The sequence below is a fragment of the Rhodococcoides fascians A44A genome, assembly GCF_000760735.1.
GTDB lineage: Bacteria > Actinomycetota > Actinomycetes > Mycobacteriales > Mycobacteriaceae > Rhodococcoides > Rhodococcoides fascians_E.
The window spans coordinates 1,257,165-1,371,801 of the sequence record NZ_JMEX01000005.1 but is presented as its reverse complement, the minus strand read 5'-3'; the positions used below and the strand labels follow the sequence as shown (position 1 = coordinate 1,371,801).

The 114,637-nt window shown below is 63.8% G+C and carries 115 protein-coding genes and 2 pseudogenes (2 of these 117 only partly in view); 70 read left to right on the top strand and 47 right to left on the bottom strand.

The features are described from left to right. The 6 genes from BH95_RS09990 to BH95_RS09965 form a co-directional block, all read left to right on the top strand. On the top strand, positions 1-762 hold the 3' portion of the coding sequence (locus tag BH95_RS09990; RefSeq protein WP_037181765.1) for a competence/damage-inducible protein A. It extends 525 nt beyond the left edge of the window; only the last 762 of its 1,287 coding nucleotides appear in the window; the start codon falls outside the window, past its left edge; the stop codon is at positions 760-762. A 68-nt stretch (positions 763-830) separates the two neighbouring features. Beyond that, entirely contained in the window at positions 831-1,220 is a 390-nt protein-coding gene (locus BH95_RS09985; protein WP_037181762.1) for an ArsR/SmtB family transcription factor, read from the top strand. Further along, the gene (locus tag BH95_RS09980) at positions 1,217-1,867 is read left to right on the top strand and encodes an SRPBCC domain-containing protein (RefSeq protein WP_052059991.1); all 651 of its coding nucleotides are present in this window, start codon (positions 1,217-1,219) and stop codon (positions 1,865-1,867) included. Before BH95_RS09985 ends, BH95_RS09980 begins: the two co-directional genes overlap by 4 nt. A gap of 83 nt (positions 1,868-1,950) precedes the next feature. Then, entirely contained in the window at positions 1,951-3,105 is a 1,155-nt protein-coding gene (locus tag BH95_RS09975) for a TIGR03364 family FAD-dependent oxidoreductase (RefSeq protein WP_037181760.1), read from the top strand. Next, positions 3,102-3,800 (top strand): phosphonatase-like hydrolase, encoded by a 699-nt coding sequence (locus BH95_RS09970; RefSeq protein WP_019663398.1) that lies wholly within the window; start codon positions 3,102-3,104, stop codon positions 3,798-3,800. Before BH95_RS09975 ends, BH95_RS09970 begins: the two co-directional genes overlap by 4 nt. A 256-nt stretch (positions 3,801-4,056) precedes the next feature. Beyond that, positions 4,057-5,370, top strand: a complete 1,314-nt coding sequence (locus BH95_RS09965) for an MFS transporter (RefSeq protein ID WP_037181757.1) — start codon at positions 4,057-4,059, stop codon at positions 5,368-5,370. Positions 5,371-5,379: 9 nt separating this feature from the next. Here the strand turns inward: BH95_RS09965 and BH95_RS09960 are convergent, their stop codons facing one another. Continuing rightward, the gene (locus BH95_RS09960) at positions 5,380-6,129 is read right to left on the bottom strand and encodes a GntR family transcriptional regulator (protein WP_019663396.1); all 750 of its coding nucleotides are present in this window, start codon (positions 6,127-6,129) and stop codon (positions 5,380-5,382) included. 181 nt (positions 6,130-6,310) lie between these two features. On the opposite strand from BH95_RS09960, the gene BH95_RS09955 reads away from it, so the two are divergent. Together BH95_RS09955 and BH95_RS09950 are read left to right on the top strand one after the other, a co-directional pair. Next, the gene (locus tag BH95_RS09955; RefSeq protein ID WP_037157901.1) at positions 6,311-7,561 is read left to right on the top strand and encodes a GGDEF domain-containing protein; all 1,251 of its coding nucleotides are present in this window, start codon (positions 6,311-6,313) and stop codon (positions 7,559-7,561) included. After that, positions 7,562-7,960 (top strand): hypothetical protein, encoded by a 399-nt coding sequence (locus BH95_RS09950; protein ID WP_020111262.1) that lies wholly within the window; start codon positions 7,562-7,564, stop codon positions 7,958-7,960. A 41-nt stretch (positions 7,961-8,001) separates the two neighbouring features. On the opposite strand, the gene BH95_RS09945 is transcribed toward BH95_RS09950, so the two are convergent. After that, complete coding sequence (locus BH95_RS09945) at positions 8,002-9,294, bottom strand: NtaA/DmoA family FMN-dependent monooxygenase (RefSeq protein WP_019663393.1); 1,293 nt, start codon at positions 9,292-9,294, stop codon at positions 8,002-8,004. Between the two features lie 385 nt (positions 9,295-9,679). Here BH95_RS09945 and BH95_RS09940 point away from each other — a divergent pair, with 385 nt between their 5' ends. The 12 genes from BH95_RS09940 (at position 9,680) to BH95_RS09885 (ending at position 25,168) form a co-directional block, all read left to right on the top strand. Beyond that, positions 9,680-10,507: an ABC transporter ATP-binding protein gene (locus BH95_RS09940; protein WP_020111263.1), complete on the top strand. Its 828-nt coding sequence runs from the start codon at positions 9,680-9,682 to the stop codon at positions 10,505-10,507. Next, complete coding sequence (locus BH95_RS09935; protein WP_033189818.1) at positions 10,504-11,556, top strand: ABC transporter permease; 1,053 nt, start codon at positions 10,504-10,506, stop codon at positions 11,554-11,556. The genes BH95_RS09940 and BH95_RS09935 overlap by 4 nt, the downstream gene beginning before the upstream one ends. Further along, positions 11,557-12,420 carry an ABC transporter permease gene (locus BH95_RS09930; protein ID WP_020111265.1) on the top strand — a complete coding sequence of 288 codons (864 nt, stop codon included), beginning with the start codon at positions 11,557-11,559 and terminating at the stop codon, positions 12,418-12,420. A 182-nt stretch (positions 12,421-12,602) separates the two neighbouring features. Beyond that, positions 12,603-14,261 (top strand): ABC transporter substrate-binding protein, encoded by a 1,659-nt coding sequence (locus tag BH95_RS09925; RefSeq protein WP_052059990.1) that lies wholly within the window; start codon positions 12,603-12,605, stop codon positions 14,259-14,261. 159 nt (positions 14,262-14,420) lie between these two features. Further along, on the top strand, positions 14,421-15,728 hold the full coding sequence (locus tag BH95_RS09920) for an NtaA/DmoA family FMN-dependent monooxygenase (RefSeq protein ID WP_020111267.1): 1,308 nt from the start codon (positions 14,421-14,423) through the stop codon (positions 15,726-15,728). Positions 15,729-15,758: 30 nt separating this feature from the next. Beyond that, positions 15,759-17,072 (top strand): NtaA/DmoA family FMN-dependent monooxygenase, encoded by a 1,314-nt coding sequence (locus BH95_RS09915; protein WP_037181753.1) that lies wholly within the window; start codon positions 15,759-15,761, stop codon positions 17,070-17,072. A 34-nt stretch (positions 17,073-17,106) separates the two neighbouring features. Continuing rightward, positions 17,107-18,396: an NtaA/DmoA family FMN-dependent monooxygenase gene (locus BH95_RS09910; protein WP_020111269.1), complete on the top strand. Its 1,290-nt coding sequence runs from the start codon at positions 17,107-17,109 to the stop codon at positions 18,394-18,396. Between the two features lie 95 nt (positions 18,397-18,491). Then, complete coding sequence (locus BH95_RS09905) at positions 18,492-19,934, top strand: MFS transporter (protein ID WP_157773049.1); 1,443 nt, start codon at positions 18,492-18,494, stop codon at positions 19,932-19,934. After that, the gene (locus tag BH95_RS09900) at positions 19,931-21,220 is read left to right on the top strand and encodes an NtaA/DmoA family FMN-dependent monooxygenase (protein ID WP_037181751.1); all 1,290 of its coding nucleotides are present in this window, start codon (positions 19,931-19,933) and stop codon (positions 21,218-21,220) included. Before BH95_RS09905 ends, BH95_RS09900 begins: the two co-directional genes overlap by 4 nt. Positions 21,221-21,246: 26 nt before the next feature. Beyond that, positions 21,247-22,683: an MFS transporter gene (locus BH95_RS29490; protein ID WP_244164878.1), complete on the top strand. Its 1,437-nt coding sequence runs from the start codon at positions 21,247-21,249 to the stop codon at positions 22,681-22,683. Further along, positions 22,647-23,843, top strand: coding sequence for an NtaA/DmoA family FMN-dependent monooxygenase (locus BH95_RS09890; protein ID WP_052059987.1), 1,197 nt, complete (start codon positions 22,647-22,649; stop codon positions 23,841-23,843). The genes BH95_RS29490 and BH95_RS09890 overlap by 37 nt, the downstream gene beginning before the upstream one ends. Continuing rightward, entirely contained in the window at positions 23,840-25,168 is a 1,329-nt protein-coding gene (locus BH95_RS09885) for an NtaA/DmoA family FMN-dependent monooxygenase (RefSeq protein WP_037181746.1), read from the top strand. Before BH95_RS09890 ends, BH95_RS09885 begins: the two co-directional genes overlap by 4 nt. 73 nt (positions 25,169-25,241) lie before the next feature. Here the strand turns inward: BH95_RS09885 and BH95_RS09880 are convergent, their stop codons facing one another. Next, on the bottom strand, positions 25,242-26,093 hold the full coding sequence (locus tag BH95_RS09880) for a GntR family transcriptional regulator (protein WP_052059986.1): 852 nt from the start codon (positions 26,091-26,093) through the stop codon (positions 25,242-25,244). 415 nt (positions 26,094-26,508) lie between these two features. On the opposite strand from BH95_RS09880, the gene BH95_RS09875 reads away from it, so the two are divergent. Further along, entirely contained in the window at positions 26,509-27,315 is an 807-nt protein-coding gene (locus BH95_RS09875; RefSeq protein WP_230593870.1) for an ABC transporter ATP-binding protein, read from the top strand. Between the two features lie 45 nt (positions 27,316-27,360). Here the strand turns inward: BH95_RS09875 and BH95_RS09870 are convergent, their stop codons facing one another. The 9 genes from BH95_RS09870 to BH95_RS09830 form a co-directional block, all read right to left on the bottom strand. Beyond that, a complete protein-coding gene (locus BH95_RS09870) occupies positions 27,361-28,014 on the bottom strand; it encodes a DNA alkylation repair protein (RefSeq protein WP_037181744.1) in 654 nt (217 codons plus the stop codon). Positions 28,015-28,118: 104 nt separating this feature from the next. After that, complete coding sequence (locus BH95_RS09865; protein ID WP_037181742.1) at positions 28,119-28,892, bottom strand: TauD/TfdA dioxygenase family protein; 774 nt, start codon at positions 28,890-28,892, stop codon at positions 28,119-28,121. Next, positions 28,889-29,914: a D-alanine--D-alanine ligase family protein gene (locus BH95_RS09860; protein ID WP_037157877.1), complete on the bottom strand. Its 1,026-nt coding sequence runs from the start codon at positions 29,912-29,914 to the stop codon at positions 28,889-28,891. Before BH95_RS09860 ends, BH95_RS09865 begins: the two co-directional genes overlap by 4 nt. Then, positions 29,914-31,206, bottom strand: a complete 1,293-nt coding sequence (locus BH95_RS09855) for an ATP-grasp enzyme (RefSeq protein WP_037157874.1) — start codon at positions 31,204-31,206, stop codon at positions 29,914-29,916. The genes BH95_RS09860 and BH95_RS09855 overlap by 1 nt, the downstream gene beginning before the upstream one ends. Positions 31,207-31,212: 6 nt before the next feature. Further along, positions 31,213-32,043 (bottom strand): O-methyltransferase, encoded by an 831-nt coding sequence (locus BH95_RS09850; RefSeq protein WP_026347484.1) that lies wholly within the window; start codon positions 32,041-32,043, stop codon positions 31,213-31,215. Then, entirely contained in the window at positions 32,036-33,250 is a 1,215-nt protein-coding gene (locus BH95_RS09845; RefSeq protein ID WP_037144339.1) for a sedoheptulose 7-phosphate cyclase, read from the bottom strand. The genes BH95_RS09850 and BH95_RS09845 overlap by 8 nt, the downstream gene beginning before the upstream one ends. A gap of 31 nt (positions 33,251-33,281) precedes the next feature. Continuing rightward, positions 33,282-33,950 (bottom strand): HAD family hydrolase, encoded by a 669-nt coding sequence (locus BH95_RS09840; protein ID WP_033189807.1) that lies wholly within the window; start codon positions 33,948-33,950, stop codon positions 33,282-33,284. Positions 33,951-34,263: 313 nt separating this feature from the next. Next, positions 34,264-34,629, bottom strand: a complete 366-nt coding sequence (locus BH95_RS09835; protein WP_019663382.1) for an STAS domain-containing protein — start codon at positions 34,627-34,629, stop codon at positions 34,264-34,266. 95 nt (positions 34,630-34,724) lie between these two features. Continuing rightward, the gene (locus BH95_RS09830; RefSeq protein ID WP_019663381.1) at positions 34,725-35,096 is read right to left on the bottom strand and encodes an STAS domain-containing protein; all 372 of its coding nucleotides are present in this window, start codon (positions 35,094-35,096) and stop codon (positions 34,725-34,727) included. Positions 35,097-35,226: 130 nt separating this feature from the next. Here BH95_RS09830 and BH95_RS09825 point away from each other — a divergent pair, with 130 nt between their 5' ends. Continuing rightward, the gene (locus BH95_RS09825) at positions 35,227-35,640 is read left to right on the top strand and encodes an ATP-binding protein (RefSeq protein ID WP_019663380.1); all 414 of its coding nucleotides are present in this window, start codon (positions 35,227-35,229) and stop codon (positions 35,638-35,640) included. A 128-nt stretch (positions 35,641-35,768) separates the two neighbouring features. After that, a complete protein-coding gene (locus BH95_RS09820; RefSeq protein WP_157773047.1) occupies positions 35,769-37,007 on the top strand; it encodes a PP2C family protein-serine/threonine phosphatase in 1,239 nt (412 codons plus the stop codon). A 15-nt stretch (positions 37,008-37,022) separates the two neighbouring features. Here BH95_RS09820 and BH95_RS09815 read toward each other — a convergent pair whose 3' ends face one another. After that, positions 37,023-37,451 carry a Rid family hydrolase gene (locus tag BH95_RS09815; RefSeq protein WP_020111284.1) on the bottom strand — a complete coding sequence of 143 codons (429 nt, stop codon included), beginning with the start codon at positions 37,449-37,451 and terminating at the stop codon, positions 37,023-37,025. 15 nt (positions 37,452-37,466) lie between these two features. Here BH95_RS09815 and BH95_RS09810 point away from each other — a divergent pair, with 15 nt between their 5' ends. Continuing rightward, positions 37,467-38,057 carry a MarR family winged helix-turn-helix transcriptional regulator gene (locus BH95_RS09810; protein WP_244164877.1) on the top strand — a complete coding sequence of 197 codons (591 nt, stop codon included), beginning with the start codon at positions 37,467-37,469 and terminating at the stop codon, positions 38,055-38,057. Here the strand turns inward: BH95_RS09810 and BH95_RS09805 are convergent. Next, positions 38,035-39,135: an aldo/keto reductase gene (locus tag BH95_RS09805; protein WP_052059984.1), complete on the bottom strand. Its 1,101-nt coding sequence runs from the start codon at positions 39,133-39,135 to the stop codon at positions 38,035-38,037. The genes BH95_RS09810 and BH95_RS09805 overlap by 23 nt on opposite strands. 108 nt (positions 39,136-39,243) lie before the next feature. On the opposite strand from BH95_RS09805, the gene BH95_RS09800 reads away from it, so the two are divergent. Together BH95_RS09800 and BH95_RS09795 are read left to right on the top strand one after the other, a co-directional pair. Next, positions 39,244-39,891, top strand: coding sequence for a TetR-like C-terminal domain-containing protein (locus tag BH95_RS09800; RefSeq protein WP_037181737.1), 648 nt, complete (start codon positions 39,244-39,246; stop codon positions 39,889-39,891). Beyond that, on the top strand, positions 39,878-40,723 hold the full coding sequence (locus BH95_RS09795; protein ID WP_037181735.1) for an alpha/beta fold hydrolase: 846 nt from the start codon (positions 39,878-39,880) through the stop codon (positions 40,721-40,723). The genes BH95_RS09800 and BH95_RS09795 overlap by 14 nt, the downstream gene beginning before the upstream one ends. A 25-nt stretch (positions 40,724-40,748) precedes the next feature. Here BH95_RS09795 and BH95_RS09790 read toward each other — a convergent pair whose 3' ends face one another. The 3 genes from BH95_RS09790 to BH95_RS29045 form a co-directional block, all read right to left on the bottom strand. Next, the gene (locus BH95_RS09790) at positions 40,749-41,324 is read right to left on the bottom strand and encodes a hypothetical protein (protein ID WP_026347480.1); all 576 of its coding nucleotides are present in this window, start codon (positions 41,322-41,324) and stop codon (positions 40,749-40,751) included. Positions 41,325-41,429: 105 nt separating this feature from the next. Then, on the bottom strand, positions 41,430-42,728 hold the full coding sequence (locus BH95_RS09785; RefSeq protein WP_037181733.1) for a GGDEF domain-containing protein: 1,299 nt from the start codon (positions 42,726-42,728) through the stop codon (positions 41,430-41,432). A gap of 127 nt (positions 42,729-42,855) precedes the next feature. Beyond that, positions 42,856-43,464 carry a hypothetical protein gene (locus BH95_RS29045; protein WP_037181732.1) on the bottom strand — a complete coding sequence of 203 codons (609 nt, stop codon included), beginning with the start codon at positions 43,462-43,464 and terminating at the stop codon, positions 42,856-42,858. Between the two features lie 157 nt (positions 43,465-43,621). Between BH95_RS29045 and BH95_RS29040 the strand changes: the two genes are divergently transcribed. From BH95_RS29040 to BH95_RS09760, 4 genes are all read left to right on the top strand, one after another. Continuing rightward, positions 43,622-44,287, top strand: a complete 666-nt coding sequence (locus BH95_RS29040) for a BON domain-containing protein (RefSeq protein ID WP_167336900.1) — start codon at positions 43,622-43,624, stop codon at positions 44,285-44,287. A 71-nt stretch (positions 44,288-44,358) separates the two neighbouring features. Then, complete coding sequence (locus BH95_RS09770) at positions 44,359-44,877, top strand: flavodoxin domain-containing protein (protein ID WP_037181728.1); 519 nt, start codon at positions 44,359-44,361, stop codon at positions 44,875-44,877. A 154-nt stretch (positions 44,878-45,031) separates the two neighbouring features. Then, positions 45,032-45,406: a DUF1003 domain-containing protein gene (locus BH95_RS09765; RefSeq protein ID WP_244164875.1), complete on the top strand. Its 375-nt coding sequence runs from the start codon at positions 45,032-45,034 to the stop codon at positions 45,404-45,406. An 8-nt stretch (positions 45,407-45,414) separates the two neighbouring features. Continuing rightward, a complete protein-coding gene (locus tag BH95_RS09760; RefSeq protein ID WP_208601154.1) occupies positions 45,415-45,993 on the top strand; it encodes a hypothetical protein in 579 nt (192 codons plus the stop codon). Between the two features lie 30 nt (positions 45,994-46,023). On the opposite strand, the gene BH95_RS09755 is transcribed toward BH95_RS09760, so the two are convergent. Then, positions 46,024-47,064, bottom strand: a complete 1,041-nt coding sequence (locus BH95_RS09755) for an NAD(P)-dependent alcohol dehydrogenase (protein ID WP_037157848.1) — start codon at positions 47,062-47,064, stop codon at positions 46,024-46,026. Positions 47,065-47,228: 164 nt separating this feature from the next. Here BH95_RS09755 and BH95_RS09750 point away from each other — a divergent pair, with 164 nt between their 5' ends. Beyond that, entirely contained in the window at positions 47,229-48,134 is a 906-nt protein-coding gene (locus BH95_RS09750; RefSeq protein WP_037157845.1) for a universal stress protein, read from the top strand. Positions 48,135-48,202: 68 nt separating this feature from the next. Here the strand turns inward: BH95_RS09750 and BH95_RS09745 are convergent, their stop codons facing one another. Further along, positions 48,203-49,093, bottom strand: coding sequence for a universal stress protein (locus BH95_RS09745; RefSeq protein WP_037181956.1), 891 nt, complete (start codon positions 49,091-49,093; stop codon positions 48,203-48,205). Between the two features lie 169 nt (positions 49,094-49,262). Continuing rightward, positions 49,263-50,282 carry an Acg family FMN-binding oxidoreductase gene (locus tag BH95_RS09740; RefSeq protein ID WP_052059982.1) on the bottom strand — a complete coding sequence of 340 codons (1,020 nt, stop codon included), beginning with the start codon at positions 50,280-50,282 and terminating at the stop codon, positions 49,263-49,265. Positions 50,283-50,465: 183 nt separating this feature from the next. Between BH95_RS09740 and BH95_RS09735 the strand changes: the two genes are divergently transcribed. Next, on the top strand, positions 50,466-51,101 hold the full coding sequence (locus BH95_RS09735; RefSeq protein ID WP_037113915.1) for a response regulator: 636 nt from the start codon (positions 50,466-50,468) through the stop codon (positions 51,099-51,101). 45 nt (positions 51,102-51,146) lie between these two features. Beyond that, positions 51,147-52,886: a GAF domain-containing sensor histidine kinase gene (locus BH95_RS09730; RefSeq protein WP_052059981.1), complete on the top strand. Its 1,740-nt coding sequence runs from the start codon at positions 51,147-51,149 to the stop codon at positions 52,884-52,886. A 76-nt stretch (positions 52,887-52,962) separates the two neighbouring features. Here BH95_RS09730 and BH95_RS29485 read toward each other — a convergent pair whose 3' ends face one another. Beyond that, the gene (locus tag BH95_RS29485) at positions 52,963-53,169 is read right to left on the bottom strand and encodes a hypothetical protein (protein WP_244164907.1); all 207 of its coding nucleotides are present in this window, start codon (positions 53,167-53,169) and stop codon (positions 52,963-52,965) included. Between BH95_RS29485 and BH95_RS29480 the strand changes: the two are divergent. The 4 genes and pseudogenes from BH95_RS29480 to BH95_RS29975 all read left to right on the top strand — a co-directional run. Further along, positions 53,089-53,553, top strand: a pseudogene (locus BH95_RS29480) (ATP-binding cassette domain-containing protein); the annotation flags it as partial. The gene BH95_RS29485 and the pseudogene BH95_RS29480 overlap by 81 nt on opposite strands. Before the next feature lie 385 nt (positions 53,554-53,938). Beyond that, positions 53,939-54,772 (top strand): ABC transporter permease, encoded by an 834-nt coding sequence (locus tag BH95_RS29475; protein ID WP_037161743.1) that lies wholly within the window; start codon positions 53,939-53,941, stop codon positions 54,770-54,772. A gap of 58 nt (positions 54,773-54,830) precedes the next feature. Further along, on the top strand, positions 54,831-55,637 hold the full coding sequence (locus BH95_RS09715) for a hypothetical protein (protein WP_244164874.1): 807 nt from the start codon (positions 54,831-54,833) through the stop codon (positions 55,635-55,637). Then, a pseudogene (locus tag BH95_RS29975) lies at positions 55,570-56,573 on the top strand (zinc-binding alcohol dehydrogenase family protein). Before BH95_RS09715 ends, BH95_RS29975 begins: the two are co-directional and overlap by 68 nt. Before the next feature lie 469 nt (positions 56,574-57,042). Here the strand turns inward: BH95_RS29975 and BH95_RS29970 are convergent. The 3 genes from BH95_RS29970 to BH95_RS09700 all read right to left on the bottom strand — a co-directional run bounded on the left by BH95_RS29970 (position 57,043) and on the right by BH95_RS09700 (position 59,115). Next, on the bottom strand, positions 57,043-57,189 hold the full coding sequence (locus tag BH95_RS29970; protein ID WP_371828313.1) for a universal stress protein: 147 nt from the start codon (positions 57,187-57,189) through the stop codon (positions 57,043-57,045). Positions 57,190-57,211: 22 nt separating this feature from the next. After that, positions 57,212-57,652, bottom strand: a complete 441-nt coding sequence (locus BH95_RS09705) for a universal stress protein (RefSeq protein WP_037181723.1) — start codon at positions 57,650-57,652, stop codon at positions 57,212-57,214. Positions 57,653-57,987: 335 nt separating this feature from the next. After that, positions 57,988-59,115, bottom strand: coding sequence for a DUF389 domain-containing protein (locus tag BH95_RS09700; RefSeq protein WP_347876815.1), 1,128 nt, complete (start codon positions 59,113-59,115; stop codon positions 57,988-57,990). 35 nt (positions 59,116-59,150) lie between these two features. On the opposite strand from BH95_RS09700, the gene BH95_RS09695 reads away from it, so the two are divergent. The 5 genes from BH95_RS09695 (at position 59,151) to BH95_RS09675 (ending at position 63,228) form a co-directional block, all read left to right on the top strand. Further along, positions 59,151-59,555: a VOC family protein gene (locus BH95_RS09695; RefSeq protein ID WP_037181721.1), complete on the top strand. Its 405-nt coding sequence runs from the start codon at positions 59,151-59,153 to the stop codon at positions 59,553-59,555. Then, a complete protein-coding gene (locus BH95_RS09690) occupies positions 59,552-59,842 on the top strand; it encodes a winged helix-turn-helix transcriptional regulator (RefSeq protein ID WP_020111294.1) in 291 nt (96 codons plus the stop codon). Before BH95_RS09695 ends, BH95_RS09690 begins: the two co-directional genes overlap by 4 nt. Positions 59,843-60,019: 177 nt before the next feature. Continuing rightward, positions 60,020-60,973, top strand: coding sequence for a LysR family transcriptional regulator (locus tag BH95_RS09685; protein WP_019663369.1), 954 nt, complete (start codon positions 60,020-60,022; stop codon positions 60,971-60,973). A gap of 231 nt (positions 60,974-61,204) precedes the next feature. Then, the gene (locus BH95_RS09680; protein ID WP_037161714.1) at positions 61,205-62,176 is read left to right on the top strand and encodes a putative oxygenase MesX; all 972 of its coding nucleotides are present in this window, start codon (positions 61,205-61,207) and stop codon (positions 62,174-62,176) included. Between the two features lie 26 nt (positions 62,177-62,202). Then, a complete protein-coding gene (locus BH95_RS09675; RefSeq protein WP_179276709.1) occupies positions 62,203-63,228 on the top strand; it encodes a methionine synthase in 1,026 nt (341 codons plus the stop codon). Between the two features lie 105 nt (positions 63,229-63,333). Here the strand turns inward: BH95_RS09675 and BH95_RS09670 are convergent, their stop codons facing one another. The 4 genes from BH95_RS09670 to BH95_RS09655 form a co-directional block, all read right to left on the bottom strand. Further along, positions 63,334-64,407, bottom strand: a complete 1,074-nt coding sequence (locus BH95_RS09670) for an alkene reductase (RefSeq protein WP_019663366.1) — start codon at positions 64,405-64,407, stop codon at positions 63,334-63,336. Between the two features lie 133 nt (positions 64,408-64,540). After that, entirely contained in the window at positions 64,541-65,761 is a 1,221-nt protein-coding gene (locus BH95_RS09665) for a low temperature requirement protein A (protein WP_037181716.1), read from the bottom strand. A 110-nt stretch (positions 65,762-65,871) separates the two neighbouring features. Beyond that, positions 65,872-66,873, bottom strand: a complete 1,002-nt coding sequence (locus BH95_RS09660) for an NAD(P)/FAD-dependent oxidoreductase (RefSeq protein WP_037181949.1) — start codon at positions 66,871-66,873, stop codon at positions 65,872-65,874. Between the two features lie 35 nt (positions 66,874-66,908). Next, the gene (locus tag BH95_RS09655) at positions 66,909-68,543 is read right to left on the bottom strand and encodes an MFS transporter (RefSeq protein WP_037181714.1); all 1,635 of its coding nucleotides are present in this window, start codon (positions 68,541-68,543) and stop codon (positions 66,909-66,911) included. A gap of 233 nt (positions 68,544-68,776) precedes the next feature. Here BH95_RS09655 and BH95_RS09650 point away from each other — a divergent pair, with 233 nt between their 5' ends. Beyond that, positions 68,777-69,400 (top strand): TetR/AcrR family transcriptional regulator, encoded by a 624-nt coding sequence (locus BH95_RS09650; RefSeq protein WP_037181712.1) that lies wholly within the window; start codon positions 68,777-68,779, stop codon positions 69,398-69,400. A gap of 51 nt (positions 69,401-69,451) precedes the next feature. Here BH95_RS09650 and BH95_RS09645 read toward each other — a convergent pair whose 3' ends face one another. Beyond that, positions 69,452-70,078: a TetR/AcrR family transcriptional regulator gene (locus tag BH95_RS09645; RefSeq protein WP_037181710.1), complete on the bottom strand. Its 627-nt coding sequence runs from the start codon at positions 70,076-70,078 to the stop codon at positions 69,452-69,454. Between the two features lie 73 nt (positions 70,079-70,151). On the opposite strand from BH95_RS09645, the gene BH95_RS09640 reads away from it, so the two are divergent. Together BH95_RS09640 and BH95_RS09635 are read left to right on the top strand one after the other, a co-directional pair. Continuing rightward, on the top strand, positions 70,152-71,090 hold the full coding sequence (locus BH95_RS09640) for an alpha/beta hydrolase (RefSeq protein ID WP_037181708.1): 939 nt from the start codon (positions 70,152-70,154) through the stop codon (positions 71,088-71,090). Beyond that, positions 71,087-71,929, top strand: a complete 843-nt coding sequence (locus BH95_RS09635; RefSeq protein WP_037161703.1) for an SDR family NAD(P)-dependent oxidoreductase — start codon at positions 71,087-71,089, stop codon at positions 71,927-71,929. The genes BH95_RS09640 and BH95_RS09635 overlap by 4 nt, the downstream gene beginning before the upstream one ends. Before the next feature lie 79 nt (positions 71,930-72,008). Here BH95_RS09635 and BH95_RS09630 read toward each other — a convergent pair whose 3' ends face one another. Next, on the bottom strand, positions 72,009-72,662 hold the full coding sequence (locus BH95_RS09630) for a winged helix-turn-helix transcriptional regulator (protein WP_037161701.1): 654 nt from the start codon (positions 72,660-72,662) through the stop codon (positions 72,009-72,011). Positions 72,663-72,714: 52 nt separating this feature from the next. Between BH95_RS09630 and BH95_RS09625 the strand changes: the two genes are divergently transcribed. Further along, positions 72,715-74,244, top strand: coding sequence for an MFS transporter (locus BH95_RS09625; protein WP_037181706.1), 1,530 nt, complete (start codon positions 72,715-72,717; stop codon positions 74,242-74,244). A 273-nt stretch (positions 74,245-74,517) separates the two neighbouring features. Here the strand turns inward: BH95_RS09625 and BH95_RS09620 are convergent, their stop codons facing one another. Both BH95_RS09620 and BH95_RS09615 read right to left on the bottom strand, forming a co-directional pair. Continuing rightward, entirely contained in the window at positions 74,518-75,510 is a 993-nt protein-coding gene (locus BH95_RS09620) for a sugar phosphate isomerase/epimerase family protein (RefSeq protein WP_037181703.1), read from the bottom strand. 29 nt (positions 75,511-75,539) lie between these two features. Then, the gene (locus BH95_RS09615; RefSeq protein ID WP_037181701.1) at positions 75,540-76,715 is read right to left on the bottom strand and encodes a Gfo/Idh/MocA family protein; all 1,176 of its coding nucleotides are present in this window, start codon (positions 76,713-76,715) and stop codon (positions 75,540-75,542) included. 160 nt (positions 76,716-76,875) lie between these two features. Between BH95_RS09615 and BH95_RS09610 the strand changes: the two genes are divergently transcribed. The 5 genes from BH95_RS09610 (at position 76,876) to BH95_RS09590 (ending at position 83,278) form a co-directional block, all read left to right on the top strand. Continuing rightward, positions 76,876-77,877 carry a LacI family DNA-binding transcriptional regulator gene (locus BH95_RS09610; RefSeq protein WP_037181698.1) on the top strand — a complete coding sequence of 334 codons (1,002 nt, stop codon included), beginning with the start codon at positions 76,876-76,878 and terminating at the stop codon, positions 77,875-77,877. 4 nt (positions 77,878-77,881) lie between these two features. Beyond that, positions 77,882-78,796, top strand: coding sequence for a LysR family transcriptional regulator (locus tag BH95_RS09605; RefSeq protein ID WP_020111214.1), 915 nt, complete (start codon positions 77,882-77,884; stop codon positions 78,794-78,796). A 29-nt stretch (positions 78,797-78,825) separates the two neighbouring features. Further along, on the top strand, positions 78,826-81,150 hold the full coding sequence (locus BH95_RS09600; RefSeq protein WP_037181695.1) for an FdhF/YdeP family oxidoreductase: 2,325 nt from the start codon (positions 78,826-78,828) through the stop codon (positions 81,148-81,150). Positions 81,151-81,159: 9 nt separating this feature from the next. Then, a complete protein-coding gene (locus BH95_RS09595) occupies positions 81,160-81,792 on the top strand; it encodes a TetR/AcrR family transcriptional regulator (RefSeq protein ID WP_020111212.1) in 633 nt (210 codons plus the stop codon). A 124-nt stretch (positions 81,793-81,916) separates the two neighbouring features. Then, positions 81,917-83,278 carry a lipase family protein gene (locus tag BH95_RS09590; RefSeq protein WP_208601153.1) on the top strand — a complete coding sequence of 454 codons (1,362 nt, stop codon included), beginning with the start codon at positions 81,917-81,919 and terminating at the stop codon, positions 83,276-83,278. Positions 83,279-83,300: 22 nt separating this feature from the next. Here the strand turns inward: BH95_RS09590 and BH95_RS09585 are convergent, their stop codons facing one another. After that, positions 83,301-84,266 (bottom strand): DICT sensory domain-containing protein, encoded by a 966-nt coding sequence (locus BH95_RS09585; protein ID WP_244164871.1) that lies wholly within the window; start codon positions 84,264-84,266, stop codon positions 83,301-83,303. Positions 84,267-84,300: 34 nt separating this feature from the next. Further along, positions 84,301-84,630 carry an STAS domain-containing protein gene (locus BH95_RS09580; RefSeq protein WP_019663466.1) on the bottom strand — a complete coding sequence of 110 codons (330 nt, stop codon included), beginning with the start codon at positions 84,628-84,630 and terminating at the stop codon, positions 84,301-84,303. Positions 84,631-84,887: 257 nt separating this feature from the next. Between BH95_RS09580 and BH95_RS09575 the strand changes: the two genes are divergently transcribed. Beyond that, entirely contained in the window at positions 84,888-85,472 is a 585-nt protein-coding gene (locus tag BH95_RS09575; RefSeq protein WP_037181687.1) for a DinB family protein, read from the top strand. A 21-nt stretch (positions 85,473-85,493) separates the two neighbouring features. Further along, positions 85,494-86,246 carry an SIR2 family NAD-dependent protein deacylase gene (locus BH95_RS09570; RefSeq protein ID WP_020111209.1) on the top strand — a complete coding sequence of 251 codons (753 nt, stop codon included), beginning with the start codon at positions 85,494-85,496 and terminating at the stop codon, positions 86,244-86,246. A gap of 10 nt (positions 86,247-86,256) precedes the next feature. Here the strand turns inward: BH95_RS09570 and BH95_RS09565 are convergent, their stop codons facing one another. After that, entirely contained in the window at positions 86,257-86,841 is a 585-nt protein-coding gene (locus tag BH95_RS09565) for a hypothetical protein (RefSeq protein WP_019663469.1), read from the bottom strand. Between the two features lie 217 nt (positions 86,842-87,058). Between BH95_RS09565 and BH95_RS09560 the strand changes: the two genes are divergently transcribed. From BH95_RS09560 to BH95_RS09545, 4 genes are all read left to right on the top strand, one after another. Next, positions 87,059-87,778, top strand: coding sequence for an SDR family oxidoreductase (locus tag BH95_RS09560; RefSeq protein ID WP_170949205.1), 720 nt, complete (start codon positions 87,059-87,061; stop codon positions 87,776-87,778). 39 nt (positions 87,779-87,817) lie between these two features. Further along, positions 87,818-88,840 (top strand): Gfo/Idh/MocA family protein, encoded by a 1,023-nt coding sequence (locus BH95_RS09555; RefSeq protein WP_037181685.1) that lies wholly within the window; start codon positions 87,818-87,820, stop codon positions 88,838-88,840. A 10-nt stretch (positions 88,841-88,850) separates the two neighbouring features. Next, positions 88,851-89,873, top strand: a complete 1,023-nt coding sequence (locus BH95_RS09550) for an LLM class flavin-dependent oxidoreductase (RefSeq protein WP_037181682.1) — start codon at positions 88,851-88,853, stop codon at positions 89,871-89,873. A gap of 77 nt (positions 89,874-89,950) precedes the next feature. Continuing rightward, complete coding sequence (locus BH95_RS09545) at positions 89,951-90,385, top strand: SRPBCC family protein (protein WP_026347496.1); 435 nt, start codon at positions 89,951-89,953, stop codon at positions 90,383-90,385. A 64-nt stretch (positions 90,386-90,449) separates the two neighbouring features. Here BH95_RS09545 and BH95_RS29215 read toward each other — a convergent pair whose 3' ends face one another. From BH95_RS29215 to speB, 6 genes are all read right to left on the bottom strand, one after another. Then, entirely contained in the window at positions 90,450-90,605 is a 156-nt protein-coding gene (locus tag BH95_RS29215) for a DUF6131 family protein (RefSeq protein ID WP_094653298.1), read from the bottom strand. 279 nt (positions 90,606-90,884) lie between these two features. After that, positions 90,885-91,433: a Dps family protein gene (locus BH95_RS09535; protein ID WP_019663475.1), complete on the bottom strand. Its 549-nt coding sequence runs from the start codon at positions 91,431-91,433 to the stop codon at positions 90,885-90,887. A 60-nt stretch (positions 91,434-91,493) separates the two neighbouring features. Beyond that, positions 91,494-92,564, bottom strand: a complete 1,071-nt coding sequence (locus BH95_RS09530; protein ID WP_020111203.1) for a TerC family protein — start codon at positions 92,562-92,564, stop codon at positions 91,494-91,496. Then, the gene (locus tag BH95_RS29035) at positions 92,561-92,716 is read right to left on the bottom strand and encodes a hypothetical protein (RefSeq protein WP_019663477.1); all 156 of its coding nucleotides are present in this window, start codon (positions 92,714-92,716) and stop codon (positions 92,561-92,563) included. Before BH95_RS29035 ends, BH95_RS09530 begins: the two co-directional genes overlap by 4 nt. A gap of 176 nt (positions 92,717-92,892) precedes the next feature. Beyond that, positions 92,893-94,077, bottom strand: coding sequence for a PucR family transcriptional regulator (locus BH95_RS09525; RefSeq protein ID WP_052059980.1), 1,185 nt, complete (start codon positions 94,075-94,077; stop codon positions 92,893-92,895). Positions 94,078-94,137: 60 nt separating this feature from the next. Then, complete coding sequence (gene speB / locus BH95_RS09520; RefSeq protein ID WP_019663479.1) at positions 94,138-95,097, bottom strand: agmatinase; 960 nt, start codon at positions 95,095-95,097, stop codon at positions 94,138-94,140. 107 nt (positions 95,098-95,204) lie between these two features. Between speB and BH95_RS09515 the strand changes: the two genes are divergently transcribed. Both BH95_RS09515 and BH95_RS09510 read left to right on the top strand, forming a co-directional pair. Further along, positions 95,205-96,020 (top strand): carbon-nitrogen hydrolase family protein, encoded by an 816-nt coding sequence (locus BH95_RS09515; RefSeq protein WP_037181680.1) that lies wholly within the window; start codon positions 95,205-95,207, stop codon positions 96,018-96,020. Further along, positions 96,017-97,702 carry a flavin monoamine oxidase family protein gene (locus BH95_RS09510; RefSeq protein WP_020111200.1) on the top strand — a complete coding sequence of 562 codons (1,686 nt, stop codon included), beginning with the start codon at positions 96,017-96,019 and terminating at the stop codon, positions 97,700-97,702. The genes BH95_RS09515 and BH95_RS09510 overlap by 4 nt, the downstream gene beginning before the upstream one ends. Positions 97,703-97,742: 40 nt before the next feature. On the opposite strand, the gene BH95_RS09505 is transcribed toward BH95_RS09510, so the two are convergent. Beyond that, the gene (locus BH95_RS09505; RefSeq protein WP_019663482.1) at positions 97,743-98,306 is read right to left on the bottom strand and encodes an Lrp/AsnC family transcriptional regulator; all 564 of its coding nucleotides are present in this window, start codon (positions 98,304-98,306) and stop codon (positions 97,743-97,745) included. Between the two features lie 88 nt (positions 98,307-98,394). On the opposite strand from BH95_RS09505, the gene BH95_RS09500 reads away from it, so the two are divergent. The 3 genes from BH95_RS09500 to BH95_RS09490 all read left to right on the top strand — a co-directional run bounded on the left by BH95_RS09500 (position 98,395) and on the right by BH95_RS09490 (position 101,113). Next, positions 98,395-99,201 (top strand): tyrosine-protein phosphatase, encoded by an 807-nt coding sequence (locus tag BH95_RS09500; RefSeq protein WP_020111199.1) that lies wholly within the window; start codon positions 98,395-98,397, stop codon positions 99,199-99,201. A gap of 23 nt (positions 99,202-99,224) precedes the next feature. After that, the gene (locus BH95_RS09495; protein WP_026347498.1) at positions 99,225-99,749 is read left to right on the top strand and encodes a peroxiredoxin; all 525 of its coding nucleotides are present in this window, start codon (positions 99,225-99,227) and stop codon (positions 99,747-99,749) included. A gap of 242 nt (positions 99,750-99,991) precedes the next feature. Next, positions 99,992-101,113, top strand: coding sequence for a class I SAM-dependent methyltransferase (locus tag BH95_RS09490; RefSeq protein WP_037181678.1), 1,122 nt, complete (start codon positions 99,992-99,994; stop codon positions 101,111-101,113). A gap of 9 nt (positions 101,114-101,122) precedes the next feature. Here BH95_RS09490 and BH95_RS09485 read toward each other — a convergent pair whose 3' ends face one another. After that, positions 101,123-101,545 (bottom strand): hypothetical protein, encoded by a 423-nt coding sequence (locus BH95_RS09485; protein ID WP_037181945.1) that lies wholly within the window; start codon positions 101,543-101,545, stop codon positions 101,123-101,125. Positions 101,546-101,778: 233 nt separating this feature from the next. On the opposite strand from BH95_RS09485, the gene BH95_RS09480 reads away from it, so the two are divergent. After that, positions 101,779-102,624 carry a Bax inhibitor-1/YccA family protein gene (locus BH95_RS09480; RefSeq protein ID WP_026347500.1) on the top strand — a complete coding sequence of 282 codons (846 nt, stop codon included), beginning with the start codon at positions 101,779-101,781 and terminating at the stop codon, positions 102,622-102,624. Positions 102,625-102,700: 76 nt separating this feature from the next. Here BH95_RS09480 and BH95_RS09475 read toward each other — a convergent pair whose 3' ends face one another. Both BH95_RS09475 and BH95_RS09470 read right to left on the bottom strand, forming a co-directional pair. Continuing rightward, positions 102,701-103,921 (bottom strand): acetyl-CoA C-acetyltransferase, encoded by a 1,221-nt coding sequence (locus BH95_RS09475; protein WP_033189876.1) that lies wholly within the window; start codon positions 103,919-103,921, stop codon positions 102,701-102,703. A gap of 30 nt (positions 103,922-103,951) precedes the next feature. Next, entirely contained in the window at positions 103,952-104,932 is a 981-nt protein-coding gene (locus BH95_RS09470) for an SGNH/GDSL hydrolase family protein (RefSeq protein WP_019663490.1), read from the bottom strand. A gap of 139 nt (positions 104,933-105,071) precedes the next feature. Here BH95_RS09470 and BH95_RS09465 point away from each other — a divergent pair, with 139 nt between their 5' ends. Further along, positions 105,072-106,457 carry a cystathionine beta-synthase gene (locus tag BH95_RS09465; RefSeq protein WP_027498704.1) on the top strand — a complete coding sequence of 462 codons (1,386 nt, stop codon included), beginning with the start codon at positions 105,072-105,074 and terminating at the stop codon, positions 106,455-106,457. Positions 106,458-106,513: 56 nt separating this feature from the next. Here the strand turns inward: BH95_RS09465 and BH95_RS09460 are convergent, their stop codons facing one another. After that, positions 106,514-107,686 (bottom strand): acyl-CoA dehydrogenase family protein, encoded by a 1,173-nt coding sequence (locus BH95_RS09460; RefSeq protein WP_037181675.1) that lies wholly within the window; start codon positions 107,684-107,686, stop codon positions 106,514-106,516. A gap of 142 nt (positions 107,687-107,828) precedes the next feature. Between BH95_RS09460 and BH95_RS09455 the strand changes: the two genes are divergently transcribed. Together BH95_RS09455 and BH95_RS09450 are read left to right on the top strand one after the other, a co-directional pair. Continuing rightward, positions 107,829-109,001: a cystathionine gamma-synthase gene (locus BH95_RS09455; RefSeq protein ID WP_033189877.1), complete on the top strand. Its 1,173-nt coding sequence runs from the start codon at positions 107,829-107,831 to the stop codon at positions 108,999-109,001. 5 nt (positions 109,002-109,006) lie between these two features. Then, positions 109,007-109,777 (top strand): glutamate racemase, encoded by a 771-nt coding sequence (locus BH95_RS09450; RefSeq protein ID WP_020111194.1) that lies wholly within the window; start codon positions 109,007-109,009, stop codon positions 109,775-109,777. Here BH95_RS09450 and BH95_RS09445 read toward each other — a convergent pair. Further along, a complete protein-coding gene (locus tag BH95_RS09445) occupies positions 109,709-110,308 on the bottom strand; it encodes a TetR-like C-terminal domain-containing protein (protein WP_019663495.1) in 600 nt (199 codons plus the stop codon). The genes BH95_RS09450 and BH95_RS09445 overlap by 69 nt on opposite strands. 99 nt (positions 110,309-110,407) lie before the next feature. On the opposite strand from BH95_RS09445, the gene BH95_RS09440 reads away from it, so the two are divergent. From BH95_RS09440 to BH95_RS09425, 4 genes are all read left to right on the top strand, one after another. After that, the gene (locus BH95_RS09440) at positions 110,408-111,658 is read left to right on the top strand and encodes an MFS transporter (RefSeq protein ID WP_037181674.1); all 1,251 of its coding nucleotides are present in this window, start codon (positions 110,408-110,410) and stop codon (positions 111,656-111,658) included. Positions 111,659-111,836: 178 nt separating this feature from the next. Further along, on the top strand, positions 111,837-113,054 hold the full coding sequence (locus BH95_RS09435; protein WP_019663497.1) for an iron-containing alcohol dehydrogenase: 1,218 nt from the start codon (positions 111,837-111,839) through the stop codon (positions 113,052-113,054). Beyond that, positions 113,051-114,388, top strand: coding sequence for a MadS family sensor histidine kinase (locus tag BH95_RS09430; RefSeq protein WP_019663498.1), 1,338 nt, complete (start codon positions 113,051-113,053; stop codon positions 114,386-114,388). The genes BH95_RS09435 and BH95_RS09430 overlap by 4 nt, the downstream gene beginning before the upstream one ends. Before the next feature lie 6 nt (positions 114,389-114,394). Next, positions 114,395-114,637 carry the start of a MadR family response regulator transcription factor gene (locus BH95_RS09425; RefSeq protein WP_026347503.1) on the top strand. The gene runs 408 nt beyond the window's last position, so the window shows 243 of its 651 coding nt (coding positions 1-243); its start codon is at positions 114,395-114,397; its stop codon lies off the right edge, out of view.

Here is a 114,637-nt window from a genome sequence, read left to right as displayed (position 1 = left end):
CCCGCTGCGCTCGAGACCGGGCCGGTCGCCGAGGTTCTGGCCCGACGCACGCAGATCCGTCAGAGCACCATCCGTGCGTACACCTTGTCCGAGGCCGACCTCGCCGCCACTCTGCGGACCGCTGAACGTCGGATCGCGGGATTCGACGATCTCGAGATCACCACCTGCTTACGACTCGGAGAACTCGAAATCGTGACCCGCTACGCGGAGAGTGCAGTGTCGTCGTACGCGGAGCTCGTGGCGCTGATCGACGAACATCATGGTGCTCGAGTCTTTTCCGACGACGGGTCCACGATCGACGACATCGTGGCCGACCGGCTGGCCGGCCGCCGAATCGGCACCGCAGAATCGTGCACAGGTGGAATGATCGCCGCCCGCCTCACCGATCGAGCGGGCTCGTCGGCCTATGTCGTCGGCGCCGTCGTGTCCTACGCGAACGAGACCAAGATCGGTCTTCTCGACGTCCCCGCCGACATGATCGACGAGCACGGCGCCGTCAGCGAACCGGTGGCGGCCGCGATGGCGGAGGGGGCGTTGAGGCGAGTCGGCGTCGATATCGCGGTCTCCACCAGCGGGATCGCGGGTCCCGGGGGTGGCACCGACCTCAAGCCGGTCGGCACCGTCTGCTTCGCCATCGCCGAAACCGGTCGACCGACCCGCACCCGCACCCTTCGGCTCCCCGGCGACCGGGCGAGCGTACGAGCACTGTCCACGACCGCAGCCATGCACATGATCGCCGACGCCCTGGCACCCGCCCGGTGAAAGTAGCGCGAGAGCACGTCTAAATTTAACCCTTTACTTATATAAGTATCAGTTGATACTCTGCACCGGTGCACGCTTTCGACATTCTCGGCGACCCGGTGCGCCGACGGGTTCTGGAGTTGCTCGCGGACGGCGAGCAGACTTCCGGCGCGCTAGCGGAGGTGATTCGCGCCGAATTCGCGATCTCCCAGCCTGCTGTCTCGCAACACCTACGCGTGTTGCGCGAGAGCGGATTCACCTCCGTGCGGGCCGAGGGCGTGCGTCGGTACTACGCGGTGGAACCAGGTCCGCTGAGCGAGGTCGACCTGTGGCTGAACCGTTTTCGCCGATTCTGGGATCAACGCCTCGACGCATTGGAGACCGAGTTGGCACGAGGCAGACGAGCAGCCGACTCGGCAGGTCGACCGAAGCTCGACACCGACGACGATCACGCCGATCGAACAACGAAGGAGACATGAACGTGAGGGATGTACTGAACGAATTGGCCGCCGCGCGCAGGACAGTGGGAGCGGGCAGCCTCCCCGCAGGCGATGCGTACACCATCGAGATCCGCCGTCGGTACGACGCGGGGATCGACGACGTGTGGAGTGCCCTCACCGACCCCGACCGCGTCGCTCGTTGGCTCGCAGCAGTGTCGGGCGACCTGCGCCTCGGAGGGAAGTTCGCCCTGGACAGTGGGGAGTACGGCGAGATCCTGGCATGCGATGCACCGGATCTGTTGAAGGTCACCTGGATGTTCGGGCCGGAAGCCGATGCATGGCCAGGCACCAGCGAGGTGCAGGTCCGCCTGTCCCCGGGGCAGAACGGCGGTACCGAATTCGAACTGGTCCACGCAGCGGTACTGGCAGAGCCTCTTTTTCCGACCTACGGTCCCGGCGCAGGCGGCGTCGGCTGGGACCTGCATGTTCTCGCCCTGTCCGCCTTCCTCGACGGCGGCGACACCGTCGATCACGATGCGCTGCAGGCTTCCCCGGAAGGCCGCGAGTTCGTTCGTCGGAGCGCCGCGGGATGGGGTGAAGCGCATCTGGCTTCGGGCGGCGACGCCGATCACGTCGCATCCGCGGTCGAGGCCACTACCAAGTTCTATGCGCCCGATCCGAACTGACCTCGAACAACCGTTATATATACAAGAAGTAAATTTTCGTAACCTGTATTGACAAGTGGCCTGTCAGGGTCGACAGTCGATGCATGCACTCACAACGAAACTACGACGTCGTGATCGTCGGCTCGGGCATCGTCGGGCTCGCTCACGCCTATCACGCCCATCGGCGGGGACTGACGGTCGCCGTCGTCGATCACGCGGACACCATTGCCGGCGCGTCGGTCCAGAACTTCGGACATGCCTGCATCACGGCGCAATCGGGCGAGGCATCGGACTACGCCCGAGCCGGACGCAGGCATTGGCTGGATCTGGCCGCATCCGCCGGCTTCTGGGCTCGCGAATCGGGAACACACTGCGTCGCCAAGCACGACGACGAGCTCGAGGTTCTTCGACAGTTCGCTGCCGTTCGCGGCCCCGAAGAGGCTCGACTTCTCGATCGAGGCCAGATCCTGGAGCGACTGCCCATTGCCGCCGACGGCGTGACCGGCGGCCTGTACATGCCTCTCGACCTCCAGGTGGATCCCCGTCAGGCAGCACCGGCGATCGCCGCCTGGCTCGAGTCTTCCGGCGTGGACTTCCACTGGCGAACGGCTGCAACGTCGTTCGATACCGGCACCGTCCACACGTCGCGGGGAGATCTTCGTGCCGACACCATCTTCGTGACGGTGAACTACGACATCGATCGACTGTTCCCCGAGTACGCAGAGCGCGGCGGCCTTCTGAGGTGCCGCCTGCACATGATGCGGGCGCGGATCGAATTACCGACGCCACTGCCCACTCCCGTGTTCACCGGTTGGTCGTTGCTTCGCTACTCGGGTTTCGACGGTTTGCCCGCGACCACCGACGTCGCAGCCCGGCTCGCAGAGCAGTACCCCGCCTACACGGCCCTCGATCTACATCAGATGTACACACCGCAACCCGATGGATCGATCCTCCTCGGAGACACCCACGTTCGAGACATCTCCACCTCACCGTTCCAGAGCGAAGCCGGGTTCGACGCCCTGATCACCGAGGCGAAAGCCATGTTCGGCGTCGCCGCGATCGATGTCTCCGAGCGTTGGCAAGGCGTCTACAGTTCTGCGCCCGACTCGGAGTTCCTACGCGTCGAACCGATCCCGGGTGTGCACGTCGTCACCGTCACCACCGGTATAGGCATGACCACGAGCATGGGGCTGGCCCAGTCCAGCCTCGATCACGCACTCGCACAACCCATCGTTACCTCGATAGGAGTAGACGCATGAACACCTCGCACACCCACCCGATCGATCTTGTCGTGTTCGACATGGCAGGAACCACCGTCGAAGACAGTGGTCTGGTCCAACGATCGTTCGCTGCTGCCGACGAACATGCGGGCCTCTCCCACGATTCGGATGAGAAGGCACGCATGCTGCAGTACGTCACCGACACCATGGGCCAATCCAAGATCGAGGTGTTCAGACACCTGAGTGGGGGCAACGAAGAACAAGCGCAGTCCGCCAACAAGGCTTTCGAACGGTGCTACGGCCAACTGGTCGCCGACGGCGCCTGCAGTGCTGTTCCAGGGGCCGAGCATCTCTTGGCGGAGTTGCGGTCGACCGGGGTCGCCACCGCTCTGACAACAGGATTCGCCCACGAGACTCAGCAGGCCATCCTGGCCGCTCTCGGCTGGCAGGACGTCGCGGACATCGTGCTGTGCCCAGGTGACGGTGTACGTGGACGGCCGTTCCCTGACATGCCGCTGACTGCGCTTCTCCGTTCGGGCGCGTCATCGGTTCAGTCGATGCTCGTGGTCGGTGACACCACGTCCGACATCACCAGCGGAATTCGATCGGGCGCTCGGGCTGTCGTCGGAGTTCTGACTGGTGCGCACAACGCAGACCAGCTCCGTGCAGCGGGAGCAAGCCACGTCGTCGACAGCGTCGCCGACCTCCCGTCTGTACTCGACACGCTGCGCTGATCGGCTCCGTTCGACATTCTCTCTCAGGTACGACTTTTCTCAGGTTTCCGCGGAGCAGGGCCCGGCCGGCCCTGTCCGCCGAATCCATCGGCCGGGCTCCGGTAGGACGAACCCAAGGCCACTCCGTCCGTGTCGTGAAGGTCTCTCACGATTCTCGCCCGTTCGTCGCTTCTCGCGACCAGGGCGCAACTTTCTTCTACGCTCATTTCGCACGACGCTGCGAGAGCTCTCGCACGTCCGAACCAAGGTGCACACGATGACGAAAGCCCTGAGCTCGACCCACGAGAAGATCGCCCGTTACGAACGTTGGCGGTTCCAGATCTTTGCGATCACCTGGATTGCCTACGCCGGTTTCTACTTCACCAGACAGGCGTTCTCCGTTGCCAAACTGGGGATTCTCGAAGACCCCGTGCTGTCCGTGACTCTCACCAAGTCCACCCTGGCCAATCTCGACGCTGTCTACCTGGCTGCGTACGCGGCCGGCCAATTCTTGTGGGGATCGGTCTCCGACCGGTACGGGCCGAGGATTGTCGTCCTCGGAGGTCTGGCCATCTCCGCTGTCGCGACTTTGTTCATGGGACTGCTTCCCGCGCTTGTGTTTCTGCTGCCGCTCATGATCGTTCAAGGCCTGTCGCAATCCACGGGATGGTCAGGAACCTTGAAGAACATGTCGCAGTTCTTCTCCATCTCCGAACGCGGCCGCGTCCTGGGCTTGTGGAGTACCAACTACGCATTCGGTGGCCTCGTCGCCGCGCCCGTGCTTGGGTGGTTCGCATACAGTCTCTTCGACGGCTGGCGGGCGGCGTTCACGACAGGTGCGCTCATCGTGGCCGCGGTCTTCGTTCTCGTGTTGGTGTTCCAACGAAACAGTCCGACAGATGTGGGGCTGCCACCGATCGAGGACTATCACCCCAGTGCGGACATTGCCCCACTCGAGGCCGAATCCGCTGTTGCCGAACCGACCCGGTCCGTTCGTGAAACCTTCGCCGTGGTGATCAAGGACCGTATGGTGATGACGCTCGGCGCGGCCTACTTCCTGCTCAAACCCGCTCGCTACGCAATCCTGTTGTGGGGTCCGGTCATCGTCGCCGAACGGCTGCAGGGTGCGGACAACTTCGTCGCCATCACCGTACCCATCGCATTCGGCATCGCAGGCGTGCTCGCGCCCATTCTGATCGGCAGGATCTCCGACAAGGTGTTCAAAGCACGACGTATACCTGCGTGCGTACTGAGTCTCGTTGCCCTGACAATGGTCCTGGCACTGTTCACACCACTGACCGCAGCGGGGAACGTCTGGATCATGGTGGCCGTTCTCGCAGTCATCGGATTGACCATCTACGGTGCCGACGCCATGATCTCGTGTGTGTCCGCGGTGGATTTCGGAACTTCGAAACATGCTGGAGCAGCCGCAGGCATCGTCAACGGTTGTGGATCCATCGGTGCGATCTTCGGTGGGCTCCTGCCCGGCTACCTCGACACGACAACACTGTTCTACGGCTTCGCCGGCGCAGCGTTCCTGGCGATGCTGCTCCTGCTGCCGCACTGGAATCGCATGCCTGCCGCCGACTGAGCGGCTCGGTCAGCTACCGGAGTTGTCGGGAGCGATCATCCGCGGGTCGACGGTTCGTGAGTTGACGATGCTGAACACCACTTGATCCGACCGATAGCGATCGTCCGCGTATTCGAACGCGATCCCGTACTGGTCACGCGAGGTCCGACGCTCTCGGAGCAACGGACTACCCTCGGCGATCCCGAGGCTGTCGGCATCGACCGAATCGGCCGAGACAGCGTCGAGCACATGTGACATCGACTCGAAACGCACTCCCCGACCGGTGAGGTAATCGGTGATCGAGCCCGAGTCGGTCTCGAATTCGAACAGCAGTGAGCCGACGGCGTCGACGAAGACGCTTCTCTCGATCATCGTCGGTTCGCCGTCCAGGTACCGAACACGCACCACCTCGACGACGAAATCGTCGGGCTCGATTCCGAGCGCCGTGACGGCCGATGGAGATGCCCGACGACGCGACACTTCCAGGGTTTTGCTTCCCGCCTCGCGCCCCGTTCTCCTGGCCCATTGGGAGAACGGGGTGAAGGTGTCCAGGGTCTGCGCCGCATCGTTGCTCCGCACCACTGCGGGGCGGCCTTGCGACAGTTGCACGAGGCCTTCGGCAGACAACGACGCCAGTGCCTGACGGACCGGGCCTCGTGAGACCTCGTACTGGGCGCACAGTGCACTCTCGCTCGGCAAGGAATCTCCGACAGCGTATTCACCGTTGGTGATGGCCGAACGGAGTTGCCGAGCAACGAACTCGTGCCTTGCCTCGGCCACGTCCGATCACCTCCCACCATGCTTCGATCCGATCCTCATCGTAATCCGCGCCCAGGCACGCACCGGTAACCACACCGTGGCCGTCGACGTCGGGCGCTTCGTGCGCTTGTTTCGCCGTGCGAGAGGGCAGGTGTGGTGCAGACTTCGTACCGGGTCGGTGAAGTGAAGGAGGGTACGCATCGTGGCCGAGTCACGTCGAGAATTCACTGGCCTGGGGCCGCGCGTATCCGACATCGATGCCCACACCGCCTCGATCGGGATCACTCGTTTTCGGATCGCGGACGGACTCCTCGAATGGGACGCCCGTGCCACCGACATCTTCGCTGCCGGAGCCGATCCCCGGCCCCCCATCGACATCTGGCGCGATCGGGTGCACCCCGACGATGCCCAATTACTGGTCGATCTGTACGGCGACGCCAGCGAGAACATCGGTGCCGAGTGCATCTACCGGATCGTTCTGCCCGACGGAAGTATCGGGCACGTCCTGACCCGCAGCGTGTCCATCGAGTACACCCCCGACGGCACCCCGGAGGTCCTGACCGGCGTGGTGTCGAGAGTTCACCCACACGAATCCACCCACCAACTCAGCGCCGCATTGGACAGTGTGTCCCTCGGTTTCGCCATCTTCGACACCGACCTGATCATCCGGTACGTGAACGCGCAGACAGAGCACCACCTCGGTGCCCATCGGTCCGAGTTGCTCGGCCGACATCTCCACGAGGCACTCCCCACCACGAAGGGCTCGTACTTCGACGACCTTCACCGTGACGCAGTCCGAACACGAGGAGAAATCAGGATCGAAGTGCCCTCGCTCTTCATTCCCGGCACGATCATGGAGGTCACGGCCAATTACGTCGACGGAGTCGTCGCCGTCAGCTTCCGGGACATCACCGCCGTGACCGTCACGATGGACCACCTGCTCGGCGCTTACCGAGAGTTGCTGAGCGCGTCTCGACTGGACGACCTCACCGGTGTCCTCAACAGGGCCGCACTGTTCGAGCGGATCGATCGCATCAGCACCGAGATCGGCGCCCCCGCAGCCGTCCTGTTCATCGACGTCGACGACTTCAAGACGATCAACGACACACACGGCCACCTCATCGGCGACCAGGTGCTACGGATCACCGCCGCCCGACTCTCCGAGCAGTGTGGCACCGACATCGTCCTGGGCCGAATAGGCGGCGACGAATTCGTCGCCGCTTTGTTCTCGGACACGGAACTCGGCAGCCACGTCGACCCGGCCGACATCGCGGACTGCCTTCGCATCGCAGCGCGGGCACCGATTCAGCTCATGAAGTGCACCATCAACATCGAACTGAGCATCGGCATCGCCCGCAACACCGGCCTCTCCACTCTCGAAGACCTGCTCACCCGAGCGGACATCGCGCTGTACGAAGCCAAAGCCGGAATACGCCACATAGACCGGCAGTGAATGCTCGCGCTCATCGAGCGGCCGGCTGTCCCGAATGCGCGTATCTTCGAGATCGCCGAGGGTGCCGAAAGAACCCGCTCGGCGGCAACGCACGACTCGGTGCAACCCGTTGGAGGAGCTGTGGGCAAGAAACCGGCTGCACGGTCCCTGTACCGTGATGGCGCCGGGAGCGTCGCGCTGATTGCAGGCATCGTTGCAGTCGTCTGCGCGTTCGTCCCCTTCATCGGCGACTATCTCGCGATCCCCGCGGGCCTGGTAGCCGTCGTGTGCGGATGGGTCGGCCTCAGCCGCGCCGTCGACGGAACGGCCACCAATGGGCGCGAGGCAATGATCGGCGCCGCACTCGGCGGAACGGCGTTGTTCGTGGTGTTCCTGATGTTCGCCGCCTCGTACATGTAACCGTTCCGCCAGCGCGGAGCCCTCCGCGCACTCGGCGCCGGCTAGAACGCTGCGAGATTCTCGCGAAAGGTCGGCTTCGAATAACCGTCTCGGATCGCACCGCGGCGCCGGAGAGCAGGCGCGAGCCCGTCGCTGATCTCGGAGATCACCTTGCGAGTGACCGGAGACGCGATGAGGAATCCGTCGCCGCCCACGTAGTCCATCGCCTCGTCCATTTGTGCTGCAACGGATTCGGTGGTGCCCACGAGTTCGATGGACTCCACGGTCGGGTAGTTGGCGATGATCTCGCGTAATGTCTTGCCTGACTTTGCCATGTCCTCGAGGGTGCTCTTGTGCCCGTTGTACTTCGTCAGATCCGGTACAGGCGCGTCGATGTCGAATTGTGAGAAGTCGGTGCTCGAAAGGTAGGACATCGCAGCCAATACTCCGTCGATGTTGTTCTTCTGGACCTCGCGCATTCTGTCCCGTTTGACTGCCGCTTCTTGGTCGGTGTCGGCCATGATCGGGCTGACCAGAAACAGCACCTTGACATCGTCCGGTTTGCGTCCGTACTCGAGCAACCTCTTGCTGATGTCCTCGCGATACTCGCGCATCGCATCGAGTCCGCGCACGTTGGCAATGATCGTGTCGGCATGCTTGGCTCCGAACGCGCGACCTGCAGGCGAGCCGCCCGCCTGACAGATGACCGGACGCCCTTGTGGTCCACGTGGGACGTTGAGGGGACCGCGGGAGGCGTAATATTTCCCTTCGAACCCCACCTTGTGAATCTTCTCGTGGTCAGCGAAGACGCCGGATTCGGCATCGAGAACCAGGGCGTCCTCCTCCCACGAGTCCCACAGCTGAGACACGACGTCGATCCATTCGTCGGCCATCTCGTACCGCAGGCCGTGTTCGATCTGCTTCGGCAAGCCGTAGTTCTGGGCAGCACCGTCAGCACTTGCCGTCACCAGATTGATGCCGATCCTGCCCTTGGTCACATGATCGAGCGTTGCCATCAAGCGAGCAGCGAGAAAAGGCGGATAGAAGGTCGTTGCGACGGTGGCGATAATTCCGATTCGCTCGGTTGCCTGGGCCATCAGAGGTACGAGCGGCATCGGATCGAATCGGACGGTGGTGCCGCGACGCACCGAACTTTCGAACGTTCCGCGATACACGTCCGACAGAACGGAGGAGTCCTCCAGCATGATGTAGTCGAAGCCCGCCCGTTCGAGACTGCGCGCCGCGTCGACGAACAGATCCGGCCGCCCGACGTCGGCAGGTACATTGCCGGACCATGGCTGATTCCAGCCGTAGACACCGAATCCGGTTGTGAAGAACCACCCGAGATGCATCATGCGCCTGCACCTCTGGTCGGTCCTTGTTCGGGTTCGGCGTGATCGCGGGGCAGAAGTACGTTCATCGAAGTCCTCTCGGGTTTCCATGGGCAGCGGTAACGCTGCGTGCGCACCAGCTTGGGGGAATCGGATTAACGAACATGGCCCAGGCGTAACTGACCGATTACGCCGCGCACTCGGCCTGCTGGGGGCCGTTTCGGACGCCGATAACGCCACAGAGAGGTAGATCACAATGGCGTTTAGAGGATTCTCAAGGCTCTGACCAGGCATTTCACCTGGCGTAATACTTCGGTTACGCCTCGAGGCGCTTTCAGTAACGAGTCTGAAGAAAGCTCTGCGGTCAAGGCAGTACATCTGCTGATGACGAACGGGTTGGAGGATCGTGATGAGTGGCACTGTGCGCGGTGCATACGCCGAGATCGACGCCAGGCACCTCGGCAAGAGTTTCCATCGCCGTGGGTCCGGCAAGGCTGCTGTGAACGACATCAGCATGAAGGTCACGTCTGCGTCGGCCATCGGAATCGTCGGTGAGTCCGGGTCGGGCAAGTCGACGTTGGTCCGAATGATGTGCGGGCTGCTGGAGCCCACCGATGGCACTGTGGCGTACAACGGCGCAGCATTACCCGGCGTGTTGTCGACCCGAGGAGGACGCCGCGAATTTCGTTCCCGCATACAGTACGTCGCTCAGGACACGACGTCGTCGTTCGATCCGAGGCGAACGCTGCGTGACGCCGTGCGGCTACCTGCGCAGCGTTTGCTCGGTATGGACACCGAGACGGCGAACGTCCGCGTCGACGAGACACTCGCGTCTCTCGAACTGGACCCGTCGATGGCAGATCGGTACCCCGCCGAAGTCTCGGGAGGTCAGCGGCAACGCTTCTCGATCGCACGTGCGCTCGTGGTGAAACCGCGGATTCTGTTGTGCGACGAAGTGGTCTCCGCGCTCGATGTGTCGGTCCAGGGAGCAATACTGAACATGCTCAAGAGTTACTGCGCGGCCGAGGACTGCGGCTTGGTGTTCGTGTCGCATGGTTTGCCCGCCACAGCCTTCATCGCCGACGACATCGTCGTCATGCGTAGCGGCGTCATCGTCGAACAGGGCACCACCGACGACGTGGTCGAGCGACCGCAGGACCCGTACACCGAGCAGTTGCTCGAGGCGTACAGAGGACTCGACGAAGTCGAGCAGCTAGCCGTGGCAGCAGCCCGATGAACGCGCTGCAGAATTTCGTCGGCCGCCAGCGTTGGTGGCTGGGGCGTGTGGCGGTGCTACCTCTACACCTGCTGGTGTTCGCAGTTGCAGCCTTCTTCCTGGTGCGAGCGATCCCCGGCGACCCTGCGCGTGAAGTAGTCGGACCTGAGGCCACCGAAGCAGACTATCTGGCCACCAAGGCCGAGCTGGGACTCGACGGAAGTCTGTGGAGCCAACTCATGTCCTATCTGGGTAACCTCCTGCACTTCGATCTCGGAAACGCCATCATGACGGGTAGACCGGTGACCACTGACATCGCTGACCGCTTACCCGGCACACTCGAACTGGCCGGCATCGCGTTCACTTTTCTCGTCGCGGTGACTCTGCTGTTGTCAGCCATTGTCGTGGCGTGGCCCGGCTCTCTCGCATCGCGCGCCGTGCGCGGTTACGCCCAGGCAGCGGGCGCGGTGCCCGAGTTCGTCGTGGGCGTCGTCGGAATCTTCCTTTTCTATGCGACGCTTCAGGTCGTCCCGGCCCCCTCGGGGCGGGTGCGACCTGGGCTGACCGAACCCGATCCGATCACTTCTCTCCCTTTGCTCGACGCCGTCCTACGCGGCGACACCGTGGTGGTGTCCTCGATGGCCTCACACCTGTTGTTGCCGATCTCGGTTCTCGTGGTCTCGGTTACGCCCATTCTTCTCAAACAGCTTCTGACTGCGTTGGATTCGAGCCTGACCGCGGGCCCGACGCTGTTCAAGGTTGCTACGGGATCGGCGCGCAAGTACATCTATCTCAGTGCCTATCGGCGGGCCCTCCCTCCGACGGTGTCACTGTTCGGCATGGTCTTCGGTTCGCTGCTGGGCGGTGCCGTGATTCTCGAGACTCTCTTCGGCCTCGGCGGAATGGGCACCTATGCCGTGGAGGCCGTTGCCGCAACGGATCTCATTGCTCTACAGGGCTTCCTGTTGGTGGTTGCCGCGATATCGCTGATCGTGTTCCTGTGTGTAGACCTGATCAACATGCTGCTCGACCCTCGGCGCAAGCCGGGTCGGCAAGGAGGTGCTTCCTAGATGGCCGGCGTCACGACTTCTGCACGCGAGACTCGAAAGACGAAGCGCGCCTCACCCAAGACCCTCCTGCTGTTCGTGCCCGTCGCCCTCGTGCTTCTGGTAGCGCTCGTCGGACCGTGGATCGTACCGTTCGATCCGACGAAAGTTGTCGGCGCGCCGTCGCTTTCACCGAACTCGGAGTTCCTGCTTGGCACCGATTCCACGGGACTCGACGTGTTCTCTCGAACCATCGCCGGCGCACGGATCGACGTCACCATCGCGTTGTTCGTCACGATCGCATCGACAGTGGGTGGCATTCTCATCGGCCTCACGATCGGAATGAACGAGTCAGGACGTGGGCTCGGCGGATTCCTGGCGCGCGGCGCCGCCCGGTTCCTGGACCTCCTAGAGGCAGTACCCACCGTGATCGTCGCACTCGTCGTCGTCTCGTTCTTCGGCACTTCGTCGTTGACGATGATCTTCACGTTGTCGGTGATTCTCGCACCGATTCAGGCACGGTTGGTGCGCACCGAGGTCTTGCGGGTTCGAGGAGACGCCTACCTCGACGCTGCCCGGCAGGCCGGTCTCAGCGAGACCCAACTCGTCTTCCGGCACGTGCTTCCCAACTCGTCCGTCCCTGCGTTGCAGAACGCGTCGGTGGTGTTCGGACTGACGATCATCCTGACCGCGGCTCTCGGCTTCCTCGGAGTGGGTCTCGCACCTCCCACACCGGAATGGGGATCGATGATCACGCGCGGCGCCGGCGATGCGGCGATCGGAAAGCTCTGGGCCGCCGGCGCACCCGCGTTCGCTCTGTGCGCGACAGTGGCTTCCGTCGCCATCGTCGGCCGTCATCTCACGAAAGACACGCGCCGCTCCCACTGACGCGGCGGGAGCGCAGCCGGCGGAGTGACCCATTCACGCGCGGGAGCGCAGCCGGCGGAGTGACCCCATCAGCACACGGACAGCGCTGTCCGAGCACGTGCACCTCCCATTTTCACGGGCGTCGACAAATTGACACGCGACACCCGTCGATCCCCCATGCATCGACGAAGGAGACACTCGTAGTGAAACACTCCCATCGCCTACCTTTCGGGCTCAAATGGTCCATCCCGCTTCTCGCGGGCGCGCTCGCGCTGAGTGCGTGCTCCGACGGTGGGTCCGCAGGATCCGACGCGGCCAGCACCGGCGAAATCATCGTCGTGACCCCCGACCAGGCGTCGAACGTCGTCCGTGACTACGGCTACACCGCGGGTACGGACAACCAGGACGTCACGAACAACATGCACGCGCAGCTCATCCGCAAACCGTACGTGGAAGAGGACGGCTCGGACGCTCTGGTGCAGGACTACTACAACTTCGAGCCGTACTTGGCCGAGAGTTACGACGTCAGCGAGGATCAACTCGTCTACACCTTCAAGCTGAAGCAAGGTGTGTCGAGCCAACAAGGTAACGAACTCGACGCCGACGACGTGCTGTGGTCCTTCGAGCGCAAGTTCGCGACTCCGGGTGGCGGTATGGCCGGTTACTTCAAGCCGATGCTGACCGACCCGGTCACTCAGATTCAGAAAATCGACGACTACACGGTCAGTTTCACCGTGGAGAAAGCGGGCTACGGCCTGACGTTGCTGGCTAACCTGGCCGAGAACATCGGATCGATCTACGACAGCAACTATCTCATCGAGAACGCCACTCCCGACGATCCTTACGCCGTGCAGTGGGGTGCCGAGGACATGATGCGCGGCAATTTCGGTTACGGCGCTTACATGTTGGAGTCGGTGACTCCGGGCCAGGAGATCGTCATGAAGGCTAACCCCGACTTCGTCCTCGGCGAGCCCGAGGTGAAGCGGATGATTCGACGAGTAGTCGCCGATCCTGCAACGCGCGCCAACATGGTCACCCGCGGGGACGCCGATGTTGCGCTCGCGCTGCGTTCCTCGGACCAGGCAACGCTCGAGGGAAACGAGGCGGTCACGGTACCGACGACCACCTCGAACCAGTACCTGCTGTACGCGATGAACACCACCACTGCCCCATTCGACGACGTGCGGGTGCGCCAGGCCATGGCCTACGCGATCCCCTACGACCAGATCATGTCCGACGTCTTCTTCGACCGCGCGTACAAGTACAACCACGTTCTGGACGACAAAGCGCCCAACTGGGATGGATCCGCCCTACCGCAGTACGACGGTGATCCGGAACGTGCGAAGCAGATGCTCGCGGAGGCCGGCATGCCGGACGGCTTCGCGTTCACGCTCAGCGTCAACAACCAGCTCCCCGCTGCGCAGGACACTGCAATTCAGATTCAGTCGTACGCTGCCGAAGCCGGCATCGACGTCACCATCTCCGAAGTTCCTGCGGCTCAACTCAACGCTGAGCAGCTCGACGGGAAGATCCAGGCCAGCCTCTCGATCGGCGCATCGGTGACCATGACCCCGCCGTACTCGCTGCAGTTGCTCACTCAGCCGGGTGGTGGCTCGAACACCGCACTGTGGAACGATCCCGAATTCCTGGGTCTCGTCGATCAGGGACTGAATGCAGGCGACGCTCTGAGCCCGGAGGCCGGGGAGTACTGGAACGCGGCAGAGCTTCGTATGACCGAGCAGGCGCCGTACATCTTCATTGCTCGTGTGCGCCCGTCGGTGGCCTTGGAGGCAGGCATCGACGGCTTCGTTCAACGCACCGATTTCCGTATCGACTACTCGAACCTGTCGTTCTCGCAGTAGCTCCGCCCGTTCGGTCGGTGGTCATATCCCGCCAACCGACCGAACTGCGTGCGAGAACGCAGAAGATACGCGGCGAAATCGGGCGGCTACCAACCGCGCCGCTTCTCGAAACATCCCCGCGGTGAAGTCGACTCACACACCGGCAGAAACGAACGGACTATGACAGACAAAAGATTTCATCTCGGCTGGTTCGGCAGCTTCGTCCCGGCCGCCTGGAACACCACTTTCGAAGGCACCGACAGCGAAGACTGGTTGAACGGCGACTTCTACGTCGACTTCGCCCGTACGCTCGAGCGCGCATGCTTCGATTTCCTTCTGCTCGAGGACTCGTCGATGGTCTCGGACACCTACGGCGGGAGCTCGGAGGCGACACTCCGCACGGGTGGATGGGCTCCGAAGGGTGACCCCATGGCTCTTGCGCCGCTCCTGACGCGTGCGACGGAGCGATTGGGAATCTCCATCACGGCGTCCACGTCGTTCTATCCTCCTTACCTGCTGGCTCGGTCGATCGCGTCGCTCGATCATCTCTCGTCGGGGCGTATCGCGTGGAATGTCGTCACCTCCAGCGAGGATCGCGCCGCGCAGAACTTCGGAATGGACACACTTCCGCCCCACGACGAGAGATATGCCCGCGCCGACGAATACGTCGGACTGGTCGAACAACTCTGGGATTCCTGGGATGCCGACGCGGTGGTGATGGACCGCGCGACATCCACCTACGTGGACCACACCAAGGTCCACACCATCGACTTCCGGGGCAAGTACTACTCGTCACGCGGCCCCCTCAACACCCTCCCGTCCCCCCAGGGCCGTCCGGTGATCACGCAAGCAGGCGGCTCCCCCGCCGGCCGCGATTTCGCGGCCAAGCACGCCGACATGGTCATGGCGCTGCCCAAGGGCGTTCCCGCGATGAAGGAATACCGCGCCGACATCCGGAGGCGCATGGTCGAACACGGACGCGACCCGGATTCGGCGAAGGTGATGTACGTCGTCTCACCGATTCTCGGCGAGACACATCAGGATGCTCTCGACCGCAAGGAGCGCAAAGCCGACGCGGTGCGCGCCAATCCGATGGGTCCGCTCATCGGATGGTCGGCGAGCATGGAGATCGACTTCTCCACGTTCGATCTCGACAAACCACTTCCCGAGGACGTCCACACGAACGGTCATCAGTCCACGCTTGAGAACTTCCGCAAGTGGGCAGACGGACGGACACTCCGCGAAGCATGCGTCGCCTACCGCACCGAATCCATGGAGCTGGTCGGCACTCCCGACGAGGTGGCCGAGCAGATGGGCGAGGCCATGGACGAGATCGGCGGTGACGGATTCCTCATCTGGAGCCAACCCCACAACCGACGCTACATAGGAGAAATCGCCGACGGACTGGTTCCCGCCCTGCAACGACGTGGACTGATGCGAACCGAGTACACGGGCGAACACCTTCGCGATCATCTTCTCGAATTCTGACTCGACACGTCTCGATCACTGGAGAACAACATGACTGCCAACAAGTTTCACCTGGGCTGGTTCCTCGGCGCCGGGTTCGGTGTCCAATCCTGGAACCAGCCGTGGTCCGGTACCGGTGCCACCGACTGGATGATGCCCGATCAGTACGTCGACCTTGCACACTCGCTCGAACGCGCGTGTTTCGACTTCCTGATCATGGAGGATTCCGTGCAGGTCTCCGACACCTACAAGGGGTCGATGGAGTACTACCTCGCGACGGCATCTGCCGCGCCCAAACACGATCCCGCTGCACTCGCGGCAATCCTCTCCTACACCACCAAGCACCTCGGCATCGTGCCGACGCTCACCACGACGTTCTACCACCCGTACACCGTCGCCCGTTTGATGTCGACGCTCGATCACATCGCGGAGGGTCGCATCGGCTGGAACATCGTGACCGGCAGCAACACCCGTGCAGCACAGAACTACGGCTTCGACATGCCCGAGCACGATCTTCGGTACGACATGGCCGACGAATTCGTCGAACTGACTCGCAAGCTGTGGGACTCGTGGCAGGAGGGCGCGGTGGTGGCCGACACCGCGCCAGGTGGCATCTACGCCGACCACGAGAAAGTGAACCGGATCGACTTCGAGGGCAAGTTCTACAAGTCCCGAGGACCGCTCAACACCGTTCCCAGCCCACAGCGACGACCGGTGTTCCTGCAGGCAGGAGGCTCGGACAAAGGCAAGGAGTTCGCCTCCAAACACGCCGATGCCATCATCTCCAACCCGCACGGCACCGACAAGATGCGCCGCTACCGCGAGGACATTCGCCAGGGCGCCGCCGAAGCCGGGCGTAACCCCGATGACGTCAAGGTCATGTATCTGATCTCGCCGATCCTGGGTGAGACGACTGCCGAGGCCAAGGCAAAGCACCAGCGACGCCAGGACGCAGCATCGCGCAACATCGATGGCCTGTTGGCCGGCCGGTCTCATCTGTCCGGTATCGACCTCAGCCAGTTCGACCTCGATGCACCGTTGCCTGCGGACCTCGAAAGCAACGGCCACCGAAGCAGTTTCGCCGAGTTCAAGGGAGACGGGACACAGACCCTGCGCGAGCGGATCACCAGCCACAGTGCAATCGACACGCTCGAATTCGTCGGCACCCCGGACGATGTCGCCGACATGATGGACGGCGTGATGCAGGACGTCGGTGGCGACGGGTTCCTCATTGCCGGGGCGCCGATGAACCGCAGATACGTCGCCGAGATCACCGACGGGCTCGTCCCCGCACTCAAGCGTCGCGGGTTGACCCGTACCTCCTATGAGCACAAGCACTTCCGCGACAACCTTCGCGCATTCTGATCTGTCGATCGCATACACGTAAGAAAGAGGACACATGTTCCACTTGGGTTGGTTTCTGAGCTGGCAGGTACAGTCGTGGAACCAGATGTGGTCGGGTGAGGGCGGTACCGAATGGAACCACCCCGAACTCTACATCGACATGACGCGGGCACTCGAACGTGCAGGCTTCGACTACATCATGTTCGAGGACGGCTCGTTCGTACCGGACTCGTTCGGCGGCAACGCTAAATGGTGGTTGGCCAACGCACGGTCGGTCCCGAAGCAGGATCCGCACTCCCTGCTCCCCATCCTCAGCCAGTTCACAGAGCACCTGGGGCTCATCGGCACGATGACGACGTCCTTCCATCCGCCCTACATGGCAGCTCGCACGGCTGCGACGCTCGATCATCTCAGCCACGGCCGAGCAGGCATCAACCTCGTCACCTCGCACAACGTGCGCACCGCGCAGAATTTCGGGTTCGAGGAGATGTTCGAGCACGACCACCGGTACGAGATGGCGGACGAGTGGATCGATCTTGTCAAGCAGCTGTGGGCATCGTGGGAGCCGGACTCCGTGCGCCTCGACCGTGAGGCCGGAGTGTTCGCAGATTTCGAGAAGGTCCACGCCATCGACTTCAAGGGCACGTATCACTCGTCTCGTGGACCGCTGAACACGACGCCGACGCCGCAAGGCCGTCCGGTGATCTGCCAAGCCGGTGGCTCTCCGGCGGGGCGCGGATTCGCCGCCAAGCACGCCGAAACCATCTTGGCTCAGGTCGAAAACGTCGAGGCGATGAAGACGTACCGTGACGACGTTCGCGCACGAATGGTCGCTGAGGGCCGAGATCCCGACTCGTGCAAGATCATGTTCATCGTCAGTCCCGTTCTCGGTGAGACCCAGCGCGAGGCCGAGGACAAGCACGAACGCATCCTCGCCGGCTTCCGCAACGACATCGACGTCAACCTCGCCTCGATGTCCTACGCCAGCGGAATCGACTTCTCGAAATTCGATCTGGACGCGCCGATTCCTTCGGTGGAGACCAACGCAGGCCGCGGCACGATGGCGTTGATCGGAGCGAACACGACCGGAATGACTCTGCGCGAGGCAGCGAGCTCGGACATCCGCAAGTCAGTAGACCTGATCGGGACGGCCGACGCCGTGGCCGAGCAGATGGGTGAGATCGCAGCGGAGGTCGGCGGGGACGGATTCTTGATCGCCGGCAGTGTGCACCGCAGGTACATCAGCGAGATCACCGACGGCCTGGCGCCCGAGCTGCGCAAGCGAGGCTTGATCCGCGACGGCTACGCGCACGAGTTGTTCCGCGACAACCTGATGGACTTCTGATCGACGCTGCAGGGGCGTACTCGCCGGTGGATGCGCGGCCACCGTCGCGCCCCGACAACTATCCGTGGCGAGTGCTGTCCGTCACCGGGCTAGGCATGAGCATCACCTTCGTCTCGGTGAGCATGCTGCCGGTGGCCTTGCCGGACATGAGCGCAGGCTTGAACGCCTCTGCAGCGCAGACCGATTGGTTCATGCTCGCGTATCTGCTGACGACCGCCGTCTTCATTCTGGTTCTGGGAAAGGTAGCCGACATCCTCGGCCGACGGCCGGTCTACCTTGCGGGCCTCGCACTGCTGACGGTCAGTGGTGCGGTGATCTCACTGTCGAGCGATCCAGCTCTGGTGATCGCGTTACGGGTCGTGCAGGGCGTCGGCGCTGCCGCGGTGATCACCAACACCACCGCGCTGCTGGTCGAGGCCTTCGCGCCAGCGCAACTGGCGATCGGAATCGGTTGGAACATCACGATCATGTCGCTCGCCGTTTCGATCGGCCCGCTCCTGGGCGGTGTTCTGACCGAAACGTCAGGGTGGCGCGGCGTCTTCGGAGTCGTCGTACCCCTCGGAGTGCTCGGGACGGTCTGGGCCGCGATCACATTGCGCCGGACCGATCGGCCACCCCGCGTCGCGAGGTTCGACTACGCCGGTGCGGTGGGATCGATGGTTGTGCTCGGATGCCTCGTCTACGGGGTGAACCGTGGTGGCAGTGTCGGGTTCGGTTCGGTGCACGCGTTGTTCCCCTTGGCCGTGGTCGTCCTGGGCCTTCCCTTGTTCTGGTGGTGGGAACGGCGCACCGTCGACCCGATCGTCGATCCCGCCTTGCTGGCCAGCCGCTTCCGCGGCTGCGCCTACAGCGCGTCGTTTCTCGTCACCATCGCCGAGGGTGCAGTGGCGGTGACGATGTCCCTGTACCTCCAGAGTGTCGAAGGACGGAGTCCGATCGAGGCAGGACTGCAGATCACGGCACTGGCGGTCGGCACGACGATGATGTCGCCGATCGCCGGTCGGCTGGCGACTCGCGTACGGACGCGAGTGCTGACCACGGCCTCCACGCTCGGCACGGCCGCCGTACTCACGGTGTTGGCTCTGCACATCGGCGGACCTGCAGCGGATGTGCCTGTCGTCGTCGTACTCTTCGCGCTCGGACTGACCGGTGCGATCTTCAAGACCGCAAATGCTGCGGCAATCAACGTCGGCGTACCGCCCAACCGATCCGGCATGGCGAACGGGCTCCGTGTATCGCTGGACAACACGGCGGTGACGGTCAGCACTGCGCTTGCGTTGGTCCTGGCCGTGTCGGCATTGCCTCCTGCGCTCCGCGAACTCGTCTACTCCGGGGACGCCCTCATGCTGCCGGCATCGGAAACAAGCTCCCTGACAACAGGGTTCGTCGTAGCAATCGCAATGATGGCGGGCAGCGCCCTCGCCGCCAGTGTTCCGTCGACACTGCGCGGAGTCCGAGACGACGAACCGTCGGAAATCCGGAGAGTCCGTCGCCTTTCATCCGAACGACAATCGAGAACAAGGAGTACACGGCAATGACCAAATTTCATCTGGGGTGGTTCACCAACTTCTCCAATCCGCCGTGGAACACCACGTGGGCCGGCGACGAGGGCAAGACGTGGGCGAACGGTGAGCTGCACGTCGACTTCGCGCGAGCACTCGAGCGGGCCTGCTTCGACTACATCATGCTCGAGGATTCGTCGATGGTCTCGGATGCTTTCGAGAACTCGTCCCGCGTCGACCTGAAGTACGGCCTCTACGCCCCCAAACACGACCCGGTCACGCTGGTGCCGGTGCTGACGGCCGCGACCAAGCACATCGGAGTCATCGCAACCTGCTCCACATCCTTCTACCCACCGTGGCTGCTCGCTCGCCGCTTCTCGACGCTCGACCACGTCAGCAAGGGCCGTGTCGGCTGGAACGTCGTCACCTCCAGCGAAGATCGTGCTGCGCAGAACTACGGTATGGACAAGCTGGCCGAGCACGACCAACGATACGAACGCGCGGACGAATTCGTCGATCTGGTCAAGCAACTCTGGGCATCGTGGGAGGACGACGCGATGGTGCTCGACCGCGAGAGCGGCACGTACGTCGATCACACCAAGGTGCACGTCACCAATTTCCGTGGCAAGTTTCACGCCTCGCGCGGCCCCCTGAACCTTCCGAAGTCCCCGCAAGGTGAACCGGTGATCTGCCAAGCCGGCGGCTCACCGCGCGGCCGGGAGTTCGCCGCGCGCAACGCCGAGACCATTCTGAGCGCGGCCAAGGATCCTGTCGCGATGAAGGCGTTCCGGGACGACATCCGGATGCGAATGGAGAAGGCAGGACGCGATCCTGACAGCTGCAAGATCATGTTCATCACCCAACCCGTGCTTGCCGATACCGACGCCGACGCGAGGGCGAAGGTCGAACGAATGACTGCGGACGTCGACTCACGTATCGAATCCGCACTCGGTCACATCTCGGCCCTCACCGAAATCGACCTCTCGAGTTACGAACTGGACGAGGATTTTCCCGAACTGTCCACCAACGGACATCGAACGACGTTGGGCGACTTCCTCTCCTACGGAAACACGCCGCGCAAGGCTGCTCTCGGATGGTCGATGAAGAACGTGCACTACGTGGGAACGCCCGACTCGGTCGCCGAGCAGATGGGCGAGACGATGGACTTCGTCGGAGGCGACGGCTTCCTCATCACGGGCAGCATCGGACGACGCTACGTCGGCGAGATCACCGAGGGGTTGGTGCCTGCACTGCAGCGACGCGGCCTCGTACGCACGAAGTACGAGCACGCGCACTTCCGTGACAACCTCCTGTCGTTCTGATGTGCTTCCCTCGACGCGATTCGGTCGTGCCGGGCCCGGTGTACGCATTGGCGTTCGTCAACGTGTGTATCGGGCTCGGGTACGGCGTCGTCGCACCGGTCATCCCCGTGTTCGCACGGGACTTCGGTGTCAGCGACCTCGCTGCATCGTCCGTGGTCAGCATCTACGCGTTCACTCGCGTGCTGGCCTCGTTCGGTGCGAGCCGCATCCTGCTCCGCTTCGACGAGCGGACGGTACTCACGATCGGCCTGCTCCTCGCTGCGGCATCGTCACTGGCTGCGGCCTTCGCACCCACGTTCCTGGCTCTGCTGTTGCTCCGAGCGGTCGGGGGAATCGGGACGGCGATGTTCACCGTATCGGGGCAGCAACTGCTGTTCCGTTACAGCACAGCAGAGAGCGGAGGGCGTACGGCGTCGGTGTTCCAGTCGGGTTTCCTGATCGGCGGGGTACTCGGTCCGGTTATCGGGGGTGCCGTCGCCCTGGTATCACTGCGAGCCCCCTTCCTGACGCACGCGATCACCCTGATCGTCGGAGTTGCAGTGGTGTGGCTGGCGTTCCGATCCAGCGACCGCAAGGACGCGGCAGCCGGCGTCGAGCACGACCTGTCCACGCGACCCGAGCGGATGAGTCTGCTGGACGCACTTCGTCATCCAGGCTTTCGCGCGGCGATCTCGTCCAACTTCGCCAACGGGTGGATAGGCAACGGCGTTCGCTTCACTCTCGTTCCACTGTTCGTCGCAACCGTCATCGGTGGGAGCCCGTTCGTCTCGGGGTTGGTCCTGGTCGTCGGCGCGATCGTACAGATCGTCGTGGTCAAACCCGCCGGGATCCTCGTCGACCGATGGGGGCGTCGCCCGATGCTGGCCGCAGGATCGGCCTTGATCTTGCTCGGCATCGTTCTGCTCGCTGTCTTCCCGACCCTGTTGGTGCTCGTCTCGACCATGATCCTGTGGGGTATCGGCGGAACATTCGCAATGGTGGCGAGTGCTGCAACGGTAGGAGACGTACTGCACGGGCGGGGAGGAACGCCGATCGCCGTGTACCAGGTGACCTTCGACGTCGGAACCATGCTCGGCCCACTCGTCGCCGGTGCAGTGGCCGCGCAGACCTCCTACTCCCTGGCATTCACCGCAAGCGTTCCCGTGGCAATACTGGCCGTTCTGCTTGCGCTCCGGCCATGGCGAACCAACGGAACGGCGACCCCGGATTCCAAGGCGGTCGTCACCGACGAATCCGCGACCTCGGCGTCGTCCATCAGATCTTTACCGACCAAGGAACATCGCGAGCACCGCTCGAGAAATGAGGAGAGATGTCAACACCGTTCACCCTCGGCTGGTTCACCAACTATCTCGTCCCGGACTGGACGGGCCCGTGGGCAGGAACCGGCGGAACGGACTGGGCAGACGGATCTTTCGCTGTCGACATCGTGCGGAAGTTCGAGCGAGCGGGAATCGACTTCGTGATGCTCGAGGACTCGACCGCGCTCACCGACATCTACGGGGGCACGTTCGAATCCGAACTCAAGTGGACACCGAGGGCACCCAAGCATGATCCGATGGCTCTGGCATCGAGACTCGCGTACGAGACCGACGACATCGGCATCGTCGTCACCGCATCGACGAGCTTCTATCCCCCATTTCTGCTGACACGGTTGCTCTCCACCCTCGATCACCTCAGTCACGGCCGAATCGGCTGGAATATCGTCACCTCGACCGGCGACCGAGCGGCTCAGAACTTCGGCCACGACACCCTCCCTGGCCACGACGAACGATACGAGATCGCCGAGGAATTCGTCGACGTGGCCAACGCCCTGTGGGCGTCCTGGGACGGCGACGCCACGTCGCCGATTCACCCTGGCTTGGAGTCCTACGTCGATCACACCAAAGTTCGCACCATCGACCACGCCGGTAAGCACTTCAAGGTTCGCGGTCCGCTGAACACACTGCCGAGTCCTCAGGGCAAACCCGTCATCTGTCAGGCGGGAGCGTCCCCGTCGGGCATCGATCTGGCTGCCCGTGTCGCCGATCTCGTGGTGTCCGCGCCGAAGGGCCGCGCTGCGATGCGTACGTATCGAGACACGATTCGCTCGCGCGCAGCTGGTTTCGGCCGAAATCCGGACGATGTCAAGGTTCTGTACATGGTGACGCCCATCCTGGGCGAGACCGAGAAGGACGCACGCCGTCGCGCGGAGCGTTACTACGAGCCCACCGACGCCGCGATTGCGCGGCGTCTGATCATGCTGTCCGGCGACATCGACTTCTCTCAGTTCGACGTCGACCAGCCGATTCCGGACGATCTGCACACCGAGGGGAGCACCAGCATCTTGGAGAATCTACGTACCTGGGCGGCAGGACGGACCATCCGCGAGACTGTCGCGGCAGAACGAACAGAGTCGCTCAGGCTCGTCGGGACGCCTGCATCGGTAGCCGACGAAATGGAAAGCGTCATCGAGGAGGTCGGTGGTGACGGGTTCCTGTTCTTCGGCGGTGGTGGCGGTGTGCTGAACCGGCGATACGTCGACGACGTGTGCGACGGATTGATGCCAGAGCTTCGTCGCCGCGGCGTCGCGGGCACCGGGTTCCGAGGCCAGAGCCTCCGTGAGCACCTGGCAGGTGCGCGATGAGCACGCCGCGGATGCACCTCGGTTGGTTCACCAGCTTCCGTCCTCCGGTGTGGACATCGCATTGGACCGGGTCCGACGCCGATTCCTGGGCGGACGGACGCTTGCATGTGGAGATGGCGCGGGCTCTCGAACGCGCGGGCTTCGATTACCTGATGCTTGAGGACTCATCGATGGTGTCCGACATCTACGGTGGGACAACCGAGTTCGACCTCGCCAAGGCTCAGTACGCGCCCAAACACGATCCGGTAGCCCTCGTTCCGATGCTCGCAGCCGCGACCTCCCGGCTCGGGATCGTCGCGACGATGTCGACAAGTTTCTATCCCCCGTATCTGCTCGCGCGCACCGTCTCGACGCTGGATCACATGTCGCACGGACGAGTCGGGTGGAACGTGGTGACCTCCAGCGAGGATCGCGCTGCGCAGAACTTCGGAATGGACGCCCTGCCACCGCACGACGAACGATACGAGCGCGCGGAGGAGTTCGTCGAAGCAGTCGACGCGTTGTGGAAGTCGTGGGAACCGGACGCGGTGGTACTGGACCGCGAGTCGGGTACGTACGCGGACCACACCAAGGTCCACGATGCGAACTACGTCGGAAAGTTTCATCGCACGCGGGGGCCGCTGAACACGCTCCCGATGCCGCAGGGGCGTCCGGTGATATGCCAGGCAGGCGGTTCACCCCGTGGACGCGCGTTCGCGGCACGCAACGCGGACACCATCATCTGTCAGGCTCAAGGCATCGAGGCGATGAAGGCCTACCGCGACGACGTACGAACGATGGCATCCGACGCCGGTCGCGATCCCGACTCGATCAAGATCATGTACATCGTTTCTCCGGTCCTGGGTGAAACCGATGCCGAGGCAGCCGAGCTCGATGCTCGGTCCAGGGAAGCGACCGACGGCCGAGTGCACGCGGCATTGGCGCACCTGTCGGCTGTGACGGGCAACGATCTGTCGACCATGGACATCGACGCTCCCCCGCCGCCGTTGTCCACCAACGGTCACCGCACCACGTTGGCGGATTTTCTCGCCGGATCCGGAGGCAGCAAGTTCAACGAGGACGGCTCCGAGAAGACGCTCCGGCAACTCGCGGCGACGTGGTCGATCACGTCGGTCCCCCTGGTCGGAACTCCGGAGACAGTGGCCGAACGAATGGAAGAGGTGATCGACGCTGTCGGGGGTGACGGTTTCCTGATGACCGGAAGGCTCGGTCGGCGTTACTACACCGAGGTCACCGACGGGCTCGTGCCAGCGCTGCGGCGTCGAGGATTGGTGCGTGACGGCTACGCGCACAGGCACTTCCGAAGCAACCTGCTGGACTTCTGACCCACGTTTCGAAAGCCGCTGTCCTACTGGACAGCAACGGAGCCGGCACCAGTGCCGGCTCCGTTGCTGTCGATCACAGGTGCGGAGACATTACGTGTTGGTCGGCGGATCCGATTATCGCCACGCGATCGGCACGAAAGTGTGTGAAGCTCAGCTCTGCCGGGCGTCCCTCGGAGTCTCTGGTGATCAGTTCCCGCAACAGCACCGGCGCACCGACCTGCATGTCCAGCAGCTCCGCCGCACGTTCCTGGCATGAGATCGCCTCCACAACCGAACTGCTGCCGCCGTAGACGGTGCCGAAGATCCGATTGTGCGCCACAGCTATCGGCGGGTACTCGGAATGGTTGCTCTCGATACGGGTGATGAATTCTTCGATCTCGAAATCGGTGATGCAGTATCCAACGCGGAGATACAACGGGTTGCCCCCCATCCGCCCCACCTGCTCGAGCAACACCACAGTGTCCACCTCGGTGCCGATGAAGTTCTGCAGTACCGCAGGCGCGGCAATCCTGCGGCATTCGAGTGTATCCACGGTCAGTCGGCCTTCGTCCGGCATTCCAGCCCAGGCACGCGGGCCGACCTCTCCATCGCGGACCGCAACGATGTCGTGAGCGACAGACGTCCCAGCTCGACGGGCACGGAGCACCACACCATCGTCGGCCAGCATCTGCAATGCCTTGCGCACCGCGTTTCGGGTCGCCCCGAGCGTGTCGATCAAATGCTGCTCCGACAGGGTCTCGTCGTGCGGCATCGTTCCGCGACGAATTCCTGAACGAATCAGCTCGTAGACGCGGCGCGGCGACGTGACGAACTTCTCCTGACGTGCAGCTTGGGCACGCAGATACCGTGCGCGCTGCTCGTCCGCCTGGCGACGGCGATGCGCTGCGACGATGCCGAACTCGTTGTCGAAAAAGGGACGGGTCATGCTGTCGAGGCCTTTCGGTGATAAACGTTCGCACGCAGAATCGAACGACAGGGAGACGGGTTGGCCGCGACGATGAGATCAACCGGTTCGACGAGTCTATCGGAATGGGGCCGCAGTGCCGCTGGTCATCCAGCGGCACATGAACGCACGAGTATGTGCGATTTCCCAGGTCAGCACAGCATCAAGCGACCGATTCGGTCCGCGTAATACGTTGTTTACCAACGGGATCGGTCTGGGAAACACCCCTGATGAAGCATTACCGACGTAATCGACCTCTTCGGACGCCTCGGTGGGAGCATGAATGACGACAACAGCGGAACGCTCGATTTCCTCGAACACGGTGCAGGACCGAGTAATCGACGCGGTTGACACGTCCACGTCGAGCAATTCTGTACTCAGCATCAAGAATCTTTCTGTGACATACGGCACGGGGACGTCGGCCGTCGCCGCGGTGAAGGACGTCTCGTTCGACATCGCTCCCGGTGAGCGGGTTGCCCTGGTCGGCGAGTCGGGTTCGGGGAAGTCGACACTGGCCATGACGATCGCCGGGCTGATCGGCGCATCGAGTGGCGCGTCCGTCGTGTCGGACACCCTCGAATTCGAGGGTGTGCCGCAACAGCCGAGTACGAGGCGCAGCGTTCCGAGCCGGACCGACGGTATCGCCATGGTGTTCCAGGATGCGATGACCGCTCTCGATCCTGTGTGGACCATCGGCGGCCAGTTCAGCCACGTTCTCGCCGGGGCAGGTGTCACCGGTCGTCGCGCACGTGCAGATGTCACCGCGCATTGGCTCGACAAGGTCGGTCTGCACGACGTCGGCCGAGTGATGCGCAGTCGTCCCTACGAGCTGTCCGGAGGAATGAGGCAGCGGGTCATGACGGCGCTGGCGCTGTGCGGGTCACCCAGGCTCCTGATCGCCGACGAACCAACCAGCGCGCTCGACGCGTCACTTGCGCGCGGAACGATGGAGTTGTTGCAGGATCTCACGCGCGAGGAGGGAACAGCGCTCCTGGTCGTCAGCCACGACATCAAACTCTGCTTGGAATTCTCCGACACGATGCTCGTGATGTACCGAGGAGAGCTCGTCGAGCAGAAACCGTCGACCACCATCGTCTCGGGCGCTACCCACCCCTACACGAAGGGACTTCTCGGGTGCGTGCCTACGTTGGCAAACCGGTCGGCGTCACGGTTACCCGTACTCGGGGACTTCGTCACGAACTGATCCACGCCCTGACCTCGTGCCGAGAACACAACGCCGACGGACAGCTCATGTGCGGCCGACCTTCATCGCACGTCGAGCGGCCGGGTGCAGGCGGCTGCCGAGCGCCCGATGGAACTCGTCCGCCCTTGCCGGGTCTGCGCGCTTCACTTCCCGCAACGCAGTTCCGAGCGCGGTGTGGACGAACACTTCCGGGTCGTCGATCAGGGCTTCCAGAATGCGCAATGGATCGTCGAGTTCGCCGTTTCGGATCAGCCAGTAACAGGCGACGATCGACGTTCGCCGTTCCCACAGGTTGGCCGAGTCGGCGAGGACGTACAGAGGCGCCTTCGGCCTGTCGAGCAGATACTGTCCGACCACGCGCGGCGCAGCTCGATCCACCAGATCCCATGTATCGATCTGCGCATGCTCGTCCAGGTACAGCTCGTACAATTCCGTCCGCTCGGTATCGGCCGCACTGCCTTTCCGTGCACGTGCGTCGAGAATGCTGACCCCGACCATGCGAACCTCGAACCAGTTGGACTGCACGAGTTCTCGGACCGTGCCCAAGTCCAGCCGCCAGTTCGCCTTCGCCAGACCGAAGACCGATCCCATGCGAACCCCGATGATCTGGTTCCGATCGACACGACGGGCAATCAGATCCACCTGGTCCGGACTCGACAGTGCACGAAGCTCCTGTTCGATCCTCTTCACGTCACCCATTTCGTTCACTCCCTACAGCGTGCAGCCACTTGTCCCGTGCTGGTACCGACCGGCACCGACGGCAGAACTCATCGGTGAACGAGGAAGTGCTCGTGTTGCTTGGATCAGCGCGCGCGTGCCAGACGATCGCCGGCCATGCCGCGGTGCATGACCCGGTTCCCGACGACGCCGGTGTGATCGGCTTTGTGCATGACGCATCGGTTGTCCCAGATGACGACGTCGTCAGGGGACCAGGAATGGCGCAGGACGTTGTCCTCACGGGTCGAGTGGTCGACGAGGCGCCTGATGAGGTGCGACGCTTCGTCGGCCGTCGACCCGGACACGGCAGTACAACGCGTGGGAGCGGTGAGGTACAGCGCTGTGCGACCTGTCACCGGGTGCTCGAGAACCAGTGGATGCTCGGCGGATCCTTCGATGCCGTCGAGTCCGGTGACGGTGTGGGTGACGGTCGCGTGTTCGACGAGTTTCTTGTCCTCGGCGGTGAGTGTGTCGTAGGCGCGATACTGGTTGCTGAACAGTGTCTGTCCACCGTCCCTCGGTACTTCGACCGCTCGAAGAGCGGTGTACGCCGGTGGGACGGGGATGTAGGTGGTGTCGACGTGAAAGGTCGATTTCGGCGGGGTTGTTCGCCCGACGTTGGTGATGACATTGAGGTCCGGGTATCCCTCGACGGGCGTCTCGCCTTCGGTGAACATCAAGTCCCCGAGGCTTTCGAGGAAGGCCGCGAATTCGTCGTTCCCGACATGTTGGCCCGGCAGTACGACGGCGCCGTGCTCGGCGAGCAGGTGCCGTAGAGCCTCGACGTCCGGGGGGCCGAGTGGGCCGACCGCAACGTCGGTGACGCGCACTCCCAGAGGGTGCAGAACTTCACTGTTCACGATCGGACCCTTTCTCTGTCGAGTTCGCGCAGCGACAGCGCGAACAGTTCGGTCACCGAGATCCCTGCCGCGCGAGCCATGACCGCGACGACGCTGCCCGGCGAGTAGGAGCAATACAGCCCGGCTTCCAGAAACCAGGGATTGCCGTCGGGATCGATGCGGAAATCGAACAATCCGTAGTGTCGACAACCGAGAGCGCGATAGGCGACACGGGCAGCCGCCCATACCTTTTCCGTGATCGGGTCGTCGACGTCGACGATCCAGGCCTTGCTCGAATCCTTGGCGACCAGGTACAGGTCACCCTTGTCGGTGCGGTTCAGCTTGTCCGCGGAACTTCGAATCGGGTTCGACTCACCGACTGCGTACTCCTCCAGCGGCAGACACATCAATTCACCGTCACGAGAGAGGATTCCACAGCGGACCTCCCGGCCGAGCGGAACGTACGTTTCCACCAGAGCACCGTCCGAGTGACCCAGCGCAGCACGAACGGCATCATCGAGACCTCCGGCATCCCTGACCAACTCGACACCTACCGAGTTGTCGGCGTCCACCGGTTTGACGACCACCGGGAACGGCACCGTGGTGCTTCCGGCCGATCGGAGGACTTCACCGCGCGGTACCGCAACGCCTGCCGCCTCCACGATCGCTCGCGCGACGTCCTTGTCCGCGGTCATGGCCATTGTCTCCGGTCGATTGCCGAGAACCGGGATGGACAGCAAGTCGAACATCGCTCGGTAGCTGGTCATTCCGGGTCGGCAGAACATCTGTGGAACGACGACGTCGATGCCTGCTGTGTTCACCCACTCCATTGTTTGCCCGACGGTCCTCACCTCGGCCTGATTCAGCGCGTCGAGACGATCGACGATCTGCCAGTGACCGCCCGGTGTCACGACGGCGATGTGAACGCGGTAGTCGGGATTACCGTCGATCGCGTTCAGAAAACCCTGAGCGTAGACCGTGGAGAGATCGACGTGGAACTGGTCGACGGGCGAGCCCGCCAGTACGAGCACAGTCGTCGGCATCAGTCTCCTCCCTGCTCGACGAGTTTTCCGATGTTGAAGTCGATTCGAGACCAACTGCGCCCGGACACTGCATTCTTCACCAGCAGGACCGGAATCTGTAGGTGGTGAACGAGCAAGTACGGGAGTGGATCCCACCGCGCGAAGATGGCGTCTGTCCCCTCCACGATGATGCGAAGCCGGTGCCGACGATTTGGCTCGGTCAGCAATCGCCACACCTCGTGGTAGGTCCAGAACGTCGGCTTGGATTCGCGCGTCGGAAGCACTGCCGACTCGACTCGTCCCAGATATCCCTGGGCCAGCAAGTCCTGGTCGTAGAACATCGTGATCGCGGAGTGCGTGCGCGGGTTGCACTCGATCGCGTACACCCGGCCGTCCGCGGCCTGGATGAAATCGAAGGACAGCTGCCCGGTGACACCGAGTTCGCCGACGAAAGTCTCGACCCAGGACCGGATGTCGGGCACGTCGACCATTTCGTAATTCACCTGGAACGCGGATGATGTGCAGCACGCGTACACGGTGAGATTCCCGTCGCGGGCGGTGCCGTGGGTGCAGTACTCCTGTCCCGAGATGAATTCCTGCAGGATCCACGCGTTGCTCTCGGAGATGTCCAGGGTGCGTGCGAATTCGATGTTTCGCTGCGGTGTCGCGCTCGACAGACGCGTCAAATCCATTCTGCCGACGGGGTTGTACGCGATCTGTTTCAGGATGTATTCGCGCCCGGGAGGAAAGTCGAACGAGGCGATGTCGTCGACCGACGTGATGCGCCTCCAATCCGGCACCGACAGACCCATAGACGCGGCTGCCTCCGAGAAGGTGGACTTGTCGTCCAACATGCGCACAGTCTCGGGGTCGGCGTGCACCACCTCGCAGAGATCGCCGAGCAGCGCCGCAGCATCGGCGTCCGGCACGCTGGAGGCAGGGCTCGCGACCGGGACGAAGACGTCGACTTGCTCACGAAGCACCACATCTCGCAGGGCGCGCGCATACCCGGGGTCCGTCGGTTCGGGAACACAGTGGAACGCGTCCACCGCGCGCGAGAACCGGTGGCCGGTGAACCGATACTTCGGCGACTCGACGAGGACCACACGATGGCCCGCGCGGTGGAAAGCACGCGCCAAGCTCAGAGCCTTGGTCATTTTTCCACCGCTCACCATGACCGTCCGTCCCGACGTCGGGGCGGCCACGCGACGCTGATCGAGCAGCGCGAGCGCCACGACGATCAGATCGATGGGGAGGGTGACCGTCAGCGCACCGAGTGCACCGACCGTGCGAGCCAAGGCTCTGAACTGCATGGTGGGCTAAGCCTCCACTCGTCGTATCAACGTGACACCGTCGCGTAGCGGAAGGAGAACCTGCTCGACGCGCGAATCCTCGGTCACGAAGGTGTTGAACGCGTCGACGGCGTCGCCGTTGACGGTCCGGTGCGCCGGGTCCGCATAGGGAGTGCCCTGAAGCAGCGTGTTGTCGACTGCGATCACCGCCCCCGGTGCCAGTAGATCGGTGTCCAGAAGACGACGGTAGTACTCGAGGTATCCGGTCTTGTCCGCGTCGATGAACACCAGGTCGAACTGAGCCGACTCTGCTGCAAGTCTGCCGAGGGTGTCCAGTGCCGGCCCTACCTCGACCGATATCCGGTGACCGACCGGCGACGACGAAAAGCACTCACGTGCGAAGTCCGCAACGAACCGGTCGACCTCGCAGGCGACCACCGTGCCGCCGTCGGGCAACGCCTCCGCCATGGCCAGCGCGGAGTATCCGGTGAACATACCGATCTCCAGGACCCGTCGAGCGCCGGTCGTGTGCACCAGGAACTTGAGCACCTGACCTTCGACGTGCCCGGACAGCATCTCCTGCTCCAATGGACCGGATCCGGACACCACTGTCCGGGAATCCCAGTCCATTCCCTGCGTACGCCGGGAAAGGTCCTGGAGAGCGGGCGATTCGGGAGTGGTGTGCGTGTCGAGGTACGGATCGAGACCGTCTGCCAGGTCCCGGGCGCGACGCAACCGCTGTGCGAAGTCCTCGCCGGTCTCTCCGCTGTCGTAGGCTTCGACGAGTTCGCGCAGCTCCCTGCCCAGGATCGTCGTCGGTGTCACCGGTCGAGAGGTACGCAGAACCCCATCAGTCATCGGAACCACCGGTGAACATGGCGATTCCTTCTCCCCCACGGTCGAAATCGAGGCAGACCTTCTTGTGCAAGGCCAAGGCGTCCGCCAGCTCGTCGGTGGTCAGGTCGTTGAGGAATCGACACGAACCGATGGGATCGGGAACCGCGGCGCGCAGGATGCCGTCCCTGGTCTTCAGGATCGACGCGGTGGCCGCGGTCAGCAGCTCGGGCGTCAGATGATCGCTGTCCAACGCCAGACCAAGCCGGTTCATGACGCCCAGGATGCGATCTCTGTCGGCCGTCGAGATCAGACCTCGTTGCTCGGCGACGGTGGTGGACAACGCCATGTCGATGTTGATCGCGTGCCCGTGGAAGAAGGGCTGGGGAGGCGTCAGTTCGAGCGTCGGGCTCCAGGTGTGGCCGAAGGCGATGACACGGTCCAGTTCGATCTCGTGCAGGTTGGGCGCCTCGAGCTCGAGCATCGTCTCGATCGCCTGGTAGGTCAGGCGATGTGCGATGTCGCGCATCTCCGGCGTACCGCCCGAGTGCCCGAACTTCGTTGCCAACAATTCGGGTCCGTGCTCGTCGAGCATGTCGAAGATGGTCTGGTTGCCGACCACCGAGATCTTGATCAATTCGGCCATGCCGTTGCGGATCTGGTCCTCGGGCAAGGTCGCGAGGAACGAGAAGTCCAGCAAAACCTTCTGCGACGCATGGTAAGCGCCGAGGCGATTCTTGTGCTTGTTGTAGTTGACGGCGACCTTGATGGACACGCTCGCGTCGATCAGGCCGATCAGCGTGGTGGGTATGCGGATGTACGGGGTGTTGCGTCGATAACTGGCGCACGCGAACCCGGCAACGTCGGTGGTGAGGCCACCTCCGACCACGAGCACGGGTTCGGTGCGGACCAGTCCGAACGCATCGAATTCGCCCACGATGCGCTCGAAGGTCTCGAGCGACTTGGCGGTCTCGGCAATGGTGACCGGTACGACGGTCAGCGCGATGCCATGGTGATCGAAATACGCCTGGGCGCGGTCGCCGTACAGCGAACGAACAGCCTCGTCCACGACCATCAGGCACCGACCGTACGGCTGATAGCTCTCGGCCAGTTCGGTATTGGTGACATCGAAGACGCCATCGACGTAGACCAGATCGTATTCGATCCGCTCGTACCCTTCGACGTGAAACGCCCGGTCGGATGCCGTCACGCTAGCTTGCATGTTGCTCATCGGGATGTCCTTTCATTCTCGCGTCGAACGTTCACGCGCGGCCCTTGGCCCACTGAGCGAGCTGGTCGGGTTCGAGCCGATCGACAGTCTTCAAAGCAGCCGAGAAGTCTCCGCCGACGGTGTTCGCGTTCGGGAAAGCGATGCATCGGATGGACGCCGCCGTCGCCGACTCGACTCCACCGACGTTGTCCTCTATGGCAATACAATCGTCTGCCTTCTCGCCGAGGCCGTCGATGGCGAACCGATACACCTCGGGGTCGGGCTTGACCTCGGACACGGAGGTTTTGTCCACGACGATGTCGAAGGACTCGGTGCCGAGTTTCTCGAATGCATTCAGCAGCGCACTGACATTTTCCGTGGATGTGGTCGTGACGAGGCCGAGCTTGTAGCCGTGCTCTCGCGCGCCGGCTACGGTGTCGAGGACGCCTGGGCGGGGCTCGATACCTTCGGTTGCCAGAAGACGTTGAAAGATATCGGATTTGGTTGCGTGGACGGCGTCGGAATCGACTTGCTCTCCACGAGACGAGGCGAACTGGGCGATCCGTCCGGCGCCGCCGTTACTCGTCAGCATCGCCGAGTAGTCCTCGCGCGACCAGTTCCAATCCAGGTCGTGCGACGCGAACGCCTCGTTGAATGCTCGGCGCTGAAGTTCCGACGTGTCGGCCAGCGTGCTGATGGACCCGAAAAGAACTGCAGTCATGTAGGACTCCTAGCGAGATGTCATGTGCCGTAGTCGGTCTCGTTTCCCGTATTCGCACGGGGCGTTCGGATGAAGCCGGCATCGGACTTGTATCGATCGCCGACCAACTTCGTTCTTCCCCACCAACTGTGTCGACGCGGCATGTCGGACTCGTCTCTACGTATGTCACAGATGTATAACGAAAAATAACGGAACGATAACGCCCATCGAAGCTGGGCATACGAAAGTCCGCGGCGGGTTGCCGCGATGATGTGGTCGCGCAGTACGCGGCCGGGTTCAGGATGAATGAACCTCGGCGTGGCGAGCCGAGATATCAGCCGGCTTCGACAGCAGCGAGCGCGTCCTCGCGCGTCGAGTGAATGGCCATCACGGACCCCAGCCCGAGCAGTTCGAGAGGGCGACGAGTGGCGGTGCCGTCGGCGACCACGGTAATGGTGGTGAGCTCGCCCATTCGGTCGTGCGCTGCCGCCAGGACGGTCATCGCGCTCGATCCGAGAAATCCCACGCCGGTGAGATCGACGATCAGTGCTGCCGGTGTGGGCGTCAGCGCGGAGTCGATCTCCGACGCGAAGGACGGTGCGGTACCCAGGTCGATGTCGCCGGTGACGGCGACGACGACGGCGTTGCCGACGACCTCGCGTCCGATGTCGAAGCGAGCTGTGCTGTCTCGAGCGGGCACGTGTACTCCCTTGTGGCGATGAAGCGTGTCGGGTCTGAGGATGCGGGCACCGGGCTAGACCACGCGCGAACAAGCCTACAAGGAGGTGCCGACATCTACGTCCGAGTGGCGGCGATCGCCGCGAACGCTGCGGGGCGGTCGGCGACTGTCGTGATCACCCGATCCAGGCCACTGAGCAGGATGGGTCGCTGCACAACCGCATGTGGGGCTACCAATACGCCCATGGCGCCGGACGGTAACGAATCGACGGTACGAACCAGCACGCTGACTCCGCTCGAGGACAGAAAATGCACGCCGGTGAGATCGATCACGAGTCCGTGCACCGCCTGCGCAGCGACCGAATAGGCGCGGTCCGCCAACATCGGCGCACCGACAAGATCCAGCTCGCCCGTGACGGCGAGCACCGTGACACCGTCCTGCTCGGACGATTCGACGGCCAATGCCTCGCCCGCAGGCTCGTTCACCATGACTCGACGCTACGCGTAGCGAGTTTCTGCACACGCTCTTCGGATTGCACGCACGCTCGATGCGTCGAATGCCGACTTTCGGGTAACCGGGCGTCATGGCTTCTTTACGAACATCTCCGTCCGGCCCCGTGTGATTGTCGAACCACCCGAGCCGACCTCGGCTCGGTGGACCCACAGTGACCCCGCGACCGCCGACCTCGCCGCCCAGCTGCGGCGTAATCTCCATGAATGGCTCGACGCGCGACATCTCTCCGATATCGCCCCTGACGTGGTGCTCGCGTCGTACGAGGTGATGGCCAACAGCGTCGAACATGCTTACCGCGACGTGTCGTCACCTGGCCCGCTCACACTCACCGCCGTGCACGAGGCCTCCGCGCTCACGGTGACGGTGTCCGATACCGGTTCCTGGAAGCCCGCCGAGCCGACCCCGCATCGCGGGCGCGGGCTGGAACTCGCCGACGCGATCACCGATCACGTTGCCGTCGATCACGGATCCGGCACTTCGACCACTCTGACCTGGAACCTCGACCGCTCCCAGCGATGACGCCTTGCCAGTCGGCTGCTGTCACACACGCCGATCTGATAGAACAAATGTGTGAACGCGTATCGAATTCGTGCGCTCGGCACCAGCGGGCCCAGCCAGTGCTGTCAGTACAGAAGTGACTTTCTGTGATGCCCTCAGACACGCTGCGCTTTCTGGATACCGCCCCGGCAGGCTACCTGGCGATACGGGCGAGCAGCCAGTGCGTCGTATACGCCAATGCGACGGTGTGCCGGACGATCGGCCGAGCATGGTCCGACGTCGTCGGGCGCCGCGTCCACGATCTTTTCGCGGACTCCAGCGCGGACACGGTGACGGCCCTGCTCAGTGCGAGCCCTGACGCCGACACCGAGACTCCCGTCGGCGCCACCGCGGACTTGGTCACCGGTCCGGATTCGGTCCTGTCGATGTTGGTCATGGCCAATCGAGACATCCAGGATGACGACAGCACCATCAGGTTCACTCTGCACAGTGCGACCTCGCACCGAATTCGAGAACAGACCCTCATCGAGGCCCGCGACGGGGCGCTCACCGCGCAGGCCACCACCGCCGACGCGTTGACACGGTCGCAGGACGCGCTCGAAGCTGCTGAGGACGCGCGCAAGGTCGCCGAGGCCGAACGCACGCAGATACAGATTCTCGCGACGACCCTGCAGCGCACCCTTCTTCCTCCGGTGTTGAGTTCCCCGCCAGGAACCGACGTGGCGGCCTACTATCACCACGCGGTCATCGAGGAAGTCGGCGGCGACTTCTACGACGTCTTTCCCCTCGACGAGTCCACGTGGGGATTCTTCCTCGGAGACGTGAGCGGCAAAGGCCCAGGAGCGGCAGCGGTGACGTCGTTGACTCGCTACACGCTCCGGGCGGCCGCTGTGTTCGACCGCGACCCGATCACTGTTCTTCAGAACCTCAATACCGTTCTGTACCACGAGTTTCGCGGGGACGACCCACGCTTCTGCACAGTGCTTTTCGGCACCATCACCCCAGCAGTCGACGAAAAGACGACAACCATCCGGCTCGCGAGCGGCGGTCACCCCCCGGCATTGCACCTGCAGGCCGACGGCAGTGCCGAGTACATCGACACCATCGGTGGCCAACTCGTCGGAGCACTTCGAACCGCACAATTCAGGGCCGCCGACGTGATCCTGGAAGCTGGAGACGTGCTTCTGCTCTACACCGACGGTCTCACCGAGGCGCACGTCGGACCGGGGAAGGCGCGCTACGACGACGCCGGAGCACTCGAAACGTTCGCGAACGACGCGGCCCCGACAACCGCGGCGAGAATCGTCGACGATGTGATCGGCCTGTTGAACAGCTTCGGGTCCGGGCTTCAAGACGACGTCGCGGTACTCGCTCTCGGCGCGCCCTGAGAACGGCGGATCAGCTCACCGCGCCGGGTCCTCGTCCAGGATTGCGGCCACACGGATTTCCACACGCATTCCGTAGGCTCCCAAGGCCTGCACACCGATTTCGGTCCAGATCGGTGCACGGTCGCCCATACGTCGACGCATCTGCTCCACCATCACCCGTCCGTGGGTCTCGCCGATGTATCCCGCAACCTCGGGCACGTGGAAAGAGTCGACCGACACGACGTCGCGCCACGTGGCACCTGCCTGCTGCAATGTGCGTTCGACGTTGTCGAATGCCGCGACGATCTCTTCCTCGAGATCGGAAGGGAAGTTGAACTCGTCGTCCCACCCGCCCTGCCCGGAGATCTCGACGCGGTTGCCGATGCGAACGGCCTGGTTGTAGTGCATGTTCGTCAGCTGAGTGTCTCCGTAACCCGGGGTGGCGAAGAACTGAGGTGTAGTCACGATTCGACCTTTCGCATGTGTATTGACTTCAATCTTGAAGTCATTTCCAAAGTGTATCACTTCACGCTTGAAGTCAAATGGCCGACGGGGCCCGATCGGTATGGTGAGCGGATGGCGCAGATGGAGATTTCGGGTGAGAGCGACGGCAAGCAGTCGCTGTGGCTCACCGCGTCGGAAAAGGAAGCATGGACTGGCCTTGTCTCGCTCGTCCTGCTGATGCCCGGACGGCTCGAGGCACCACTCCAGCAGGAGGCGGGCTTGACTCTCTTCGATTACCTGACCCTCAGCCACATCTCCGAGGCGCAGGATCGGCGAATTCGAATGAGCGAACTCGCGTATCTGGCAAACGGATCGTTGTCACGCTTGTCCAACGTGGTCAAGCGATTCGAGCACAAAGGGTGGGTCGAACGCTCACCCGACCCCGAAGACGGTCGTTACACCACGGCCGCACTGACCCAGAAAGGCTACGACGTCGTCGTCGCCGCAGCCCCGACACACGTCGCTGCCGTTCGACAGTTCGTGCTGGACCCATTGACAGACGAGGATCAGCAAGCCCTGGCACGCATTTCGGAAAAACTGAAAATCAGGCCCGAGGACTTGGCCTGACCGAGTGGCCGTCGACAACGGCGAAGTGGTTCGATCCAGCTGTTGGATAGAGCGGTGGATTCAGACGCGCGAATCCGTCCTGCCGGTAGTACGGGAAATAGGGGTACGGCGCGTCGGTGTCGGAGACGTTGTCGAGCAACTCGCGATGCGGAGCACTCAGCGACCATCCGGCAGCTCCGAGGTTCTCGTTGAGTTGTTCCCGGTTGCGCGCGCCGATGATCACGCTGGAGACACTGTGCCGATCGCTCAGCCAGTTCAAGGCCACTTGCGCAACGGTTTTGGCGGTGTCGTGCGCAACGCGATCCAGCGCGTCGACGACGCGGTAGAGGCGCTCGTCGTCGACCGGCGGCCCGGCAGAGGCGGTGGCGTGCAGCCTGCTGGACGACGGGAGCGGGACACCACGGCGGACACGTCCAGTCATTCGACCCCACCCCAATGGGCTCCATACGATCGCCCCGACTCGCTCTTCGACCGCCAGCGGCATCAGTTCCCACTCGTAGTCCCGACCGATCAGCGAGTAGTACACCTGATGGGCCACCGGCCGTGCAGCTCCACGCTCGTCGGCGGTCGACAGCATCTTCATCAGCTGCCATCCCGAGAAGTTCGACACCCCCGTGTACAGAATCTTGCCGCTCCGGACCAGCTCGTCGAGTACGTCGACGACTTCCTCCATCGGCGTCGAGGCGTCGTAGGCGTGGAGCTGGAACAGGTCGATCCGATCGGTTCCCAGTCGGCGTAGCGCCGATTCCACCGCCTGAACGAGTCGCCGACGCGAGGTGCCGTAATCGCCGGCACCGTCCCCGGTCGGGAGCGCTGCCTTGGTGGAGATCACGACCTTGTCCCGTCGTCCACGAAGCGCGGCACCGAGAACCTCCTCGGATGCACCGTCCGAGTAGACGTCCGCGGTGTCGAACAGGTTCACGCCGGCGTCGAGGCACTGATCGATCAGTTCACGGGCGGCGTCGACGTCGGTAGTCCCCCACGCTCCGAAGAAATCACCGCGTCCGCCGAACGTGGCGGCGCCGAAACCGTACTCGGACACCACCAAATCGGAGCTTCCAACTCGTCGATACCTCATATCGAACCTTTCTAACGGGACTGCATTTCCGTTAAGACCATACAACGGTTCGCAACAAAACGGAACTGCAGTACCGTTAGTGGCTGCAATGCCGTACGATCGGGCACCATGACCGTTGCGACGAAAGGCAAACCCGCAACCGCGACAGCGCGCCCGGGCGGCCGCACCGCCCTTGTGCGCCGCGCAGTGCTCGCAGCCACCGAGGATGCGCTGATCGAGTACGGGTTCGCCGGTGTCGAGCTCCCCGCCGTCGCCGACGCCGCGAAGGTAGGCAAGACGACGGTGTATCGACGATGGGGATCTCCGCAAGCATTGGTGTCGGACCTTCTCGACGACATGGCTGCTAGATCGGTCAGTGCAACGCGGACAGGCGATTTCACTGCCGACCTGTCGGCAAACGCCGACCTGGTCGTGAAAACCCTGACCGATCACCGCACCGGCAGACTCTTCTCCGCGCTCATCGCCGCCTCGACGCACGACGCGGACACCAAGCAGGCATTGGCGAATTTCTATCGAACGCGAGTGTCGGAGTGGGCGGCCGCAGTGACCGACGCCGTCGAACGTGGCGACCTGCCTTCCGACACCGACGCCGCCGAAGTCGTTCGATATCTGTCGGCACCGCTGTACTACCAATTCCTGACCACCACGAAGCCACTCGATGCAGCAGACGCCGACCGAGCAGTGCGAGCAACAGCAGCAGCGGCACGCGCGGGCGTATTCGGCGGACGAGAACAGGACACCCGTGGAAACTCCTGACGGCACGTTGCCGCAACCCGAGACAGTCGTCGTGGATGGAGTCTCGATCGCGACGTACGTGCTCGAACCGCCGACAGAAGCCGTCGGCGATGTGGTCATCTGCCATGGGACGCCGTGGTCTGCAGCAGTATGGGCAGGCGTCGCCCACCACCTGAGCCGGGATCATCGGGTTCACCTCTGGGACATGCCGGGCTACGGCCGGTCCGGAACCCTGGACGCGGCAGTCGATCTCGACACCCAGATGTCGAGATTGGCTCGGCTGCTGTCACTGTGGGGAGTGAACCGTCCGCATGTCATCGCCCACGACATCGGCGGCGCGGTCGCAGTCGGTGCACATGTACTGCATGGCGTCGACTATGCATCGTTGTTTCTGTGGGACATCGTCACACTGGACCCCTGGGGGTCGCCATTCTTCAAGCTCGTCGCCGAGCACACCGACGTGTTCGGCGCGCTTCCCGCACCATTGCACGCTGCGCTCGTGCGCGAATACATCGCCGGTGCTGCCCAGCGGCCGCTGAGTTCCGAGTGGCTCGACACCCTGACCGGGCCCTGGCTCGGGGAGGTCGGACAGCCCGGGTTCTACCGACAGATCGCCGCCCTGCGCCCCGACCACACCCAGCCCTTGGTCCGCAAACTGGCGGAAGTTCGCTGTCGGACTCGAATCGGTTGGGGCACCGATGATCCCTGGATACCGGTGGAGCAAGCAACCCGGCTTCGGCAATCGCTACCGGGCGAACCGGCCGTGATCACACTCGACGGCGTCGGACACCTGGCGCCGATCGAGTCCTCGGCCGACGTATGCAGGGCCGTCGACGATTGGATCCGTAGATGATCGGGTCCGTCGACGTATGTGCGTGCTACCCGGCGTTGCCCGCCGCGACGGCTTCAGCCGCACGAGCCTTGGCGAAGTTGGCGATGCTCTGGGCGTAGTGCGGGGTCTCGAGTTCGCAGTGCTGCCCCGACGCCTTCTGCCGCGCTGCTGCGGCGTCTTCGAAGGTCTGTCCGCTCGAAGTGATGAACTCGAGGAATTCCTCGGTGGGGTGCGAGGTGACCGTGTTGATGTAGCGCAGATTGTCGCCGTCGAGTTGTTCGATGCCGAGCTCCCAGATCACCTGAGTGGTGGTCCATCCGGCTGCCGAGAAGACGTCGGAGATCGAGACCATCTTGCAGTAGTGCCTGCTGGCGACCTCAAAACGGTACTGCTGGATGACGAGACCGGTGCCGATCATCTCGACATTGATCGACATCGGGGTGCCGTCGTCGTCGACGGTGTAACCGGCGGCCTTGTGATCCCCGGGTGCGCAGCGCTGATACTCATGCGTGGGAAGGGTTTTGAGCCACTGCTCGATATCGACGAAGTCGAGCGGCGCAGTGACGTCGGCGGTGACCACTGCATGCGAGAGTTGAAGATCGGGACGAGGAGTTGCGCTCATGGTGTTCTTCTTTCGAGTTGAGCCGGTCATCCGGCGACTTGTTCGACAAGAAGAACTCTGGTGCACGTCGGAGGCGAAAACATTGAAGGTCTCGTTACTCGTCCACTACCGGCTGCCCGGTATCTCGTTCCTCGGGCCTCCCGAACGCTTCTCGGGTGACCGTTTGAGCCGGTACATCGTCCGATCCGCGTCGCTGAGCAGACGATCGCTGTCCGGTTCGGCGCTCCAGCTGAAACCGACGCTGACACTGACATCGACTTCGCCGGATGGCAGATGGTAGGCACCACGGAGAAGCTGGTCGACTCGTTCAGCGAGTGCCGCGACGTCGTCGTGGGTGTCCGCGCTGAGAACCACGACGACGAACTCGTCACCGCCGACTCTGCACGCAACGTCCGACGCACGCACGTTGTCCTGCAGACGATGTGCGAGTTCGATCAGGACGCGGTCACCCGCAGTGTGACCGAGAGTGTCGTTGATGAGCTTGAAGTCGTCCACATCGATGTAGAGGATTCCGATCGACCCCTCCTGCGCTGTCTGCGCCGCGGCGTCGTTCAGCACGGACATCAAGTGCCGGCGATTCCCCAGTCCGGTGAGCTCGTCGGTGACGGCTTGCCGTGCCAAGTTCCACTCGGCAGCCTTTCGAGCTGTGATGTCCTGAATTTGCGCAATGATGACGTCTCCGCTTCCGGTGTCGCGAACGATCGTCGCATTGCGCTGTACCCAGATGACCGTTCCGTCCTTACGGATGTACCGCTTCTCGGAGGCGACTTGCACTGCCGTGCCGCTGACCAGAGCGGATAGGTCTGCATCGGCGGACGCGAGATCGTCTGGATGCGTGATGTCTCGAAAAGACCTGGCGTACAGCTCGTCCGAACTGTATCCGGTCAGTTCGCACAGTGCTCTGTTCACTTGCAACCATCGACCCTCAACATTTACCACCGCTTTACCGATCGGGGCGTTCTCCATCGAGATTCGAAACATGCGTACTGCCTCGTCGCGTTCTCTCTCCGCTCTCACGCGCCCACTCACATCGACCACCAGCGCGGTGAACCCGCGAACTTCACCGTCGACGTAGTCCGGGACATACGTTGCTTGCGTCGTACGTTCGTTGCCGGCGACGTCGATCAACGTTCGCTCGAACTGCTGCACCACACCGGCCAGGGCCCCGGTGATGTACGGCAAGTTCAGCGCGTAGACGGCCGAGCCGAGCACGTTCTCGATGTGCATTCCACGCATTTCTTCCGGAGTGATTCCGAAGAATTCGGTATAGACGCGGTTGGCGAAGATGTTACGAAGATCGAGGTCCCAACAGCCGATCATCGACGGCAGACGATCGACGGCGCGCAGCACGATGACTTCGACGTCTCCCGCCGGTTCAGCATCGCGACTGTGAACATCAGCCACTGTCCACCTCGTCAGTAATATCAGCGCCCCTCCCGTGACGCTACCGGAACAGGTGCATGATTCCGTCCGGCTACCCTCTTTCAGATCTGAAAAGTGTCACCGAACACCGCACGCATCCCGTGCTCGATCACCGGGCGAGTGCGAACACCTCCTGATGGTCGACGTCGCGGCGGGTGCCGTCGTGGAGTAACTCGACATAGAACGCCTCGTAGTTACGAGGATCGGCGCCACTGTCCCCGGTCGATCGGCGTTCGAACACCCGAGCTTGTGGCCATCGGCCGAGTACCGATGATCGCAGCCCGCTTCCCTCGGGTGCTGTGCCCCCGGATGGGCCGTATTCCCCGACGATCACGGTGACCACCACACCTCGTCGGGTCACGGTGGTGACCGGAAATACGACAGCCGACGCACTGTCGGGTAAAGCCAGCGTGATGGAGTCGGTGTCGAGGTGGCCAGGTTCGTTCCCCTCCCCCTTCGTCATCGACTCGTCCTGCGCAGGTTCCTCAGCCTTCACCGCATCCCGGGTACGGCCCCGACCCGCTCTGAAGGTCAGGGCGGCCGACACCAGCGCAGCCACTGCGGCTCCGCCCGCGATGGCACCCCAGCCCGTCCTTCCCGCGGCCGATACGGTCAGGGATAGGCCGACAGCAGCGACGCCCGTCAGCAAAAGCGTCTCGGCTGCAGCATCTTTCAGAAATTCGACTCCCGTGCGCCGAACAGTGTCGCGAGTATCCACGTGTGCCTCCCTCGAGTCGATACGTACAGCTCGTAGACTGCTCCGTGCCTGCGGCCGCGGCGAGGGTCGAAAGCTTCTCGAATGCAGGGCCGACGAGAGGACCGAAAGAGGACCAACGACTCTGTGTGACCGCACGTCGGTGCTCGATGCTGACTCCATGACCACAACAAGGACGAGCGACGCCGAGCTCGAGGATCGCATACAGCTGGAACTCAAGTGGGCGACCGGCCTGGACAAAACACTCATCGAGATCGCCGTCGCCGACGGCAGTGTCACCCTGACCGGTAGCGTTGTGGACTTCTCTCAGATCGGAATTGCCGAACGCGCGACGTGGAGAGTGCCGGGGGTGGTTGCGGTGGCACAGGACATCGGAATCTCGAACGACAGTATTCCGGTCAGCGATACCGATATCGCGCACAATCTGGCGGTAGCGCTCGGCAAAGCCCAGGAAATCCCCCCCGGTGCAGTGCACTCCACCGTCACGCGCGGATGCGTGTTCCTCGGTGGCGTCGTCGCATGGGACTTTCAGTCCGCTGCGGCAGAACGCGCAGCCGCATCCGTGCCCGGTGTACGGCGGGTGCGCAACTCCATCGAGGTGAGTCCGTCGGCAGCGGCGGAGCACATCGGTCGTCACATCGAAGCAGAGCTCGAGCACGACATGGCCGACGAGATGCACCGCATCTCGATCTCGGCCGACGGCGCGGGTCATGTCGTGCTCGCTGGAACAGCTCGGTCCGTCGCCGAATGCAACGCAATCGGCCGCGCGGCGCGGCGCGCAGCCGGAGTCGAAACGGTCCGAAACCTCGTTCGTGTGGTCAGTTGAACCGCTCCGCTCGAGTCGCGCCTGGAGCCGTCCGTCCTCGCACACCCTTTCGAAGAAAGCAGAACACCGACATGCGTATTTTGATTGCCACCGCGAGCCGCCATGGATCCACTCGACAGATCGCCCAATGGATCTCGTTGTCGCTGACGAAGGCACTTGCCCGTCCCGACCTGGAAACTGTCATCGATGTGCGTGATGTCGCCGACGTCGACAGCATCGCAGAATACGATGCCGTGATCATCGGCAGCGCGGTCTACATGGGGCGATGGTTACGAAGCGCGCGCAAGCTGGTCGCCCGCGAGCAGGCCGAACTCGAGACGAGACCCGTCTGGTTGTTTTCGAGTGGCCCGATCGGCGCACGCGGGTCCTCCGAGCCACACTCACCGTGGGACGAGGCACCCTGGGCGGAGGAGCACCGCGTGTTCGGGGGAAAGCTCGACCTGTCGACGCTCTCGGTCCGCGAACGGCTCGTCGTTCGGCTCATCCGCGCGAGCGACGGCGACGACCGCGCACGCGACGACGTCGAGGCCTGGGCCCGCAAGATCGGTGCACAACTTGCCGCCTCGACCCCTACGGCAACAGTTACGTGAAGGCTACGCCACACGATGGTGTGCGGGTGTTGCGGCGACCGAGAATACAATGCCGCGGAGGTTCGAGATGAACAGGTGGAGAACACATCCCGGCGTTCGAACGGGAAATGATTTGACCGCCGGAGAGCGTGCCGCAGACTACGTACGGAACGGCATGGGTTCCTGGCCGTTCGTCTTTGCGTTCCTCACCACGATGGGTGTGTGGGCTGCGTACAACGGCAACGACGGATTCGACCCGTACCCCTTCATACTCCTCAATCTCTTTCTGTCCATGGTCGCAGGCCTGCAAGGGGCCATATTGCTCATCTCTGCCAAACGCGCAGACTCGGTAAGCAGTGAGGTTGCCGTGCACACGTTGTCCAACACCGCGACTTTGCGGGAGATGATCGAAGCGAACACTGCACTGACCGAAGCAGTTGAGGGGTTGGCATCAGAGATCCACGAGCACGTATGCCCGTCCAGATCACCACGCGCGGCGGTAACCCGGCTCGGGGTGATGTCACCGCAGACAGACGACAGCCGAGGATGACACCGAGCTTGCAAGTCGACTCTGCGTACATCGACCTGTTTTGGCTCCCGCTCGGAGCGGGCGGACACTCCGTTCGATGGAACGGCCGCATTTTCGAGTGGATCAACGCTCGAATCGAGCACCGTTCTCCGCACGATCTATATCACTCGGCACTCGTCGTGCACCTACCGACGACAAGCTATGTCATCGAGATGACCCCCGTCCGGCCGCGATCGAAACTCGGCCGGGGTGTAGTCGCAACGGGACCGGTCGGACTGCGCATGCTGGGGCAATCATCGTGGTTCCGCTACGAGATCCATCGCTGGGAAAGCGGAACTATCGCAGACAAATCCGAATCAGTGCAGAGTCCCCGGCGATTGACGGTCGACGAGGAACAATGCGTGCGCGCACACCGCGTGGTGTCGGAGGTACCGACATCGACATGGGGCCGAGACGAACTGGGGACCGGTGACATGTGGAACTCGAACTCGGTTGTTTCGTGGGTCCTGACCAGAGCAGGCGTCGACGCCACGACTATCACGCCTCCTCTTGAAGGTTCGGCTCCGGGGTGTCCCGCCGGCATCGTCGCGGCACTGCGAGGAGCCTGATCGCCCTGTCAATCGAACCCGAGAGCTGGTTCATGGGACCACGACGGCACGGCCGGTCAGAGTGCCCTCGGCGAGCCGACGGTAGGCCTGGGCTGCGTCGTCGAGCGCGAATTCCTCGATATCGATCCGGAGAATTCCTTCTTTCGCAAGGTCGACGAGTTCGAACAGTTCGTCTCGGCCGCCCCAGTACGGGACGGAGACATTGGTTTCGTAGGCGCCGCGGAAGAATCCGACCTCGGCGGCTGCGTGTCCATCGCCCAACCCCACGATGGACACGTCCGATTCGGTTCCTGCAACCGCCATCGACAGATCGAGTGTGTTCTGGTAGCCGACGAAGTCGAACACTGCTGCAGCGCCCCCGGATCCTGTGATCTTACGGATCTTCTGCGCAGAATCGGCATCGGACAGAATCGTCTCGTGTGCGCCCACCTTCTCGGCTAGCCGCAGCTTGTCCGGAGACACATCCACTGCCACTATCCGTGCCGGTGTCATGTGCCGCAGAAGTTGAATTGCAGTATGGCCCAGTCCACCTACCCCGATGACGACAACGGTGCTACCGATCCGAACCTTCGGCAACGACCGCTTGATCGCGTGATACGGAGTCAAGCCTGCGTCGGTCAACGGAACGGTCGCGACGGGGTCGAGGTCCCCGATCGGGATGAGATGCCGTGGCGAATCTACGAGCATCTTGTCGGCCATAGCTCCCGGCGAACCCAGACCAGGTGGAAAGATGCCGAGTTCGCCAGCCCTCCCGCAATAGTTCTCCATCCCTCGGGCGCACTGTCGGCATCGACCGCATCCCCACGGTCCGTACACGATGACGTCCATTCCGACCGGGCAGTCCGTGACACCATCGCCGACTGCCGCAACCCGGCCCGCGCCCTCATGGCCGAGAGTGAGAGGAAGCCCGAACGTGTACTGATCTTCTCCCAGACCCATGATGAACGCGTCCGAGTGACAGGCCCCTGCTGCAGTGATGTCGAGCAGGACCTGGCCCGGGCCGGGCACTGGGTCGGGAATGTCGACCAGCTCAGGTGCTTGACCCACACGTCGGTATTGGAGCGCTCTCATCGCGAGGTCCCTTCGGTTTCCGTGTCGACTGATACACGGCCAGCGTGCCTGGACCCGGGTGGTCCGTACAGGGCAGAAAGGCCCCCGAGAAGGGGACATTCACCGACCACTCGTGCGCAGAAGAGCCCTGTCGACGAGTCCGGGTCGGCGGAAAGATCGAACCCATGACACAACCGGAAACCACACACCCGAACACGATCGTCGTCGGAGTCGACGACTCGGCTTCATCCCGGGTCGCGGTCAGATGGGCCGCCGCCTACGCCGATGCAAGTGGGAGCACGCTGGTCTTGGTGCATGCCGGGGTGGCATCGGGGACCTCGCTTTCCGATGCGGTCAATCTTCGCAGCGGGCGTACGTCGAGCGCGCGAGCGCAAGCGCGATCGACTCTGGCCACGGCCAGAGTCGTCGCGCAGTCGGTTGCTCACACGTCTCTCGAGATCGAGACGGTGCTCGAAGCCGACCGTCCGGCTCAGGCCCTGGCCGAACTGGCGTCGACAGTGCGAATGATCGTGCTGGGTTCCCACACCCGAGGTCTTTTCGCGCGGGCGGTGTTCGGTTCGGTCAGTGCAGCTGTCGCCTCGACCGCACGGTGCCCGATCGTGGTAGTTCCCGAACGCTTCACACCGAGCGACAGTGCGGGCGGAGCATCGGTCGTCGTCGGAGTCGACCATTCGCCACACGACGATGCGGTGCTCGAGGCTGCGTTCGATCAAGCTGCGTGCCTGCACACCAGAGTCCATGTCGTGCACGCGTGCGACGGGCCTGATGCCGGCGCGGTGTTCAGCGAAATTGTCGAGCGCGCACCACATCACGATCCCATCACGGCCGCCAAGAGATGGCTCGACGAACGCGTCGAGCCCTGGGCTCGGAGATACCCGCCTGTGCAGGTGTCGACGTCCGTGGTCGAGGACATTCCGTCGCATGCCTTGCTCGGTTGCGCCGGACACGCCCAGTTGATCGTGGTCGGGGCCCGAAACCGGGGAGTTTTACCTCCCCTGGTGATGGGCTCGACGAGCCGCGCCGTCCTCCATCATTCGGTGATCCCGACGATGATAGTGCCCGCTACCTGACGCCGCGAGCCGACGGACGCGCCCCTTGGCGCGCGCGTCGGCTCGTCCGAATGGTTCAGGTGCGGTGACTACTCACCGGTCCGGCAGATCAGAACCGGACACCGCCCGTGGTGTGTGAGATTGCTGCTTGTCGACCCCAGCACGAGTCGTGCAACACCGCGCCGTCCGTGACTACCGACTACGACCAGCTGACACGTCGCGGACAGATCGGTCAATGCCCGAGCAGCGCCGCCTTGCCGAACCACGTGTTCGACCACTACGTCGGGATACTTGTCCGACCACCCGGCAAGGCTCTCGGCCAGAACGGCTCGTTCTTCCAGTTCCAGTGCGGGCCAGTCGATCAGACCGGGAAGCGTGACGCCCCCCGTACGGGACACTGCATCCCAGGCGTGCACAGCGACCAGTGGCACACCGAGGTGGGATGCGAAGTCGAAGGCGAACTCGACGGCAACTTCGCTGGTCGCGCTGCCGTCGACCCCGACCGCTACGGGTTGTTCGGATCGGTCACCGGTGTCGGAATCGCGCCACACCACAACCGGACAATGGGCCTCGTCTGCAACGACTCTCGCTGTGCTCCCCAGCAAGATTGACGTCAACAATCCGGATCCGGAACTGCCGACCACGATCAGTCGCGACGTATGTGAGAGGGCAACGAGCATGTCGGCAGCCGGCGCCGTGTCGACTCCGGTACTGACGGCCAAGTCCGGATGACTCTCTCGGATGGCTGCAGCCAAGGCGGCCACGGTGCCCTCGGCTGTGCGCCGCTGCTGCTGCCACACATCGGCTGGAATCACCACCGCGGATTCGGCCATGTAGAACGTCGGGTCCTGGACGGCGCTGACGATGTGGAGTGGCGAGTTCAGGTGCACGGCCGCGGTCGCTGCCCAGTGAGCGGCGCGCGTACTGTGTGCCGAGCCGTCCACTCCCACGACCACTCGCTGGTGATTGGCAAGAATCATGAACACTCCTCGTGTCGAGTGCGGGGAGAGGCTCGTCTGTCCCTGAGCCTTGCCCGCTCCGAATCGCATCCCGGCTTGGGTGCGGGTTCCATTCCACGTCGACAACGCCGTTGCTGCACAGAGCACTTGGTCCTCGGCGGCAGGGGCTCTGGTCCCGCGCCGACAGGGATCACCTCGACGCGGGCCGATCGCGACCGGACGGGTACGCGTTCTCTGTGGTCAGAATGGCGGACAGTTGCAATCGCGGAGTAGGTCTCGGTGCATGTCCCGCAGGTGCTGCACCGAGCCGAACGAGTACCTGCGGAACCCCGCTGTCCGGAGCCAATGACTCGACCAGAGCACGACTACCGGACTGTTCGGTCATGTGAGTGAGGGGGCAGGTAGCCAACCCGTCGACCGTCGCTTCCAACAGAATCGACGACAGCACCTGCCCGCAGTGCATCCAATCGAGCAGATGATCTGTTGGAGTACTGAGTAGGACAACGGTCGATTCGTCGAGAACATCAGCCCCCGGTGCCCGATTCCGGACGTCGTGCGGCGCCGGAAAGCTACGACCGACAGCCACATTCGTCGTTTCCGATCGATCGGCCAGCGCACGGTCCGGGATACCTGTTCCGGCGAACGAATGGCCCGCCCACCAACGAAGTTCGGCCTGGTAGGTGGCGTCGTACCTGCGCACTCCTGCGCTCGACATCGACGCCTCGGCAAGGGTTCGGCGTGACTGTGGCGTCAGGACGGAAACCGTCGTTCCGCGCTGGGCGGCGTCGGCGCGTGCGGCCGCACCGACGACCAGGCTGTCGGATGCTCGAGTGAACGGTCGTCGATCGGAATGCCGCCTGTTGATAGCGCTCAACAGGTCGAACTCGTGCGATTGTGGATGCGCGCCGTGCACGAATCGAATGCGGGCGAGGTGATCAGGTCGACCAGGGATCGGAAGCTCGAGAACGTCCGCGGACCAGCGAAAGGTGACCGCAGCTTTCCGGAGATGGTCGAGCGCCGCTCCGCAACTGATCACAAGTTGCCGTCCGGTGGGATCGATCGTGTCGAGCAATCTGGATCGGTCCGTATGGAGGTCGAGGTAGCCGTCCCGATAACTCCACTTCCAGGGTTGACTGTTGTGTACCGAGGGCGCCCGGCAGGCCAGCTCCACCATCATCTGCACCACCGACGAATCCGGATGAGAGAACATCGAAATACCCCTTGTCTGCGGACCCCACAGTGCGCGTGGCCGTCAACGCTGTCGAGGCTCAGTCTCGGCGTTCGGCGGAGCGATTCGGCAGTGCCGATCGTCCTCGAATCGAGGGGCTTTGTGCCACGCGGTCCACCAGTGGTCGACAGTAAGCTTGCGGGACCGAGCACGGAAGGAGCCGTCGTGATCACTGTTTTCCTTGTCGACGACCACGAAATAGTACGACGCGGCCTCATCGACCTCATCGACTCCGACCCGGAGTTGACCGTCGTCGGCGAAGCAGGAACTGTCAGCAACGCGTTGGCACGTATCCCGGCTCTCCGACCGGACGTCGCTGTGCTCGACGTGCAATTGCCGGACGGTAACGGGATCGAACTCTGCCGCGAACTGACATCGGTCGTACCCGAGCTTCGTTCTTTGATGCTCACGTCCTACACCGAGGACCAGGCGATGCTCGACGCCATCCTGGCCGGCGCCAGCGGGTACATCGTCAAAGACATCAAGGGAATGGACCTGACGGCTGCCATCAAGGACGTCGGTCACGGGAAGTCCCTACTCGACAATCGCGCGGCCGCAGTACTGATGGACAAATTGCGCGCATCGCAGGAAGTGGCGTTGCCTGGCCCACTTGCGGCATTGACCGACCAGGAACGGGCGCTGCTCGCTCTGCTCGGCGAGGGTCTGACCAACCGTCAGATTGCCGCGCGAATGTTTCTGGCGGAGAAGACCGTCAAGAATTATGTCTCCCGCCTTCTGGCCAAACTCGGGATGGAGCGGCGCACACAGGCGGCGGTGTACGCGTCCAAACTGGACACATAGTGGCATGAAGCGACATCCGAGGGTCGTGACGCGCATACTGTCCGCGTGGTCGGAAACCCGTACGACACCGGGCACAATTACACCGGTGAATTGAAAGGCACGCTGTCGCAGCTGCGCCTGCGCGAGTTGCTGGGCGAAGTTCAGGAGCGAATCGGCAAAATCGTCGACGCCCGAGAACAACTCGACGGCCTGCTGCATGCAATGCTCGTCGTCTCCAAAGGGCTCGATCTGGAACATACGTTGCGGACGATCGTCGTGGCGGCGACCGAACTCGTCGATGCCCGGTACGGAGCACTGGGAGTACGTGGCCACAATCATGAACTGAGTGCCTTCATCTTTCATGGAATCGACGAGGAAAGCGCCGCGCGTATCGGTCCGCTGCCCACCGGCGGTGGTGTTCTCGGCCTGCTCATCGACGAACCCCGCGCAATCCGTCTCGACCACCTCTCCGATCACCCGTCCTCGATCGGTTTTCCTCCCGGCCACCCACCGATGAACTCGTTTCTCGGCGCCCCGATTCGTGTGCGCAACGAAGTGTTCGGCAACATCTACCTCACCGAGAAGAACAACGGGCACTCATTCACCGACGACGACGAGGCAGTCATCCAGGCCCTGGCGTCCGCGGCGGGCGTCGCCATCGAGAACGCGCGCCTGTACGACGAGGCTCGCACCCGTCAATCGTGGCTCGAAGCCACCCGCGACATCGCCACCGAACTGCTCGGCGGTACCGACGCCGATGTGGGCCTGCAAACCGTCGCAGACAAAGCCCGGGAGCTGACGGACGCCGACCTCGCGTTCATCGCGACACCCGACGACCCGGACGCGTCCCCGGAGAACGTCACCGAACTCTTGATCGGGATCGCGTCCGGTTCCCCGATGGATCACCCGGACAACATCCTGGGCAGCGCGCTTCCGGTCTACGGGTCGACATCGGGTACGGCGTTCCGCAGCCGTTCACCCCTGCGAGTCGACCGACTCGAGTACAACGCCACAGCAGCCACGCAGGCCGCGTACGGCCCCGCACTCATCTCGCCTCTGCAGGCGTCGGATCGCGTCGCAGGAGTGCTGGTCGTACTACGAAGGTCCAACCGAACCCCCTTCGACGACGATCAACTCGATTTGGTATCTGCGTTCGCAGATCAGGCCGCGGTCGCTGTTCGGATGGCCACCGACGCACGGAGGTTGCGGGAATTGGACGTTCTGGCCGAACGCGACCGCATCGCCCGAGACCTTCACGATCGGGTCATCCAGAGAATTTTCGCCGCCGGACTGTCGCTGCAGAGCACCGTGCAACGAACAGCCGACCCCGCACTTCGGACACGCCTGTCCACAACGATCGACGATCTGCAGGACACGGTCCACGACATCCGATCGGCCATTTTCGACCTTCAGACCCCAGACGCCACTCTGGGATTGAGGCGGCAGATCAACGACGTCGTCGAGGAAATGACCGCCGGCACCGAGCTACGAACATCGGTACGCGTCACCGGCCCGCTCTCCGCCGTCGACTCGACCCTCGCCACACACGCGCTGGCCGTCCTACGCGAGGCCATCAGCAATTGCGTCCGTCACGCCGACGCCCGAAATCTCGTCATCGCATTCGACGTCGCGGACGACCTCAGAATGGAGATCACCGACGACGGTGTCGGCATCCCGGACGGAGCAGCGACGAGCGGTCTGAAGAACATGCTCTCACGTGCGGTCGACAACGGCGGCAGCATGACGACCGGACCCGCGAACGCAACGGGCGGCACAAAACTCACCTGGTCAGCGCCGCTCCCCTGATCAGGCACCGATGGTTCTGAGGGCACAAAGCCTCTACTCGGGTGCGATGCAGACGACGACACTCGACGCCATCGTGTCACCGACCGAAGGGGAGTCCGTCATGCATCAGGTGAGCCATCCGATCGAAGTGCGAGAACTCAGCAAGAGCTACGGCGGCAAGATCGTTGTCGACAATCTCTCGTTCGTCGTCGAGGCCGGCGCCGTGACCGGTTTCCTGGGGCCGAACGGCTCGGGCAAGTCCACCACCATGCGTTTGATCGTCGGGCTCGACCACCCCACTCACGGTTCGACCTCTATCGGTGGTGTCAACTATGTTCAGCTCCGCCATCCGCTGCGCACTGTCGGCACTCTGCTCGACTCCGAGGCGGTACACGCGGGACGATCGGCCTACAACCACCTTCTCTTTCTCGCTCGAACACAACTGATTTCGACATCCCGCATCGACGAGGTCCTGGAACTGGTCGGTCTACGCGAGGTCCGGGACGAACGCGCGGGGTCATTTTCCCTGGGTATGCGCAAGCGGTTGGGACTCGCGGCTGCGATGCTGGGCGATCCGCGTGTATACATCCTGGACGAACCCATCAACGGTTTGGATCCAGACGGGATCTACTGGATGCGCAATCTCATGCGACATTTGGCAAGTGAAGGGAAGACGATATTCGTCTCCAGCCACCTGATGGGTGAGATGGCGCAGACAGCGGACAATCTGATCGTGATCGAGCACGGGCGGCTCATCGCGCAGTGCACCACCGAAGAGTTGATCGCACGCACCAGCCACGCATCTGTCGTGGTCAAATCGTCTGATCCCTCCGGACTCGCCGAGTTCATTGCGGCAGAGGGCGGCCGTGCCACTATGGAGTCTCACGACGCATCGACCGTGCGCGGAATATCGGCTCGCCGCGTAGGTGAACTAGCCGACCTGCACGGCATTGTGGTCTACGAACTCAGGCCCGTGGAAGCCACGCTGGAAGACGCATTCATGGCGCTCACGCATCCCCCTACCCACATGAACTGCCCCCGCTGGTATCGGCGACCTTCGAAGGACAAACGAGATGAGCGCCACCGTATCTCTGGCCGATTCGCTTCCGTCGGTTCGACGCAGTTCCGAGATCTATGCCCTGCTGCAATCCGAATGGACCAAACTCGTATCCTTGCGATCGACTGTGTGGTCACTCGCTCTGTTCGTTCTGATCACCATCGGCTTCACGGCACTGTTCAGTTGGTTCACAATCGCCTACTGGGACAACGTGGATCCGGTAGCACAGACACAAATCGTCGCCGACCCTGCGCGACAGATTCTGGGTGCCGGCTTTCAACTCGGACAGCTCGCCGTCTGTGTTCTGGGCGTACTCGTCGTCACCAGCGAATACTCCAGCGGCACCATCCGAGCAAGTCTGATGGCCGTGCCGAAGCGACTCCCCGTGCTGGTGGCCAAATCGGTACTCTTCATGGCCGTTGTCTTCGTCGTCAGCGCGATCGCCGCGTTTCCAGCGTTCTTGCTAGGGTCCGCGCTGATGAGCTCGCGCGCTTCGGTCTCTCTGAGCGATCCGGGCGTCTTCAGGGCGGTGATCGGTGCGGGACTGTATCTTTCACTGCTCGGCGTGATGGCTATCGCGATCGGCGCGATGGTCCGACACACTGCCGGGGCCGTCACCGGGATAATCGCTTTCGTCCTCGTGCTGGCGCCATTGGCTCAATTGCTTCCGGGGACTGTGGGTCACCACATCCAAGCCTATCTGCCCTCTCAGGCCGGCAGTTTGATCGCCTCACCCATGCAGGCGCCCGGCGATCTCCTGTCACCGTGGCAGGGATTCGGAGTCGCGGCGATCTGGGCAGCAGCGCTGATATGCCTCGCCGCATACTTGCTCCGGCGCCGAGATGCATAACCGCCGAGGACCGTCAGGCTCCAGCCTCGCTCCCACGCAGAGAAGATCGCGGATCGGGTTGGCGACGAACAGTACTCTCCAGTCCCTCGGCGGTGCGGCACTCATCGCTTTTCATCTGATCGCAGCAAAGCCGCTGCGGCGGTGGCGAACAACGTGGGGCGCATCCATCTCGGAGATAGGCGAGGTGTTGCCCGGTGATGATTCGGTACCCACGCCGTCCTGGACCTACACGCATGCGGTTACCGTCGACTGCTCGGCGCGGCAGTTGTGGCCGTGGTTGGTTCAGATAGGACAGCAACGCGCGGGTTTCTACAGCTATCGCACTCTCGAGAACATGGTCGGCTGCCACATCACCCATGCGGAGGGAATCGATCCGGCATTTCAACACCTCGATGTAGGCGACCTCGTTGCACTACACCCGAAATCACCGCCGTTGACGGTGACGATTATCGAGCACGAGACGACGCTGGTTCTGGTCGGCCCTGGTCCAACACTGCTGGACAGCGCATTGTGGTCGTTCCATCTCCGACCCGCCGCCGACGGTGGAACGAGGTTGATCGAACGAGGAAGATACGCGCACGGTGGGTCGTTGGCCAGTCGCCTTACTTTCGGCCACTCGCTCGTCGAACCGATCGGATTCGTCATGAGCAGAAAGATGCTGCGCACGCTCCGGTCCAACGCCGCAGCACGCCCTGAAAGGCGAACCAACTCGGCGAGGACCCGAAGCACTTGGTTTCGAATGACCAATTCCTCTCGACGAGAGGACATTCGGCGGCTGCATCGATCGAGACGAGTCGATACGTTCGTGTGCGGGCGCGAAAGTCGTGCACCATCGGAACCGGAGGCCGCAACCCGGTCGGGGTGAACTGTTGGTCGATGTCGAGGCGTGTGGTGTGTGCAGGACAGACTTGCACTGAGTCGAAGGGGATCTTCCTGTTCATCGGCCTCACGTGACCCCGGGCCACGATGTGGTCGGCCGGGTCGCGGAGATCGGACCTGCGACCGCGTCCGACTTCCAGGTCGGGCAGTTGGCCGGAATCCCGTGGCTTTGCTACACGTGTGGCACTTGCCCGCACTGCAGGACAGGACATGAGAACTTGTGCAGTGAGTCCAGATACACCGGTTGGGACGAGCACGGCGGGTTCGCCGACTGGACGACCGTGCCTGAGGACTATGCCCTTGCACTTTGCCTGAGGACTATGCCCTTGCACTTTCCGACGGTTACACCACAACGGAACTCGCCCCGCTGTTGTGTGCAGGAATCATCGGATATCGAGCACTGTCTCGAGCCGATCTCCCACCATGCTACAAACTCGGACTGTATGGTTTCGGGGCAAGCGCCCACATCGTCGGCCAACTCGCGCACTCCGAAGGCACGATTGTGCACGTGATGACCCGGGAATCTTCCGCCAGGGAACTTGCCTTGTCTCTCGGACTCGAATCTGCACAGGACACATATGACTCGCCACCCGAAAAGCTCGACGCTGCCGTTGTTTTCGCTCCGGTGGGAGACATCGTCCCTGCGGCACTCGCGGCACTGGCACCGGGCGGCACCCTGGTGTTGGCCGGGATCCACATGAGTGATGTTCCTGTGCTGAACCACGAACAGCATCTGTTTCACGAAAAGACAATTCTCAGCATCGAGGCGAATACGCGGGAGGATGCCCGAACCTTTCTGGAGCGATGCGGAGACACGCATCTCGACGTGACCACTACACGTTACGATTTCGAGCAAGTTCCGGTTGCTCTCCACGATTTGAAACACGGACGTTTCGCCGGCGCGGGCGTCATCGTGATGTAACTGGTCCGGATCTGCGGGTCGTTACCTCACGGAGCTGCTCGGGACAACAGGATCTCATCAGATGACTTAGTGCTCTGCCGAGGTTCGAGGCTCCGTTCGTAGCGTCGTTGTACGCACCGAAGGGATACTCCCTCGTGCAGCGAGGAGACCGATCGCATGTCCGATCTCGACGATCCCCAGCGTGGTCGAAATCTCGAATTCTGTGGGCAACCTCTGACGATCGCTCAGGCGCTGACAGCGTGGACGCGCCATCTCGACCACGAGAGAGCGCTGATGCGCAGCCCCCCTCGCGGAGCAGCTTCGTGCGGTCGAAGACCGAATCCGGGAGATGATGCGCGAGCAACATGTCACGGACCCCGAACAACTCTCCGCGAGCTCTCTCCATTCGCTGTCCCTCGGTGGTTCCGATGCTTGATTCAGTGCTCTGTCACCTGTGATCAGCCCTATAGTGTGCCGGGGCGGTACGGACTCACCTCCGCGGAGGCCGACAGACCATCAAAGGAACTTTCGCTTGGTACAGCAAGTTTCTGCTTGTCGAACCAGCTATCGCACCCACCAGCCCCGTGTGTCCTCTACTCCCGACGACAATGAGCTGGTTGTCCTCGCTTGCGTGCATGAGGGTGTGCGCCGGGCTCCCCTCACGCAGCACACGCTGGACTTTGCCCTCTGGATACAACCACTTGGGTCGTCGATCCCACAAGAGCCCCACCCAACGATCCGAGTCCCGACCGCCCCACCACGAGCATGTGGGCGTGATCTGAATTGTTCAATAGCGCTCGGGTGACGAAGTCGCCTGAGACCTCGGTGGTGACCTCCACGCCGGGCGCACGATCCGAGACGATCTTCTCGGCTTCGATCAAGAAGGCACGCGCGGCGTGTTGCGCGTGGTCGTCCCAATCTCCACGTCCCGAGATATCGAACTCTCGATAATCCATTACCCGAGATTCGATCGCGCTCAACAGATGCATGGGTAATCGCAACCGCGCTGCTACGTCGGCCGCCCATCGGCATGCACCGAACGAGTTCTCGGAACCGTCGATGCCGACCACGATCTGTCGATGATTGCTCCATACCGTCATGGTCGGTCTCCGATTCTTAGTAGAGCGAACGCCGTTCGACGCTGACTGTGTTCAGCGTGCAAGGCGGTCGTCTTCGTCCCCAGAGCACAAAGGCACTATGTAACGAGGGGCCCTTCGAGACCTTGGTCCTTCGTAGCAGGCCACCGAACAAAGGACCGATGCCTCTGTGCCGACAGACGTCGAACCGCGACCATGAGGTCATGGAGGAGACCGCTGTGCACTACCCACCGTTTCCACAGTCCACCGCGGTCGTGGTGGGCGTCGACGGGTCCGCGCAACCGGTGCCCAGCCGGGTGATCTCGGCGTGTGTACGGCTCATCGTGCCGTGGCACGTGCTATTCCTGGGGCAGTGCGCGGCTGATCGATGACCGGTCGGTACGCGGCGACGCGAACGAGAACACCAGCAGCACGGCCACGCCGGAGAGAACGATGCCGATGAGGTTCACACCGAGTTGGGCTAGAGAGCTCCACACCACGTTCCATTTCCCGGCGAACACCGCGACGACGGCCAATCCGGCCGCGGGCACCGTCGTCACGGAAATGAAAACGCCGACCAGAACACTGGACGTCGACGAAACCACAGCCAGCATTCCCGCGGCGCCTGCGAGCAGTGCCACCACCAGTGAAAACGGACCCACCTGGTAGATGAAGTCGAATGCGCGTGCTTCCTCGACGTCACCCACCCCGATCCAGTCGAGGCGGATCCAAAGCTGTGTTGCCAGAGCCGTGATCACGGCGGCAACGGGAAACGAGATCGCGAGAGTGCGTGCCGAGGTGCGTATCAACGTGGTGTCACGGCGGACCAGACCCACGGACATCGCCGCCAGCGGGCGGAATTCCGGCCCGACCACCATCGCGCCCACCAAGATCAACGGTGACGCGGTGGCAACGCCCACTGCCGACAGCAAGAATGCAATGACCAGATAGGCGACGAATGTAGGAGTGAGCCTCGCGCCCTCACGAACTTGGCCGAGCAACCGTTCCCACACCACTGCCCTGTCCGGTGTTCGACCAGCCGCCGCGTTGGCCCGATCTCCGGCTTCGGACAGCATGGTTCCGGTCGGCTCGAGCAGGATGGCACCGATATTCGGTAGGTTCTGCGCACTGAGCGCAATCAGCACGTCGTTGGCGGAGGCGCGCGCTACATCTGCCTCGACGACATCGCCGGGTGGATCGATCGCCGCGCCGACTGCGAGGGTTTTGTGCGTAGCCGCGGGTTCCTCGGACAGCACGCGCAGCACATCGCTTGTTCGCGCGCTCGGCGAGATGACGCGTAGATGCAGCACGTTCTGCCTCCTCAGGCCTGTTGCACGTGATCGGCGTGCGTCCAGCTCGATGGCCGGCTCACAACGAGTATCCCCGACTGCCATCTCGCGGCGGCCGATCGGATAGGTGTCCCGCGATCGGAGGGTTCCCGGAAGCGCTGTGGCGCGACTGAGGGCCATCGCCTGTGCACTGTCCATTGACAGCACACTTGCATTTTGCAAGTGTTAACGGCATGAGCCTCTTCATCACCTGCCCAGTCGACGATGTCGAGCGCGCCACCACCTTCTACACCGCCCTCGGCTGGACCCTCAACGCAGAGATGTCCGACCACAACGTCTCGTGCTTCTCGATCACGCCCGGGCAATACGTCATGCTCGGTAGCCGCGAGATGTACGCAAGCGTCGGAGGTACCGAGGAGTTGATCGGAGGGCCGGGTACCCCGTCGAAGGTCACCGTTTCCTTCGACCTCGCCAGCCGCGAGGCCGTCGACGAACTCGTCGAACGTGCAGGCGCCGCCGGTGGTCGAATCGGTGACACCGACGACTACCCGTTCATGTACCAGCGCCAGTTCGACGACCCCGACGGCTATCACTACTCCCCGTTCTGGATGAAGCCGGACGTCGACACGCCCGCATGAGCGACCTCGCCGCAGCGCTCGACGTCGTCGGCGCTCGGTGGGCTTTACTGATCGTGGAGCGACTGCTCGACGGGCCGCAACGCTACGGCGATCTCCAGCGCGATCTCGGAACGCCGACGAACATGCTCGCGACCCGTCTGCGCGAACTCGAAGCCGCAGGCGTGTTGACCCGTCTTCCGTTGAAGCACAACACAAGAGCCTACGCACTCACCGAACGCGGACATGCCCTGCGCACAGCGATCGACGCGCTCGGACGTTGGGCAGTGCACACAGAACGCCGAGGATGAGTCGGCCGTTTGGGTTCGCAGCGGTGTCGTCGGGCGAGGTTCGACTTGCCGAGTCCACCCCTTACTCGCGCGGCGTATCGCAATCGAGATGGACGCCTTCGAGAACCCGCGGACACGAACACAGCGTGACTCCAGCACCAGCGTCCGCGTCGTGTACCAATGCGATAAGTTCTCGCTATGGCGCGTGGCATCGCAGGGACGGCGCGGGGAATCACCCTTCAGCAGTTGCGGTACTTCGTGGAAGTGGCCGCCGAGGGATCCATCAGTGCCGCGGCCGACCTTCTCTACGTCGCGCAACCGACCCTGTCGTCCGCATTGAAAGACATCGAGAATCGCGTAGGGCGTACGCTCTTCCTTCGCTCGACCCGCGGCGTGACGCTCACCGAGGACGGGGCGGAATTCCTAGGGTATGCGCGTCAAGTGGTCGAGCAAGCAGAGCTCCTGGAACAACGCTATCTGGGCCGCGGACCCTCCCGGCGGCTGCTGGCCGTGTCGACTCAGCACTACTCGTTCGTCGTCGACGCCTTTGCCCGGATGGTGAAGGCATCCGAAGCGGCAGAATATGCGTTCACTCTTCGCGAGACCCGTACGTGGGACATCATCGAGGACGTTCGCACACTGCGAAGTGAGCTCGGTGTGCTGTATCGCAACGAGTTCAACGCAAACGTGATCGACAAGTTGATTCGCGAAGCCGGACTGGTGTTCACGCCGCTGTTTCTGGCGTCGCCGCACATTTTCGTCGCCCGCACGAATCCGCTCGCAGAACGAACGAGCGTGACGCTGAGTGATCTGGAGGATCTGCCCCGGCTCACCTTCGACCAGGGCGCCAACAACTCCTTTTACCTGGCTGAAGAGATCCTCTCCACCCGTTCGTCGAAGCAGGACATCCGGGTGAGTGATCGGGCGACCATCTTCAACCTCATGATCAGTCTGGCTGGATACACGATCTCTACCGGCATCGTCTCGGACGATCTCGATCCGTCCATCGTCGCCGTACCTTTGGACGTGGACGAACGAATCGAGATCGGTTGGATCGGTCATGCCTCGGTGTCCTTGACCGCTCAGGCCCGGCGATTCGTGCTGGAGATGCGCGACGTCGTCTCAGGATTCGGAGTCGATCTTCTGGGATAGCCATTCGCTATATCCAGCTATCGTTCGAAGCAATTAGCCTATGACGGTCGGTCTGTCTACACTCATTTTCGCGTCACTTTGCGCCCCCGATCTTCGAGTATCTCGGCCCGAGAGTCCATCTGGGGCAAGAGGATGCGGTGGGCCGAAGTGCTGCACAGAACCAAGCAATCAGCCGTGCGGCGACGCCCTCGTCGCTGTAGTTACCGCACATGATCGGGGCAACTCTCCACAATGACGAACGACTGTGCCTTCAGCATCGATACGACACGCTTCGACGAGGACTACACACCGTCGACCAGCTCGCGCAGTACGACGAATTTCGCGAATCTCGCACGGGGCGAGGGTCGCCGACAGAATCTGCGCAATGCGGTGACGATGATGAATACCCGTGTCAACGAGTTGGTGCACTGGGACAACCCCCGTGGTGACCGCTACAGGCTCGACCTCGACATCGTTTCCGTAGACCTGCATCTCGCGTCGGCCGGGGATGGATCCGCATTCCCGGTGATCGAAGTGCTCGATGTCGACATCGTCGACATCGAGACCGGATCCCGCACCGAGGGAATCGTCGGGAACAACTTCTCGTCGTACATTCGTGATTACGATTTCAGTGTTCGGCTCCCGGGGCACCGGGCGACGGGAATCCCCAGCGACTTCGGCGACCTGCACGGGCAGGTCTTCCAGCGTTTCGTCGAGTCCGACGAGTATCGCGAACGATTCTCGCAGCCGCCGGTCATCTGCATCAGTGTCTCGACGTCCATGACGTACCGCCGACTTTCCAATCACCATCCGATTCTCGGGGTGGAGTACGTGGCGGACGAGCAGTCGCTCACCGACCGGTACTTCGAGAAGATGGGGCTCCGCGCGCGATACTTCATGCCTCGCGGTTCCGCCGCTCCACTTGCCTTCTACCACCGCGGCGACTTGCTCAACGACTACTCGTTACTCGCGCTTGCAGGAACGATCGCGACGATGGAAACGTTTCAGAAGATCTACCGCCCCGAAATCTACAATTCGAATACCGCAGCGGCGCACGTATATCGGCCCAGCCTCGACAACGGCAACTACTCACTGCCACAGGTGAGTTACGACCGTGTCGAGCGCACCGGCCTCGCAACCACCCAAGGAAAGTTCACCGAGGTAAATCTCATCGAACCGTACGGCGCCGTTCTCGAACGGTGGGCTTTCGCGCAGACGGCCTGAGCCCGCAGAACCGAAAGGTACCAGAGATGAACACCCTCCTACCCACCTCGATCGTCGGTAGCCTGCCCAAGCCCTCCTGGCTTTCCGAGCCCGGAAAGCTGTGGTCCCCATGGAAGTTGCGAGAGGACGAACTGCGCGAAGGGAAACTCGACGCCCAAGCCCTTGCGGCGCACGAGCAAAAGCAAGCCGGGCTCGACATAGTCAGCGACGGTGAACAGACCCGTCAACACTTTGTGACCACGTTCATCGAGCACCTCAGCGGCGTCGACTTCGATCGACGCGAGACCGTACGAATTCGAGACCGCTACGACGCAAGTGTTCCAACGGTAATCGGCGAAGTCAGCCGCGAAAGGCCTGTGTTCGCCGACGACGCCGCCCGCCTCAGAGCGACAACCGACCAGCCGATCAAGTGGGCCCTGCCCGGTCCGATGACAATGGTCGACACACTCTACGACGACCACTACAAGAGCCGCGAAAAGCTTGCGTGGGAGTTCGCGACGGCGCTGAATCAGGAAGCGAAGGACCTGGAAGCGGCAGGCGTGGACATCATCCAGATCGACGAGCCTGCGTTCAACGTGTTCTTCGATGAACTGAAGGACTGGGGCGTGGCGATGCTCGAGCGTGCCACGGACGGGTTGAGCTGCGAGACTGCCGTGCACATCTGCTACGGGTACGGCATCAAGGCCAACACCGATTGGAAGGCGACGCTCGGGGCAGAGTGGCGTCAATACGAGCAGTCGTTTCCACTGCTGCGACAGTCTTCGATCGACATCGTGTCGCTGGAGAGCCACAATTCGCGGGTACCGGTCGACGTGATCGAATTGCTTCGGGGCAAGAAAGTCATGCTGGGAGCGATCGATGTTGCGAGTAGCACCATCGAGACGCCCGAGGAAGTCGCCGCCACCCTTCGACGCGCCCTCCCGTTCGTCGACGCGGACAAACTGTATTCGAGCACCAATTGCGGTATGGCGCCTCTCGATCGACGGGTCGCGCGAGAAAAGATGCGCACGCTCGCCGCCGGGACCGACCTCGTGCGACGCGAGCTGTCCTAGCGGCGCGACGGCACCCGAATACCTTGCGACACATCCGTTGCAAGGCACGTCCAGTCCCAGTGCAAACCTGGGAGGAGGAACGGGTGCTCCTCCCCCCAGGTCGTTTCAGTGTTGTAGTGCCGGGTAGTCGGTGTATCCCTCTGCACCGTCCGAGTAGAAGGTGCTTTGGTCCGGAGTGTTCAGTGGAAGGTCTTCCTTCCATCGGCGGGCCAGATCCGGGTTGGCGATGGCGGGACGGCCTACCACGACAGCGTCACCGAATCCGTCGTCGACCAGCGACAGAGCTTCGTCCCTGCTGGTGATTTCGCCGAATCCACTGTTGACGAGAACAGGACCGCCGAAGGTGCGGCGCAGATCCTGGACGAGCTCACCCGACGGATCCTTGTGCAGCACACTCAGGAACGCCAGACCCAGCGGAGCGATCCCCTTCACCAGGGCGGCGTAAGTCGCGTGTACGTCGTCGCGGTCGGTTTCGAGCGCATCCTGAATGTTGTGCTCGGGCGAGATTCGGATTCCGACGCGGTCGGCTCCGATGGCGTCGGCGACCGCTTGTGCGACCTCCACGACGAACTTCGCGCGGTTCTCGGGTGTGCCGCCGTAGGCATCGTCACGCTGATTCGATGCGGGCGAAAGGAACTCGTGCAGCAGGTAACCGTTGGCGGAGTGAATCTCGACGCCGTCCAATCCTGCTGCGATGGCGTTCTTGGCTCCTTGGACGAATTCCTCGATCACCGAAGGAAGTTCGTCGGTCGTCAGGGCGCGAGGCACGGGGTACGGCTTCTTCCCGTCGTAGGTCCGTGTCTCACCGTCGATGGCGATCGCGCTCGGGGCGACGACCTCGTAGCCGCCTGTTGTCGCCTCGTGCGTGACACGGCCTGCGTGCATGACCTGAGCAACGATCAGACCACCCTCGGCGTGCACGGCGTCGGCGACATTCTTCCAGCCGTCGATCTGCTCGGGCGTGACGAGGCCGGGTTGGCCGGGGAATCCCTGACCCGCGTGCGACGGATAAGTGCCTTCGGTGACGATCAGACCGAGCGAGGAACGCTGACGGTAGTGCTCGACCACCAGCGGGCCGGGAACTCCGTCACGCCCGGACCGCACCCGCGTGAGCGGAGCCATCACAAGCCTGTTCTCGAGGTCGAGGGCACCTAGCGTCAACGGAGAAAACAACTTCACTGATTCGACTCTTTCCAGACGGGGGCGATACTTACATCGGCTAACCGTCGGAGAACAGTCAGGTATTCCGGTCAGAGATGATCGTCACCATCGAGGGGTGTGCGACGGGACGTCGCGTGTCGCTACCGGCGCGTCAGGTTTCCGTTGTCTCGATCGGACTTCGCTGGCGCCGGACGATCCCCGTGACCACGGCGATGATGGCACCGACAGCGAGCACGACGGCCGATGCGAACGGGAGTGCGCCGTCCACGGCGCCCACCGCAAGGACGGCGGGGATCGCCAGCCCCGGCCATGGCATCACAGTCTTCCAATCACCCGAGCTCCACCCGAGGATGGAACAGATCCCGACGACGAACAGCACGACCCCGCCGCACAGGATCCAACGGCCCGCGTCGGTCAGCTCTCCGACGGGATGCAGAACATACTGCTGAATCCCCACACCGAGCAGCGCGACCCCCAGAGCAACAGGAAGATGGCCGTAGACATACCCATCGGCGCGACCGCTTTCCACCGCCCGATCGTCGTCCTGGATCTCGAACTTGGCTTCCGCACCGGCGATGTCGAAGTACATCCACCACACGGCAGCCGCAATGGTGAATCCCAGTGCTGCCACCGACAATGACGACCAGGCCCACGAAGTGTCACGCATCCCGAGCACGACGGCCGAAACCGATTCACCCAGGACGAGAATGACGAAGAGTCCGAAGCGTTCCGGAAGATGGTCGAGGTGAAGCGGCACGTTCTGACCCCACCGGGTCGCCGCGAACGGAGCAGCCGCCTCGACAGCGATGCCTACCGCCCACAGGACGTAGGTGAGCGGCGACGGAACGAACAGCGAAATCGTCCAGATCACGATGCTGATGACCGTCGCCGCGAGATAGAGATCGATGGTGGCCCGTACGTCGGCGATATGCCGCCACGCACGGAAGTAGAGCCCGGCGAGAAGCACCCGGGTCGCGATGTATCCGATGCCGAACGCGACGGTGCCGCTACCACCGATGGCCGTGGTCGCACTCGCCGCCATCACCGCGACCGCGAACGTCGCGGCCAGTTTGAGCACCCGATAGAGAACGTCGTTCGTGTCGAATCTGTTGGCGTACAACGTAGTCGTCACCCACGACCACCAGGTGACAGCGAACAGTCCGGTGAACACCGCTACCCCGTGCCACCCCAGGTCGTCTTTCAAGCCGATCGCGAGCTGATGAACAACCAGCACATAAGCGAGATCGAAGAACAGCTCCAGCCGCGTTGCGGCACGATCGTCCTTGGTTCGAAGTCGAGGCGGCTGAAACACCGGGGTGGATTGATCGGCCCCGGAATCACCGTCCGCATGTGTTTCGGGGTAATCGTCCATGCCGACACATACCCCACCCGGTCCAACTCAACCTCGACCAGAGTTGGAGCACATCCCGCCACAACTGCGTCGAACTGTGCCGTGAGAAGCTGTAGACAGCATTCGAGTCGTCAAGCTTCCCGGCGTTTCTCGTGCAGGGCAGCATCGGTGTCGGCGATGGCCAACATTCTGTTGATGTCCGCGCCGGCCAGTGCACCGGCCGCCGCCGAGGGACCGACCTGGGCAGTCAGATCGGTGGCGTTCCCCGCCACCCACACACCCGGCACTTCGGTAGCGCCGGCGATGCCGGAGGCGAAACCGACACCTATGTTCGGCGGTTCATGCACCGGCAGGCCCAGACCTTCCAGTCCCTGGATGCGGGCTCGCAGTTGTGCGAGTACGGCCACCACACTCCGGGCCACGATCTGTCCGTCGGCCAGTCGCAGCCCGGCGAGCGCACCATTGTCGTCGTCGACGATCTCGGTGACAGGAGTGTCGACGATGCGAATACCGCGGGCTGCGAAACGATCACGGTCGTCGTCGTCGAGGTCGGTGCCCTGGGTGAAATAGATCAGGTCCTCGGTCAGCTGGCGGAACAGAAACGTGTGAACGATCGATACCGGACCGGTGGCGAGGATGCCGATGGGCTGATCGCGCACCTCCCATCCGTGGCAGTACGGACAGTGCAGCACACTATCGCCCCAGTGTTCGACCAGCCCGGGCAATTCCGGCAACACGTCGGTGAGTCCGGTGGCGATCAGAATGCGACGGGAAGTGATGGTTCGACCGTCGGCGAGAGTCACAGTGAACCGCAGGTCCCCGCGCGCGGACGGGGGCGCAGGCTCGGCTGCCATCACCTCGGCGTCGACGACGAGGCCGCCGTACTGGCGCACCTGCTCTCGGCCCCGGCGGAGAATCTCCTGCGGCGCCATTCCGTCCAGGACGATGAACCCGTGCATCGACGCTGCAGGTGCATTGCGCGGGGATCCGCTGTCGATCACGACGACCGAGCGCCGGGAACGAGCGAGTATCAGTGCTCCGTTGAGCCCCGCGGCGCCTCCGCCGATCACCACCACATCGACGATTTCCTCGGCAACGGCATCACTCTGGTAAGTCGGTGTCGTAGCGGTCATGGTTTCCTGCCTCCGGTTGTTCGACATATCCAGGGTCACCCTCTGACTGGTGTGGTGGGCGTCGGGTCGGTTGGGCGAGCGGTCACAGAGCTCTCGACGGGAGGCTCGACGCTCGTGGGCGTGAGGGTTCGTCGGCCCGGTAGAGCAGCGAGGACGATCATTGTTCCGGTGGCCATGACGATGCCACCGATGAGGCTGGTGTGGGAGACAGCGTAGGCGAAGGACTGTTGGACGGCCTCGACGATTGCTCGGGCAGTCTCGGGTCCGGCAGCGGAACTCTGCGCGACCTGCTCTGCGACCGCCAATCCACCACCGACCGAGTCCTTGGCGATCTGCATCGCTTCGGCAGGAAGCCGATCTGCCGCCAGGTCGGTCAGTTCGTCGCGATATGCGGTGCCCAGCACCGATCCCAGCACTGCGATGCCCAGCGCCCCGCCCAGTTCGAGCGCTGTGTCGTTGGCACCTCCTGCGACGCCCAACTCGGATTCTGGGAAGGTCCCCATGATCGTGTCGGTCGCCGGCGCGATGCTCACGCCAAGAGCCAAGCCCAGCATCAGCAACGGAGTGAGGAAGTCGATATACGTCGAGCCATCGTCGATCCTGGTGAGCAGGAACATCCCTGCCGTTCCGATGATCAATCCGCCGACGACCATCGCCCTGACCCCCAACTGTGGAGTGAACTTCCCGGTGATCGCAGATCCGAGAAAAACAGCGGCGCCCAACGGCAGCAGGCGTACGCCCGTAGCGAGAGCGTCGTAACCGAGGACGAACTGCAGAAATTGCGTCGAATAGTAGAGCACCGCGAACATTCCGAAGAAAAAGACCAGCACCGCGAGCATCGAACCGGTGAACGGCCGCAGCGCGAATTTACGGACGTTCAGCATCGGATGCGGATGACGCAACTCCCAGGCAACGAACCCCGCCAGACCGACAGCGGCAACGACGATGGCCGCGACGGGGCCTGCGTCCCAACCCGAATGCGGACCCTCGATGGCGCCGTAGATCAAGGAACCGAGGGTGACGATGGACAGCAGACCACCCACGTAGTCGATGCGGCCCATGTTCTCGGCCTTCGACGGCGGAACCAGAACGAGCGCTGCAACGACGGCGAGGGCCGCGATCGGGACGTTGATCAAGAACGTCGAACCCCAACCGTGGTCCTCCAGCAACCAGCCCGAGACCAGGGGTCCAACAGCAACCGCCACCCCGGATGTTGCGGCCCATGCGGTGACGGCCTTGCCTCGTTCGTCGCGGGGAAACGTCGCTACCAGCAGTGACAGCGTGGCCGGCATCACGACAGCGGCTCCGATACCCATGATTGCCCGGGCTGCGATCAGCATCGTGGTCTCGTCGACCATGCTGCCGATAATCGAACCACCGGCGAACAGCGACAGCCCCAGGATCAGCGCACCACGTCGACTGTATTTGTCACCGATCGAGCCCAGCACCAGCATGAGCGCCGCGTACGGGACGGTGTATCCATCGACGACCCACTGCAGATCGCTACTGCTCAAGCCCAGATCCGCAGTCAGATCGGGGGCGGCGACGATCAGCGACGTGTTCGCCATGACCGTGATCAGCAGACTAAGACACAGCACCAGCAGAGCCCACCACCGCCGCGGGTAGGGAGTCGACATATCTGTGACGGGTGTTCTCGCAAGTAAAGGCATCAGTTACTCCTGAGATAGAAGGGTCCGAATCTGCGGGCCAGTCGGTTGACAGTGCGTATCGGGGGTCGAATCACATGAGGGCGCGAACCGGTGCAGCGGCCGATGCGGTCGGCCGGACCGTGGACCCAAACCAGGGGCGAGTCGGTCCCGTTCGGTTATGTACTCAATGTTCCATAACGTAGGCGGTTCTGTACTGACTTGTCAATTACTCGGGCGCGGCCTACCTTCGAGGCATGGCACGACCACGAACGTTCGACCGAGAACACGTCCTCAATGCCGCGGAGCGTCAGTTCCGCACCACCGGCTACAACGGCACGAGTGTCGACGACATCAGCGCCGCTACCGGCCTGGGCCGCGGCAGCTTGTACGCCGCGTTCGACGGCAAGCACGGCGTGTTGCTTCAAGCCCTGTCCGGATACTCCGCTCGGCTGGCGCATTTCGTCCCCAAGGCGCTCGCCGGACCGGACGACGGTGCTCTAGAACGGCTGCACCAATTCCTGCTGCGCGCCGTCAACGGCGTCCCTCTCGCTGCCGACGTTCCGCCCGCGCCCGACCGAGCAGCGGCGGCGTGCTTCGCCGCCAAAATAGCCCTCGAGCTGGGCAGCTCCGACCCCGAGTTGGAACGCGTTGCCAACGCCTGCTTCTCGACGATGGTGACCGCGGTATCCGAATGCGTGCGCGCCGCCCAACGCCACGGCGACATCGACGCCGACGCGGACCCCGACGACCTCGCCTACCTTCTGATCAGCATCGTCCGCGGACTCGATGTGGTTGGCGCACATGGCCACAGCCCCGCCCGGATGACATCGATCGCCGAAAATGCGTTCGCGCTACTGCCCCGCCCTCGACACCGGTAGGGCGCGCACGTATGCCACAGCCGCCGCAATGGATCGTGCGTCGGGACTTTGCTAGCTCGGGTCGTGGTCCCGTAGCCCGTCGCGAACGGCCATGAGGTAGACGGCGAGGAGCCTGTCGATCGTCGCGGGATCGGCTCCCAGGTTTCCCGGTCGCCAGGCGAGCGAGAGCAGACCGTTCAACGCCGCCCACAGGGTGGTGGCGAGGTCGTCCGGATCCAAGTCGGCTCTGACCGATCCGGAGCGGGCGCCCTCCCTCAGAACCTTTGCGAGGCGGGCGTTCTGAGCCTGGGTGAGCGCTGCGATCCGCTCGACCGCGTCGGATTCATCGGGCGGTTCGACCAGAATCCGGAATTCGTGAGGACGTTCTCGCGCGAACCGTGCGTAGGCGGCGGCGACAAGCAGGAGGCGTTCCTCCACCGTCCCTTCCGATTCGTACGCAGCGTCCATGTAGACGCGACTTTCGTCGAGCGCCTCCTCCGCTACTGCGGTGAGTAGCGCCGAGCGGCCCCCGACACGGTTGTAGATGGTCTGTACAGCGACATCCGCCTGCTCGGCTACCGCCTCGAGGGTGAGCGCCCCGACGCCATGAGCAGCGATGATGCTGCGTGCGGCCTCGAGCACCGACCGGCGGTTGGCAGCTGCGCGCCGTTGAGTGCGCGTCGTTCCTGTTTCGGCCATCACCGCGTAACTGTAGCCCATTCAATTCATGTAACTACTTCCATTTTTGGAACCTCTTACATATTGTGTGCCTATGACACGCACCGACGACCGATTCCCGTCCGGCGACGGCCAGTGCGCCGCCTGGCTGTACACACCGACCGACGAGCCCCACCAGGGCGGCAGAAGCCGTCCGATCATCGTGATGGGCCACGGCCTCGGGGGAATCAAGGAGATGGGACTCGACGCTTTCGCTCGACGGTTCACCGCCATGGGCTACCTGTGCCTCGTGTTCGACTACCGCCACTTCGGTGAAAGCACCGGCGAGCCGCGGCAACTTCTCGACATCGATACGCAACTCGGCGACTGGAACGCCGCAATCGCCCACGCGCGCACCCTGGACACCGTCGACCCCGCCCGCATCGTGTTGTGGGGAACCTCCTTCGGCGGCGGACACGTCATCGTCACCGCCGCACGCAACCCCGATGTCGCCGCAGTGATCACTCAGTGCCCGTTCACCGACGGCCTCGCCGCAGCACGAGCCATCCCCCTCCCTGTCGCCGCGAAAGTGACCGGCCGCGCGGTGCGTGATGCCGTCGGGGCCAAGTTCGGCCGACCGCCGGTGATGATCGACACCTACGGCCCGCCTGGGTCGACCTCGCTCATGACCAGTCCGGACAGCGCTGCCGGTATCACTGCGCTGATCCCACCGGGCATGGACGTACGCCGAGACGTCGCAGCTCGATTCGGACTCGACATCGTCCGCCATTTCCCGGGACGCAGTGCGAGCAAAGTGAAGTGCCCGATTTTCTACGCCATCTGCGAGCGCGACAGCGTTGCACCGCCGATCCCGACCCAGCGGTACGCCGCACGCTCTCCACGCGCGGAGATAAAGCTCTACGACGCCGGCCACTTCGACATCTACGTCGGTGCCGATTTCGAGCGCAACATCGCCGACCAACTCGACTTCCTGGGTCGGCACGTTCCCGTCACCGAAAAGAATGACACCGAAACGAAAGGCACACGAGCGTGATCGACTACAACCTTGCCGGCCGCACAGTCGTCATCACAGGATCCACCGGCGGACTCGGTTCCGCCCTGGCGACAGCACTGCGCTCGCGCGGCGCCAATCTGGCCCTTCTCGACCTGGACGGCGACGCGGCAGCCCTACAAGCTCGCACTCTCGGCCCGGCGGCCGTTGCCCGGGGGTGGGCCGTGGACGTCACCGACCTCGACAGCATCCAGTCGGCGGTCGGCTCGGCGGCCCGACATTTCGGGCGAGTCGATGTTGTGATTGCCAACGCGGGCATCGCCGCTGTGCAACCGCTCGAATCGATGGACCCTGCCCTGTGGGAACGAATCATCGACGTCAACCTCAGTGGAGTCTGGCGAACGTTCAAAGCATCGCTGCCCCACGTCGTCGAGCGGCGCGGATATCTGCTGGCGATCTCCTCGATGGCCGCCTTCGTCCACTCGCCACTGAACGGCCCGTACGTCGCAAGCAAAGCGGGCGTCTGGGCGCTGTGCGACGCGACTCGCCTTGAACTGCGTCACCGTGGCGTCGGGGTCGGAAGCCTTCACCCGACGTTCTTCCAGACACCGATGATGGACGCCGTGCAAACGGACCCAGTGGCCACCACGTTGTGGGGCGGCAACCGCGCGGGCCTGTTCAAGATGATCCCACTGGACACCGTCGTCGCCGCCGCGGTGACAGGAATCGAGAATCGATCCGACATGATCGTCCCCACCCGCTCGAACGCCCTCGCCGCCCGCATACCCGGACTCATCCGTCCCATCACCGACCGAATCGGGTTTCGCCACAATGTGATCCCGCGAGCAGTAGAACTCGCCTCGCACGCAGCACCGTCATGAAGCCCGGCACAACGCGCCGAGATCAAGCTCGAGCGACCGAGGCACGCTCACCGCGCGAGACGCGACGCGGTAACGCAGGCTATGCCGTCAGAGCGAGCGCCGTCAGCTGACGTAGCAGTCCGACTTTGGTGTCCGGTCCAGACACCACAGCCTGCGGGCGCCGCGCGGTCGAACCCGACAGCGTCGCGAAAACCTGTTCCGACGTTCCGGTCACGGTGACATCAGCAGGTGCACCAGAACACGTGACGGTCGCGTTCACTCCCGACATGTCCGACGTCACAAGCACGCTTTCACCGTCAGCGTCGATGCGCGCAGTGACCGTCGGAAACCGCTTCTTCGCAGGGAGGGCTTCGGGCTTCGGAAACAGCGCCATGACCGAGAACACCAGCCACCGACCGCGGCTGTGATCCGCGCCTGCACCGGCGGACATGAGCGGCGACGCCCACCTGGCGAGTTCGACCAACGGCGCCTGCAAACCTCTACCCCACTCGGTCAACGAGTAGACCCGCGACGACACCGGCGCCGCCTCCTCGGTGGACACCACAATTCCCGCTTCCTCCAAACTGCGAAGCCGCTGAACCAGCAGATTCGTGGCAATACCAGGCAGGGACCGATGCAAGTCCGAATATCTGCTCGGCCCGATCAGCAACTCCCGCACCACCAACATCGTCCATCGATCACCGACCACATCGAGACCGCGAGCGAGTGCACAGAATTCACCGTAGGACTTCACGATCGAAGCTTACACTTGACTTTCTGAACCTTGTACTTGAAATAATCAAGCGGTGACCTCCCCACTGCAACTGCGAGCCCCCTCCCGCCTACCGGTACTGATCGTGCTGTGCTCGGCGACGCTGGCCATCAGCCTCGCCACAACCGCCATCAACGTCGCGCTCCCCTCTCTGGCGCTCGAACTGCGCGCCGACAACCGACAGCTCCAATGGATCGTCGATGCCTACAATCTCCTGTTCGCGACTTTCGTCCTCGCATTCGGCAGCCTCAGTGACCGCTACGGCCGCAAAGGCGCCCTCATCCTCGGCCTGTCGATCTTCGGCGGCGGAGCAGTAGGGGCCTCGTTCGCCGACAGCGCCGCACAGTTGATCGCCTGGCAAGCTCTGATGGGCCTCGGTGCCGCATTCGTCTACCCGACGACCCTGTCCATCCTCTCGAACGTCTTCACCGAACGAGCAGCCAAAGCAAAAGCGATCGGAATCTGGGGCGCAACAACCGGAGTCGGCGTCGCAGGTGGACCGATCCTCGGCGGCTGGCTACTCGAACACTACTGGTGGGGCAGCGTCTTCCTGGCGCTTGCCGTTGCAGCCCTCGGAGCCATCACCGCAGTGCTCGTCATCGTGACGACCTCTCGTGACGCGAGCACACCGCGCATCGACGTCGGCGGCCTCGTCCTGTCCGTGCTCGCCGTCGGCACCCTCGTCTACACCGTCATCGAAGCCCCCGAACACGGCTGGGCCAGTATCGCCTCATTGGGAGGATTCACCCTCGCAGCCGCGCTCTTCGTCGCTCTCGTGTTGTGGGAACGCAATCACAACGACCCGATGATCGACGTCACCCTCTTCGCCAACATGCGATTCACCGCCGCAAGCGCGTCGGTCACCTTCGCCTACTTCGCGTTGTTCGGCTTCATATTCCTCATATCGCAGTACTTCCAACTTGTACGCGGATACGGTCCACTGGAGACGGGCCTGAAGTTCATACCCGTCGCAGCATCGATCGCTGTCGGCTCCGTCCTCGGCACAGTCCTGGCAGTGCGCATCGGCAACAAAATCGCCGTCTCCGTCGGCCTGATCCTGTTCACCTCGGCGTTCGCATGGATCTCCACGCTCAGCACCGCCACCAGCTACCTCGAAATCGCCGGTCAGATGATTCCCCTCGGACTCGGACTAGGCCTGACATCGGCACCGGCAACCGAAGCCATCATGGGCGCCGTCCCGAAAGAGAAAGCAGGCATCGGCTCCGGCATGAACGACGCCACCAGAGAAGTGGGCGGCACCCTCGGCGTCGCTGTCATCGGCAGCGTCTACGCCTCGCTGTACACCTCCGGACTGACCACATCCGACACCGCATCGAACCTGCCCGACGACGCCACATCCGCCGTACAAGACTCCATAGGCGGCGCCGTCATCGCCTCCGAACAGATACGCGCAGCGGGCGATTCGTCCACAGCGGACGCAATCACCACCGCTGCCAACACCGCATTTCTCGACGGCCTCACCGCAGGCTCCTACGTCGCAGCAACTGTCACAGCAATCGGCGCCGTCATCGCAGCAGTATTCCTGCCCTCGCGCCCCCAATAGCCTTGGCGCATCCACGTGCACTTCACACACAGTGGGAGAGCATCGCCGCTGCGGCAATCGAGTGTTCACCAATCCTCGCGGTGATCGTGCCCGAGCGGAGGCGTCGAAGGACACAGCCTCGACCAGGATTTGCATGAAGAGGAGAAGAGTTCGAGACAGTGCTATAGGTAACGCAGTGGCGCGACTTCCATGGTGACCACTTGAAAAGCCCTCCCGGAGACATTCTCCGGGAGGGCTTTTCAAGTCGAGCGGGTAGTACACGGGACAGTGCGATCAGAGGTTCGCTTTGGCTTTGTTGAGGGTGTCGACGGCGATCTGTAGCCCTTCGAGGGGGCCGTAGGCGGTGTCCTCGTGTTCGATGTTCACGGCGATGTCGGGGTCCACGGTGTGCAGGGCGCGCAGGAACCGGGTCCAGAAGTCGACGTCGTGTCCGTTGCCGACGGCGACGAAGTCCCACGCGGAGTCCTGCGGCCAGATGTTGACGTAGTGCTTGCCGCCGAGGCTGGTGCGGGGTCCGTCCTGCGGTGCGCGGGTGAATCGGTCGTCGAGGACTCCGTAGATCTCGCAGTCGGGGTTGATTCGGGTGTCCTTGGCTGCGGCGTGGAAGACCAGGGGGCCGAGCCATTCGATGGCTTTGACCGGGTCGATGCCCTGCCAGAACAGGTGCGAGGGGTCCATTTCGGCGCCGACGTTGCTCAGGCCGCCTTTGTCGACGAGGCGCTTGAGCGTCGGTGGGTTGAACACCAGGTTCTGCGGGTGCATCTCGATGGCGACCTTGACTGAGTGCTCACGGGCGAGAGCGTCGATCTCTTTCCAGAACGGCACCGCGACCTGATCCCACTGGTAATCGGAGGAGTCGAGGTATCCCGAATCCCAGGTGTTGACATGCCATGCCGGCCACGTCCCACCCTCGTGGGCTGCGGGCAGACCGGACATCGTCACCACCCGGTCGATGCCGAGCAGACCGGCGACACGGATGGACTTGCGCAGGTCCTCGGCGTCCTCGGGGCCGACCTCCGGGTCGGGGTGCAGTGGGTTGCCGTTGCAGTTCAGGCCGGCGATCGAGACGCCCGTGCCCTCGAACACCGCGAGGTAGTCGGCTGGGCTGATGGTGCCGGCGAGCAGGTCGTCGACCGGAATGTGCACCGGTGGCAGGAATCCACCGGAGTTGATCTCGATGCCTTCGAGACCGAGTGAGGCCACCGTCGCGATGGCGTCGGGCAGGGACTTGTCGTGCAGGATCGCGTTGTAGACGCCGAGTTTCATCGTGAGCTTCCTTGCGAGTAGAGGGTGGGTCAGATCTTGACTGCGGTGCCGTTCGCGGCAGCGGATTCGGCGATGGCGGCGACGATCTGCATGCCGCGCAGTCCGTGCGCGAAGTCCGGGAGCGGGGGCAGGCCGGTCAGTCCGGCGACCTGGTCGAGGAATGCCCGTGCCTGGTAGGCGAAGAATTCGGCTTTGCCGTGCCCGACGCCGCCGGCGTCCATCGGCAGCCCGCCCTGGATGTAGGGGTGCTGGGGTCCGATGATGACCTGACGGCGGCCGTTGACCGTCTCGTCGATGTCGGTGGTGGAGATGTGGAACTCCGCGGCTCGCTCGAGCGCCCACGACGCCGACCCGCGCGTGCCGAACACATCGAAGGACAGTCCGTCGGGATTGGCGTGCGAGACCCGCGAGGCGGAGAAGGTTCCGACGAATCCGCCGGCGAACTGCGCGGTGAAGGTGGCGATATCCTCGTTCTCCACCGGCGCCGTCTCCCCGGTGGTTTCGGCTTTGGTGTGACCGTAGGTGACCCCGACCGGGACGGGGCGTTCGGTGACGACGGTGCAGAACTGCGCCCCGCGGACCTCGACGATCGGTCCGGCGACGTACTCGGCGAGATCGATCAGATGACTGCCGACATCGGCGAGTGCACCGGTTCCCTGCCCGCCGCGGTACCGCCAGGTGATCGGCCCGCTCGGATCGAGGGAGTAATCGGCGCGGTAGCGGCCGTCGAAGTGCACGATCTCACCGAGGCGACCGGCGGCGAGCTCGTCGGCGATGGCCTGCACGGCCGGGGACCGGCGGTAGGTGTAGCCCACCGAGGCGATACCGCTCGATGCCGCGGCCGCGGCGACCATCGACTCCGCATCCGCCAGCGACCCTGCCAGCGGCTTCTCGCACAGCACGTTCTTGCCTGCAGCGAGCAGGCCCTCGACGATCTCACGGTGCAGGTGATTGGCGACGACGACGGACACGACATCGATGTCCTGTGCCTCGGCGATCGCCTGCCAGCTGTACTCGGCGCGCTCGTAGCCGTACCGCTTGGCGGTATCGTCCGCGACACCCTTGTTGGTGTCCGCGATGGCCACCAAACGCACATCCGGGCGGTCGGTGCCGAACAGCGTCGACGCCATCCGGTACCCGGCGGCATGGGCGCGTCCGGCCATACCGCCACCGATGACGGCTACACCGAGCGAGTTCTCTGTCATGAGGGTGACTACTTTCTTCTTCTCTCGAAGCGAGATCAGGTGTCCCGGTCTATTTGACCGGTCTAGTAGGGATACTATGGGTCACCGATCGCGCGGATGTCAAGGACGGCGTTGCCGCAGTTCGACACGCTCTCACGGGCGGGAACGGAGACGAGAAGACATGAACGCCGGAAGATCGGTGACCATGCAGGACATCGCCGACAAGGTAGGGGTGTCCAAGGCCCTGGTGTCCATGATCTTTCGTGGAGTTCCGGGTCCCAGCGCGGAGACGAAGGCCCGGGTCCTCGCCGTCGCGGAGGAGATGGACTACCGACCGAATCGAACCGCAGCTCTGCTGTCCCTCCGGCGCACACACCTCATCGGCGTCATGACCGACATCAGGAATGCGTTCCACGCGGAGATGGTCGAGCACATGGTGGCCGAGGCGGACAAGGTCGGGTACGAGGTGGTGCTCGGTGCCGTCACGCCGACGCACGCCGAAGCCGCCGTCATGGAGACACTCCTCGACTTCCGCTGTGAGGCAGTGGTTCTGCTCGGGCCCGCCGCGTCGGATGTCGACCTCAGAGCGTGGGCAGGGCGGGTGCCGATCGTCGCGGTAGGTCGACGAATCGGCGGAGTCGACGCCGTGCGGGCGGGGGACTCGCGGGGAATGAGCGACGTCGTCGATCACCTGGTGTCGCTGGGGCACAGCAGAATTGCGCATTTCAGTGGGTACGGGTCGATCGGCAAGGACCGCCAGGCCGGCTACCGCCGCGCGATGCACCGTCACAGGCTGGACGAACACATGGCCGTTGTCGAGGGCGACTTCACCGAGAACTACGCGCCCGCCGCCGTCGACGCGTTCCTCGACGGAGGCATCGAGCCTCCCACCGCGATCGTCGCTGCCAACGACCGCAGTGCAGTCGGCCTGCTCGACGCGCTGCAGAGACGAGGAGTCTCCGTTCCCGGCGACATCTCGGTGACCGGGTACGACGACAGCACGCTGGCGAGAATGGCCCACATCGACCTGACCACCGTCAGTCAGGAACCCAAGGAGCAGGCGCGCCGCGCGATCAGCGCAGCAACCTCACGCCTCGACGACGACCGCACCGAGGTGTCGTCGAGCGTTCTCCGGCCGCGCCTGGTGGTCCGAGGGACGACCGGTCCCGCCGAACGGGGGTGACGGCGTGCTCTTCCGGCAACTCGAATATCTCGTGGCGCTGTCGCGTGAACGTCACTTCACACGCGCGGCTCAGGCATGCCACGTCTCGCAACCGGCGCTGTCCGAAGCGATCCGGAAGCTCGAAGTCGAGCTCGACCTTCCACTGATCGTCCGGGGCCACAAGTTCGAGGGACTCACCCCCGAGGGCGAACAGATCGTCCGGTGGGCGCGCCGTATCGTCGCCGACCAGAAGTCCCTTCAGGAGGAAGCGGCAACTCTGCGGTCCGGCGTCACCGGCGCGGTACGTCTGGGCGTGGTGCCCACGGCGTCGGCGACAGTGGCCGACCTGACCGGACCACTGTGTCTGCACCATCCGTTGGTGACCGTCTCACTGTCGGAGGATCTCCCGTCCGACGAGATCACCGGCCGCATCGACCGTTTCGAGCTCGACGGGGGTATCACCTACCTGGACGACGATGTCCACGAACGGTACCGGACCTTTCCCCTCTACCGCGAGTACTACGACCTGTTGACCGCGGCCGACTTCGGTCCGTTTCGGGAGGACGGTGTCACCTGGCGCGACGCCGCACAGTTTCCGATGTGCACGCTGCCGTCGATGATGCGTGGACGCAGAATCCTCGACGAGTTCTTCGCCTACGACGGTGCCGCCAGTACGCCGCAGATCGAGACCGACTCCATCGCCTCGCTGTACGCGCACGTGAAGACCGGGCAGTGGGCGTCCGTCGTTCCGCGCGTGTGGCGTCAGGTGTTCGGAGAACCACCGGGGCTTCGGTGTACCCCGTTGACGAGCGCGCTGGACGCGCCGGTCATCGGACTGGTGACGGCCAGGGACAGTCAGGGATCCAGCTTGATCCGGGCGTTGGAGAACACCGCTCGCGGGCTCGACCGGGCTTCATCGGCGTCGCCTATCGCTCGGTAGGAGCCACGTCTTGGACGTGTGCGGTCGCGATGGTGCACCGTCGTAGAGTGTCAGCCCACGAGTACGAGTACGACGAGAAGTCCATCGTCGTCACCGAAGCCAAGTCCTACGCAGCGGGCGTTCCGGCCGTGCTCGTGTCCCTGCAGCGAGGCGTCGAGCAGATGGGCCCCGGCCGCACCGCGTATTCGCTGGCAAAACTCAATCAGCGCAGGGGTTTCGATTGCCCGGGGTGCGCATGGCCGGAGACTCCCGGACACCGCAAGCACGCCGAGTTCTGCGAGAACGGCGCGAAAGCGGTCGCCGAAGAAGCGACCAGGAGAACGGTCGGACCGGACTTCTTCGCGACGCACTCGATCGACGACCTGCTCGGGCGGACCGAGTACTGGCTCGGCCAGCAAGGTCGCATCACGCACCCGATGGTGCTGCGGCCGGGAGCGACCCACTACGAGGAGATCGACTGGGACAGCGCCGAGCGCATGATCGCCGACGAGCTCAGGCAACTCGCCACCCCGGAACAGGCGATCTTCTACACCTCCGGACGTACGTCGAACGAGGCTGCCTTCCTGTACCAGCTACTGATCAGGTCCTTCGGTACCAACAACATGCCGGACTGCTCCAACATGTGCCACGAATCCTCGGGGAGTGCGCTCAGCGCGTCGATCGGAATCGGCAAAGGCTCGGTGTCGGTTCCGGACATCGAGAACGCCGACCTCATCCTCATCGCAGGCCAGAATCCCGGCACGAACCATCCCCGCATGCTGTCCACCCTGGAGAAGGCAAAAAGCAACGGAGCGAAGGTCATCGCGATCAATCCGTTGGTCGAGGCCGGGCTGAGGCGGTTCAAGGATCCGCAGAAGGTCGGCGGTGTCGTCGGGGACGGCGTCGCCATCGCCGACGAGTACCTGCAGATCCGGCTGGGCGGGGACATGGCGCTGTTTCAGGGCCTGGGAAAGATGCTCGTCGACGCAGACGACGAGGCGCCGGGCACCGTGATCGACCGGGCCTTCGTCGAGACCTACACGGCGGGATTCGACGACTGGATCGACCATATCCGCGGTGTGGACATGGACGTCGTGCTGGAGGCCACCGGGCTGTCGATGCGCGAGATCCGCGACACCGCGGAGGCTCTCGTCCACTCGGAGAAGACGATCGTCTGCTGGGCGATGGGGCTGACGCAGCAGACCCACGGCGTCGCGACCATCGAGGAAGCAGTGAACCTGCTGTTGCTGCGGGGGATGATCGGAAAGCCAGGGGCCGGTGTCTGCCCCGTGCGTGGACATTCGAACGTCCAGGGTGATCGCACCATGGGCATCTGGGAAAAGATGCCCGAGTCGTTTCTCGCGGCACTCGACGACGAGTTCGGCATCCACTCTCCCCGCGACCATGGACTCGACGCCGTCGACTCGATCCGAGCGATGCGCGACGGCCGCGGCACCTTCTTCATGGGCATGGGCGGCAACTTCGTCTCGGCGACACCGGACACCGCCGTCACCGAAGCGGCGCTCCGCAACTGCTCCCTGACCGTTCAGGTCTCGACCAAGCTGAACCGCAGCCATCTGGTCCACGGACGAAGCGCTCTGATCCTGCCGTCGCTCGGACGGACCGACCGCGACGTGCAGGCGTCGGGCAAGCAGTTCGTGACCGTCGAGGACTCGATGTCGATGGTGCATGCCTCGCGCGGTGGCCTTCGGCCGTCGAGCGCATTCATGCGATCCGAGGTGTCCATTGTGTGCGGAATCGCCGAAAAGCTTTTCGGGCCGGGGCATTCGGTGCCGTGGGGGAGCTTCCGTGACGACTACGACAGGATTCGGGACTCCATTTCCCGGGTCGTCCCCGGGTTCGAGGACTTCAATCGCAAGGTCCGGCAGAAGGAAGGGTTCGGGCTTCCGCATCCTCCCCGCGACAGTCGTACCTTTCACACCTCCACCGGCAAGGCCAACTTCGCGGTCAACGAGTTGACGTGGTTGCCGGTCCCCGAGGGGCGGCTGATGCTGCAGACCATGCGGAGCCACGACCAGTACAACACCACCATCTACGGCCTCGACGATCGCTATCGCGGCGTGAAAGGTGGCAGAAGGGTGGTGTTCGTCCATCCCGACGACATCGCGTCGATGGGATTCGTCGACGGGGAGGTGGTGGACCTCGTCTCCGAGTGGCCACTTCCCGACGGCACCGTCGCCGAGCGTCGTGCCGACCGGTTCAGAATCGTCGCCTACTCCACGCCTCGCGGAAACGCGGCAGCGTACTACCCGGAGACCAACCCGTTGATTCCTCTCGACCACGTCGCGCGCAAATCCAACACTCCGGTGTCCAAGGCCGTCGTCGTCCGGTTGGAACGCCGCCGTCACGGCTAAACTCGTCCGGTGAGCACCGCGGACGGCGACAATCGAACCTATGGCGGCATCGCCGTCGAGGATCGTCGTTCCCGGAGACGGTCGCAGTTTCTCGCCGCCGCGCTCGACGTGTTCTCCGAGAAGGGATACACAGCCAGTTCTGTTGCGGACCTGTGTCGTTCGGCCGGGTTGGCGCGCAGGCAGTTCTACGACGAGTTCGCGAGCCGAGAGGACGCGCTCATCGCGCTGTACGACTCGATCCAGGCGGACGCCAAGGCAGCAACGACGCAGGCGGTCGCGCGGTGTACGACCTCCGACACGCACGAGCTGGCTACGGCGGCGATGGGGGCGTACGTCGAGTCGATCGGCAAAGATCCACGCAGGGCCCGTATCTCGTTCGTGGACAGTGTCGGCGTCAGTCGTCGCATGGACGAGCATCGGTTGGCCGAGCGCGCGGTGTGGCGCGAGTTCTTCGCGCTGACCGTCCGGTCGGCGGTGGGTGAGGATTACGTGCCGCCGGGCGGTTACGAGATGGCGTCGACGGCGTTCATCGGGGCCCTCATCGCGCTCGTGCAGCAATGGAGCACGGCGGATCCGCGACCCGATGTCGAGGACCTCACGAACATCATGGTCGGGTTCCTCGACTCGTTGCTCCTGCACTGAGGGCAAGAGCCGAGCCCGCGAGCGGCCACGGGATCAGGTGGTTGTAATCCACATCACTTCTGATCTACTCTCCACGGAGTCCAAGTTAGACAAATACATCTAACTTGTTTTTCGGGGAGGCTGAATGTCCGTTCGAAGAGTGGTTCTCGGTGTGGTTGCGGCTGCAAGCGTCGCCGTCGCGGTGACCGCCACCGCGCCGCCAGTGGTAGCGCAGCCGGCGTTCCCGGCGATTCCGGAGTTCGATACGGTGTTCTACTCGCCGGAGCAGTCGATCGTCTCCGCTGCCGATCCCGGCCAGATCATTGCGTCTCGGCCGGTGAACGTGGCAAACCTCGGTGTCCTCCCGGTCAACGTCGACGCCTGGCAACTGTCGTACCGGTCCAACGACAGTCGCGACGAAGCGATCCCGGCGGTGGCCACCGTGCTCAAGCCCCGTGGATACGTTCCGGGCAGGCCACTGCTGTCCTTCCAGATCGCCGAGGACTCACTGGGTGCCTACTGTGCGTCGTCGTACGTGCTGCAGCAAGGCTCCATTCCCTGGCCGCTGACCGGAGCGATCACCGGAGGAGCACAGTTCCTCGAGATCCAGGCCGCCCTGGCCCAGGGCTGGGCCGTCGTGGTGCCCGACCACCAAGGGCCGAACTCGGCCTTCGCGGCCGGCCCACTCGCCGGGCGGATCACCCTCGACGGAATCCGTGCCGCCGAGAACTTCGACCCGCTCGGGCTGGACGGACGCGCGACGAAGGTCGGAATGATGGGGTACTCCGGCGGATCCATCGCGACAGGTCATGCCGCCGAGCTGCACGAAAGCTACGCCCCCGACCTGAACATCGTCGGGGCCGCCGAAGGCGGAATCGTGGCCGATGTGGGTGCGCTCGTCGACAACTCGAACAACGCGCTCGGTGCAGGAATCGTGGCATCCGGCATCATCGGAGTCTCCCGTGAGGATCCCGAGCTCGCGCAGTTCATCGACCAGAAGCTCAACCCCTTGGGCAAAGCGATGTTCGGCGCGAAGCAGAACCTGTGCATCGGATGGAACTCGGCCATCGCACCGTTCGTGAACCTCAAGGGGCTGTTCGACACTCCCGGCGATCCGCTTCGCGAGCCGGTAGCGCAGAGCGCGCTCGCCAAGCTGCAGATGGGCAAGTCCGTCCCCCGATTCCCCATGTACATGTACCAATCCAACCCGGACTGGCTGGTACCCGTCGGGCCGGTGAACACGCTCGTCGACACGTACTGCGCCGACCCGAACGCGAGCGTCACCTACACGCGTGACCACTTCAGCGAACACCTCACCCTCGAAGTGGTTGCTGCGCCGAGTGCGCTGCTGTGGCTCCGCGACCGGTTTGCCGGAGTGCCGGCCGAGCCGGGCTGCCGCACCACCGACGTCGGCTCGATGGCTCTGGACTCACGGACCTGGCCGGTGTGGCAGGACGTCGTCGGCGATCTGGTTGCCGGCCTCTTCGGTCAACCGATCGGATCCTGACCGGTCGGCCGAACCACGAGAGTCAGCGGGGCTCGGACCGTGACAACACGGTCCGAGCGCACCGCACGACCGTCGCCCGGTCGTGCGTGATGGCGTACTCGAACTCGCGGTCCGGATCGTCCTCGCCTCGGTGCAGGTCCCGGGCCGACAGTACGCAGCAGAAGAACTGCCCGAGCACCACGACATTCCATTCGTCGACCAGGTCGTCCGAGGCGTCGAGAGACGACCCGACGATGCCGGGCACTGCCAGCTCTCCGAGGCCGATGCCGTAGACGCCGGTGTACGCGGTCCGGCCCGCGAGGGTGCGCCATCTGCGCCTCGTGCGCGCAGTGAAGTGCCGGGAATGCTGAAATGTCCCCAGCACCAATGTGTCCGGACCTGCGTCGGAAGCCTGTGCCTCGATGTGCATGCTCATCTGCACGAGCAGTTTCTTCGTGCTGACCGTCGTCGTCTGGTCGGTCGACGCGATGACGAACGCGGACGTGTGATCGCTGGACGGGGTGTTCCACGTAGGTGGTGTCACCGCGTCCGGGCGCACGTCGCCACCGTCGGCACGGAAGAGATCGCCCAGGCCGAACGTGGCTCCGAGCGCCAGTGCTCTGTCCCGGTCTCGATCGGAATCCACGCCCCGCGCCACCACGACAGCTCCGGTGCGCTCGGCCTGGGCAGCAAGGACGTGCAGTGCTCTGGCCGCGGCGACGTCGGTCGCGCTACCGGTCATCTCGGGCGCGAGGATGATGACATCCGGCTCGATCAGCGGAAGCAGGGCAAGTGACTCCGGTCCCGTGCCGACACCGTCGAGCGCGACCGGCCGCGCTTGCGCACGCGCCGATTCGACGGTGCTGAGAACCGATGCCGGATTGCGCGAGAACGCGACGTGGTCGATCACGACTGCGTCGGCGAGAACCCCCGTCGAGCGAGAGGTGGTGCGCCCCGGGTCGAGCTCGACCGGGATCACGTCACCAGGAGCGAACCGAGGGGAGCTCACCGTGTACCTGCTGTTCTCGTGTGGGGCGAAAGGATCACGCGTGTGATGCGCTCGCGAGGAGACGAAGATGAGACGGCCATCCGAGCACGTCCAGCGTTCGCCCGACCGCGAGGGGGCAGGAGGTGATCGTCAGCGTCCGGCCCCCAGCCGTGTCGACCGACGCGAGCACGTCGACTCCTGCGCTGCTGAAGAACGTGACACCGGACATGTCCAGCTCGACGTGTGGATTCTGCTCGAGGGCCTCGCTCAGACGACGAGCGAAGGACGGTGCAGTGATCAGATCGATGTCACCGGACACGACCAGTGTCGATGCCGACGCCGAGCTCTGTACCTCGGTCTCCTGGTCGAGTAGAACGTGCGTCATCTGTTCCTCCCGAGTCGATAGTTGTTCGCTGCAATCATCGTGACGGAACAAGGTATCCGTAGGGATGCACGAACAATAACGAATTCGTAACAAACATAACGATTGCATAACGAGACGCCTCGAATCTCCTTGCGATATCTTGTCCCCCAACGAGATTCGACGGAGTCCGTAGTGTCCGTTTCGGGTCTGCGGGTCTCGAAACGGTAATGAAACGCGACGAGCTGCACGTGTCGGACGGGTCTGCGAGGCTGTGAGGCATGACGGAATCGGCCAAGGAAGATCTGCAGAGGTACCTGCAGGCAGGACGCACTGCACTCCTTTGGAAACTGGACGGCTTGTCCGAGTACGACATGCGTCGTCCGATGACACCCACCGGCACCAACCTGCTCGGTCTGATCAAGCATCTCACCGTCGTCGAACTCGGATACTTCGGCTGGACGTTCGACCGGCCCTTCCACGAAGCGGTGCCGTGGGCAGAGGAGGGCGAGGACCCGCACGCAGACCTGTGGGCCAAGGCCGACGAATCCACGGAGTACATCGTCGGGCTGTACCGACAGATCTGGGAACACTCGGACCGCACCATCGCCGAGCTTCCGCTCGACGCCACCGGCGTGGTCCCGCATTGGCCTCGTGAACGGGCCACCGTCACCTTGCACCGCATCGTCGTACACGTCATCGCGGACATGGACCGACATGCAGGGCACGCCGACATCCTTCGAGAGTTGATCGACGGATCGGTCGGCCTCACGCTCGGCAACGAGAACATGCCGCCGGACGAGACTGCGTTCTGGGCCGATCACCGCGCACGCGTCGAGGAGCACGCACGTCGGTACCAGCCCTGATCTCGTGCGAGACTGGCTCGCGTGAACGCGGAGCTTCCCGGTGCAGTGATCGACCTCGCGCGCACGGCAACCCGTGTCGCTGTTCTGACGGGCGCAGGAATGTCGGCGGAGTCGGGAATCGCGACGTTCCGTGACGCCCACACCGGCCTGTGGTCGCAGTTCGATCCCGCCGATCTCGCCAGCCCCGAGGGCTGGGCGCGTGACAGCGACCTCGTGTGGGGGTGGTACCGCTGGCGGGCCGAACTGGTCCGGCGGTCCGCGCCCAATGCGGGGCACCTGGCCCTGGCGGAGTGGCAACAACGCACACATCTCGACATTGCCACGCAGAACGTGGACGACCTGCACGAGCGAGCGGGCTCGCACGTGATCGCTCACGTGCACGGAAGTCTGTTCGATCCCCGGTGCTCGGAGTGCGGAGTGCACTCGCAGCCGGAGGCGGACGTGGTCGACGAGGAAATTGAACGCGTCGTTCCTCCCGAATGCCCGTTCTGCGGCGGGCCGATGAGGCCGGGGGCGGTCTGGTTCGGAGAACCGCTCCCTCAGGATCAGTGGACGGCAGCGGTCTCCGCGGTGGAACACGCGGACCTCGTGCTCGTCGTCGGCACGTCCGGTGTCGTGTTTCCGTTCGCCGGCCTGCCAGCGATGGCTCGCAGCACGGGTGCCGTCGTCGTCGAGATCAATCCGGTGGAAACCGAGATTTCCGACATGGCCGACCACCGCCTACGCACGACGGCGGCACTCGGCCTGCCTGCGTTGGTCGCGGCGCTCGACTGAGCTGGTGGGCTCACTCGAATTCGAGCCGCATCGATCGCGCTGCGAAGTGCAGTAGAAGTACGAAGCCGCCGATGGAGACCACCACGGGAGACCAGACGACAAAGGACATCAAGACCGCCACGTCCTTGTAGGCGACGACGTACACGGCGATGAAGGTGGTGGCGGCAACGCACAACAGAATGTGCGCGGCGAGCATCCACTTCTCGAAGAAGAATCCGACGAACATCCCGATCTCGATGAAGAACGCTGTCTTTCCGAGGGTGATCTCCGGCGGAAAGTCGGCAACGATCGTCGCGGAGAAGATGGCGATGTTGGCAATCGTGACGAACGCGAATGCCTGGTTCAGCGTTGGCCACGGGCCGAACAGCCAGAACAGCCCCATCGCATAGGCCGTCATCATCGATATCCACTGGACTGCGGAGGGGATGGGTGTCGTTGCGCCGTAGCCGAACACCATTTCCAGCGTGACCACAACTGCCATGGCAAGTGTCGCGAACGCGATCACGACCTTGACGATGCCCTTGACGGCGAGTGATTCCATCGCGTCGACGGCCCACTCGTAGTGCACCTCGGACGATGTCAGCGCACTGGTCATCGTGTTCCACCCCTCCGATCGATACCGCGAGTCGATTGAAACACATACTTTGGGACCGCAGAGTGGATATCGCCTGGAACAACCGTCGCAAGGCCCAGACATAAAAATCAACTCGAGTTCAGCCCTCCCCTTCGATCGCCTGCTCTGTTAGACCTCCGATCGTGCTGTGTCGAAAACAGGTTCGGTGCAGTCGAAGAACACGAGGAGAGATGGCGACGTGAGTGACCTGGCGGGTAGAACGGTCGTGTTGATCGGTGGCGCAACCGGAATCGGCTATGCGGTGGCCGAGAAAGTCGTCGGGGCAGGCGGATCGGTCGTCCTCGGCGGCCGTACATCGTCGACCCTCGAGAAGGCGGCGGACGCACTGGGCGAACGCGCGAGGTGGCAAGTGGTCGACACGTCGTCACCCGCATCGGTGGAGGACTTCTTCGCCGAGCTCGACTCGGTGCACGGTTTGTTCACCACTGCCGCGACCTATGTGACGGGTTCGCTTCGCGAGCTGTCGGAAGCGGACGCGGCGTCGGCGTTCGAATCCAAATTCTGGGGTCAGTACCGCGTGGTCAAAGCTGCGGTGAACACGCTGACCAGTGACGCATCGATAGTGTTGATGGCCGGTGCTGCCAGTGTCAGGCCACCGGGAGCGGCTCCTGCGTACGTCGCGGCCAATGCTGCGATCGAAGGCCTCGGTAGGGGATTGGCGGTAGAGCTCGCGCCCATTCGAGTGAACTCGGTGTCGCCGGGAACGATCGACGGACATCTGTGGCGGAGCAGACCCGACGACGTCCGCATCCCCGCGTTCGAACAGTTCGCGTCCGCGACCACACTGGGGCGGGTCGGGGTGGAATCCGAGGTTGCCGATGCCGTCGTCTACCTCCTCACCAGTGGGTACACGACAGGCTCCACGTTGTATCCCGACGGTGGTTACGCACTTCGCTGACGCGTAATGTGTACGGTTGTCCTAACAAAAGGAGATCTCATGCGTCTGGGAGTTGTCGGATACGGCGTCGGGGGGCGGTACTTTCACGTGCCCTTCGTACAAGCGGCAGAAGGGGTCGAACTCGTCGGCATCGTCACGCGTTCTCCCGAACGTGCGGCTCAGGTCGAACTCGATGCGCCGGGCACGCCGGTGTACGGCAGCCTGACCGAACTGATCGATGCGGGCGTGGACGCCGTCACCATCACGACCCCACCCGAGACGCGTCGGGAGCTGGTTCTCGAGGCCGTCGCGCGCGGTGTGCACGTCATTGCCGACAAACCTTTTGCGCCCGACCCCCGGGGCGGACAGGACCTCGTGGATGCCGCGGCCGACGCCGGAGTACTTCTCAGTGTTTTCCAGAACCGGCGGTGGGACGCCGACATCCTGACTCTGCGCGGCGTGATCGACAGCGGCAAGCTCGGCCGGATCTGGCGAGTGGAGTCGAGGTTCGATCTCGACGAACCCGCCACGCTCGAACTCGGACCGACCGGTGGACTGCTGCGAGACCTGGGAGCCCACCTGGTCGATCAGGCGCTGTGGTTGTTCGGTCGCGCCACCAGCGTGTACGCGCGCATGGATTGGGCCGGCGAGGGCGACGATCGAACCGACAGCGCGTTCGTCGTCGATCTCGACCACGAGAGCGGTGTTCACTCGACCCTGTCCGCCACCAAGGTCAACCACTTCCAGGCGCGCCAGCTTCGGGTGTACGGAACGGACGGCAGTTACTACTCCGACGGAACCGACGTCCAGGCGCAGGCCGTCTTCGCCGGCCGTCGCCCGGCGGACGAGCCGGACACGTTCGGCTACGAGCTCGAAGAGCGCTGGGGCACACTGCATACGGACGCGGGTGCAGAGAAGGTTCCGTCCGCGCAGGGGAGTTACAAGAACTACTACCGCGACTTCGCCGCCGCTGTGCGCGGCGAGGGCCCGCAACCGGTCCCTGCGTCCGAGGTCATCCACACTCTCGAGGTGCTCGACGCCGCACGCCGCGCCGCGGAAACAGGTGAGGTCATCCGGTTGTAGGCTTTTTCTCATGCCTGCACGCTCGGTCGAACTGCGAAAACTCGGATTTCTGACGATCGGATTGTTCGACGAGCACAACCCCGCGCTCGGCCACGAATCGACACTGCAGATCATCGAACTCGGCGAGCAACTGGGATTCGACAGCGCGTGGCTGCGTCACCGCCACCTGCAGTACGGGATCTCGTCCCCGATCGCGATCATGGCTGCGGCGTCGCAGCGCACCAGCAGAATCGAGCTGGGGACGGCGGTGACTCCACTCGGGTGGGAGAACCCGCTTCGACTCGCCGAGGACCTCGCGACGGTCGACGTGCTCTCCGGCGGTCGTATCAACCCGGGTGTCAGTGTCGGACCACCCATGCAATTCGACCGAGTGAAGAACGCGTTGTATCCGGACACCGCCGACGTCGAGGATTTCAGCTACACCAGAGTGAACCGCCTTCTGTCGCTGGTTTCCGGTCAGCCCGCGTCGAACTGGAGTGGCACGGTCGGGATCGAGCAGTTCTCCGACCGTGTTCAACCCCATTCGCCTGGCCTGCGGGACCGAATGTGGTACGGGGGCGCCAGTCTTCGGTCTGCTCGGTGGGCAGGCGAGACAGGAATGAACCTGCTCGTCAGCAGTGTGGTGAAAGCCGAGGAGTCGGAGAACTTCGACGAGATCCAGCACTCGCACATCACGACGTTCCGCGAGCATCACCCGCAGAAGAGCGCGGCGCGTGTGTCACAAGGACTCGTGGTGATCCCGACCGATTCTGCGTCCACCGACCAAGTGGAGAAGTACCGTGCGTACGCGGAGTCCAGACGGGCACGCACGGCAACCCCGCAGGGGCCGGCGAGGATGATGTTCGCAGCCGACCTGGTCGGAACCTCGCGTGAGATCGCCGACCGGTTGTACGACAACGCGGCCTTCCGCGAGGTGGACGAAGTGGCGTTCGCACTACCGTTCAGCTTCGATCACTCGGATTACGTGCAGATTCTGACCGACATGGCAACGGTTCTCGGTCCCGAACTGGGATGGCGACCGTCACACGGCTGAACCTGCCGACACTGCGTGTGGGATGCCGTGAGCGTGGGTAGCCGAAAGTCACGCTTTCGGCATTGGAGGACAACACCATGGTTCACGTGGAACGCACATTCACCGTCCGGCGCCCACGCAAGGTCGTCGTCGACTACCTTCGGGATTTCGCACACGCGGAAGCATGGGACCCGGGCACGCAACGGTGTGTCCGATCGACACCGGGACCGATCGGTGTCGGTACCGAATGGCACAACGAATCCAAGCTCGCCGGGATCAGCACCGAATTGACGTACCGGTTGGTCGAGGACAGGCAGGACGTCGTCGAGTTCGAAGGTAGGAACAAGACGGCGACGACAGTGGACCACATCGCGTTCGAGGACGCAGGCGACGACTCCACTCGAATCACCTACGTCGCAACCATCACGTTCAACGGACTCGCGAAACTGTCGGACCCGGTGTTCAAGCTGATCTTCGAACGTATCGGCGACAAGACCGTCGACGCCATGACGCGCACCCTCGAAGGGCTGTGAAGACAGACGAACGGGGCCCGAACCGATTCGGTTCGGGCCCCGCACGTGTGAGTGGGAGTGAGAATCAATAGAAGGTCTTGCGCCCACCGACTGCGCGGCCGGTGGCACCGAGAATGGTCAGGACTGCTCCGACGACGACAAGGATGATGCCGATCGTGGTCAGAATGCTGATCTTGGCGAAAATGCCGATCAGCGCGAGGATGATTCCCAGGACGATCACTGTCTTACCTTCTTTCGAGTTCGGTGCCGCTCGTGCGACAACCGCCGACCTTCGTTCGTTGATCGTCGAACAGGAGGTGAGTACCCGAACTCCTGCCGAATATGCGGGCGGGACGGATGTTTCGAACATTTCACAGGCGACCGTCTCCGGAGTTCGTATTTCACGTGGCGACGCGACCCGACCGGATGGCCCGTTTTTGTGATCGGTGCCGGTTTCGGGTGACAGAAATGACAACGCCCCGACCGAAGTCGGGGCGTTGCGGCGTGAGTGAGCGGGATATCAGCCGGCGTTCGACGCCGCTTCGGTCTCGCTCGACGCGCCCGCGGTCGAGAGCTGACCGCCGGAGTTCTCCAGGTGCGCACGAACGAACCAGTGGAAGAGCTCGAGCTGGCCGCTCTGCCCGATCAGCAGATCCTCGGTGACGGGATCGATCTCGCCGATCTCCGCAATGGCCTTCCGAGTGTCACCGATGACGCCTACGTAGACCAAGTCGAGGGCTCCGAGGTGCTCGATGGCCGTTGCGCGGCCGATCGAGTAGTCGTCCCACGAACGCTCCTTGACGATGGTGCCGGGCGTTCCGAGTGCGGCTGAACCCAGCGTCGCAATACGCTCCGCCACGTCGTCGGCGAACCCACGAACCGCTTCGACCTGAGGGTCGAGCATCTCGTGCACGGAGATGAAGTTGGGTCCCACGACATTCCAGTGAATGTGCTTGAGGGTGAGATGGAGATCGTTGTAGGCGTTGAGGCGGTCCTGCAGCAGTGCAGCGACGCGCGCGCCCTGGTCGGTGCTCAATCCGGGAACTGTGTAGGAATTCGAATTGGTCATGAAACGCACGTACCCGGGGTGCTTCGCGTCGAAACACCCCGGGTACGTATGTGGGGAAGACTACTTCGGTTCCGACCCTCCACCGAGGTCGGACTCGGTCTTCAGGTCCGTCGACCGATCCTTGGTCAGGCTCGCCGACGTGCTGCCTGCGGGGCCGGCCGGATCGTCCGCCTCGATCGAATCTGCTGAATCTGCCGACTCCTTCGGCGGATTCTTCAGGCTCAGGATTATCGAACCTGCGAGGACCACGATGATGACCACCAGGCTCACCATGGACGGGATCTCGGGGATCGACGTGCTGATCACCTTGTGGCTTGCCTGCAGAACCAGCTTGACGCCGATGAATCCGAGGATGATCGCGAGGCCCTTGGACAGGTAGTGGAACTTCTCGAGAAGACCCGAGAGCAGGAAGTACAGGGCGCGCAGGCCGAGGATCGCGAACGCGTTGGACGAGTACACGATGAACGGGTCGTCACTGACCGCGAGAACAGCGGGCACACTGTCGACCGCGAACACGAGGTCTGCTGCCTCGATGGCGACGACGACGGCGAGCAGCGGGGTGGCAACGCGCTTGCCGGCTTCCTTGACGAAGAACTTCGTGCCGTCGTACTCGTCGCGAACCGGGATGACCTTACGCAGCAACCTCACTGCGATGGACTGGCTCGGATCGTACGAGTCCTCCTCGTCCTTCATCAGCTTCCATGCGCTGTACAGCAGGATGGCGGCGAAGACGAACAGAACGACGGTGAACTTGCTGACGATCGCGACACCCGCGGCGAGGAAGATTCCGCGGAACACGAGGGCGCCGACGACGCCGAAGAACAGAACGCGGTGCTGGTACTCACGGGGGACCTTGAAGTATCCGAAGATCAGCGCGAAGACGAAGAGGTTGTCCACCGACAAACTCTTCTCCAACAACCAGGCCGTCGTGTATTCGACGCCTGCCGTGGTACCGAGAGTGGCGAACACGACGCCACCGAAGATGAGAGCGACGCCGACCCAGAGCGCACTCCACCAAGCTGCTTCCCGGAAGCCGATGATGTGTGCGCCGCGGTGGGCAAGTAGGTCGATGGCCAACAGAATGACGACAACGGCTGCGAAAGCCGCCCACGCCCATACGGGGACGTTCATCGGCGAGTGTCCTTACTGGTGAATCGAGATCCGAGGCTCTTCAGCTTGGCCTGGTTCTCGGGTTTGGTGGCGAAAGCGCGCCCTTGCGCAATGAGCTTCTTACCCTGAGGGCTACGGGCGAACACCTGCAGTTTCTGAATCAGTGATGCCATGAAACGGTGCTCCTTGTCGATAGAAGGTTCTCGGCGGCCGCTTGCGACCGCGACTCCTCAAGTGTGCCTGTATCGATTGCGGCAGTCATCGTCCGAACGCGGACATGTTTGACCGATTTCGGTTGCCGTATCCCGGCAACAAGAGGCGCTGACTCGGCTCAAACGTGACCCGGAGCTCAGCTCCCCGTCGGCCACCCGAGCAATCTGGCGCCGTACACGGCCGTCTGCAGGGTGAATCGTTCGGCCGGATCGCCGACGTCGTGGCCGGTCAGTGCGGCCACTCGGGCCAGACGGTAGGTCACGGCACGAACGGACAAATGCATCGCCCGGGCTGTCGAGGCAGAATTTCCGCCTGTTCCGAAGAAGGCGAACAACGTGTCGAGCAAGGGGCCTGCGCCGCCACGTGCAGTCAGCAACGGAGTCAGAACCGTGTGCACCAGATCCGTGATTGCGGCCTTGTCGTCCAACAGCACCCGGTACACCAGCAGGTCACGTGCATCCACCACCACAGTGCCCAGGCCCAGCTTCGCGCCGAGGTCGAGCGAATCGACTGCTTCACGATACGACGACACGACACCGGCCACGCTGGGCCCCGTCCGCCCCACTCCGATCCGCCGGGTCCATGTCCCCGAGACATCGACCCTCTCGGTGGCCTCGCGAACACGGTCGACGACGTACTCCACCGCTGCGTGATCCGGGGCAGCGAACACCACGACAAGGCGGCCTTCCTTGCTCGCGACGAGAACCTCCGAGTCCGCTTTGCTTCCTTCCACCGCGCGTTCCACCTCGGTGATGACCCGGCCACCGTCGGTGAACGGCGTACTGGCCGCGACGACCACGACCGCATGAGGCCCGGTCAGATCCAGACCGAACGTCTCCGCCCTGCCCATCACTCCCGCGATGTCCGCGCTACCGGACAGCAGGTCGTCGACGAATTCACGCCGGGCCGACTCCTCCGCACGTACCAGCACTCGCCTGGCGAGTTGGAATCCTTCGGCGAGCTCGGCGACCGCGTCGTCGACGGCGTGCAGCATCACCTCACCGGCCGTCACGACGGCCTGTGGGTCTCGGTCGGCGTCGACGATCGCAGGAAGCTCCCGCCACAGGCGCCAGGCGGAGGACAGGTACAGATCGAGCAGTGCCCGGAGGGCGACGCCCTGCCGCGCCGCGGTGTCCCCGTGGGTGCGCAGAGTCCGCAGCTGTCGACGCGACAACGTGCGACCCTCGGACACCGCAGAGGTCAGGACCTCCAGAAAATCCCCGAGCAACTCCGTGGACAGCCCGCCGGCATCCTCGGCCGCGAGGTCGGCGACGCTGCGTCGTCGGTCTTGGCTCGTCGGGATCGCGCGATCGTGTGCCACCTGGTCATCGTATTGGTCGAGGTGGCAACGCAGCCCGGGCCGACCGTCCGGGTGATCCGATCACGCGTTCGCCGCGAGGACCGACAACAGCTCGTACGCGACGTGGGCAGCGGCGATTCCGGTGATCTCGGCGTGGTCGTATGCGGGTGCCACCTCGACGATGTCCGCACCGACCACGTCTACTCCGACCAGTCCGCGCAGGGTGTTCAGCAACTCGCGCGACGTGAGCCCGCCCGCCTCCGGTGTCCCCGTCCCCGGCGCGTGTGCAGGATCGAGCACGTCGATGTCCACGGACACGTAGACCGGGCCGGTGTCCAGGCGAGCACGCATGCGTTCGACGATGCTCGCGACGCCGTCGGTTTCGTAGTCGTCGGACCGAACGACCTGGAAACCGAGGATGCGGTCGTTCTCCAGATCCTGCTCGCTGTAGAGCGGCCCTCGGATCCCGATGTGCTGTGAGCGCTCGAGGTCGATCAAGCCTTCCTCGCTGGCCCGGCGGAACGGGGTCCCATGCGTGAACGGCGCCCCGAAATACGTGTCCCACGTGTCCAGGTGCGCGTCGAAATGCAGCACCGCCAACGGACCGTGGTCACGCGCGAGCGAACGCAGGATCGGCAGCGCGATCGTGTGGTCACCGCCGATCGTCAGCACCGACGAACCGTCCTGTCGCAGTCCGGTCACCGCGGACTCGACGGTGGCAAGGGCTTCGGTGATGTCGAACGGATTGACCCCGATGTCACCGAAATCCGCGACCTGACGATCTGCGAACGGGGAGACCTTCAACGCGGGGTTGTAGGGACGAAGCAACTTCGACGACGCTCGGATGTGACCGGGACCGAACCGAGCGCCCGGCCGATAACTGACGCCGGAATCGAACGGCACACCGAGAATCGTGACGTCGGCACGCGACACCTCGTCGAGCCGCGGTAACCGCGCGAACGTCGTCGGCTCGGCATACCGGGGTACCACGGTTGCATCGACCGGACCGATGGGACCGACAGGTGGTCGTTCGGGGCTCATGACGCTGACGATGCCAGACTTCGGATCGTCCCACCGGATGTTTCCCGGGGGCGCCGGACTTCCGTACGCTCTCGGGCAGGACGACAGCACCTCGGGGAGGAGAATTCATGAGCAAGACCGCCCTGCGTGCCTCGCTCTATCAAGGCCCCGAGTTCTCGGGTGACGTCGAAGCGAACCTCGCCGCCGTCGGCCGGGCAGCGGACAGTGCGTCACGTGCAGGGGCCGACATCCTCGTCACGCCCGAGATGTCGATCAGCGGATACGACATCGGGGAGCTCGTCGCGGCCCGGGCCGAACCTGCCGACGGCCCGATCTTCGACGCCGTCGCCCGCATCACGTCCGAGACGGGCGTGGCCGTCGTCTACGGATATCCCGAACGAGACGGATCCGTCGTGTACAACTCCGTTCAGGTGGTCGGCGCCGACGGTTCGCTCGTGGCGCGCTACCGCAAGACCCATCTCTTCGGGGACCTGGACCGCGGCCACTTCGTCCCCGGTGATCGACTCGTCGCGCAGTTCGACCTGGACGGAGTGAGGTGCGGTCTGCTGATCTGCTACGACGTCGAGTTCCCGGAAGCCGTTCGAGCACATGCCGATTCCGGCACCGAATTCCTGATCGTGCCGACGGGGCTCATGACGCCGTTCGACGTCGTCGCCACCCACGTCGTCCCCGCGCGGGCGTACGAGAGTCAGATGTTCCTGGCCTACGTGAACCGATGCGGCCGCGAAAGCGAGCTGCAGTACTGCGGCCTGACGTGTGCCATCGCTCCCGACGGGAGCGAACTCGCTCGCGCGGGCCGCGGCGAGGAGTCCCTGGTGGTCGACATCGATACGGAGATGCTCGCCCGGTCCCGGTCGATCAACACTCATCTCGCCGACCGTCGACCGGACCTGTATCTACATGCCAGAAAGGGAATTTTATGACCACGCCGGTGACGCCGGACAGTACGTCCGCCGACTCGGACGAGCGTCCGTTGACGATGTTCGGTCCCGACTTTCCCTTTGCCTACGACGACTACGTCGCGCATGCGGACGGGCTGGGCGAGGTGCCCGCCTCGGCGCTCGGCAGCGAGGTCGCCGTCATCGGCGGGGGACTGGCCGGCATGGTGGCGGCGTACGAGCTCACCAAGTTGGGCTTGAAGCCGGTTGTCTACGAATCGGATCGAATCGGTGGACGCATGCGGTCCATTCCGTTCGACGGCCATCCCGGGGTGGTGGCCGAGATGGGCGCCATGAGATTCCCGCCGTCGTCCACGACGCTGTTTCATTACCTCGACGTGCTCGGACTGCAGACCGAGCCGTTTCCCAACCCACTTGCCGAGGCTACGCCGAGTACGGTCATCGACCTCAAGGGAACCAGTCACTACGCGCAGAGCCTCGACGATCTGCCCGATGTCTTCGGCGAGGTGGCGCGGGCATGGCAGCGCACGCTCGAGGACCACGCGGATCTCGTTCCGCTGCAACGGGCGATCCGCGCTCGCGACACCGGTGAGATCAAGACCTTGTGGAACGAGCTGGTGCAGCGCTTCGACGACCAGACGTTCTACGGATTCCTCGCGTCCTCCGAACACTTCAGGTCCTTCGAGTTGCGAGAAGTGTTCGGGCAAGTCGGTTTCGGGACAGGTGGCTGGGACACCGACTACCCCAATTCCATTCTCGAGATACTGAGAGTCGTGGTCACCGCTGCCGACGATCACCACCGAGGCATCGTCGGTGGATCGCAACAACTTCCGGTCGGTCTCTGGCGCGCGTCGACGACGTCCGATCACTGGCCGGGCGGGACGTCGGTGGAGTCGCTCAACAACGGCAGCACCTCACCGCGCGTGGTGCGGTTACGCCGCACGGGGTCTGAAATAGTCGTCGGTGACGCGGACGGCGGCGAGCGCACCTATCCCGCTGCCATCGTGACCGCACAGAGCTGGATGTTGCTGTCCACCATCGAATGTGACGACGACCTGTTACCGATCGACCACTGGACCGCGATCGAACGCACCCACTACATGGGGTCGACCAAGGTGTTCGTGCTCGTCGACCGACCGTTCTGGAAGGACAAGGACCCGAACACCGGGCGCGACGTCGTCAGCATGACATTGACCGACCGCATGAGCCGAGGTACGTACCTGCTCGATCAAGGAGAGGGAAAGCCCGGTCTGATCTGCCTGTCCTACACCTGGTCCGACGATTCCCTCAAGCTACTGGCGCTCGGCCCGACCGAACGAATGAACCTCGTGCTCAGATCGTTGGAAGGGATCTACCCGGGGGTCGACTTCCGCTCCCACATCGTCGGCGATCCGGTGACCGTGTCGTGGGAAACCGAACGCGACTTCCTGGGCGCGTTCAAAGCGAACCTCCCCGGTCACTACCGATACCAGGAGCGCCTGTTCGGTCATTTCGTGCAGGACTCCTTCGACGAGCGTCATCGCGGACTGTTCCTTGCCGGCGACGACATCTCGTGGACGGCAGGCTGGGCGGAAGGCGCGATCCAAACGGCCCTCAACGCGGTGTGGGGCGTCGTGCACCATCTCGGCGGATCTTCCCGCGCGACCAATCCCGGACCAGGCGACGTCTTCGAACAGCTTGCCCCGCTGCGGCTCGGTGACCACTGAGGTTGCGCGTTCGGCGCTACCTGACTGTGCCCGTGATGAGCTACGGTCGAGGTCGGTCGGCGTCGCGTCGGGGGCGGCGCCGATTCCGACTGTCCGGGCTCTCGGCGTCCCGGCTGCGCACGCCCGCAGTAGGTTCGAGGCCGGAAGCCCGCTCGAGCAGCGGCTTGGTCCGGTAGGGGATGAGCTCGCTCATCGCGATCGACATGTTGGTGCGTTCCACACCCGGGATCTTCAGGATCAGACCCGCCACCCGGTAGAGGTCGTCGGCGTCGACGGCCGCGATCCGGATGTGCATGTCGGAGGCACCGGAGAGTCCGAACACCTCGAGCACCTCCGGAATGGTTCCCAGATGGTCGGTGACTTCTGCGAGTCGATGCTGATCGACCCTCGTGGTGACGAAGGCCTGCAAGGCGTAGCCGAGACTGCGCGGCCGAACTCGGTGATCGATGGGCGTCAGGGCCTCCTTGTCCTCCCACCGGGTGAGTCGAGCTTGCACGGTGTTGCGAGAAAGACCGAGATCTCCGGCGAGTTCGACGCCGGTAGCACGCGGTTTCGCGCACAGGGCGAGCAGAAGGCGGGCGTCGGTGCGGTCGAAATCGGTCATGGATTCACGGTAGTGGCGACGACCGTTCCGTGCGTGCGAAGGCGCCCCGGCAGATCGCGGATCATCGCCTCGTGGCTAGTGTGCGTTCATGGCCAGTATCGAATCGACCGACCAGTTCCGACTGTCCGGAGCGTGGAACTTCCGCGATGTCGGGGGCGCTCGGACGGCCGACGGTCGCGAGGTTCGGCGAGGCCGGTTGTTTCGATCCTCCGAGCTGAGCCGGCTGGATTCCGAGGGCGAGAACATGCTCGTCCGTACCGGAGTGCGCCACGTGGTGGATCTTCGTGGGCAGTCCGAGATCGACCGCGCCGGTCGTGATCGCGTGCCGTCCTCGGTCCGGGTGCACAGCACTCCGTACGAGAACCACAAGGGTGAACGCGCCCCGCACGAGCTCGGCAACGTCGTCGACGCCGATGCGCAGTTGCAGTACATGATGCGCGCCTACACGTCGTTTCCCTCGCTCGCCGGGGCGAAGGTGGCCATCCGTCGCGTCGTCGACGCGGTCTCGGACGGCAGTGGTGGCGTTCTCGTGCACTGCGCTGCGGGCAAGGATCGCGCCGGATGGACGATAGCGACGGTCCTGCGCGCGGCGGGGGTGCTCGAACAGGACATCCTGACCGACTACCTGGCCAGCAATGCGGCAATCGCTCCGCTGCGCGCGCACCTGTCCGACATCTGGTCGGACGGTGACGGGCAGGGCCGCGAGAGCACGAGCGATGGCAGCTCGGTGTTTCTGTCCAACGCCGTCCTCGGTGTCACCGAGGAGTACTACCGACACGGGCTGAGCGTCGTCGACGAGCTCTACGGATCGTTCGACGGATATCTGAGCGAGCTCGGAATAGGCGTCGACCAGGTCGAACGGTTGAAATCTTCACTGCTCGTCCCGACGGACTGAATCGGACACGTACCCTGTCCAGCATGCGTACTGGACAAACGGCGCCGGATTTTCGGCTACCGGATCACGAGGGGAATGTGCGGTCCCTCGGTGAGTTGCTGGCCAGGGGCCCGGTGGTGCTGTTCTTCTATCCTGCGGCGTCCAGTCCGGTCTGCACGGCCGAGGCCTGCCACTTCCGGGATCTGGGCCGGTCGTTCGAGGCCCTGGGGGCTCAACGAGTCGGGATCAGCACCGACACCACCGACAAACAGTCGCACTTCGCGTTGCAGCGTTCCTTCGACTATCCGCTGCTCGCCGACTCGGACGCCTCGGTGGCGGGCCAGTTCGGAGTCAGGCGTGGCGGGTGGCTCATGCGCCGCCGACGCCGGCAGGAAATTTCCAACCGTTCGTCTCACGCTGCGAAGCGTGGAATCCTCCGTCAGCTCCTGTCGGTGAAGCGAACGACGTTCGTCATCGATCGCGACAGGGTGGTGCGGCTGGTGGTGACGAGCGAGCGTGCTCACGTGCACGCGGACAAGGCGTTGGACTACCTACGCTATCTGGCCTGACCCGGCTTCTCCGCTGAACAGAGGCGTGTACACGGCGGGCTTGCTGTTCTCGGACGTGGATTCGGCGGCAGTTTTGTCAGCGTGGCTGAAAAGAGCCTCGATCTTGATATTCGGTTCCATCTTATGAAGCATGCCCCCGTTCGAGGGAAAACGCCACCTGGACGCGCTGAGCAGCACGCGAGAAAAATATTGACCGCCAACGTTTTTGGAAAGCGACGTCGAGGGGTGGGAGACTGGGCGTCGTGCCCGATCTCGAAACTGTCCTGTCCGGACTCCGTCGCCGCCCCGACGCGGAGGCCGTCAACCTCTTTGCCGTCGACGCCGCGGACCGGCTTCTGCTCGACACGGTAGGCGAATCGGTTTCGGACGTGGCCGCCCGACGGATCACGGTGATCGGTGATCGCTACGGCGCGCTCACGCTCGGACTGCAGGTGCAGTACGGCGTGACCGGCATTCGCGTCCACCAGGATTCGTACACGGGCGAACTCGCACTCGATCGTAATGCGACCTCGGCGGGCATGTCCGGGGCGCACACTCACCACGCGTTGGACCAGTCGTTGCTCAGCGGCGCGGACCTGGTGCTGATGCAGTTGCCGCGCAGCCTCGCAGAACTGACCGAGATCGCCGAGGCGATCGCCGCCCACGCCGATCCGGGGGTGGTCGTGCTCGCGGGTGGCCGGGACAAGCACATGGCGCCGGCGATGAACGCCGTGCTCCGATCGTCCTTCGGGACGGTCACCGCGGGCCGGGGCAGACAGAAAGCTCGCGTCCTGACGGCGTCGAAACCCGTCCCTTCCGAGACTCGAAGTTATCCCGTGACCGCGGTGCTCGACGACCTCGATCTCACCGTCGTCGCGCACGGTGCGGTGTTCGCCGGGGCGAAGCTCGACGTCGGAACCCGGTTCCTGACCGAATTCACGGACCGGATGTTGCCCGGTGCTCGTCAGATCGTCGACCTCGGCTGCGGAACCGGGATACTCGCCTGCCTGCTGGCCCGTGCGCGGAGCGAGGCTCGGGTCCACGCAAGCGACAGATCCGCCGCGGCGGTGGCGTCGGCGACTGCGACCGCGAGGGCGAACGGTCTGGACATCGACGTCGTGCGGGACGACGCACTTTCCACGTTCCCCGACTCCTCCGTCGATCTGATCGTGTGCAACCCGCCGTTCCACGAAGGGGCGTCCCTGCACACCGGCAGCGCCCAGAAGTTGTTCGAGGCAGCAGGGCGGGTGTTACGTCCGAACGGCGAGATGTGGACCGTCTACAACACTCACCTCAACTACCGGCGCGCACTGGCCGACGCGGTGGGACCGACCGCGGTGGCGGGGAAGAACGCAAAATTCACCGTCACCCGGTCGGTCGTCTGACCAGCTCGTCTACTCGACCGGGCCGCCGTCTTCCGGCGTGCCGTCGATCTGGCCGCGATCGCGGCCCCGGTCCTCGATGAGTGTCCCCTCCACGATCTCGGCCTGACGCTGGCCGTCCGCGTAATCGATGTCCGGGTCCTCGTCCGAACCGACGATCTCGTGGTCCACGATCTCCTCGGTCAGCTCGTCGTCCGGAGTTTCCGCCACCGACCGTTCCTCGTCTTCGAGGGCGGTGTCGGGCTCTTCCTCGCTCAGCTTCTCGTCCAGGCTCTCGCCTTCGAGCGCTTCGTTCGGCGTCGTTCCGAACCGGTCGGCCTCGCTGTAATGGTCCGGTGCATCGACGATGTCGTCGCCGTCGTCGTTGCGCACCTCGTCCGAGTCGAGGCTTTCGCTCTGGTCCAAAGTGTCGCCTGGTCCGTCTTCGATACTCATGTGATCCATAGTGCCCGCCGAGGCGCCGCGGGAAACTGCCGGTGTCTGCGCGGTTCGTCACGAAGGAAGGTAGAGTCCGAATTGTCGGAAGTCGTGTGGTCCGACTGGGAACTTTTGTCCGTATGTGGGAGTTTTACGTACAGCTGCCGGTTCACTACCGGTTGTCGGGCTCGGCGCGACGCGACGGGCTCGAACTCGAAGAAGGATTCACCCTTCAGAAAGGACGCGACACGGTGCGCACCTCCAGCAACCCGGTGTTCCGCAACCTGCCCAAGCAAGAGGGCGGCGGATACGCCACGTTCGGCTCTGCGACGGCAGGTGCCTCGCAGGCTGCTCAGCAGTTCGGTCAGCCGCAGGCCTACGGCGATCCCTACCAGACAGGCCCCACGTCGCGGGCGATGACGATCGACGACGTCGTGACCAAGACGGGCATCACGCTCGGTGTGCTCGCGCTCACTGCGATCGTCTCGTTCATCCTCGTCGACGGTAACCCCGGCCTCGCAGCTCCCTTCGTCATCGGTGGCGGTCTGGTCGGTCTCGGCCTGGTCCTGTTCGCGACGTTCGGCCGCAAGATGGACAGCAAGGCAGTCGTGCTTGCCTACGCGGTCGCCGAAGGCATCTTCCTCGGTGCTCTGTCGTTCCTGTTCACGTTCCCGATCCAGGGTGCGTCGGCCGGAACGCTGATCTCGCAGGCCGTGCTCGGTACGTTCGGTGTGTTCTTCGGAATGCTCGTAGTCTACAAGACCGGTGCCATCCGCGTCACCCCGCGCCTGACCCGCATGATCGTCGGTGCACTCATCGGCGTCGTCGTGCTGGCGCTCGGTAACCTCGTCGCCAGCTTCTTCATGGACGGCGGCCTCGGCCTCCGCGACGGCGGACCCATCGCCATCATCTTCAGCCTCGTCTGCATCGGCATCGCCGCGTTCAGCTTCCTGCTGGACTTCGATCAGGCGGACCAGCTCATCCGCGCGCAGGCGCCGGAAAAGGCTGCCTGGGGTGTGGCCCTCGGCCTGACCATCACGCTGGTGTGGCTGTACGTCGAGATCCTGCGACTGCTCAGCTACTTCAACAACGACTAGTAGTCACCGCGAAAGGCCCCGCACTCCTCGTGAGTGCGGGGCCTTTCGCGTTCCTGCGGGTGACTCGAAGGACGCGTCAGCTGAGACGCTCGAGCACCATGGCCATTCCCATGCCGCCGCCGACACACATGGTCTCCACGCCGAACGTCTTGTCCTGTGTCTTCAGGTTGTTCAGCAAGGTCGTGGTGATGCGCGCGCCGGTCATGCCGAACGGGTGACCGACGGCGATTGCGCCACCGGAGATGTTCAGCTTGTCGTGATCGATGCCGAGATCACGTGCCGAACCGAGGACCTGCACCGCGAACGCCTCGTTGATCTCGAACAGGTCGATGTCGGAGATGGAGAGATTCGCGATCTTCAGCGCCCGCTTGGTGGCCTCGATCGGTCCGAGTCCCATGATCTCGGGGGAGGTTCCGGTGACGCCGGTGGACACGATGCGGGCCAGCGGCGTCAGGCCGAGCGCCTTGGCCTTGGTGTCACTCATGATGACGAGTGCGGCCGCTCCGTCGTTCAGCGGGCACGCGTTGCCTGCCGTGACCGTTCCGTTGGGGCGGAAGACCGGCTTGAGCTCGCTGATCTTCTCGTAGGTCGTGCCCGCACGGGGGCCGTCGTCCTTGGACACGACGGTGCCGTCCGGGAGTGTGACCGGGGTGATCTCGCGCTCGAAGAAGCCGGAGTTGATAGCTTCCTCGGCCCGGTTCTGGCTGCGGACGGCCCAGTGGTCCTGATCCTCGCGGCTGATGCCGGTCAACAGCGAGACGTTCTCGGCGGTCTGACCCATGGCGATGTACGCGTCGGGCAGCTCGCCGCTCTCGCGGGGATCGGTCCAGCTGTCCGCGCCCTCTTCCTGCGCCTTCTTGGTGCGTGCCTCGGCGTCGGCGAACAGCGGGTTGTGACTCTGCGGCAGGGAGTCGGAGCTGCCGTGAATGAAGTTGGAGACGCTCTCGACGCCTGCGGAGATGAACACGTCGCCCTCGCCTGCCTTGATGGCGTGCAACGCCATGCGCGTGGTCTGCAGCGAGGAGGAACAGTAGCGGGTGATGGTGGTGCCGGGAAGCGAGTCGTAGCCGAGCAGGACTGCCACGATGCGAGCGAGGTTGTTGCCCTGCATGCCTCCGGGAAGGCCACATCCCAGAAGGAGGTCGTCGATGTCGGTCGGGTCGAGCTCGGGAACCTTCGCGAGCGCGGCGGCGACCATCTGCACGGTGAGGTCGTCGGGACGGATGTCTTTCAGCGAGCCCTTCATCGCGCGGCCGATGGGTGAACGAGCGGTACTGACGATCACTGCTTCTGGCATGAACTCTCCTAGGGTTGATTACCGTGGATACTAAGTTACCGGCGGGTAGGGCTGGTTGTGCGCCTCCGTTTCGCTTCGTCGGCGACGTAGGAAACTCTCCAACGATGCCGCCGCGCGCGGCACGAAACGGCGGGATTCGGCCGCGGCGGACACGTCGGGGAGCTCGGGGAGCGGACCACCGTGCCACTCGCCCAACGCCGCAGCCAGGACAGGAAGCAACTGGCGAGCGGCGAGTTCGTAGCCGGCAGCCGACGGATGGAACCGGTCCGCGGAGAACATCGTGTCCGGGGCTGCGAGAAACTCGGGAGACAGCAAGTCCGCCAACGCCACGGGGTGCCCGCCTGCTTTCAGGGTCGCGTCGGACTGTGCGCGTGCCAGCCGAAGACCCCAGTTCCGGACGACCGTTCGCAGAGGTTGGGGTATCGCGGTCACGACGCCGAGATCGGGGCACGTTCCCACGACGACGACCGTGCCCTTCGCCGTCAAGCGTTCCACTGCGTTGCCCAGTCGCGCGGCCGACGCCGCGATGGAGAACTTCTTGGTGACATCGTTCGCGCCGATCAGAATGACCGCGGCGTCCGGTGGCGGGCCGGCGACGAACATCGCGTCGACCTGGCCCTCCAGGCCTTTCGACGTCGCGCCGCCGATTGCTTTGGTGCTCAGCCGGACCCGCTTCTCGGTTTCGTCGGCGAGCCCACGGGCAACCAGGACTCCCGGTACTTCGTCGGCGACAGTGCAGCCGACGCCCGCGGCAGTCGAGTCGCCGAAGATCATCAGATGAATATCTGCCGAACTCCCGATTCGCCACCGTTCCGGCGTGCGATCACCGGGCCCGTAGACGCCGTCGGCCTCCGGAGGTTTTGCCGTCGAGCGTCCGATCACCCCGCGAGCAGACGTCGCTTGGGCCATCAGATGCTTGTACGCAGCCCACGACGCTGTCCCAGCTGACGAGCCTGCAATCACCGTCGCGGCGCCCGCCTTGGCTGCGCCCTTCCACCGACTCACCGACACGTTCTCTTTCCCACGGTCTGCGCCACACGTCCATCGTAAGCATCCGTTCGCGGTGTCTCGGGGGTACCGAGAAGCGCGTCGGGTGCGATCGAGTCGTTCCGAGGACTCCGCTCCGAGCGCGATCTGGGAAGATGAAGTCATGCGCATCGCTCAGCACGTCACCGAACTCATCGGCAACACCCCGTTGGTCAAGCTCTCCTCTGTTGTCGGCGACAACGCGGGGTCGGTTGTGGCCAAGGTCGAATACCTCAACCCGGGCGGGTCCAGCAAGGACCGCATCGCCATCAAGATGATCGACGCTGCCGAGGCGTCGGGCGAGTTGAAGCCGGGCGGGACCATCGTGGAACCGACTTCGGGCAACACCGGGGTCGGGTTGGCCCTCGTCGCGCAGCAGCGTGGCTACAAGTGCGTCTTCGTGTGCCCGGACAAGGTGGGCGAGGACAAGCGCAACGTGCTGCGCGCCTATGGAGCCGAGGTGGTCGTCTGCCCGACGGCTGTCGCTCCCGAGGACCCCAACAGCTACTACAGCGTGTCCGATCGCCTGGTGCGCGAGATCGACGGTGCGTGGAAGCCCAATCAGTACGCCAACCCGGCAGGCCCGCAGAGCCACTACGAAACCACCGGACCCGAGATCTGGGCCGACACCGACGGCAAGATCACCCACTTCGTCGCGGGCGTCGGAACGGGTGGAACCATCTCCGGAACAGGCAAGTACCTCAAGGAGATCTCCGGCGGCAAGGTCAAGGTCATCGGCGTCGACCCCGAAGGCTCGGTCTACTCGGGTGGCACCGGCCGTCCGTACCTCGTCGAGGGCGTCGGTGAGGACTTCTGGCCGTCGGCCTACGACCCGTCCATTCCCGACGAGATCATCGCCGTGTCCGACGCCGATTCCTTCGACATGACGCGACGCCTCGCACGCGAAGAAGGGCTCCTGGTCGGCGGATCGTGCGGTATGGCTGCCGTCGGTGCCCTGCGTGTCGCCGAGCGTGAAGGCCCCGACGCTCTCGTCGTCGTGTTGCTGCCCGACGGCGGTCGTGGCTACCTCGCGAAGATCTTCAACGACGACTGGATGTCGTCCTACGGCTTCCTTCGCTCGCGCCTGGACGGCAAGACCGACGAGCCGTCGGTGGGCGACGTGCTCCGCGGCAAGTCCGGCGCCCTTCCCGACCTGGTGCACACGCACCCGTCGGAAACCGTGCGTGACGCCATCGAGATCCTGCGCGAGTACGGCGTCTCGCAGATGCCGGTCGTCGGCGCGGAGCCTCCTGTGATGGCGGGCGAGGTCGCGGGCAGTGTCACCGAGCGCGAACTGCTGAGCGCGGTCTTCGAGGGCCGTGCGTCACTGGCGGACCCGGTCGCCAAGCACATGAGCGAGCCGTTCCCCCTCATCGGTGCAGGCGAGAACGTCTCCGACGCCACCAAGGCTCTCGGGGAGACCGACGCCCTGATGGTCGTGGAGGAGGGCAAGCCCGTCGGCGTCATCACCCGACACGACCTGCTCGGGTTCCTGTCCAAGGGCGCCTGACCCCCCTACGTGAGTGGTTGTGTATGGCGGGCCGTACACAACCACTCAAAGCGGAATCAGCGAACCGCGCTGGTGCCGGTGAGTGCCTGCCCCACCACCAACTGGTGTACCTCGGACGTTCCCTCGTACGTGAGGACGGACTCCAGGTTGTTGGCGTGACGAAGCACCGGGTACTCCAGGGTGATGCCGTTGGCACCGAGAATCGTCCGGCACTCGCGGGCGATCGCGATCGCTTCGCGCACGTTGTTGAGCTTGCCGACGGACACCTGTTCGCCGCGCAGCTCGCCCTTGTCCTTCAGTCGGCCGAGGTGCAGCGCGAGCAGTTGACCTTTGCCGAGTTCGAGTGCCATGTTCGCGAGCTTGGCCTGCGTCAGCTGGTAACCGCCGAGTGGCTTGTCGAACACGTCCCGTGTCTTCGAGTACTCGATGGCCGACTCGATGCAGTCACGTGCCGCACCCATCGCGCCGAAGATGATGCCGAAGCGGGCTTCGTTGAGACAGCTGAGCGGGCCACGTAGTCCATGAGCGTCGGGGAGCACGGCATCACTGGGCAGCCGGACGTCCTCCAGCACCAGTTCGCCGGTGATCGACGCACGAAGCGAGAGCTTCTTCTTGACGGTGTTCGCCGTGAACCCCGGCGTGTCCGTCGGGACGACGAACCCTCGTATTTTCTCGTCGGTCTGAGCCCAGACGACGGCGACATCGGCGACCGGGCCGTTCGTGATCCACATCTTGGAGCCATTGAGGACCCAGTCGCTGCCGTCCTTCCTGGCCCGCGTCCGCATTCCGCCCGGGTTGGATCCGTAGTCGGCCTCGGTCAGCCCGAAGCAACCGATGAGCGATCCCTCGGCCATACCGGGCAGCCACTGCTGCTTCTGCTCCTCGGAGCCGTACTTCCAGATCGCGAACATCGCCAGCGAACCCTGGACGGAGACAAGGCTACGAATGCCGGAATCCATGGCCTCGAGCTCCAGGCAGGCGAGGCCGTAGGCAGTGGCAGACGTGCCCGCGCACCCGTAACCCTCGAGATGCATCCCCAACAGTCCGAGTGCGCCCAGTTCCTTAGCCAGCTCCCTCGCGGGGACGGTGCCGTCCTCGAACCAGTCCGCGAGGTGGGGCCGGATACGTTCGCGGCCGAACTTTCGAACGGTGTCGCGGATGTCCTTCTCCTCGGAATCCAGAAGGGAGTCGATGGAGAACAGCTCGTCGACGGTCTGTGAATCAGCCACGGTCAAACGCCTCGTTTCGCTTTGCAGTGTCTCCCGAAGGCTACCGAGAACTCTCGCCTATCAGGCGGGAGTGGAGCCTGCAGTAATGACCCAACCAGGCGGGAGTGGAGCCTGCAGTAATGACCCTATTAGGCTGAAAGTCATGAGTGAGCAGCGCAGCAAGGCAGACAGCAGTTCGTGGCAGGGGTTTTCGACCAAAGCGGTTCATGCCGGTTACGAGCCGGACTCGCTGACCGGCGCGGTCAATGTCCCGATCTACGCGAGTTCGACGTTTGCTCAGGACGGCGTCGGCGGTATGCGCAGTGGCTTCGAGTACGCCCGCACCGGTAATCCGACGCGTCGGCCGCTCGAAGCGAATCTTGCCGCGATCGAGTCGGGCACGTACGGCCGTGCGTTCTCGTCGGGCATGGCGGCGACGGATGCGCTGCTCCGCGCGACGTTGCGTCCCGGTGATCACCTCGTCATTCCCAACGATGCCTACGGCGGCACGTTCAGGCTGATCGACAAGGTGTTCACTCAGTGGGGGATCGAGTACTCGGTGGCCGCGGTGTCCGACGTCGACGCAGTGCGTGACGCGATCCGCCCCAACACCAAGCTCGTGTGGGTCGAGACTCCGACGAACCCGCTTCTGAACGTCGGTGACATCGAGGCGCTTGCCGGTGTCGCCCACGAGAAGAACGCCAAGCTGGTCGTCGACAACACGTTCGCGTCGCCGTACCTGCAACAGCCGCTACAGCTCGGTGCCGATGTCGTACTGCATTCGACCACCAAGTACATCGGCGGGCACTCCGACGTCGTGGGTGGTGCTCTCGTCACCGACGACGAGGAGCTCGACGCGGCGTTCGCGTTCCTGCAGAACGGTGCAGGCGGTGTGCCCGGCCCGTTCGATGCATTCCTGACTCTTCGGGGTATCAAGACCTTGGCGCTGCGCATGGAACGGCACAGCGACAACGCGGAGAAGCTGGTCGAGCTGCTGAGCGGCCACTCCGCTATCTCCCAGGTCATCTACCCGGGTTTGGCGTCGCATCCGTCGCACGAGGTTGCGGCGAAGCAGATGCGGCGTTTCGGCGGCATGATCTCGGTGCGCTTGAACGGTGGCAAGCAAGCCGCCCTCGACTTCTGCGCACGGACCGAGATCTTCACTCTCGCCGAATCGCTCGGAGGTGTCGAGTCGCTGATCGAGCATCCGGGCGCCATGACGCACGCGTCGACAGCCGGGTCGTTGCTGGAGGTCCCCGACGACTTGGTTCGTCTGTCGGTCGGCATCGAGGACGCAGCCGATCTCGTCGGCGACGTCGAGCAGGCACTGGGCTGAATCGGATGCTCGTCGGATTGATCGACTCGGGGCTCGGCCTGTTGCCGACGTCGGCGTGGCTGAAGCAGCTGCGTCCCGAGCTCGATCTGATCCTGTTGATGGATCCCGACAATGCGCCGTGGGGTCCGAAGCCGGACGATGTGGTGATCGAGCGTGTGCTGGCGGCCGCGGATCGTGGGATCGAGGCTGGCGCGGAGGCTCTGGTACTGCCGTGCAACACCGCGAGCGTGACGGCGTTGGCGGACCTGCGTGCGCACGTGGGATCCGTTCCGGTGATCGGCACCGTTCCGGCGATCAAACCTGCTGCGGCACAGAGTGATCGCTTCGCGGTGTGGGCGACGGCAGCGACGACGGCCAGTGCGTATCAAGCGCGACTGATCGAGGAGTTCGCGGCCGGCCGCACGGTCACCGCCGTTGCGTGCCATTCGCTGGCGGAGTCGATCGACCGCGGAGATTCCTCCGCTGTGTCCGCAGCGATTCGCGAGGCCGCCGACCGCACGCCCGCCGACGTGGATGTGGTCGTGCTGGGGTGTACGCACTACCCGTTGGTGGCGGCCGAGATCGCCGCGGCTCTGCCCCCTGGAACTCGGTTGTTCGACAGTGCGGAAGCTGTTGCGCGGCAGGCACTTCGGAGGATCGACGAGCTCGGGAAGTCGACCGGCGGCGGCGGAACGGTCACGGTGTCGATGAGTGGACGAGCAGGGTCGCTACCGGCCAGTGCTCTCGCCCATCGAGAGGGCCGATTGCTGGCGGGCGAGCACATCGTTCACCAGTGACCGCGCGAAGGCTGCGTCTGTTCCGCCGAGTCCGAACACGACTCTGAAGTAGAGCGGGGCCACGACGTGGTCCATGACGGTGCGGTGCGACGGCGCGTCGTCTCCGCGCTCCGTGGCACGCCGCAGGATCGTGTCGATCTGGTCTTCGCGTTTGTCGAGACAACGGCTCCTGTCGGCGTCGCGCATGGCCCCGATCAGGGAGCGAAGCAACGCTGTTTTCTCCGGCCGCGTGATGTCCGTGACGAGGAACTCACACCACACGTGTAGATCACGACGGAGGTCGCCGGTGTCCGGTACGTCGGCATCCGCAGAGAGAACCTCCAGTGCCACTTCGGTTCGGAGAGTGTCGATATCACCCCACCGACGGTAGACGGTGGTCGCGGCGACGCCGGCACGTTGGGCGACGAGCGGCACAGTCAACGGCTCGGCGTTGTCGTCGATCAAATCGGTCACGGCCCGGTGGACGAGGGTGCGTATCCGGGCGCTCCTGCCCCCGGGGCGGCGGACGCTGGACGGCTCGACTTCGGACATTCCACCATTATTGCAAACCGATTGGCTTTAAGCGGCGCCTCGGTCTATCGTGAGTAAAAGCAATGATCTTGGCTTTAGCGACCCGCCCGGAGGCTACGAATGGTCAACACCGATCTCGATTCGACGATTCCCGTCGCATCCTCGCGGAGGATGACCGCGTCGCTGGCCTTCTGGACCGTCGGCGTCACCTATCTGGTCGTCATGGCGTCGTCCGCCGCCCCGTCACCGCTCTACCCCGTGTACCAAGCGTCGTGGGGATTTTCCTCGACGATGCTGACCGTCGTGTTCGCGGTGTACGCCCTCGCGCTGCTCCTGGCTCTGCTCACGGTCGGAAGTCTGTCGGATCACATCGGCCGGAAACCGATCCTGATCGGCGCGCTGGTACTGCTGGCGATCAGTCTCGTGCTGTTCATCGCCGCAGACGGGGTCGGCGGTCTGATCGCCGCGAGAGTGGTGCAAGGCCTTGCCGCGGGTACCGCCACCGGTGCGCTGAGCGCGGCCGTCATCGATCTGCAGCCGAACAGTACGGCGGGGCCCCTGGTCAACAGCGTCGCACCGTCGGTGGGGCTTGCCACCGGTGCGCTGGGGTCGGGGCTGCTCGTACAGTTGGCGCCCGCTCCGACCGTCCTGGTCTACGCGCTGTTGATCGCGGCGGTGGTTCTGCTCGCGGCGGCGGTGGTCTTCGTTCCCGAGACATCGTCGCTTCGCACCATCGAATCGAAACGCCACCTCGCTCGGCTGCTGCTGCCGAGAGCGGCGTTCCCCACCGGAGCGCGCGTTCCGTTCCTCATGATCGTGCCCGCGCTGATAGCGACGTGGTCACTCGGCGGGTTCCACCTGTCTCTGGGACCGTCGATCATCGGCACCGTCTTCGGCATCGACAACCACATCATCGGCGGGGTCGAGATATTCGCGCTGTTCTTCTCCGGCGCGGTGTCCGCTGCCGTGGTGCGGACTCTGCCGCCGCGCACGGTGATGATCGTGGGAACGCTCGTGCTGGCGCTGGGTGTCGCCGCCTCGCTGGTCTCCGTTGCGACAGAGACGGTCCCGCTGTACTTCGTCGGGTCCGTCGTCGCCGGTGCCGGATGGGGAGCGACGTTCCTCGGCGCCATGCGCACACTCGGCGGCCTCGTTCCAGCGGACGAGCGCGGAAGTGTCTTCGCTACGACCTTCGTCCTCAGCTACCTGGCCTTCAGTGTTCCGGCCGTCGTCGGCGGGATCGCGGTGCACACGTTCGGTCTCGAGCCGACGACGCTGGTCTACGGCGCTTTCGTGATCGTTCTCGCGGTCCTCTCGTCGACCGGGTTCGTTCTCGCGTCCCGCAGTGGGAGCGCGAGCTCGGTCGGGTGACACCGAGCACGATCAGCAGGTGCCGCGGTGGCGACGGCGGCCGCGTTCGCGGCACCGTACCTACCCGATCGGGCAGGCACCCACCTGGACGTCGGCTGGTGGGGATGCCTGGCGTGGAGCTGTAACCTTGATCACACGGTAGGGGGATACTCCGCTACCGGAACGTACAGGGGCCCCGATGATCGAGACTGCCGAGACCGGACAGGCGCTGCACGATCTGCACTCGCACCGCAGTTCGGTCGAGGCGCCACGCGTGCTCAAATTCCATGCGCCGGAGATAGTGTTCGGCCAGGATTCACTCGGCGAAGTTGCGCACGCAGCGCTGCGCCTCGGGGCGCAGCGCCCGCTGGTCGTGACCGACGCGGGCCTCATCGACACAGGCTGGGTCGCACAGCTCGGTCATCACCTCGAAGCACAGGGCCTGTCCCCGACGTCGTGGAGCGGGCTGACCCCCAACCCCAAGGATGTCGAGATCGAGGCGGGCCACGAGATCTATCAGGAATCGGGCTGCGACGTCATCGTCGCCATCGGCGGGGGGTCGGTGATGGACGCTGCCAAGGGCATCGCGGTCCTGGCCGGCAACGGCGGCTCGATACTGGACTACGAGGGAGTCGACCGCGCGACGCGGCCGATTCCGCCGCTCGTGATGGTGCCGACGACGTCCGGGACCGGGGCCGACGTGTCGCAGTTCTGCATCGTCACCGACACCACCCGCTCGACCAAGATCACCATCCTCGGGCGCGCACTCGTCCCGGACATCACCGTCATCGATCCTCGGTTGCTCACCACGATGCCGGAATGGCTCAACGCTGCAACGGGTCTCGACGCGCTCACTCACGGGATCGAAGCGTTCGTCTCGCTCGGCCACAACCAGCTCACCGATCACCACGCGCTTCGTGCCGTGACGATGGTGACCTCGCACCTTGCGCAGACGATGGACGTACCGACCGACATGACGGCGCGAACCTCCATGGCGCAGGCAAGCCTCGAGGCGGGCCTGGCCTTCACCAACGCAATTCTCGGTGCCACGCACGCGATGAGTCATCAGGTCGGGGGATTGCTCGACCTGCCCCACGGGGTCATCAACGGTGTGTTGCTGCCTCACGTCATTCGATTCAACGCCGCAGCCGACCCGCTGCCCTACGTGGCAATCGCGACCAGCCTCGGGCTGCCGGAGGGTCGTGGACCGGCCGAGGAAGCAGCGCTTGCCGTCGCCGCACGGGTCGAAGAGCTGGCACGCCAGGTCGGAGTTCCGAAGGGGCTCGCCGAGATCGGCGTCAGCGACGCCGACATCGAGGTCCTCGCCACCAACGCGCTGCGCGACGCATGCATGTCCACCAATCCCCGCCACGCGTCCCACGAGGAGATGGCGGCGTTGTTCAGGACCGCACTGTGACCGCCCAGCAGCCGGACCTGTCGCTGCTGACAGGGCTGCGGTCGGGGAAGAGCACGTTCTATCCGCAGTATCGGGGCGCCGCCGAGCGGCTCGAACGCGTCGTACACGCACTCGAACTGATCTCCAGGGCCTTGGTGCGTACGGTCGACGGGCCGGAGACGCTGATCTGCGCGGTCGCCGAAGCCGCGCGGGCGCATCTGAGTGCACAGTGGGTGGTTTTCGCCCTCGCCGACGGCGCACTGCCGGACGCCGGACCCCGACGTCTGGTCCTCGGGCCGGACGCCACGCCGTTCCTGGTCGACAACGTCGTCGGTCCTCCCTTACCGGACGACGTCGTGGAGTGCCTGGAGTCGATCCGGCTGGCGAGGATCGGCGACGGACGGGAGCCACAGATCGAATCCCACCACGCCTTCGTTCCGATCGCGCTGGACGGCGGTGTGGTCGGAGCGTTCGCTGCGTGGACCTCGACGCATCGAGTGCTCGACGCGACCGACTCCGCCGTCCTCAGCATTCTGGCCAGTCAAACCGCTGTGGCGCTGCAGAATTCCGCTCTGTACCAGAGCAGGCGAGTCCTGCTCGAACGTGCGGAGAGTGCCTACTCCGAAGCACACCGCACCGCCGCGGATCTCGCTGTCCGCAACGCCGAACTCGAAGCCACCCAGCGGCAGTTGGGCGCTGCGCATCGTCACCAGGTACTCGACGAGGAACGCCACCGAATCGCACGCGAGTTGCACGACAGCGTGACCCAAGCAGTGCTGTCCGCGGGCATGCAGATCGAGGTGTGCCTCGGCGACATCCCCGCCGGCGAGCGGGCCGAAAGACTGGATCTGGCCAAGGATCTCACCCGACGTGCCGTCGAGCAGCTGCGGTCGGCCATCTACGCGCTCAATCACGCGCAGGACGCGGATCGCACATCTCTGCCCGAGATGCTCGAACAACTGTCGGTGGTGCATATGCCCGACGAGCTACAGGTTTCGCTTCGCGTGGAGGGAACGCCGGTGGAATTGGGCAGCGACTGCGAACACGATCTGCTGCGGATCGCTGGAGAAGCGTTGTTCAACACTGCCGTTCACGCGGGCGCGCACCGAGCCGTCATCCGGCTCGCCTACCGCGAGGGTGGCGTCTCGCTTTCGATCGCCGACGACGGCACCGGTGACCCCGCGCATCTACGCCTGATGCAGCGGCTGGCGGAGAACAACGATGTCGACGGCCGGCACCGCGGACTCGCGAACATGGCAGCACGAGCACGTGAGCACGGCGGTGTTCTCGAAATCCGCCGGGCCCGAATCGGAGGTGTGCGCATCTCGGTACGCATTCCTTCTCGAGGAGAGTGAGCAATCATGACAGTATCGACGACAGTGGTCAGAATCGTGCTGGTCGACGATCACGCCATCCTCCGTGACGGACTCAGATCCGTCCTCGAACGTGAAGCGGACCTGTCCGTCGTCGGTGAAGCGTCGTCGCGAGCGGAAGGCCTCGCCGTCGTCGAACGCGTGAAACCGGACATCGTGCTCATGGACCTCAAGCTGTCGGCGAGTACCGATTACGAGGGCTTGGCTCTGTGTGCGCAGCTGTCCGGTGCG

Coding starts and splice junctions, on each gene's coding strand:
- BH95_RS09980 (WP_052059991.1), top strand. CDS start 1,217: ATGAACGTGAGGGATGTACTGAACGAATTGGCCGCCGCGCGCAGGACA.
- BH95_RS09975 (WP_037181760.1), top strand. CDS start 1,951: ATGCACTCACAACGAAACTACGACGTCGTGATCGTCGGCTCGGGCATC.
- BH95_RS09970 (WP_019663398.1), top strand. CDS start 3,102: ATGAACACCTCGCACACCCACCCGATCGATCTTGTCGTGTTCGACATG.
- BH95_RS09965 (WP_037181757.1), top strand. CDS start 4,057: ATGACGAAAGCCCTGAGCTCGACCCACGAGAAGATCGCCCGTTACGAA.
- BH95_RS09950 (WP_020111262.1), top strand. CDS start 7,562: ATGCTCGCGCTCATCGAGCGGCCGGCTGTCCCGAATGCGCGTATCTTC.
- BH95_RS09945 (WP_019663393.1), bottom strand. CDS start 9,294: ATGATGCATCTCGGGTGGTTCTTCACAACCGGATTCGGTGTCTACGGC.
- BH95_RS09940 (WP_020111263.1), top strand. CDS start 9,680: ATGAGTGGCACTGTGCGCGGTGCATACGCCGAGATCGACGCCAGGCAC.
- BH95_RS09935 (WP_033189818.1), top strand. CDS start 10,504: ATGAACGCGCTGCAGAATTTCGTCGGCCGCCAGCGTTGGTGGCTGGGG.
- BH95_RS09930 (WP_020111265.1), top strand. CDS start 11,557: ATGGCCGGCGTCACGACTTCTGCACGCGAGACTCGAAAGACGAAGCGC.
- BH95_RS09920 (WP_020111267.1), top strand. CDS start 14,421: ATGACAGACAAAAGATTTCATCTCGGCTGGTTCGGCAGCTTCGTCCCG.
- BH95_RS09915 (WP_037181753.1), top strand. CDS start 15,759: ATGACTGCCAACAAGTTTCACCTGGGCTGGTTCCTCGGCGCCGGGTTC.
- BH95_RS09910 (WP_020111269.1), top strand. CDS start 17,107: ATGTTCCACTTGGGTTGGTTTCTGAGCTGGCAGGTACAGTCGTGGAAC.
- BH95_RS09905 (WP_157773049.1), top strand. CDS start 18,492: ATGAGCATCACCTTCGTCTCGGTGAGCATGCTGCCGGTGGCCTTGCCG.
- BH95_RS09900 (WP_037181751.1), top strand. CDS start 19,931: ATGACCAAATTTCATCTGGGGTGGTTCACCAACTTCTCCAATCCGCCG.
- BH95_RS09885 (WP_037181746.1), top strand. CDS start 23,840: ATGAGCACGCCGCGGATGCACCTCGGTTGGTTCACCAGCTTCCGTCCT.
- BH95_RS09880 (WP_052059986.1), bottom strand. CDS start 26,093: ATGACCCGTCCCTTTTTCGACAACGAGTTCGGCATCGTCGCAGCGCAT.
- BH95_RS09870 (WP_037181744.1), bottom strand. CDS start 28,014: ATGGGTGACGTGAAGAGGATCGAACAGGAGCTTCGTGCACTGTCGAGT.
- BH95_RS09860 (WP_037157877.1), bottom strand. CDS start 29,914: ATGCCGACGACTGTGCTCGTACTGGCGGGCTCGCCCGTCGACCAGTTC.
- BH95_RS09855 (WP_037157874.1), bottom strand. CDS start 31,206: ATGCAGTTCAGAGCCTTGGCTCGCACGGTCGGTGCACTCGGTGCGCTG.
- BH95_RS09850 (WP_026347484.1), bottom strand. CDS start 32,043: ATGACTGATGGGGTTCTGCGTACCTCTCGACCGGTGACACCGACGACG.
- BH95_RS09845 (WP_037144339.1), bottom strand. CDS start 33,250: ATGAGCAACATGCAAGCTAGCGTGACGGCATCCGACCGGGCGTTTCAC.
- BH95_RS09840 (WP_033189807.1), bottom strand. CDS start 33,950: ATGACTGCAGTTCTTTTCGGGTCCATCAGCACGCTGGCCGACACGTCG.
- BH95_RS09830 (WP_019663381.1), bottom strand. CDS start 35,096: ATGGTGAACGAGCCTGCGGGCGAGGCATTGGCCGTCGAATCGTCCGAG.
- BH95_RS09820 (WP_157773047.1), top strand. CDS start 35,769: ATGCCCTCAGACACGCTGCGCTTTCTGGATACCGCCCCGGCAGGCTAC.
- BH95_RS09810 (WP_244164877.1), top strand. CDS start 37,467: ATGTGTATTGACTTCAATCTTGAAGTCATTTCCAAAGTGTATCACTTC.
- BH95_RS09805 (WP_052059984.1), bottom strand. CDS start 39,135: ATGAGGTATCGACGAGTTGGAAGCTCCGATTTGGTGGTGTCCGAGTAC.
- BH95_RS09800 (WP_037181737.1), top strand. CDS start 39,244: ATGACCGTTGCGACGAAAGGCAAACCCGCAACCGCGACAGCGCGCCCG.
- BH95_RS09790 (WP_026347480.1), bottom strand. CDS start 41,324: ATGAGCGCAACTCCTCGTCCCGATCTTCAACTCTCGCATGCAGTGGTC.
- BH95_RS29040 (WP_167336900.1), top strand. CDS start 43,622: ATGACCACAACAAGGACGAGCGACGCCGAGCTCGAGGATCGCATACAG.
- BH95_RS09770 (WP_037181728.1), top strand. CDS start 44,359: ATGCGTATTTTGATTGCCACCGCGAGCCGCCATGGATCCACTCGACAG.
- BH95_RS09765 (WP_244164875.1), top strand. CDS start 45,032: ATGGGTTCCTGGCCGTTCGTCTTTGCGTTCCTCACCACGATGGGTGTG.
- BH95_RS09755 (WP_037157848.1), bottom strand. CDS start 47,064: ATGAGAGCGCTCCAATACCGACGTGTGGGTCAAGCACCTGAGCTGGTC.
- BH95_RS09750 (WP_037157845.1), top strand. CDS start 47,229: ATGACACAACCGGAAACCACACACCCGAACACGATCGTCGTCGGAGTC.
- BH95_RS09745 (WP_037181956.1), bottom strand. CDS start 49,093: ATGATTCTTGCCAATCACCAGCGAGTGGTCGTGGGAGTGGACGGCTCG.
- BH95_RS09740 (WP_052059982.1), bottom strand. CDS start 50,282: ATGTTCTCTCATCCGGATTCGTCGGTGGTGCAGATGATGGTGGAGCTG.
- BH95_RS29475 (WP_037161743.1), top strand. CDS start 53,939: ATGAGCGCCACCGTATCTCTGGCCGATTCGCTTCCGTCGGTTCGACGC.
- BH95_RS29970 (WP_371828313.1), bottom strand. CDS start 57,189: ATGCACGCAAGCGAGGACAACCAGCTCATTGTCGTCGGGAGTAGAGGA.
- BH95_RS09705 (WP_037181723.1), bottom strand. CDS start 57,652: ATGACGGTATGGAGCAATCATCGACAGATCGTGGTCGGCATCGACGGT.
- BH95_RS09700 (WP_347876815.1), bottom strand. CDS start 59,115: ATGGACAGTGCACAGGCGATGGCCCTCAGTCGCGCCACAGCGCTTCCG.
- BH95_RS09695 (WP_037181721.1), top strand. CDS start 59,151: ATGAGCCTCTTCATCACCTGCCCAGTCGACGATGTCGAGCGCGCCACC.
- BH95_RS09690 (WP_020111294.1), top strand. CDS start 59,552: ATGAGCGACCTCGCCGCAGCGCTCGACGTCGTCGGCGCTCGGTGGGCT.
- BH95_RS09685 (WP_019663369.1), top strand. CDS start 60,020: ATGGCGCGTGGCATCGCAGGGACGGCGCGGGGAATCACCCTTCAGCAG.
- BH95_RS09680 (WP_037161714.1), top strand. CDS start 61,205: ATGACGAACGACTGTGCCTTCAGCATCGATACGACACGCTTCGACGAG.
- BH95_RS09675 (WP_179276709.1), top strand. CDS start 62,203: ATGAACACCCTCCTACCCACCTCGATCGTCGGTAGCCTGCCCAAGCCC.
- BH95_RS09665 (WP_037181716.1), bottom strand. CDS start 65,761: ATGGACGATTACCCCGAAACACATGCGGACGGTGATTCCGGGGCCGAT.
- BH95_RS09660 (WP_037181949.1), bottom strand. CDS start 66,873: ATGACCGCTACGACACCGACTTACCAGAGTGATGCCGTTGCCGAGGAA.
- BH95_RS09655 (WP_037181714.1), bottom strand. CDS start 68,543: ATGCCTTTACTTGCGAGAACACCCGTCACAGATATGTCGACTCCCTAC.
- BH95_RS09650 (WP_037181712.1), top strand. CDS start 68,777: ATGGCACGACCACGAACGTTCGACCGAGAACACGTCCTCAATGCCGCG.
- BH95_RS09645 (WP_037181710.1), bottom strand. CDS start 70,078: ATGGCCGAAACAGGAACGACGCGCACTCAACGGCGCGCAGCTGCCAAC.
- BH95_RS09640 (WP_037181708.1), top strand. CDS start 70,152: ATGACACGCACCGACGACCGATTCCCGTCCGGCGACGGCCAGTGCGCC.
- BH95_RS09620 (WP_037181703.1), bottom strand. CDS start 75,510: ATGAAACTCGGCGTCTACAACGCGATCCTGCACGACAAGTCCCTGCCC.
- BH95_RS09615 (WP_037181701.1), bottom strand. CDS start 76,715: ATGACAGAGAACTCGCTCGGTGTAGCCGTCATCGGTGGCGGTATGGCC.
- BH95_RS09610 (WP_037181698.1), top strand. CDS start 76,876: ATGAACGCCGGAAGATCGGTGACCATGCAGGACATCGCCGACAAGGTA.
- BH95_RS09600 (WP_037181695.1), top strand. CDS start 78,826: ATGGTGCACCGTCGTAGAGTGTCAGCCCACGAGTACGAGTACGACGAG.
- BH95_RS09590 (WP_208601153.1), top strand. CDS start 81,917: ATGTCCGTTCGAAGAGTGGTTCTCGGTGTGGTTGCGGCTGCAAGCGTC.
- BH95_RS09580 (WP_019663466.1), bottom strand. CDS start 84,630: ATGACGCACGTTCTACTCGACCAGGAGACCGAGGTACAGAGCTCGGCG.
- BH95_RS09575 (WP_037181687.1), top strand. CDS start 84,888: ATGACGGAATCGGCCAAGGAAGATCTGCAGAGGTACCTGCAGGCAGGA.
- BH95_RS09565 (WP_019663469.1), bottom strand. CDS start 86,841: ATGACCAGTGCGCTGACATCGTCCGAGGTGCACTACGAGTGGGCCGTC.
- BH95_RS09555 (WP_037181685.1), top strand. CDS start 87,818: ATGCGTCTGGGAGTTGTCGGATACGGCGTCGGGGGGCGGTACTTTCAC.
- BH95_RS09550 (WP_037181682.1), top strand. CDS start 88,851: ATGCCTGCACGCTCGGTCGAACTGCGAAAACTCGGATTTCTGACGATC.
- BH95_RS09545 (WP_026347496.1), top strand. CDS start 89,951: ATGGTTCACGTGGAACGCACATTCACCGTCCGGCGCCCACGCAAGGTC.
- BH95_RS09535 (WP_019663475.1), bottom strand. CDS start 91,433: ATGACCAATTCGAATTCCTACACAGTTCCCGGATTGAGCACCGACCAG.
- BH95_RS09530 (WP_020111203.1), bottom strand. CDS start 92,564: ATGAACGTCCCCGTATGGGCGTGGGCGGCTTTCGCAGCCGTTGTCGTC.
- BH95_RS29035 (WP_019663477.1), bottom strand. CDS start 92,716: ATGGCATCACTGATTCAGAAACTGCAGGTGTTCGCCCGTAGCCCTCAG.
- speB (WP_019663479.1), bottom strand. CDS start 95,097: ATGAGCCCCGAACGACCACCTGTCGGTCCCATCGGTCCGGTCGATGCA.
- BH95_RS09515 (WP_037181680.1), top strand. CDS start 95,205: ATGAGCAAGACCGCCCTGCGTGCCTCGCTCTATCAAGGCCCCGAGTTC.
- BH95_RS09510 (WP_020111200.1), top strand. CDS start 96,017: ATGACCACGCCGGTGACGCCGGACAGTACGTCCGCCGACTCGGACGAG.
- BH95_RS09505 (WP_019663482.1), bottom strand. CDS start 98,306: ATGACCGATTTCGACCGCACCGACGCCCGCCTTCTGCTCGCCCTGTGC.
- BH95_RS09500 (WP_020111199.1), top strand. CDS start 98,395: ATGGCCAGTATCGAATCGACCGACCAGTTCCGACTGTCCGGAGCGTGG.
- BH95_RS09495 (WP_026347498.1), top strand. CDS start 99,225: ATGCGTACTGGACAAACGGCGCCGGATTTTCGGCTACCGGATCACGAG.
- BH95_RS09485 (WP_037181945.1), bottom strand. CDS start 101,545: ATGAGTATCGAAGACGGACCAGGCGACACTTTGGACCAGAGCGAAAGC.
- BH95_RS09475 (WP_033189876.1), bottom strand. CDS start 103,921: ATGCCAGAAGCAGTGATCGTCAGTACCGCTCGTTCACCCATCGGCCGC.
- BH95_RS09465 (WP_027498704.1), top strand. CDS start 105,072: ATGCGCATCGCTCAGCACGTCACCGAACTCATCGGCAACACCCCGTTG.
- BH95_RS09455 (WP_033189877.1), top strand. CDS start 107,829: ATGAGTGAGCAGCGCAGCAAGGCAGACAGCAGTTCGTGGCAGGGGTTT.
- BH95_RS09450 (WP_020111194.1), top strand. CDS start 109,007: ATGCTCGTCGGATTGATCGACTCGGGGCTCGGCCTGTTGCCGACGTCG.
- BH95_RS09445 (WP_019663495.1), bottom strand. CDS start 110,308: ATGTCCGAAGTCGAGCCGTCCAGCGTCCGCCGCCCCGGGGGCAGGAGC.
- BH95_RS09440 (WP_037181674.1), top strand. CDS start 110,408: ATGGTCAACACCGATCTCGATTCGACGATTCCCGTCGCATCCTCGCGG.
- BH95_RS09435 (WP_019663497.1), top strand. CDS start 111,837: ATGATCGAGACTGCCGAGACCGGACAGGCGCTGCACGATCTGCACTCG.